92 protein-coding genes, 3 tRNA genes and 4 pseudogenes (1 of these 99 running past the window's edge) are annotated in these 115,343 nt (G+C 72.6%); 55 read left to right on the top strand and 44 right to left on the bottom strand.

Going from position 1 to position 115,343, the window contains the following annotated elements; genetic code table 11:
• Positions 1–378: the start of a zinc-dependent alcohol dehydrogenase family protein gene (locus KM933_RS16400; protein ID WP_221352795.1), read on the bottom strand. Its footprint begins 657 nt before the window's first position; only the first 378 of its 1,035 coding nucleotides appear in the window; the start codon lies at positions 376–378; its stop codon lies beyond the left edge, outside the window.
• 187 nt (positions 379–565) lie between these two features.
• Here KM933_RS16400 and KM933_RS16395 point away from each other — a divergent pair, with 187 nt between their 5' ends.
• Together KM933_RS16395 and KM933_RS16390 are read left to right on the top strand one after the other, a co-directional pair.
• Positions 566–805 carry a heavy-metal-associated domain-containing protein gene (locus tag KM933_RS16395; protein WP_221352793.1) on the top strand — a complete coding sequence of 80 codons (240 nt, stop codon included), beginning with the start codon at positions 566–568 and terminating at the stop codon, positions 803–805.
• A gap of 156 nt (positions 806–961) precedes the next feature.
• On the top strand, positions 962–3,316 hold the full coding sequence (locus tag KM933_RS16390) for a heavy metal translocating P-type ATPase (protein WP_221352791.1): 2,355 nt from the start codon (positions 962–964) through the stop codon (positions 3,314–3,316).
• A 591-nt stretch (positions 3,317–3,907) separates the two neighbouring features.
• Here KM933_RS16390 and KM933_RS16385 read toward each other — a convergent pair.
• From KM933_RS16385 to KM933_RS16345, 9 genes and pseudogenes are all read right to left on the bottom strand, one after another.
• Positions 3,908–5,206 carry a citrate synthase gene (locus KM933_RS16385; RefSeq protein WP_221352789.1) on the bottom strand — a complete coding sequence of 433 codons (1,299 nt, stop codon included), beginning with the start codon at positions 5,204–5,206 and terminating at the stop codon, positions 3,908–3,910.
• Positions 5,207–5,432: 226 nt separating this feature from the next.
• Positions 5,433–8,981, bottom strand: a complete 3,549-nt coding sequence (locus KM933_RS16380; RefSeq protein WP_221352787.1) for an SAV_2336 N-terminal domain-related protein — start codon at positions 8,979–8,981, stop codon at positions 5,433–5,435.
• Positions 8,982–8,983: 2 nt separating this feature from the next.
• Positions 8,984–9,946, bottom strand: a complete 963-nt coding sequence (locus tag KM933_RS16375; RefSeq protein WP_221352784.1) for an AAA family ATPase — start codon at positions 9,944–9,946, stop codon at positions 8,984–8,986.
• On the bottom strand, positions 9,943–12,096 hold the full coding sequence (locus tag KM933_RS16370) for a VMAP-C domain-containing protein (protein ID WP_221352782.1): 2,154 nt from the start codon (positions 12,094–12,096) through the stop codon (positions 9,943–9,945). The genes KM933_RS16375 and KM933_RS16370 overlap by 4 nt, the downstream gene beginning before the upstream one ends.
• Positions 12,097–12,099: 3 nt before the next feature.
• Positions 12,100–12,504, bottom strand: coding sequence for a CU044_2847 family protein (locus tag KM933_RS16365; RefSeq protein WP_221352780.1), 405 nt, complete (start codon positions 12,502–12,504; stop codon positions 12,100–12,102).
• Between the two features lie 190 nt (positions 12,505–12,694).
• Positions 12,695–14,968: an SF1B family DNA helicase RecD2 gene (recD2, locus tag KM933_RS16360; protein WP_221352778.1), complete on the bottom strand. Its 2,274-nt coding sequence runs from the start codon at positions 14,966–14,968 to the stop codon at positions 12,695–12,697.
• Between the two features lie 58 nt (positions 14,969–15,026).
• Positions 15,027–15,824 (bottom strand): SAM-dependent methyltransferase, encoded by a 798-nt coding sequence (locus KM933_RS16355; RefSeq protein WP_221352776.1) that lies wholly within the window; start codon positions 15,822–15,824, stop codon positions 15,027–15,029.
• A gap of 117 nt (positions 15,825–15,941) precedes the next feature.
• Entirely contained in the window at positions 15,942–16,139 is a 198-nt protein-coding gene (locus KM933_RS16350; protein ID WP_221352774.1) for a DUF397 domain-containing protein, read from the bottom strand.
• Positions 16,140–16,147: 8 nt separating this feature from the next.
• Positions 16,148–16,699: pseudogene (locus tag KM933_RS16345) on the bottom strand (DUF5753 domain-containing protein); the annotation flags it as partial.
• On the opposite strand from KM933_RS16345, the pseudogene KM933_RS39350 reads away from it, so the two are divergent.
• A pseudogene (locus KM933_RS39350) lies at positions 16,692–16,891 on the top strand (ATP-binding protein); the annotation flags it as partial. The pseudogenes KM933_RS16345 and KM933_RS39350 sit on opposite strands and share 8 nt — an antisense overlap.
• Positions 16,892–16,918: 27 nt before the next feature.
• Here the strand turns inward: KM933_RS39350 and KM933_RS16340 are convergent.
• Positions 16,919–18,262, bottom strand: a complete 1,344-nt coding sequence (locus tag KM933_RS16340) for a M20 metallopeptidase family protein (protein ID WP_260333640.1) — start codon at positions 18,260–18,262, stop codon at positions 16,919–16,921.
• A gap of 218 nt (positions 18,263–18,480) precedes the next feature.
• Between KM933_RS16340 and KM933_RS16335 the strand changes: the two genes are divergently transcribed.
• The 5 genes from KM933_RS16335 to rbsD are packed head-to-tail and all read left to right on the top strand — an operon-like array spanning position 18,481 to position 24,450.
• Entirely contained in the window at positions 18,481–19,521 is a 1,041-nt protein-coding gene (locus KM933_RS16335; RefSeq protein ID WP_221352770.1) for a LacI family DNA-binding transcriptional regulator, read from the top strand.
• Complete coding sequence (locus KM933_RS16330; RefSeq protein ID WP_308013421.1) at positions 19,518–21,113, top strand: sugar ABC transporter ATP-binding protein; 1,596 nt, start codon at positions 19,518–19,520, stop codon at positions 21,111–21,113. Before KM933_RS16335 ends, KM933_RS16330 begins: the two co-directional genes overlap by 4 nt.
• Positions 21,103–23,082: an ABC transporter permease/substrate-binding protein gene (locus KM933_RS16325; RefSeq protein WP_221352768.1), complete on the top strand. Its 1,980-nt coding sequence runs from the start codon at positions 21,103–21,105 to the stop codon at positions 23,080–23,082. The genes KM933_RS16330 and KM933_RS16325 overlap by 11 nt, the downstream gene beginning before the upstream one ends.
• Positions 23,083–23,137: 55 nt before the next feature.
• Positions 23,138–24,061, top strand: coding sequence for a ribokinase (locus tag KM933_RS16320; protein ID WP_221352766.1), 924 nt, complete (start codon positions 23,138–23,140; stop codon positions 24,059–24,061).
• A complete protein-coding gene (gene rbsD, locus KM933_RS16315; RefSeq protein WP_221352764.1) occupies positions 24,058–24,450 on the top strand; it encodes a D-ribose pyranase in 393 nt (130 codons plus the stop codon). Before KM933_RS16320 ends, rbsD begins: the two co-directional genes overlap by 4 nt.
• Before the next feature lie 227 nt (positions 24,451–24,677).
• Here rbsD and KM933_RS16310 read toward each other — a convergent pair whose 3' ends face one another.
• The 3 genes from KM933_RS16310 to KM933_RS16300 are packed head-to-tail and all read right to left on the bottom strand — an operon-like array spanning position 24,678 to position 27,885.
• Positions 24,678–25,475 carry a sugar phosphate isomerase/epimerase family protein gene (locus KM933_RS16310; protein ID WP_221352762.1) on the bottom strand — a complete coding sequence of 266 codons (798 nt, stop codon included), beginning with the start codon at positions 25,473–25,475 and terminating at the stop codon, positions 24,678–24,680.
• Between the two features lie 50 nt (positions 25,476–25,525).
• On the bottom strand, positions 25,526–26,737 hold the full coding sequence (locus tag KM933_RS16305; RefSeq protein ID WP_221352760.1) for a dihydrodipicolinate synthase family protein: 1,212 nt from the start codon (positions 26,735–26,737) through the stop codon (positions 25,526–25,528).
• Complete coding sequence (locus tag KM933_RS16300) at positions 26,734–27,885, bottom strand: Gfo/Idh/MocA family protein (protein WP_221352758.1); 1,152 nt, start codon at positions 27,883–27,885, stop codon at positions 26,734–26,736. The genes KM933_RS16305 and KM933_RS16300 overlap by 4 nt, the downstream gene beginning before the upstream one ends.
• 378 nt (positions 27,886–28,263) lie before the next feature.
• On the opposite strand from KM933_RS16300, the gene KM933_RS16295 reads away from it, so the two are divergent.
• The gene (locus KM933_RS16295; protein WP_221352756.1) at positions 28,264–29,316 is read left to right on the top strand and encodes a LacI family DNA-binding transcriptional regulator; all 1,053 of its coding nucleotides are present in this window, start codon (positions 28,264–28,266) and stop codon (positions 29,314–29,316) included.
• 153 nt (positions 29,317–29,469) lie between these two features.
• Here KM933_RS16295 and KM933_RS16290 read toward each other — a convergent pair whose 3' ends face one another.
• On the bottom strand, positions 29,470–30,975 hold the full coding sequence (locus KM933_RS16290) for an oxidoreductase (RefSeq protein ID WP_221352754.1): 1,506 nt from the start codon (positions 30,973–30,975) through the stop codon (positions 29,470–29,472).
• Between the two features lie 253 nt (positions 30,976–31,228).
• Between KM933_RS16290 and KM933_RS16285 the strand changes: the two genes are divergently transcribed.
• The 3 genes from KM933_RS16285 (at position 31,229) to KM933_RS16275 (ending at position 35,076) form a co-directional block, all read left to right on the top strand.
• A complete protein-coding gene (locus tag KM933_RS16285) occupies positions 31,229–32,029 on the top strand; it encodes a sugar phosphate isomerase/epimerase family protein (RefSeq protein ID WP_221352751.1) in 801 nt (266 codons plus the stop codon).
• A gap of 358 nt (positions 32,030–32,387) precedes the next feature.
• Positions 32,388–34,199, top strand: a complete 1,812-nt coding sequence (locus KM933_RS16280; protein ID WP_221352749.1) for a glycoside hydrolase family 3 protein — start codon at positions 32,388–32,390, stop codon at positions 34,197–34,199.
• 220 nt (positions 34,200–34,419) lie between these two features.
• A complete protein-coding gene (locus tag KM933_RS16275) occupies positions 34,420–35,076 on the top strand; it encodes a hypothetical protein (protein ID WP_308013420.1) in 657 nt (218 codons plus the stop codon).
• A gap of 99 nt (positions 35,077–35,175) precedes the next feature.
• On the opposite strand, the gene KM933_RS16270 is transcribed toward KM933_RS16275, so the two are convergent.
• The 5 genes from KM933_RS16270 to KM933_RS40590 all read right to left on the bottom strand — a co-directional run bounded on the left by KM933_RS16270 (position 35,176) and on the right by KM933_RS40590 (position 42,650).
• Positions 35,176–36,648, bottom strand: coding sequence for a S28 family serine protease (locus tag KM933_RS16270; protein WP_221352748.1), 1,473 nt, complete (start codon positions 36,646–36,648; stop codon positions 35,176–35,178).
• A 171-nt stretch (positions 36,649–36,819) separates the two neighbouring features.
• The gene (locus KM933_RS16265) at positions 36,820–37,206 is read right to left on the bottom strand and encodes a hypothetical protein (protein ID WP_260333639.1); all 387 of its coding nucleotides are present in this window, start codon (positions 37,204–37,206) and stop codon (positions 36,820–36,822) included.
• A 153-nt stretch (positions 37,207–37,359) separates the two neighbouring features.
• Positions 37,360–41,094, bottom strand: a complete 3,735-nt coding sequence (locus KM933_RS16260) for an ABC transporter ATP-binding protein (RefSeq protein WP_221352744.1) — start codon at positions 41,092–41,094, stop codon at positions 37,360–37,362.
• 114 nt (positions 41,095–41,208) lie between these two features.
• Positions 41,209–42,282 (bottom strand): esterase-like activity of phytase family protein, encoded by a 1,074-nt coding sequence (locus tag KM933_RS16255; protein ID WP_221352742.1) that lies wholly within the window; start codon positions 42,280–42,282, stop codon positions 41,209–41,211.
• 113 nt (positions 42,283–42,395) lie between these two features.
• On the bottom strand, positions 42,396–42,650 hold the full coding sequence (locus KM933_RS40590; protein WP_430727325.1) for a hypothetical protein: 255 nt from the start codon (positions 42,648–42,650) through the stop codon (positions 42,396–42,398).
• Between KM933_RS40590 and KM933_RS39345 the strand changes: the two genes are divergently transcribed.
• The 3 genes from KM933_RS39345 to KM933_RS16240 all read left to right on the top strand — a co-directional run bounded on the left by KM933_RS39345 (position 42,612) and on the right by KM933_RS16240 (position 45,529).
• Positions 42,612–42,854, top strand: a complete 243-nt coding sequence (locus tag KM933_RS39345; protein ID WP_260333638.1) for a hypothetical protein — start codon at positions 42,612–42,614, stop codon at positions 42,852–42,854. The genes KM933_RS40590 and KM933_RS39345 overlap by 39 nt on opposite strands.
• Positions 42,855–43,065: 211 nt before the next feature.
• On the top strand, positions 43,066–43,869 hold the full coding sequence (locus KM933_RS16245; protein WP_221352738.1) for an endonuclease I family protein: 804 nt from the start codon (positions 43,066–43,068) through the stop codon (positions 43,867–43,869).
• A 208-nt stretch (positions 43,870–44,077) separates the two neighbouring features.
• Positions 44,078–45,529: an FG-GAP and VCBS repeat-containing protein gene (locus KM933_RS16240; protein WP_221352736.1), complete on the top strand. Its 1,452-nt coding sequence runs from the start codon at positions 44,078–44,080 to the stop codon at positions 45,527–45,529.
• Between the two features lie 63 nt (positions 45,530–45,592).
• On the opposite strand, the gene KM933_RS16235 is transcribed toward KM933_RS16240, so the two are convergent.
• Both KM933_RS16235 and speB read right to left on the bottom strand, forming a co-directional pair.
• Positions 45,593–47,302, bottom strand: coding sequence for a thiamine pyrophosphate-binding protein (locus KM933_RS16235; RefSeq protein WP_221352734.1), 1,710 nt, complete (start codon positions 47,300–47,302; stop codon positions 45,593–45,595).
• On the bottom strand, positions 47,299–48,267 hold the full coding sequence (gene speB / locus KM933_RS16230; protein ID WP_221352732.1) for an agmatinase: 969 nt from the start codon (positions 48,265–48,267) through the stop codon (positions 47,299–47,301). The genes KM933_RS16235 and speB overlap by 4 nt, the downstream gene beginning before the upstream one ends.
• A gap of 128 nt (positions 48,268–48,395) precedes the next feature.
• Here speB and KM933_RS16225 point away from each other — a divergent pair, with 128 nt between their 5' ends.
• Both KM933_RS16225 and KM933_RS16220 read left to right on the top strand, forming a co-directional pair.
• Positions 48,396–49,973 carry a PucR family transcriptional regulator gene (locus KM933_RS16225; RefSeq protein WP_221352730.1) on the top strand — a complete coding sequence of 526 codons (1,578 nt, stop codon included), beginning with the start codon at positions 48,396–48,398 and terminating at the stop codon, positions 49,971–49,973.
• A gap of 213 nt (positions 49,974–50,186) precedes the next feature.
• Positions 50,187–50,984 (top strand): phosphatase, encoded by a 798-nt coding sequence (locus tag KM933_RS16220; protein WP_221352728.1) that lies wholly within the window; start codon positions 50,187–50,189, stop codon positions 50,982–50,984.
• A 7-nt stretch (positions 50,985–50,991) separates the two neighbouring features.
• On the opposite strand, the gene KM933_RS16215 is transcribed toward KM933_RS16220, so the two are convergent.
• The 3 genes and pseudogenes from KM933_RS16215 to KM933_RS16205 form a co-directional block, all read right to left on the bottom strand.
• Positions 50,992–51,927, bottom strand: coding sequence for an acyl-CoA thioesterase (locus KM933_RS16215; RefSeq protein ID WP_221352726.1), 936 nt, complete (start codon positions 51,925–51,927; stop codon positions 50,992–50,994).
• Positions 51,928–51,962: 35 nt separating this feature from the next.
• A complete protein-coding gene (locus KM933_RS16210) occupies positions 51,963–53,120 on the bottom strand; it encodes an acyl-CoA dehydrogenase family protein (RefSeq protein ID WP_221352882.1) in 1,158 nt (385 codons plus the stop codon).
• Between the two features lie 224 nt (positions 53,121–53,344).
• Positions 53,345–53,935 (bottom strand): annotated as a pseudogene (locus KM933_RS16205) (SACE_7040 family transcriptional regulator); the annotation flags it as partial.
• 90 nt (positions 53,936–54,025) lie between these two features.
• On the opposite strand from KM933_RS16205, the gene KM933_RS16200 reads away from it, so the two are divergent.
• The 4 genes from KM933_RS16200 to KM933_RS16185 are packed head-to-tail and all read left to right on the top strand — an operon-like array spanning position 54,026 to position 59,755.
• The gene (locus KM933_RS16200) at positions 54,026–55,642 is read left to right on the top strand and encodes a carboxyl transferase domain-containing protein (protein WP_221352724.1); all 1,617 of its coding nucleotides are present in this window, start codon (positions 54,026–54,028) and stop codon (positions 55,640–55,642) included.
• Between the two features lie 14 nt (positions 55,643–55,656).
• Positions 55,657–57,624 (top strand): ATP-binding protein, encoded by a 1,968-nt coding sequence (locus KM933_RS16195; RefSeq protein ID WP_221352722.1) that lies wholly within the window; start codon positions 55,657–55,659, stop codon positions 57,622–57,624.
• The gene (locus tag KM933_RS16190) at positions 57,621–58,583 is read left to right on the top strand and encodes a hydroxymethylglutaryl-CoA lyase (protein WP_221352720.1); all 963 of its coding nucleotides are present in this window, start codon (positions 57,621–57,623) and stop codon (positions 58,581–58,583) included. Before KM933_RS16195 ends, KM933_RS16190 begins: the two co-directional genes overlap by 4 nt.
• An 11-nt stretch (positions 58,584–58,594) precedes the next feature.
• The gene (locus tag KM933_RS16185) at positions 58,595–59,755 is read left to right on the top strand and encodes an acyl-CoA dehydrogenase family protein (RefSeq protein ID WP_221352880.1); all 1,161 of its coding nucleotides are present in this window, start codon (positions 58,595–58,597) and stop codon (positions 59,753–59,755) included.
• 28 nt (positions 59,756–59,783) lie between these two features.
• On the opposite strand, the gene KM933_RS16180 is transcribed toward KM933_RS16185, so the two are convergent.
• The gene (locus KM933_RS16180) at positions 59,784–60,266 is read right to left on the bottom strand and encodes an ATP-binding protein (protein ID WP_308013419.1); all 483 of its coding nucleotides are present in this window, start codon (positions 60,264–60,266) and stop codon (positions 59,784–59,786) included.
• Between the two features lie 315 nt (positions 60,267–60,581).
• On the opposite strand from KM933_RS16180, the gene KM933_RS16175 reads away from it, so the two are divergent.
• From KM933_RS16175 to KM933_RS16160, 4 genes are all read left to right on the top strand, one after another.
• Positions 60,582–61,433 carry a helix-turn-helix domain-containing protein gene (locus KM933_RS16175; RefSeq protein WP_221352716.1) on the top strand — a complete coding sequence of 284 codons (852 nt, stop codon included), beginning with the start codon at positions 60,582–60,584 and terminating at the stop codon, positions 61,431–61,433.
• 11 nt (positions 61,434–61,444) lie between these two features.
• Complete coding sequence (locus KM933_RS16170; protein WP_221352714.1) at positions 61,445–61,645, top strand: DUF397 domain-containing protein; 201 nt, start codon at positions 61,445–61,447, stop codon at positions 61,643–61,645.
• Complete coding sequence (locus KM933_RS16165; protein ID WP_221352712.1) at positions 61,642–61,842, top strand: DUF397 domain-containing protein; 201 nt, start codon at positions 61,642–61,644, stop codon at positions 61,840–61,842. The genes KM933_RS16170 and KM933_RS16165 overlap by 4 nt, the downstream gene beginning before the upstream one ends.
• 104 nt (positions 61,843–61,946) lie before the next feature.
• The gene (locus tag KM933_RS16160) at positions 61,947–62,801 is read left to right on the top strand and encodes a hypothetical protein (protein WP_308013418.1); all 855 of its coding nucleotides are present in this window, start codon (positions 61,947–61,949) and stop codon (positions 62,799–62,801) included.
• An 80-nt stretch (positions 62,802–62,881) separates the two neighbouring features.
• On the opposite strand, the gene KM933_RS16155 is transcribed toward KM933_RS16160, so the two are convergent.
• The 3 genes and pseudogenes from KM933_RS16155 to KM933_RS16145 all read right to left on the bottom strand — a co-directional run bounded on the left by KM933_RS16155 (position 62,882) and on the right by KM933_RS16145 (position 65,781).
• Complete coding sequence (locus KM933_RS16155) at positions 62,882–63,757, bottom strand: Vgb family protein (protein ID WP_221352878.1); 876 nt, start codon at positions 63,755–63,757, stop codon at positions 62,882–62,884.
• Positions 63,758–63,901: 144 nt separating this feature from the next.
• A pseudogene (locus KM933_RS16150) lies at positions 63,902–64,567 on the bottom strand (alpha/beta fold hydrolase); the annotation flags it as partial.
• Between the two features lie 290 nt (positions 64,568–64,857).
• A complete protein-coding gene (locus KM933_RS16145) occupies positions 64,858–65,781 on the bottom strand; it encodes an SDR family NAD(P)-dependent oxidoreductase (protein ID WP_221352708.1) in 924 nt (307 codons plus the stop codon).
• A 156-nt stretch (positions 65,782–65,937) separates the two neighbouring features.
• Here KM933_RS16145 and KM933_RS16140 point away from each other — a divergent pair, with 156 nt between their 5' ends.
• The 7 genes from KM933_RS16140 to KM933_RS16110 all read left to right on the top strand — a co-directional run bounded on the left by KM933_RS16140 (position 65,938) and on the right by KM933_RS16110 (position 74,247).
• Positions 65,938–66,837 carry a helix-turn-helix transcriptional regulator gene (locus KM933_RS16140; RefSeq protein WP_221352706.1) on the top strand — a complete coding sequence of 300 codons (900 nt, stop codon included), beginning with the start codon at positions 65,938–65,940 and terminating at the stop codon, positions 66,835–66,837.
• A 98-nt stretch (positions 66,838–66,935) separates the two neighbouring features.
• On the top strand, positions 66,936–67,985 hold the full coding sequence (locus KM933_RS16135; protein ID WP_221352704.1) for an ABC transporter substrate-binding protein: 1,050 nt from the start codon (positions 66,936–66,938) through the stop codon (positions 67,983–67,985).
• A 137-nt stretch (positions 67,986–68,122) separates the two neighbouring features.
• Positions 68,123–69,010: a siderophore-interacting protein gene (locus KM933_RS16130; RefSeq protein ID WP_221352702.1), complete on the top strand. Its 888-nt coding sequence runs from the start codon at positions 68,123–68,125 to the stop codon at positions 69,008–69,010.
• Positions 69,011–69,148: 138 nt separating this feature from the next.
• A complete protein-coding gene (gene desA, locus KM933_RS16125; RefSeq protein ID WP_221352700.1) occupies positions 69,149–70,591 on the top strand; it encodes a lysine decarboxylase DesA in 1,443 nt (480 codons plus the stop codon).
• Positions 70,575–71,882, top strand: coding sequence for a lysine N(6)-hydroxylase/L-ornithine N(5)-oxygenase family protein (locus KM933_RS16120; RefSeq protein WP_260333636.1), 1,308 nt, complete (start codon positions 70,575–70,577; stop codon positions 71,880–71,882). The genes desA and KM933_RS16120 overlap by 17 nt, the downstream gene beginning before the upstream one ends.
• Positions 71,879–72,463, top strand: a complete 585-nt coding sequence (locus tag KM933_RS16115) for a GNAT family N-acetyltransferase (RefSeq protein ID WP_221352698.1) — start codon at positions 71,879–71,881, stop codon at positions 72,461–72,463. The genes KM933_RS16120 and KM933_RS16115 overlap by 4 nt, the downstream gene beginning before the upstream one ends.
• Positions 72,460–74,247, top strand: coding sequence for an IucA/IucC family protein (locus KM933_RS16110; RefSeq protein ID WP_221352696.1), 1,788 nt, complete (start codon positions 72,460–72,462; stop codon positions 74,245–74,247). Before KM933_RS16115 ends, KM933_RS16110 begins: the two co-directional genes overlap by 4 nt.
• A 106-nt stretch (positions 74,248–74,353) precedes the next feature.
• On the opposite strand, the gene KM933_RS16105 is transcribed toward KM933_RS16110, so the two are convergent.
• A complete protein-coding gene (locus KM933_RS16105) occupies positions 74,354–75,955 on the bottom strand; it encodes a beta-N-acetylhexosaminidase (RefSeq protein ID WP_221352694.1) in 1,602 nt (533 codons plus the stop codon).
• A gap of 62 nt (positions 75,956–76,017) precedes the next feature.
• Here KM933_RS16105 and KM933_RS16100 point away from each other — a divergent pair, with 62 nt between their 5' ends.
• From KM933_RS16100 to glmS, 3 genes are all read left to right on the top strand, one after another.
• On the top strand, positions 76,018–76,887 hold the full coding sequence (locus tag KM933_RS16100) for a DUF4429 domain-containing protein (RefSeq protein ID WP_221352692.1): 870 nt from the start codon (positions 76,018–76,020) through the stop codon (positions 76,885–76,887).
• Between the two features lie 100 nt (positions 76,888–76,987).
• Positions 76,988–77,245 carry a hypothetical protein gene (locus KM933_RS16095; protein WP_221352690.1) on the top strand — a complete coding sequence of 86 codons (258 nt, stop codon included), beginning with the start codon at positions 76,988–76,990 and terminating at the stop codon, positions 77,243–77,245.
• Between the two features lie 11 nt (positions 77,246–77,256).
• Positions 77,257–79,074, top strand: a complete 1,818-nt coding sequence (gene glmS, locus KM933_RS16090; protein ID WP_221352688.1) for a glutamine--fructose-6-phosphate transaminase (isomerizing) — start codon at positions 77,257–77,259, stop codon at positions 79,072–79,074.
• Positions 79,075–79,384: 310 nt separating this feature from the next.
• On the opposite strand, the gene KM933_RS16085 is transcribed toward glmS, so the two are convergent.
• The gene (locus tag KM933_RS16085; protein WP_221352686.1) at positions 79,385–79,909 is read right to left on the bottom strand and encodes a universal stress protein; all 525 of its coding nucleotides are present in this window, start codon (positions 79,907–79,909) and stop codon (positions 79,385–79,387) included.
• A gap of 531 nt (positions 79,910–80,440) precedes the next feature.
• Here KM933_RS16085 and KM933_RS16080 point away from each other — a divergent pair.
• From KM933_RS16080 to KM933_RS16065, 4 genes are all read left to right on the top strand, one after another.
• Positions 80,441–80,719: a hypothetical protein gene (locus KM933_RS16080; protein ID WP_221352873.1), complete on the top strand. Its 279-nt coding sequence runs from the start codon at positions 80,441–80,443 to the stop codon at positions 80,717–80,719.
• Positions 80,720–81,105: 386 nt separating this feature from the next.
• Positions 81,106–82,341: a helix-turn-helix domain-containing protein gene (locus tag KM933_RS16075; protein WP_221352684.1), complete on the top strand. Its 1,236-nt coding sequence runs from the start codon at positions 81,106–81,108 to the stop codon at positions 82,339–82,341.
• Positions 82,342–82,505: 164 nt separating this feature from the next.
• Positions 82,506–83,108 (top strand): oligoribonuclease, encoded by a 603-nt coding sequence (orn, locus tag KM933_RS16070; RefSeq protein ID WP_221352682.1) that lies wholly within the window; start codon positions 82,506–82,508, stop codon positions 83,106–83,108.
• A gap of 106 nt (positions 83,109–83,214) precedes the next feature.
• Positions 83,215–83,287, top strand: a tRNA-His gene (locus KM933_RS16065).
• Between the two features lie 92 nt (positions 83,288–83,379).
• On the opposite strand, the gene KM933_RS16060 is transcribed toward KM933_RS16065, so the two are convergent.
• Positions 83,380–84,435 (bottom strand): LacI family DNA-binding transcriptional regulator, encoded by a 1,056-nt coding sequence (locus KM933_RS16060; RefSeq protein ID WP_221352680.1) that lies wholly within the window; start codon positions 84,433–84,435, stop codon positions 83,380–83,382.
• Positions 84,436–84,954: 519 nt separating this feature from the next.
• Here KM933_RS16060 and KM933_RS16055 point away from each other — a divergent pair.
• The 4 genes from KM933_RS16055 (at position 84,955) to KM933_RS16040 (ending at position 89,960) form a co-directional block, all read left to right on the top strand.
• Positions 84,955–86,277 (top strand): ABC transporter substrate-binding protein, encoded by a 1,323-nt coding sequence (locus tag KM933_RS16055; protein WP_221352678.1) that lies wholly within the window; start codon positions 84,955–84,957, stop codon positions 86,275–86,277.
• Positions 86,274–87,302: a carbohydrate ABC transporter permease gene (locus tag KM933_RS16050; RefSeq protein ID WP_221352675.1), complete on the top strand. Its 1,029-nt coding sequence runs from the start codon at positions 86,274–86,276 to the stop codon at positions 87,300–87,302. The genes KM933_RS16055 and KM933_RS16050 overlap by 4 nt, the downstream gene beginning before the upstream one ends.
• Positions 87,299–88,216, top strand: coding sequence for a carbohydrate ABC transporter permease (locus KM933_RS16045; protein WP_221352673.1), 918 nt, complete (start codon positions 87,299–87,301; stop codon positions 88,214–88,216). The genes KM933_RS16050 and KM933_RS16045 overlap by 4 nt, the downstream gene beginning before the upstream one ends.
• Positions 88,217–88,526: 310 nt before the next feature.
• Positions 88,527–89,960: a GH1 family beta-glucosidase gene (locus KM933_RS16040; protein ID WP_221352672.1), complete on the top strand. Its 1,434-nt coding sequence runs from the start codon at positions 88,527–88,529 to the stop codon at positions 89,958–89,960.
• A 185-nt stretch (positions 89,961–90,145) separates the two neighbouring features.
• Here the strand turns inward: KM933_RS16040 and KM933_RS16035 are convergent, their stop codons facing one another.
• The 3 genes from KM933_RS16035 to KM933_RS16025 all read right to left on the bottom strand — a co-directional run bounded on the left by KM933_RS16035 (position 90,146) and on the right by KM933_RS16025 (position 94,003).
• On the bottom strand, positions 90,146–91,603 hold the full coding sequence (locus KM933_RS16035; RefSeq protein WP_221352670.1) for a glycoside hydrolase family 18 protein: 1,458 nt from the start codon (positions 91,601–91,603) through the stop codon (positions 90,146–90,148).
• Between the two features lie 145 nt (positions 91,604–91,748).
• A complete protein-coding gene (locus tag KM933_RS16030) occupies positions 91,749–93,290 on the bottom strand; it encodes a sensor histidine kinase (RefSeq protein WP_260333635.1) in 1,542 nt (513 codons plus the stop codon).
• Positions 93,287–94,003 carry a response regulator transcription factor gene (locus KM933_RS16025; protein WP_221352668.1) on the bottom strand — a complete coding sequence of 239 codons (717 nt, stop codon included), beginning with the start codon at positions 94,001–94,003 and terminating at the stop codon, positions 93,287–93,289. Before KM933_RS16025 ends, KM933_RS16030 begins: the two co-directional genes overlap by 4 nt.
• 109 nt (positions 94,004–94,112) lie before the next feature.
• On the opposite strand from KM933_RS16025, the gene KM933_RS16020 reads away from it, so the two are divergent.
• Complete coding sequence (locus KM933_RS16020; RefSeq protein WP_221352667.1) at positions 94,113–94,676, top strand: hypothetical protein; 564 nt, start codon at positions 94,113–94,115, stop codon at positions 94,674–94,676.
• A gap of 24 nt (positions 94,677–94,700) precedes the next feature.
• On the opposite strand, the gene KM933_RS16015 is transcribed toward KM933_RS16020, so the two are convergent.
• Both KM933_RS16015 and KM933_RS16010 read right to left on the bottom strand, forming a co-directional pair.
• Complete coding sequence (locus KM933_RS16015) at positions 94,701–95,576, bottom strand: spermidine synthase (protein ID WP_221352665.1); 876 nt, start codon at positions 95,574–95,576, stop codon at positions 94,701–94,703.
• 99 nt (positions 95,577–95,675) lie between these two features.
• The gene (locus tag KM933_RS16010; RefSeq protein WP_221352871.1) at positions 95,676–96,110 is read right to left on the bottom strand and encodes a hypothetical protein; all 435 of its coding nucleotides are present in this window, start codon (positions 96,108–96,110) and stop codon (positions 95,676–95,678) included.
• A 275-nt stretch (positions 96,111–96,385) separates the two neighbouring features.
• On the opposite strand from KM933_RS16010, the gene KM933_RS16005 reads away from it, so the two are divergent.
• Positions 96,386–98,020 carry an NsdA family TPR-like regulatory protein gene (locus tag KM933_RS16005; protein WP_221352663.1) on the top strand — a complete coding sequence of 545 codons (1,635 nt, stop codon included), beginning with the start codon at positions 96,386–96,388 and terminating at the stop codon, positions 98,018–98,020.
• A gap of 95 nt (positions 98,021–98,115) precedes the next feature.
• Here the strand turns inward: KM933_RS16005 and KM933_RS16000 are convergent, their stop codons facing one another.
• Complete coding sequence (locus KM933_RS16000; protein ID WP_221352661.1) at positions 98,116–98,712, bottom strand: histidine phosphatase family protein; 597 nt, start codon at positions 98,710–98,712, stop codon at positions 98,116–98,118.
• A gap of 216 nt (positions 98,713–98,928) precedes the next feature.
• Between KM933_RS16000 and KM933_RS15995 the strand changes: the two genes are divergently transcribed.
• The 7 genes from KM933_RS15995 to KM933_RS15965 all read left to right on the top strand — a co-directional run bounded on the left by KM933_RS15995 (position 98,929) and on the right by KM933_RS15965 (position 105,646).
• Positions 98,929–99,966 carry a phosphatase PAP2 family protein gene (locus tag KM933_RS15995; RefSeq protein ID WP_221352658.1) on the top strand — a complete coding sequence of 346 codons (1,038 nt, stop codon included), beginning with the start codon at positions 98,929–98,931 and terminating at the stop codon, positions 99,964–99,966.
• Position 99,967: 1 nt separating this feature from the next.
• On the top strand, positions 99,968–101,155 hold the full coding sequence (locus KM933_RS15990) for a hypothetical protein (protein ID WP_260333647.1): 1,188 nt from the start codon (positions 99,968–99,970) through the stop codon (positions 101,153–101,155).
• Positions 101,146–102,834: a hypothetical protein gene (locus KM933_RS15985; protein WP_221352656.1), complete on the top strand. Its 1,689-nt coding sequence runs from the start codon at positions 101,146–101,148 to the stop codon at positions 102,832–102,834. The genes KM933_RS15990 and KM933_RS15985 overlap by 10 nt, the downstream gene beginning before the upstream one ends.
• Positions 102,831–104,165, top strand: a complete 1,335-nt coding sequence (locus tag KM933_RS15980; protein WP_221352654.1) for an AAA domain-containing protein — start codon at positions 102,831–102,833, stop codon at positions 104,163–104,165. Before KM933_RS15985 ends, KM933_RS15980 begins: the two co-directional genes overlap by 4 nt.
• Positions 104,166–104,293: 128 nt before the next feature.
• Positions 104,294–104,659: a hypothetical protein gene (locus tag KM933_RS15975; protein ID WP_221352652.1), complete on the top strand. Its 366-nt coding sequence runs from the start codon at positions 104,294–104,296 to the stop codon at positions 104,657–104,659.
• A 215-nt stretch (positions 104,660–104,874) separates the two neighbouring features.
• Positions 104,875–105,582, top strand: coding sequence for a bifunctional DNA primase/polymerase (locus tag KM933_RS15970; RefSeq protein WP_221352650.1), 708 nt, complete (start codon positions 104,875–104,877; stop codon positions 105,580–105,582).
• Positions 105,573–105,646: transfer RNA gene (locus tag KM933_RS15965), tRNA-Lys, on the top strand. Before KM933_RS15970 ends, KM933_RS15965 begins: the two co-directional genes overlap by 10 nt.
• A gap of 57 nt (positions 105,647–105,703) precedes the next feature.
• Here KM933_RS15965 and KM933_RS15960 read toward each other — a convergent pair.
• A complete protein-coding gene (locus KM933_RS15960) occupies positions 105,704–106,963 on the bottom strand; it encodes a M6 family metalloprotease domain-containing protein (protein WP_221352870.1) in 1,260 nt (419 codons plus the stop codon).
• Positions 106,964–107,574: 611 nt separating this feature from the next.
• Here KM933_RS15960 and KM933_RS15955 point away from each other — a divergent pair.
• Positions 107,575–109,647: a putative bifunctional diguanylate cyclase/phosphodiesterase gene (locus KM933_RS15955; RefSeq protein WP_221352648.1), complete on the top strand. Its 2,073-nt coding sequence runs from the start codon at positions 107,575–107,577 to the stop codon at positions 109,645–109,647.
• Positions 109,648–109,701: 54 nt separating this feature from the next.
• Here KM933_RS15955 and KM933_RS15950 read toward each other — a convergent pair whose 3' ends face one another.
• Both KM933_RS15950 and KM933_RS15945 read right to left on the bottom strand, forming a co-directional pair.
• Complete coding sequence (locus KM933_RS15950) at positions 109,702–110,823, bottom strand: LLM class flavin-dependent oxidoreductase (RefSeq protein ID WP_221352646.1); 1,122 nt, start codon at positions 110,821–110,823, stop codon at positions 109,702–109,704.
• A gap of 165 nt (positions 110,824–110,988) precedes the next feature.
• The gene (locus KM933_RS15945) at positions 110,989–111,693 is read right to left on the bottom strand and encodes a maleate cis-trans isomerase family protein (RefSeq protein ID WP_221352644.1); all 705 of its coding nucleotides are present in this window, start codon (positions 111,691–111,693) and stop codon (positions 110,989–110,991) included.
• Positions 111,694–111,961: 268 nt separating this feature from the next.
• Between KM933_RS15945 and KM933_RS15940 the strand changes: the two genes are divergently transcribed.
• Both KM933_RS15940 and KM933_RS15935 read left to right on the top strand, forming a co-directional pair.
• Positions 111,962–112,720 carry an IclR family transcriptional regulator gene (locus KM933_RS15940; RefSeq protein ID WP_221352642.1) on the top strand — a complete coding sequence of 253 codons (759 nt, stop codon included), beginning with the start codon at positions 111,962–111,964 and terminating at the stop codon, positions 112,718–112,720.
• Between the two features lie 106 nt (positions 112,721–112,826).
• Positions 112,827–112,900, top strand: a tRNA-Lys gene (locus KM933_RS15935).
• Positions 112,901–113,001: 101 nt separating this feature from the next.
• Here the strand turns inward: KM933_RS15935 and KM933_RS15930 are convergent.
• From KM933_RS15930 to KM933_RS15920, 3 genes are all read right to left on the bottom strand, one after another.
• On the bottom strand, positions 113,002–113,622 hold the full coding sequence (locus KM933_RS15930) for a lytic polysaccharide monooxygenase auxiliary activity family 9 protein (protein ID WP_221352640.1): 621 nt from the start codon (positions 113,620–113,622) through the stop codon (positions 113,002–113,004).
• Between the two features lie 147 nt (positions 113,623–113,769).
• Complete coding sequence (locus KM933_RS15925) at positions 113,770–114,477, bottom strand: nucleoside/nucleotide kinase family protein (RefSeq protein WP_221352639.1); 708 nt, start codon at positions 114,475–114,477, stop codon at positions 113,770–113,772.
• On the bottom strand, positions 114,464–115,343 hold an 880-nt coding region (locus tag KM933_RS15920; protein ID WP_221352637.1), incomplete at its 5' end, for an SPFH domain-containing protein. The genes KM933_RS15920 and KM933_RS15925, both read right to left, overlap by 14 nt.

Genomic DNA, 115,343 nt, shown 5'->3' with positions numbered 1-115,343 from the left:
GTGGTCCAGCGCGACGTACTCGGCGAAGGACCCCCAGTGCGTGAATCCGGGCTGGGTCTGCCGCTCGCACACCTGCTGGTCGCCCGCCGCGCAGGAGGCGCAGCTCCCGCAGGCGCAGACGAAGGGCACGGTGACCCGGTCGCCGGGCCGGTGGCGGGTCACCAGCGCGCCCACCGCCTCGACGGTTCCGGCGAGTTCGTGGCCGGGCACGTGCGGCAGCGTGATGCCCGGGTCGTGGCCCTGCCAGCCGTGCCAGTCGCTGCGGCACAGACCGGTGGCCCCGACCCCGACCACCACGCCGTGCGGCGCGGGTGCCGGGTCCGGCACGTCCCGCACCTCGGCCGGCTCCCCGTACCGCTCGAAGACCACTGCCCGCATGTCCCTCTCCCTCCGTCGCCGTCAACCCTTTGAACGTACCCCCTAGGGGTATAGTCTGGGTACGGTGGAAGCCCTTGGGCCACTCGTGTCCCATCCCGTGCACTCCACGCGCACCGGGTACGCGGCGCACGCCCCGCACGTCTCGACCATCTCGACCATCTCGACCATCTCGACGAGGAGCAATGACATGACCGCCCACACCGACACCTCCGGCTCCGTCACCACCGTCTACCGGGTAAGCGGGATGAGCTGCGGACACTGCGAGGGCGCGGTCTCCGGTGAGATCTCCGGGATCGCCGGCGTCACCTCGGTGAAGGCCGTCGCCTCCACCGGCGAGGTGACCGTGGTCTCCGCCGCCCCGCTCGACGAGGAGGCCGTGCGAGCCGCCGTCGACGAGGCCGGTTTCGAGCTCGCCGGCCGGGCCTGACGGACGACGGCGCACACCTTCCGCCCACCGCACGGCAGCGAACTCCACCTCACCTCGCAGCACCTCATCGCACCGGGTCACACCGGGCCGCGCCGGTTCGTACCGGCCGGCCGGCTCCGGCTCCGTACGACCCGGTCCGTCCCTTGGAGCACGGACATGAGCAGTACCACCGCAGCGACCACCGGGACCGAGGAGGCCGGCGCGCTCTCCCGGGTCGAGTTGACCATCGGGGGGATGACCTGCGCCTCCTGCGCGGCCCGGGTCGAGAAGAAGCTCAACCGCATGGACGGCGTCACCGCCACCGTGAATTACGCGACGGAGAAGGCGAAGGTCTCGTACGGGGACGGGGTGGCGGTCGCCGACCTGATCGCCACCGTGGCGAGGACGGGCTACACGGCGGAGGAACCCCCACCGTCGCCGAAGCCCCCGGAGATCTCGGAGGTCCCGGAGTCCGCAGGGTCCGCCGGGTCCGCCGGGTCCGTCGCCGGAGGCCCCGCGGCGGAGCGCGACCCCGAGCTGGCCGCGCTGCGCGAACGCCTCCTCGTCTCGGCGCTGCTCGCCGCCCCCGTCGTCCTGCTGTCGATGATCCCGGCGCTCCAGTTCGACGACTGGCAGTGGCTCGCGCTGACCCTGACCGCGCCGGTCGTCGTCTGGGGCGGGCTGCCCTTCCACCGGGCCGCGTTCAAGAACGCCCGGCACGGCGCCGCCACCATGGACACGCTCGTCTCGACCGGCACGCTGGCCGCGTTCGGCTGGTCCCTGTGGGCCCTGTTCCGGGGCGACGCGGGCACGGGAGGCATGGAGGGCATGGACGGCATGCGGGACGAGGGCTTCTCCCTCACCGTCTCCCGTGCGCAGGGCTCCTCGGCGATCTACCTGGAGGTGGCCGCGGGCGTGGTGGCCCTCATCCTCCTCGGCCGCTATCTGGAGGCCCGCTCCAAGCGGCGGGCGGGCGCCGCCCTGCGCTCCCTGATGGAACTGGGCGCGAAGGACGTCTCCGTCGTCCGGGACGGCCGTGAGGTCCGCGTCCCGGTGGCCGCGCTGGCCGTGGGCGACCGCTTCGTCGTACGGCCCGGCGAGAAGGTCGCCACCGACGGCACCGTCGTCGAGGGGACCTCGGCGGTCGACGTGTCGATGCTGACGGGCGAGTCGGTGCCGGTGGACGTGACGGTCGGTTCGGCCGTCACCGGGGCGACCGTGAACGCCGGCGGGCGGCTGCTCGTCGAGGCGGCCCGGGTCGGCGCCGACACCCAGCTCGCCCGGATGGCACGGCTCGTGGAGGACGCGCAGAACGGCAAGGCGCGGGTGCAGCGCCTCGCCGACCGGATCTCCGGGATCTTCGTGCCCGTGGTGCTGCTGATCGCGGCCGGCACCTTCGGGGTCTGGCTCGGCACCACCGGTGACACGGCCGCCGCGTTCACCTCGGCCGTCGCCGTACTGATCATCGCCTGCCCGTGCGCCCTGGGACTGGCCACCCCCACCGCCCTCATGGTCGGTACGGGCCGCGGCGCCCAGCTCGGCATCCTCATCAAGGGCCCCGAGGTGCTGGAGTCCACCCGGCGCGTCGACACGGTCGTCCTGGACAAGACCGGAACGGTGACGACCGGTCGCATGACCCTGCACGAGGTGCACGCGGCCGACGGCACCGACGCGGGGCGGGGGCGGGTCCTGCGGCTCGCGGGGGCCCTGGAGCACGCCTCGGAGCATCCGATCGCCCGGGCCGTCGCCGGGGGCGCGCAGGAGCGGACCGGGCCCCTGCCGGCCGTACAGGGCTTCGAGAACGTCCCCGGGCTCGGCGTCCGCGGCACGGTCGAGGGCCGTGCGGTGCTCGTGGGCCGGACCCGCCTCCTGGCGGACGCCGGGATCGCGCTCCCCGACGCGCTGGCCGCGCACACGGCGCGGGCCGAGGAGGAGGGGCGTACCGCCGTGGCCGTCGCCTGGGACGGTACGGCGCACGGGGTCGTGACCGTCGCCGACGCCGTGAAGGAGACCAGCGCGGAGGCGGTCCGCGCGCTGCGCGCCCTGGGGCTCACCCCGATGCTGCTGACCGGGGACAACCGGACCGTCGCCGAGTCCGTGGCCCGGACCGTCGGCATCGACCCGGCCGACGTGATCGCCGGGGTGCTGCCCGAGGAGAAGGTCGGCGTGATCGAGCGGCTGCGGGCCGAGGGGCGGGTCGTGGCGATGGTGGGCGACGGCGTCAACGACGCGGCCGCCCTCGCCACCGCGGATCTCGGCCTCGCGATGGGCACCGGGACGGACGCGGCGATCGAGGCGAGCGACCTGACGCTCGTACGGGGGGATCTGCGGACGGCCGCCGACGCGATCCGGCTGTCGCGCAGGACCCTCTCCACGATCAAGGGGAACCTGGTCTGGGCCTTCGGCTACAACGTGGCGGCGCTGCCGCTGGCCGCTGCGGGACTGCTGAACCCGATGATCGCGGGAGCGGCCATGGCGTTCTCCTCGGTGTTCGTGGTGACGAACAGCCTTCGGCTCAGGGCGTTTTCATGATGAACAGGCAGGAGTCCCCCTAGAGTCCGGGACGCCCCTTCACATAAGCTCTTCACACGAGGTGCGCATCTTCCTTACGCTTGGTCCCGATAGTCATATCGGGCCTCGCGGACACCTTCGGCACAAAGGGAAGAGACGCAGATCACAGTACTGCCAACGTAACCATCGAAGGGGTTCGTGAGTCTAGATTGACGATGTCAGACACGTCTTGGGGGGCGTTTCTGGCATCTGGGAGCGTCTTGGGGGACGTTCTCGGAACTGCGTTGCCGGGGCGCGTACAGCGGGGAGCTTTGAGCGGCCCTCCCGTGTGTACGGGTCCCGGCAGACCGCACCGCAGCGATTCAGGCGCTGCCTTCGGACGCCCGGCCGGATCCCGTGGGGGGAATCCGCACCGGGACATGGGAAGGCGCCCCGACTCCGGCCCGTGGGGGGACCGGCAGCGGGGCGCCTTCTTTATCGCGTCCGTTCACTTCTGCACTCGAGGCATGGCTGATCGCCAGGGCCGCGGGCCCGTCAGGGCCGCGGGGAACTGCGCGACCAGCCACAACGGGCCCGCGGACGAAAACCTGCGGGCAACGGGCGAGCGGAGCGTCAGCGCTGCTCGACAGGCGTGAAGTCCCGCTCGACCACACCCGTGTAGATCTGCCGCGGACGGCCGATGCGAGACCCCGGCTCCTTGATCATCTCGTGCCACTGGGCGATCCAGCCCGGCAGCCGGCCGAGGGCGAACAGGACCGTGAACATCTCGGTCGGGAAGCCCATGGCCCGGTAGATCAGACCGGTGTAGAAGTCGACGTTCGGGTAGAGGTTGCGCGAGACGAAGTAGTCGTCGGAGAGCGCGTGCTCCTCCAGCTTGAGCGCGATGTCCAGCAGCTCGTCGGACTTGCCGAGGGCCGAGAGGACGTCGTGCGCGGCAGCCTTGATGATCTTCGCGCGCGGGTCGAAGGACTTGTACACCCGGTGGCCGAAGCCCATCAGGCGGACGCCGTCCTCCTTGTTCTTCACCTTGCGGATGAAGGAGTCGACGTCGCCGCCGTTGGCCTGGATGCCTTCCAGCATCTCCAGGACGGACTGGTTGGCGCCGCCGTGCAGGGGGCCCCACAGGGCGCTGATGCCGGCGGAGATCGAGGCGAACATGTTCGCCTGCGACGAGCCCACCAGGCGCACGGTGGAGGTCGAACAGTTCTGCTCGTGGTCCGCGTGCAGGATGAGCAGCTTGTCGAGCGCGGAGACGACGACCGGGTCGAGCTCGTACTCCTGCGCGGGGACCGAGAAGGTCATGCGCAGGAAGTTCTCGACGTAGCCCAGGTCGTTGCGCGGATAGACGAACGGGTGACCGATCGACTTCTTGTACGCGTACGCGGCGATCGTCGGGAGCTTGGCGAGCAGCCGGATCGTCGAGAGGTGGCGCTGCTTCTCGTCGAAGGGGTTGTGGCTGTCCTGGTAGAACGTCGAGAGCGCGGAGACCACCGACGACAGCATGGCCATCGGGTGGGCGTCGCGGGGGAAGCCCTGGAAGAACCGCTTGACGTCCTCGTGCAGCAGGGTGTGCTGCGTGATCTCGTTCTGGAAGGTGGAGAGCTCGTCGACCGTGGGCAGCTCGCCGTTGATCAGCAGGGAGGCCACCTCCAGGAAGGTGGAGCTCTCGGCGAGCTGCTCGATCGGGTACCCGCGGTAGCGGAGGATGCCCTGCTCACCGTCGAGATACGTGATCGCGGATTTATAGGCGGCGGTGTTCCCGTAACCGCTGTCCAGCGTCACCAGACCGGTCTGGGCGCGGAGCTTCCCGATGTCGAAGCCCTTGTCGCCGACGGTGCTGTCGATCACCGGGTAGGTGTACTCGCCGTCGCCGAACCGCAGTACTACAGCGTTGTTGGTGTGCTCGCTCACGTCATCCCTCACCGACGTTGTGCCTCTTCTTCGAGGTGCCCTGACTGTCTCTACCATCCCCCATTTGGCGCAGGAGAGTGCACTCGGGGTCGACCATTGGGCTCATCGGCGGCACTCAGTGCCGCCAACTTGTTCATCCTGCCCGTTTCGACGGCCTTCCGAAAGTGCCGTGTGACGTTTCCGACTCGTTTGATCGATCATTTTTTCCGGCGGCCCGACGGCGGGGTCAGTCCGGCGGATCGCCGACCACGCGCCCCGCGAGGTGCACGAACACTTCCGCGGTGCGCGGCTTGATCCGGTCGAGACGGATCTCCCAGTCGCCGGCCAGATGGGCGTCGAAGGGCACCACCAGGCAGCGGTCCGGCCGGCCGCTGAACCGGCCGCGGATGTGCGCTTCCCGGGTGTCCCTGACGATGCCGCCGAGCCGCGTCGCCACCACGATCGCGTTGTCGGCGAGAGCCGGTCGGCTCTCGCGCAGCCGGTCCAGTAAGCGCTTGGCGGACTCGACGGACTCCTCCGAGGTGGTGCAGCAGACGACCAGGACGTCCGTCAGATCCAGTACGACGTCCGCGGTCCGGTCGAGCCGGAGTCCGGCCCAGTCGGTCAGGACAGCCGGGTAGTGCGGCGCCGTCAGTGCCATGAGCCTGCGGTACTCGTCCCCGTACGCCGGACTGTGTACGGAGTGGGTGGCACTGTGCGTGAGGACCTCCAGGCCGGACGGAGTGGTGGCCGCCAGCCGCCGGATCCCGTCGTGTGACGTGCCCACCGGCAGCGTCGTCGCCTCGTGCAGTGTCGAGCGATCGGCGCCCCGCTGCCTCCGGCGGTGCTCGGGACCGAGCCGGTGATGCAGGTCCCCCCGTGCGGGGGCCCCGTCGAGTGCCAGCACCGGCCGGCCGCGCAACGCGGCGAGGACGGCTCCCAGCGTCAGGGTCGTCGTGGCCCGGCCGCAGCTCGGGTGAACGCCCGCCAGGGTGATGCGACGGCCGTATGCGAGGGGGCGCCGGGCAAGGGAGGCGGACCGGTGGTGGGCGGCCCTGCCCAGCCCGATGCCCCGCAGCAGGGCCCACCGGCCGATGCGCGGTGCCGGGGACCGGGCGGGAGGGGCCACGACGCCCGGTTGCTCCCGCCCGGAAGCCGGGCGGCCGGGCACGGCACCGTCGGACCCGCCCCGGGCAGCCGCCGTGAGCGGCGGACGCGGCGTGGCCGCCACGCTCCTGCTCCCGGCGGTCGGAGCGGTGGTGGCTGCCGGCGTACCGCCCTGCAGGGCGCGCGCGATCGCCACGTACCGGGCCAGCACCTCCGCCACCTCGCTCGACGTGGGCCGCTGCTCCGCGTCCGGGAGGAGGCATTTCAGCACCAGCTTGCGCAGCGGCTGCCAGGTGTCCCCCTGCCACAGGTGCATTCCCTCCGGCGTACCGGGCAGTCCGGGGAGCGGTTTGCCGCTGACCAGTTGAAGCAGCCGGCCGAGTGACTCGACGTTGCCGGCCGCTGTCGGCAGGGGCCCCTCTCCCGCGTACTCTCCGTCCACGGCGCAGTCCGACAGTCCGCCCAAGACGATCGAACGGCGGCTCAGGACGAACACCGAGTCGGCGGAGAGGTCCGCCGGTGCCAGCCCTTTCAGGTGGCTGATGTTGAGTGCGTTCGCCAACTGCCAGCCGAGGGTGAGACTGGTGATGATGTCGAGGTACCCGCTGCCGTACGGCGCATCGGGGCCGATCAGGTCGCTCAGCCGGGGCAGTGGGGCGTCCGGACCGCCGGCCGTGGTCAGCAGGCCCGTCGCGATCCACGCCGGGCGTTCGTCCAACCCGGTGGCCAGCAGCTCCGGGGCGTACCGGCCGCCCATCCGCCGCAGTGCCTCCGCCTCGGTCACGAGCAACTGGTGGGTGGAGGCCGGCTGGTCGGGCCGGACCACGCGCACGGCCGCCTGCCGGTCGCCGGAGTCGCGGCCGAGGTAGACGATCGTACGGTTGCCCACCTGGCGTCCGTGCAGGTGGAACCCGCCCAGCCGCCGGGGGTCCTCGGGGGTGAGCGGGCTCCACCGGGCCGCGCGGTCGGGGCGTGCCGTCGGCAGGGCCGCGCGCGGCGGTTCCATCGACACCCCGAACCGGGCCATGAGCCGCCGCTCGACGGCGGTGAAGGAGCGAAACGCCGAGGGCAGGGTGTCCGCTCCGTCCGGATGGGCCAGCCAGGCGGGGAAGTCCGGTGATCGGCCCGCCAGTTGTTCGAGGCGGCGGCCGATCCGGCGGCCGGTGCGCAGCAGTTCGGCGCTCGGGACGGCGTCCAGGAGCGCGCTCTTCGCCTCCTCGGTGAAGTCGAAGATCCGGTGCTGGACGGGCAGCGGACCCGGCGCGGGCGCCGGATGGGGGTGGACGAGCCCACTCAGGAAGACCTCCGCCAGATGTGCGGTGCTGGCCTGCCAGGGCACGGCGGACTGCACCAGCCTCATCACCGGTACGGAGACGGGTGACACGGCGGCCAGGTGCGCGGCCAGCCGGTACGCCTCGGGGGAGGCGGCGTCCCGGAAGTGCTGGAGGTGCCCCGCCGCCCGGGACCTCGCGACCGCCTCGTGCTCGCGGGGGCGGGACAGCAGCGGCAGCTCCACGGTGGTGCCCGGTGAGGTGATGAGCCTGGCCCAGTCGCGCAGCGCCTGCGGGGTCGGTTCGAGGACCGGGACCGGCACCCCGGCGAAATCCACCAGGACCGTGGGCAGTACCCGGTCGGTGACGTCCCAGGAGGTGTTGGCGCCTCCCGGCCGTCGTGTGGTGGCCTGCCAGCGGTCGGCCTGGATGCCGGAGCCCGCCCACAGCCTGGGCGGCAGGGCGTGCACGACGGCCACCGGGCCGGCCGCCGCCCATTCCAGCAGTACGCCGTGCATGCTTCCGCGGCGCCAGGCCGCGCCCATGCCGTCACTGACCACGAGGACCAGGGTCCGGCCCGAGGGGTCGGTGAGCACCGAGGGCGACATCGTGGAGCTGTGCGGGTCGAAAGGGCGCCCGCGCAGACTCGGCGCGCCGCCGCTGGTACGGGTGTCGAGGCCGAGGACGCGGAGGGAGCGGAACGCGCCGAGGCGCTGCATCGCCGTCCGCAGTTCCGTGGCGAGCCGGTGCCACAGAAGCATGGACAGCCCGTCGTCGACCACCATCACCAGGTGGAGCCACCGTTCACGGGCGGGACGCATCACGACGTCCGGCAGCCGGGTCTCCGCCAGGACGGCCGCGGTGGCCCGTTCGTCGAGTTCCTGGCGGCGGTTGCTGGCGACCTTGATCTTCAGCCGCCGCAGGGCCCTGCCGGTCTCCAGTTGCAGCGGCAGGGCCTTGTCCTCCGGCACCCGCAGCGGCAGCGCCGACTTCTCCTTCGGGGGCGGGGGAAAGGGATCCTGCCGGGATGCCTCGGGAGGGGCGTCCGCGTCCGGTCCGTCCGGCAGGGGGTCGCGCAGCGAGCCCGCGTGCAACTCCGGATCGGCGGGCGACGGCCCACCGGACTCCGGCGTCCCGGACGGCCCGTCGCCCTCCCGGGCGGTCGCCCCGTTTGCGCGGTCGGGGCCCGGTGCCCCGCTCTCCCGGAGCCGGTGCACCGAGGCCAGGGTCCGGGCGAGCGGGAGCTCTCCTCCACCGGCCTCACCGTCGGCGTCGGCGGTGCCGCCGCCGCTGCTGCCGTCCCCGGACAGCGCTCGGGCCAGCCACAGTACGTCGAGCACCTCCTGCGGATCGAGGTCCTGACCCACGTTCTTGAGGATCCGCAGAGCCGCGCCGAGTCGCGGGTCCGGGTCCGTCATGGTCAGACAGCCCCTGACAGTTGGTGCAGTACGGCGTCCAGCAGCCCCTCCGCGTCCAGGTCCACACCCCCGACCCGCAGGAACACGGCGTTGAGCAGTTGGTCGGTGGCGAGTTCCCCGGGTGCCCTGCGGCGCAGGAATGCCTGGAGGAGGTCGTCGACGTCGAGCAGGACGTCGGGGCCCAGGTGGGCGGTGACGATCGCGCGCAGTCGTTCCTCGTCCGGCACCGGCAGGTCGAGCCGGATGCAGCGGCGCAGGAACGCGGGCGGGAAGTCCCGCTCGCCGTTGCTGGTGATGACGACGACGGGGAACTCGGTGCACTGCACCCGTCCCCGCTCGACGCTCACGGTCCCCTCGTGGTCGGCCGTCATGACATCGACGACCGGTGTGTCCGCCGGCAGCCGTACCAGCTCGGGGATCTCGAAGACGCCTTCCTCGAACACCGTCAGCAGGTCGTTGGGCAGATCCACGTCGCCCTTGTCCATCTCGTCGACCAGCAGCACCCGGGGTGCTCCGGCGGGTGTCAGCGCCGTGCCGAGCGGTCCCAGCCGGATGAAACTGCCGATGGAGGGTTCCGTCCCGGGGCGGTCCCGGCTGAGAGTCGTCTCCCGTAATCGCCCGATGGCGTCGTACCGGTAGAGCGCGTCCTGGACGCCGGAGCGGCTGTTGACGGGCCAGCGCAGCAGATCGCCGAGGGCCAGCTCATGGGTGACGGCCCGGGCGAGCGACGACTTCCCGGTGCCGGCGGGTCCGGTCACCAGGAGCGGCCGGCGCAGGTGCAGCGCGGCGTTGACCACATCGGCGTGCTGGGAGGAAATCAGGTACGGCAGCGGTGCGGGCGGCCGCTGCGCCGACGTGAAGCGCCGCCACGGCGGGGCCGGCGGCATGACCACACTGCGCTGGACGCCGTCACCGCGAAAGATCCGCCAGCTTCCGTTCGGTGCGGGGTTGGTCGCGGGGTTCATCGGCCCTCCCGGGGCTCGGACAGATGCAGTCGCGGTACGGTCCGGTCCGCGTCCGCCCAGGCCAGCACAGGCCGCCCCGGAAAGTCACGCGGCCGGTGCACGGTCTTGGCACGGTACGACCGCACCGCTTCGGGGAGGTCTCGGGTGGTCGCCCCGGTCATGTGGTCGACGGCGTGCGGCTCCCGGCCGGCGCCCCGGTCCCAGACCACCACGGGCACCCCCACGGCCAGACACACCTGGACAATCCCGTCGCGCAGCCGTGGTGGTGCGTCGACGCTGACCCGGACGGCGTCACGCCGGTCCATCAGCGTGCCGTAGACCTCGCGCGGACTCGTCGCGTCGTCGCCGAACCGGAGGGAGACGCCGGAGTCGAGCTGCCTCCATCTTCGGCGCCAGTCGGGCAGAAAGCGCTCGTTGCGGCGCAGGAGTTCCGGGCAGTTGACGATGATCGGATACTCCGCCCCCAAGACGCCCGGCACCAGGTCGTCGGAGCCGAGGCTCTCCCATTCGTCGATCGGGAGGTTCAGCCCGGCCCGGTCGACCAGCGCTTCCACCAACGGCCGACGGTCGTCCGGTGCGGCCCGGTACAGCGATTCCAGTACGCGCAGCAGTTCGCGCGCCCCCTCGGCGCCGCTGTGGGCGGTGCCGCCGTCGACGGGGAGCCGGCGGGGGCCCGCGCCCTCGTCACACCACATCCTCAGCCGGTAGCGATCGTCGCCGTCGCCGGTGACCTGCACCAGGACGCGCAGCGGCGCCGTCCGCGCACCGAGCGCCCGCGCCCAGTCCTCCGCGTCGGACCGGCGCTCGGCCAGCGCGGACCGAGGGATTCCGAGCCGTCCGGCCACCGCGTCCACCCAGAGCCGGAACCCGGCCCGGGGCGCTGCCTGGCACAGCACGGCGAAGTACTCCATGACGCGCAGCAGCCCGGGGACCCGCGGCCCGCCCGTCTCCGTGCGACTGTCGCCCGGCAGGCTCTCCAACCGGTCGAGCAGGCCGTCGAGCGTGTTGTCCGGGGGGAACTCGGCCGCCAGCGGCAGCGCCGCCCGTACGGCCTCCGGGAACCGGGCGGTGACCGGTGCGGGGACGGCGCGCAGCAGGACCCACAGCTTGCGGTGCTCCCGCGGGGAGAGCAGTTTCGGCGTCCGGGACAGCAGCCCGGCGGCCAGCAACTGGTCGGCGGCGCCGGGGTCCCGCCGGCGCAGTACCTCGGTCAGCGCGGGCAGCGCGCGCGGGCGGAGCACCAGCAGGTGCGCGAACTCCTCGAAGGTGGGCGCGGACGCGTCGGTGCGGTGGCCGAGCCCGCACCGCTCCGCGACGGCCGCCGCGTACTCCGTCCTGAGCATCGGCGAGGGCATCGTAGATTCCAGCAGGTCCGCCAGGAGGAGCGGCGCCGGGTCGTCCGGGTCCACCGCGGGCAGGTCGAAGAGCCGGTCGGCGCCGACCGCCCTCAGCTCGCTCCGGATGCGCTGCCACGGGATGCCCCAGCTCCGGCGCGCGATGTGCTGCGTGCTGTACGCGGCGGCGCGGCCCGTCGCGGGGTCGGCGGGCGGCATGATGTGGGCCGCGACGATGCCCACCACGGCGTGGCCCGCGCCCTCCCAGAGCGGCCCGCCGCTGTATGCGGGACCGATCGGCATGCCCGTACCTTCGCCGTCCAGGTAACCGATCGTGTCGTCACAGGATTTGACGTGCACGTCGGCAAACGAGCTGCGCAGCCCCGTGCTGTGCCAGGCACGCAGCGCCTGGCCCTCACTCATGGGCTGCCACCGGGGAGCCGGCGCGTGGTCCCCGGGCGGCGACTCGATCCGCAGGACGGCGAGGTCGCCGGCCCATTCCCGGTCCTCCCTCTCACGCACCCTAGGCCCTCCGTCGGTCCGGCGGGGCGGCACCCAGTGGACGACCACGGCGTCGTACCGGGTGGTACTGGTCGCCCCGTGCAGGATCACCTCTACCGGGTGGCCGGGCGCCCGGACCTCGAACGGGGGTCTGTCCAGCGCGTCGTTGACGACGTGGGCGCACGTCAGCAGCCGGTCCGCGCCCAGCAGCACACCGGCCCCCGCCGTCCTGCCGTCGTGGCGGCGCAGGACGGAGACGACCGATCGACGCGGATCGACGGAGGCCGGACCGTCCGTGTCGTGGAACCAGCCCATCCGTCAGCCCCGGGGCGCGGCGGTCTGCCAGGTCGCCGAGACCGTCATGTGTGCCTGCCCGCTCCCGCCGACCACGCCGAGTCTGAGGTCGTGGCCGATCTGGATGCCGAAGGAGACGTTCACCTCCTGGGGCGGGTGCTCCGAGGTGAGGACGGCGTCGTGCACCTCCTGGAGGAGGGGGCCCAGCGGCTGCAGGGTCCGGCGCAGCGTCTCGGCGGCGAAGGCCGGTACCGTCCGCCCGCCGCGGGCCACGGGCACGCTCTGCCCCATGCCGTCGGGCAGCTCGGCCATCGGGTCGTCGGCAGGGCCGTCGGCGGGTGCGGCACCGGGCACGGTTTCCTGCGGCGGGACCAGCTCGAAGCGGATGGCGGTCCCGTCGGCGAGTTGGAACTCGGTGAAGGTGGACACCCTCACATTGTGCCGACGAGCCGTTGACCAGCACACGGCTCGTCGGAATTCTCCGCTTCTTGTCCTGTCCTGTCGTGGTTTGCATGCCGGTGCCGTCACGCCGATACCGTCACACCGATGCTCCGCGGGCGCCGGGGCCGCCCCTGATCCGTCGGCAGCGGAAGGTGACAGGTCGGAGCCGAGGTCGGGGTCAGCCCGGCAGGCGGCCGCCGGCCAGGCGGAAGTCCAGTGCCGTGCAGCGGCGCCCGGCGGACACCGTGCGGACCGCCTGGCCCAGGGCCTTGCGCGACCCCACCAACACCACCAGCTTCTTCGCCCGGGTGACGGCCGTGTACAGGAGGTTGCGCTGGAGCATCATCCAGGCCCCCGTGGTGACCGGGATGACGACCGCCGGATACTCGCTCCCCTGCGAGCGGTGGATCGTCACCGCGTACGCGTGCGCCAGCTCGTCGAGTTCGTCGAACTCGTACGGCACCTCCTCGTCCTCGTCCGTCAGGACGGTCAGCCGCTGGTCGTCGAGGTTGAGGGAGGTGACGACCCCCACCGTGCCGTTGAAGACGCCGTTCTCCCCCTTCTCGTAGTTGTTGCGGATCTGCGTGACCTTGTCGCCGACCCGGAACACCCGGCCGCCGAACCGCTTCTCGGGGAGGTCGGGCCGGGCCGGGGTGACCGCCTGCTGGAGGAGGCCGTTCAGCGCCGCCGCGCCCGCCGGGCCGCGGTGCATCGGGGCCAGCACCTGGACGTCCCGGCGCGGGTCCAGCCCGAACTTCGCCGGGACGCGCCGCGCCGCCACGTCCACCGTGAGCCGTCCCGCCTCCTCCGTGTCGTCCTCGACGAAGAGGAAGAAGTCCTCGAGCCGGTCGGTCACCGGATGCTGCCCGGCGTTGATCCGGTGGGCGTTCATCACCACGCCCGACTGCTGGGCCTGCCGGAAGACCTTCGTCAGCCGGACCGCGGGGATCGGGCCGCCCTCGGCCAGCAGGTCGCGCAGCACCTCGCCCGCCCCGACGCTGGGCAGCTGGTCGACGTCCCCCACGAAGAGCAGGTGCGCGCCCGGCGCCACCGCCTTGACCAGCTTGTTGGCGAGCAGCAGGTCCAGCATGGACGCCTCGTCCACGACCACCAGGTCCGCGTCCAGCGGCCGGTCCTTGTCGTACGCCGCGTCGCCCCCCGGGCGCAGTTCGAGCAGCCGGTGCACGGTCGAGGCCTCCGCCCCCGTCAGTTCGGCGAGGCGCTTGGCGGCCCGGCCGGTCGGCGCCGCCAGCACCACCTTCGCCTTCTTCGCCTTGGCCAGCTCCACGATCGAGCGGACCGTGAAGGACTTGCCGCAGCCGGGCCCGCCGGTCAGCACCGCGACCTTCTCGGTGAGGGCGAGCCGGACCGCCTGCTCCTGCTCGGGGGCCAGCTCCGTCCCCGTACGCCCCTTGAGCCAGGTCAGGGCCTTGTCCCAGGTCACGTCCCGGAACGCCGGCATCCGGTCCTCGTCGGTGCGCAGGAGCCGCAGCAGCTGGGCGGACAGGGACAGTTCGGCCCGGTGGAAGGGGACGAGGTAGATGGCCGTCACGGGCTCCCCGCCGTCCGGGCCCGGTACCTGTTCCCGTACGACACCGGGGTCCTCGCCCTCCTCGGCGGGCGCGGCCAGCTCCGCCAGGCACTCGATGACCAGGCCGGTGTCCACCTGGAGCAGCTTCACCGCGTCCGCGATCAGCCGCTCCTCGGGCAGGAAGCAGTGGCCCTGGTCGGTGGACTGCGAGAGGGCGTACTGGAGGCCGGCCTTCACCCGCTCGGGGCTGTCGTGCGGGATGCCCACGGACTGGGCGATCTTGTCGGCGGTGAGGAAGCCGATGCCCCAGACGTCGGACGCGAGGCGGTAGGGCTGGTTCTTGACGACGGAGATCGACGCGTCGCCGTACTTCTTGTAGATGCGGACCGCGATGGACGTGGACACCTCGACGGTCTGGAGGAACAGCATGACCTCCTTGATCGCCTTCTGCTCCTCCCACGCCTCGGCGATCTTCTTGGTGCGCTTGGGGCCCAGTCCCGGCACCTCGATGAGCCGCTTGGGCTCCTCCTCGATGATCTGCAGCGTGTCGAGTCCGAAGTGCGTCGTGATGCGGTCGGCGAAGACCGGTCCGATGCCCTTGACCAGGCCGGACCCGAGGTAGCGGCGGATGCCCTGGACCGTGGCGGGGAGCACGGTCGTGTAGTTCTCGACGGTGAACTGCTTCCCGTACTGCTGGTGGGAGCCCCAGCGGCCCTCCATGCGCAGGGACTCGCCCACCTGGGCGCCGAGCAGCGCGCCGACGACCGTCAGGAGATCGCCGCCGCCGCGGCCCGTGTCGACCCGCGCGACGGTGTAGCCGTTCTCCTCGTTGGCGTACGTGATCCGCTCCAGCACGCCTTCCAGCACCGCGAGGTTCCGCGCCCCGGTCTCCGCCTGCGCCCCCGCCCGTTGATTGGACATGATCCGACGCTACCGCCCGCGTCTGACACCGGGGCACGCATCGGGTGGCGGCAGTGGGTCATCCGGACTTGCGGGCCACTCCCCCGTAGAAGCCGATCTCGTCGGATCCGGGTGGCGGCGGGCCGTCCGGGCGCCAGAACGGGACCTGGGCGAGGCCGGGCTCGACCAGCTCGAAGCCGTCGAAGAATCGCTCGATCTCGGCGCGGGAGCGCAGGTTCATGGTGGCGGTGGCCTTGCTGTAGACGGCCTGGGCGTCACTGCGGTCGGCGAAGTCGCCCGTGGTGTGCGAGAGCACCAGGAAGCTGCCGGCCGGCAGCGCGTCGCGCAGCGTGGCGACGACCTGCCCGGGCTTCTCCGCGTCGGTGAGGAAGTGGAGGATGGCCACGAGGAGCACGGCGACCGGCTCGTCGAAGTCGATGACCCGGCGGACGTCGGGGTGGTCCACGACGGCCTGCGGGTCGCGCAGGTCGCCGAGCACGATGCTGTTCACGCCGGAACCGCTGAGCAGCGCGTCGGCGTGCGCGCTCACGATCGGATCGTTGTCGACGTACGCGACGCGCACGTCCGGGGCCACCTCCTGAGCGATCTCGTGGACGTTCGGCGAGGTGGGGAGCCCGGTGCCGATGTCGAGGATCTGCCGGACGCCGCTGCCGACGACGAGGCGGACGGCGCGCCGCATGAAGGCGCGGTTGGCGCGCACGCCGATCCGCACCTCGGGGGCGACGGCGGCCAGCGCGTCACCGGCCTGCTGGTCCACCTCGTAGTTGTCCTTGCCGCCCAGCAGGTAGTCGTAGATCCGCGCGGGGTGCGCCCTGCTGGTGTCGATCCTGCCGGCGCTGAAGCCGTCCTGACTCACGCTGCGCACTCCTCTCGGCCGCCGCCGAGCCCCTTGCCGGTGGACGGCTGCCCACAGCTTTCCACACCAACTCGGGTGCGTGCGCCAATGATTGACCGCCAGGTGAAACGGGGGCGGTCAGCTCGGAGAAGAGCCTTTCAGCGCTTCGAGGAAGGCCGTGAAGGCCGGGGCGGGGAAGGTCAGGGTGCGGGCGCCCGCAGGGTTGGTGGGGGTCTTGGAATCGCGGACGGATATGCGGGTGGGAGTAGTGGCGATCTCCACGCAGGCGTTTCCGTCGCCTTCGCCGGAGTGAGAGGACTTTCGCCAGTTGTCCATGGGGTACCTCACAGCTCTTTCGCCAGCCGGTTGACGAAGTCACGCGACCGTTCCGGGTCCAGTGACACACCTTCCAGCTTACGGAAGCGTGTTCGGTAGGTGCTGAGCTGAGCTTCGGAATCGAGGAAGACCGAACCATGGGGCGCGTCGCGGAGGACGGTATCCAGTCTGGGCACGGAGCCGCCCGCGTACGTCATCGTGCTCGACGCCCTGGCGAAGTCGTCCAGGTCGAAGGGGATGACCCGGACGGTGATGTGGTCCGCTTCCGAAAGGTCCAGAAGTCGGTCGAGTTGAGCCCTTGACGCGGCACGGTCACTGACCCTGAAGCGAAGGGCTGCCTCATGGATCACCGCTTCGTACGGGGTGGTGGACTCCTGGCGTGCCCTTCGGTGCTGGATACGCGATTCGCGTTCCCCAGGGGTCAGCTCCGGCAGCCTGGACGAGAAGACGGCACGCGAGTAGTCCTCCGTCTGGAGCATGCCCGGGACGCACAGGATCGCCACTTCCCGTAAGAACTCGGCGTGATACTCCAGCTCGGCGAGGTCCAGGAACGAGGCGGGGGTGTGGATCGGGGCGTGGGACGCCGATCCCGAACCGCCCCACCCACCGCAGCCGTTGGAGCGGATTGACGAGACGGAGGACGGGCGGGGCTCAGGATCGTCATGGCCTGCGCGCAGCACTGGGGCTGGACGCCGTCGGTCAGGTTCGGCGACCGGGGGAAGCACGTGTGGTGCGAGTTGGTCACGGCGTAGAAGCCGTACGTCCACTCAGGAAACGGATCAGCGCGGCAGGTGCTGCCCGCCGTGCGTGCGCTCCGCGATCCAGCCCGCCATCGCCCGTACTCCGAGGCCGATGGCCCGCTCGTCCGGGGAGAAGTCGGGGTAGTGCGGGTAGCTCGTCGTGACGCAGGCGCCGGGGGTGCGGACGCCGAGGAACGTGTAGGTGCCGGGCATCCGGTTGAGGTAGAGGGCGAAGTCCTCGCCGCTGAAGGGCGGGAAGGCGGCGTGGAGTTCGACGACCGCGCTCCGGCCCAGGGTGCGGCGCAGGTGGCGGGCGAGCAGGCGGGTGTCGTGCTCCGGGCAGACCAGGGCCGGGAACGGCTCGGCGGGAAAACGTACCGAGGCCCCCGCGTACGGCGCCGCCGCCCGCCGGATTCCCTCACGCACCTCGACGTACCGCTCCTGCGGCCAGCAGCGGTAGGAAACGCTCACCCCGGCCTCCCGCGCCACGGCCTGGAGGGCCACGAACCGGGCCAGGGGGCCGTCGGGGATCTGCGCGTCCTCGACCAGGCGCTCCAGGTCAGCCGGGGTCCGCGGCAGGGCCACCGTGGCGAGCGCTGCGACGTCGGCGGCCAGGCGCCGCGCGGCGTCGGCCGCGTCCGGCCCGGAGATGGTCAGCTCCACCCTGTCCTGGCCGGGCATCCCGTAGCCCGGCAGCACGGCGAACCGGCCGACCGGGAACGGCCCGCAGTGCAGCGCGTGGATCTCCTCGACGCCCAGCCGCTCCAGCACACCCGTGCCGAGGAGCGCGCGGGCGCCGGACAGGGTCTCCTCGGCGGGCTGGAAGACGAAGACCGCCGTTCCGCTCAGGCGGTGCCGCAGCCGCGCCAGGACCCGGGCCACGCCGACACCCACCGCGGTGTGGACGTCATGGCCGCAGACGTGGGCCGGCGCGGAGCCCGTCCCGACGACGGACGCGGGCGGAACCGCGTCCGTGTCCGCCCGGTAGGCGACGGTCCGGCCGGGCCGCGAGCCCCGCAGGACCCCGACGACTCCGTGTCCGCCCAGCCCGGTGGTGACGGTCAGTCCCGCCGCCCGCAGCTCCCGCGCCACCACGGCCGCCGTGCGCCGCTCCTGCCCCGGGGCCTCGGGGTGGCGGTGCAGGTCCCGCCGCAGCCCGATCAGCGCCGGGCCGACACGCGCCGCCTCGGCGGCCACCGCCGCCCGCCCGACGAGCGGCCCTCCCGCATCGGTGACGGCCCGCCCACTCCCCTCGCCGGCGACCGGCCCTCCCGCAGCAGCGGCCGCCTGCCCCGCGCCCGCCCACACCGCTCCCGCGCCGGTCGCCGCCGCGCCGGCCAGTAACGTGCGGCGGGCGAGGGGCCGTTCCATGGGACGAGTCATTCTTCTTCTCCTTCGGCTCAGGTGTTCCGTGGAACACACGATCGCCGCCCCCGGGGGTCGCCGCCCATCCGGCGGGCCACCGCCCGGGGGTGGGGACACCCGCACCCACCCCCGTGTTCATCACGATCCGGTCTCAGGGGGTTGTTTACTTCCATGTAATCGATTCCAATCACTCCGGCAGGTGCATGTAATCGATTCCACGAGGAGGTGGAGCGGCCATGGCGAGCATCAAGGACGTCGCCGCCGGGGCAGGCGTGTCCGTCGCCACCGTGTCGCGCGTCCTGAACGACCACCCGTCGGTCAGCGCGGACGCCCGCGCCCGTGTGCTGGCCGCCGTCGACGCGCTGGGCTACCGCCCGAACGCCGTCGCCCGCTCCCTGCGCACCGACCAGACCCGCACCCTCGGCCTGGTCATCAGCGACGTGCTGAACCCGTACTTCACCGAACTGGCCCGCTCCGTCGAGGAGGAGGCCCGCGCCCTCGGCTACAGCGTCGTCATCGGCAACGCCGACGAGCGGCCCGACCTCCAGGACCACCACGTCCGTACGCTCCTGGACCGCCGGATCGACGGGCTCCTGGTGTCCCCCACCGACGGCGGCTCGCCGCTGATGCTGGACACCGTCCGCGCCGGGACCCCGATGGTCTTCGTGGACCGGTGGATACCGGGCGTGGACGTGCCCGTCGTCCGGGCCGACGGACGCGCCGCCGTGCGCGACCTCGTCGCCCACCTGCACGGCCTGGGCCACCGCAGGCTCGCCATCATCGCGGGCCCCGCGGCCACCACCACCGGCAGCGAGCGGGTCGAGGCGTTCCGGGACGCCCTGCGGGAGTACGGGCTGCCGCTGCCCGACGCCTACATCGGGCAGGGCGACTTCCAGGCCGCCAGCGGCCGGCGGGTCACCGAGGAGTTCCTCGACCTGGCCGAGCCGCCCGAGGCCGTCTTCGCGGCCGACAACCTGATGGCCCTGGGCGCCCTGGACGCCGTACGCGCACGGGGCCTGCGGGTCCCCGACGACATCGCGCTCGCCGCGTTCGACGACATCCCGTGGTTCGTGCACACCGATCCGCCCGTCACCGCGATCGCCCAGCCCACCCCCGAACTGGGGCGGGCCGCCGTACGCGCCGTCGTCGACCGCATCGAGGGGCGGCCCCCGCGGTCGGTGACCCTCCCCGCCACCCTCGTCGTCCGCCGGTCCTGCGGCGAACCCCCTGCCCCGGACACCCGGCAGGCGAACGTCACTCAAAGGAGCAACCCGTGAGCAGCAGCCCGGACGAGTTGCTGCGTATCGAAGGGATACGCAAGACCTTCCCCGGTGTGGTCGCGCTCGACAGCGTCGACTTCGACCTGCGCCGCGGCGAGGTGCACGTCCTGCTCGGTGAGAACGGTGCCGGCAAGAGCACCCTCATCAAGATGCTGTCCGGCGCCTACCGCCCCGACTCCGGGAAGGTCGTCGTCGACGGCGAGGAGGTCCGCATCCAGGGCGCGCAGGACGCCGCGCGCCTCGGGATCGCGACCATCTACCAGGAGTTCAACCTGGTCCCCGACCTGACGGTCGCCGAGAACATCTTCCTGGGCCGCCAGCCGCGCCGTTTCGGGATGATCGACCGGAAGCGGATGGAGGCCGACGCGGCCGGGCTGCTGGAGCGGGTGGGCGTCGACGTGTCGCCCCGCGCCCGGGTGCGCGAACTGGGTATCGCCCGGCTCCAGATGGTCGAGATCGCGAAGGCGCTCAGCCTGGACGCACGCGTCCTGATCATGGACGAGCCGACCGCGGTGCTCACCTCCGGCGAGGTCGACAAGCTCTTCCGGATCGTGCGCAGGCTGCGCGAGGACGGTGTCGGCATCGTCTTCATCACGCACCACCTGGAGGAGATCGCCGCACTCGGCGACCGGGTCACGGTCATCCGGGACGGCCGCAGCGTCGGCCAGGTGCCCGCCACCACGCCCGAGGACGACCTCGTCCGCATGATGGTGGGCCGCTCCATAGAGCTGCAGTACCCGCGCGAGCGCACCGGGACCGGGGCCCCTCTGCTCAGCGTCGACGGGCTCACCCGGGACGGGGTGTTCCACGACGTCGGCTTCGAGGTGCGGGCCGGCGAGGTCGTCGGCATCGCGGGTCTGGTGGGAGCGGGTCGTACGGAGGTCGCCCGCGCCGTCTTCGGCGCCGACCCGTACGACAGGGGGTCCGTGGCGGTCGCCGGCCGGCGGCTGCCGCGCCACGACGTCAACGCGGCGATGGCCGCCGGGATCGGGCTCGTCCCCGAGGACCGCAAGGGCCAGGGGCTGGTGCTCGACGCCTCCGTCGAGGAGAACCTCGGACTCGTCACCCTGCGGGCCGCGACCCGCGGCGGGCTCGTCGACCTCAAGGGGCAGCGGACGGCCGCGGCCGGGATGGCCGAGCGGCTCGGCGTACGGATGGCCGGGCTCGGCCAGCACGTGCGCACGCTCTCCGGCGGCAACCAGCAGAAGGTCGTCATCGGCAAGTGGCTGCTCGCCGACATCAGGGTGCTGATCCTGGACGAGCCGACCCGCGGCATCGACGTGGGCGCCAAGGTCGAGATCTACCAGCTCGTCAACGCGCTCACGGCCGCCGGCCACGCCGTCCTGATGATCTCCAGTGACCTGCCCGAGGTGCTCGGCATGAGCGACCGGGTGCTGGTCATGGCCCAGGGCCGGATCGCCGGTGAGCTGTCCGCCGACGAGGCGACCCAGGACGCCGTGATGGCCCTCGCCGTCAGCACGCCCACCGGCACACCCACCGGTACACCCACCGCGGCGACCACCAGTGACACCGACACCGACACCACCAACAACTCTGCTACCTCCGGGGAGGGCTCCCGTGGCCACTGACACGCTCAAGAGCACGACGGGCGCGAGTGGCGCTCCGGGCGGTGGCGCCCCGGGCGGCCTGCGCCGGCTCCTGCTCGACAACGGCGCGCTCACCGCGCTCATCGTCCTCGTCGTCGCGATGTCGGCCCTGTCCGGCGACTTCCTGACGACGGACAACCTGCTCAACGTCGGCGTCCAGGCGGCCGTGACCGCCATCCTCGCCTTCGGCGTGACCTTCGTGATCGTCTCGGCGGGCATCGACCTGTCGGTCGGTTCCGTGGCCGCCCTGTCGGCCACCGTCCTGGCCTGGACGGCGACCTCCGAGGGCGTACCGGTCTGGATCGCGGTGCTCCTCGCGGTCGTCACCGGCATCGCGTGCGGCCTGGTCAACGGCGCCCTGATCGCGTACGGGAAGCTGCCGCCGTTCATCGCGACGCTGGCCATGCTGTCGGTGGGCCGCGGTCTGTCCCTGGTGATCTCGCAGGGCAGCCCCATCCCCTTCCCCGACTCGGTCTCGCACCTCGGTGACACGCTGGGCGGCTGGCTGCCCGTGCCGGTCCTGGTGATGATCGCCATGGGGCTCGTCACCGCCCTGGTCCTGGGACGTACGTACCTCGGACGCTCCATGTACGCGATCGGCGGCAACGAGGAGGCGGCCCGCCTCTCCGGACTGCGGGTGAAGCGGCAGAAACTCGCCATCTATGCGCTGTCGGGGCTCTTCGCCGCCGCCGCGGGCATCGTGCTCGCCTCCCGGCTCTCCTCCGCGCAGCCCCAGGCCGCGCAGGGTTACGAGCTGGACGCCATCGCCGCGGTCGTCATCGGCGGCGCCTCCCTCGCGGGCGGTACGGGCAAGGCGTCCGGCACCCTCATAGGCGCGCTCATCCTCGCGGTGCTGCGCAACGGCCTCAACCTCCTGTCCGTGTCGTCGTTCTGGCAGCAGGTCGTCATCGGCGTGGTCATCGCGCTGGCGGTGCTGCTCGACACCGTGCGGCGCAAGGCGGGGGCGACGCCGGTCACCTCGGGTGCGGGAGGCGCGGCGGGCCTGAAGGGCAAGGGCCCGCAGGCCGTCAAGTACGGGCTCGCCGTGGTCCTCGTGGCGGCGGTCGTGGGCGGGCTGTCCCTCTTCAACAACGGCTCGTCGTCGTCCGCGAACCCGAAGGTCGGCCTGTCCCTCTCCACCCTGAACAACCCGTTCTTCGTGCAGATCAAGGCGGGCGCGCAGGCCGAGGCCGAGCGGCTCGGGGCCGACCTGACCGTCACGGACGCGCAGAACGACGCCTCGCAGCAGGCCAACCAGCTCCAGAACTTCACCAGCGAGGGCGTCGACTCGATCGTCGTCAACCCGGTGGACTCCGACGCGGCGGGCCCCTCGGTGCGCTCCGCGAACAAGGCCGGCATCCCCGTCGTCGGGGTCGACCGGGGCGTCAACAAGGCGGAGACGGCCGCGCTCGTGGCCTCCGACAACGTCGAGGGCGGCAGGCTCGGCGCCGAGGCGCTGGCCGAGAAGCTGGGCGGCAAGGGGAAGATCGTCATCCTTCAGGGGCAGGCCGGCACCTCCGCCAGCCGTGAGCGCGGCGCGGGCTTCGCCGAGGGCCTGAAGGCGTACCCGGGCATCGAGGTCCTCGCCAGGCAGCCCGCCGACTTCGACCGCACGAAGGGGCTGGACGTGATGACGAACCTGCTCCAGGCCCACCCGGACGTCCAGGGCGTCTTCGCCGAGAACGACGAGATGGCGCTCGGCGCGGTCAAGGCGCTGGGCTCCAAGGCCGGCAAGTCGGTCCAGGTCATCGGCTTCGACGGCACGCCGGACGGGCTCAAGGCCGTCGAGGGCGGCACGCTGTACGCCTCCGTGGCACAGCAGCCGAAGGAACTCGGGAGGATCGCGGTGCGCAACGCGCTGCGCGCGGCCGACGGCGAGAAGACCGAGCAGACGGTGAAGGTTCCGGTGAAGGTGGTCACGGCGGAGAACGTGGCCGGCTTCACCGGCTGACCCCGCGTCCCGTCCAGCTCCGTTCCGTGTTCCGTGTTCCGTAGGGAGACAACCCATGTTCGAGTACGACCTGCTGGTCGTGGGGTCGGCCAACGCCGACCTGGTCGTCGGTGTCGAACGGCGGCCGGGCGCCGGGGAGACCGTGCTCGGCTCCGACCTGGCCCTGCACCCCGGCGGCAAGGGCGCCAACCAGGCCGTCGCCGCCGCCCGGCTCGGGGCCCGTACGGCGCTCCTGGCCCGGGTCGGCGACGACGCGCACGGCAGGCTGCTGCTGGACTCGCAGCGAGCGGCCGGGGTCGACACGTCGGGCGTCCTGACCGGCGGCGCGCCCACCGGCGTCGCGCTCATCACCGTGGACCCGTCCGGCGACAACAGCATCGTGGTGTCGCCGGGCGCGAACGGCCGGCTGACCCCGGACGACGTGCGCGCGGCACCGGCGTCGGCCCTGCTCGCGGCCTCCCGGGTGGTCTCGGCCCAGTTGGAGATCCCGCTGGAGACCGTCGAGGAGGTCGTACGGGCGCTGCGGCCCGGCACCCGCTTCGTACTGAACCCGTCCCCGCCGCGGGAACTGCCCGCGGCGGTGCTCGCGGCCTGCGACCCGCTGATCGTGAACGAGCACGAGGCGCGGGTGGTGCTCGGCGCGCACCCGGACGGCGCGGGCGGCACGCCCGAGGAGTGGGCCGGGGCGCTGCTCGCGCTCGGCCCGCGCTCGGTGGTCGTCACCCTGGGCGAGGAGGGCGCGCTGGCCGCCGACACCTCGGGCACGGTCCGCGTCCCGGCGGTGCGGGTGGCCGCCGTGGACACCACCGGCGCCGGTGACTCCTTCACCGCCGCGCTGGCCTGGCGGCTGGGCGCCGGCGAGTCCCTCGCGGACGCGGCGGCGTACGCGGCCCGGGTCGGCGCCGTCGCCGTCACCCGGCAGGGCGCGCAGGCGTCCTTCCCCACCGCCGAAGAGATCGAGGAGATCACCGCCGTATGAAGAAGTCCGGAATCCTGAACCGTCACCTGGCGGGCGCGCTGGCCGAACTCGGCCACGGCGACGGCGTGCTGGTCTGCGACGCGGGCATGCCCGTTCCGGCGGGTCCGCGCGTCGTCGACCTGGCGTTCCGGGCCGGGGTGCCGTCCTTCGAGGAGGTACTGGCGGGGCTGCTGGACGAGCTGGTCGTGGAGGGCGCGACGGCGGCGGAGGAGGTGCGCGAGGCGAACCCCGAGGCGTCCGCCCTGCTGGCCGGGCACTTCCCCACCACGCTGGCTCACGTCTCCCACGAGGAGCTGAAGGCCCTCTCGGCCGGCGCCCGCCTGATCGTGCGCACCGGCGAGGCCCGCCCGTACGCGAACGTGCTGCTGCGCTGCGGGGTGTTCTTCTAGGACGTCTTCCGGCTCCAGGACGTCTTCCGAACTCCGGAAAGTACTTCGAGGGGGCCCGGTCCGTCGACCGGGCCCCCTCGGCCCCTCCCCCAAGATCAGAACCCCCGCGATCCCCCCGGATCCCCCTCCAGAAGTCCTGATGCCAAGTACGACCCGGGAGGTGGCGGAAGGGTTGCGCTGTTTCTCAAGTTTTTTCGAGGTTCACCCGGGCGGGGACGGCGTCGGGGTCAGGCCGTGTGTTCCAGGAACCGGGCCGCCGTCTCCGCGAGCACCTCGCGGCCGTCACGGGCCCACAGGGCGTCGTTGAACAGTTCGACCTCGACGGGGCCGGTGTAGCCCGCGGCCTCGACGTAACCCCTCCACTCGCGCAGGTCGACCGAGCCGTCGCCGAGCTGGCCGCGGCCGTTCAGGACGCCCTCGGGCAGCGGGGTCGTCCAGTCGGCGAGCTGGAAGGTGTGGATGCGGCCCGCGGCCCCCGCACGGGCGATCTCCGCGGGGGCCCGGTCGTCCCACCAGAGGTGGTACGTGTCCACCGCCACGCCGACCTGGTGCGCGGGGAAGCGTTCCGCGAGGTCCAGGGCCTGGGTGAGCGTGGAGACCACGCAGCGGTCGGCGGCGTACATCGGGTGGAGCGGTTCGACGGCGAGACGCACACCCCGTTCCCCGGCGTACGGCCCCAGCTCGCCCAGGGCGTCCGCGATCCGCTCCCGGGCGCCGTGGAGGTCCCTGGAGCCCGCGGGGAGGCCGCCCGAGACGAGTACGAGGGTGTCCGTGCCGAGGGTGGCCGCCTCGTCGACCGCCCGGCGGTTGTCGTCGAGGGCCTCCGTCCGCCCGGCCGGGTCGGCGGCCGTGAGGAAGCCGCCCCGGCACAGGGTGGTGACCGCGAGGCCCGCCTCCCGGACCAGCTTGGCGGTCCGCTCCAGGCCGTGCGACCGGACCGGCCCCCGCCACAGACCTACGCCCGGGACGCCCAGCTCCAGGCAGGCGTCGACCAGTTCGGGCATCGGGAGCTGCTTGACGGTCATCTGGTTGATGCTGAAGCGGGAGAGATCTCCGAGAGGTTCGGGGCTCGGGGTCACTGGTTCACTCCGTACAGGGAGAGCAGGTTCTTCATGCGGGACTCGGCGAGCGCCGGGTCCGGGAACAGGCCCAGGCCGTCGGCGAGTTCGTACGCGCGGGCCAGGTGCGGCAGCGAGCGGGCCGACTGGAGGCCGCCGACCATCGTGAAGTGGGACTGGTGGCCCGCGAGCCAGGCCAGGAACACGACCCCCGTCTTGTAGAAGCGGGTGGGGGCCCGGAAGAGGTGCCGCGACAGTTCGACGGTCGGGTCGAGGAGCGCGCGGAAGCCCGGTACGTCACCGGTGTCCAGGGTCCGTACGGCCTCGGCGGCGAGCGGGCCCAGCGGGTCGAAGATCCCGAGCAGGGCGTGGCTGAAGCCGCGGTCGTCGCCGGCGATCAGCTCGGGGTAGTTGAAGTCGTCGCCGGTGTAGCAGCGCACGCCGTGCGGGAGCCTGCGGCGCAGGTCGATCTCGCGCCGCGCGTCCAGCAGCGAGACCTTGATGCCGTCGACCTTGTCGGGGTGCGCGGCGACGACCTCCAGAAAGGTGCCGGTCGCCGTGTCCAGGTCGGTGCTGCCCCAGTAGCCCTCCAGGGCCGGGTCGAACATCGGGCCCAGCCAGTGCAGGACCACCGGTTCGGCGGACTGGCGGAGCAGGTGCCCGTAGACCTCCAGGTAGTCCTCGGGTCCCTCGGCGACGGCGGCCAGCGCCCGCGAGGCCATCAGGATCGCCCGCGAGCCGGCCTCCTCGACGAGGGCGAGCTGCTCCTCGTACGCGGCCCGCACCTCGTTCACGTCGTACGGGTGGGCGGTCCCGGTGGCCGTCAGCTGGTCGGTGCCGACGCCGCAGGCGATCAGGCCGCCGACCGCCTTCGCCTCCGCCGACGAACGGCGGATCAGCTCGGCGGCGCCCGTCCAGTCGAGGCCCATTCCCCGCTGGGCCGTGTCCATCGCCTCGGCGACCCCCAGTCCGTGGGACCACAGGTGGCGGCGGAAGGCGAGGGTGGCGTCCCAGTCGACGGCTGCCGGGGAGTCGGGGGTGGTGTCGGCGTACGGGTCGGCGACCACGTGCGCCGCCGAGTAGACCGTACGGGAGACGAGGGGGGCGAGGGGGGCGAGGGGGGTGTCTGTAGTGGCCGTGACGTTGGCGGCGGTGGTGACGGCGAGTGGTTCGGTGCGCGGGGTGTACGTGCGCAGCCCTCCGCCCGCGTCGGGCAGGTGGAGGGTCACCGGGCGATCTCCGGGACGTCGAGGCGGCGGCCCTCGGCCGAGGACCTCAGCCCCAGCTCGGCGAGCTGGACGCCGCGGGCGCCGGCCAGGAGGTCCCAGTGGTAGGGCGCGTCGGCGTACACGTGCTTGAGGAAGAGCTCCCACTGGGCCTTGAAACCGTTGTCGAACCCGGTGTTGTCGGGCACCTCCTGCCACTGGTCGCGGAAGACCTCGGTGGCGGGGACGTCCGGGTCCCAGACCGGCTTGGGGGTCGCGGACCGGTGCTGGACGCGGCAGGTGCGCAGCCCGGCTACCGCCGAGCCCTCGGTGCCGTCGACCTGGAACTCGACGAGTTCGTCGCGGTTCACGCGGACCGCCCAGGAGGAGTTGATCTGGGCGACCGCGCCGCCCTCCAGTTCGAAGATGCCGTAGGCGGCGTCGTCGGCGGTGGCGTCGTAGGGCTTGTTCCGCTCGTCCCAGCGCTGCGGGACGTGGGTGGCGGTGAGCGCCTGCACCGACTTCACCCGGCCGAACAGCTCGTGCAGCACGTACTCCCAGTGCGGGAACATGTCGACGACGATGCCTCCGCCGTCCTCGGCCCGGTAGTTCCACGAGGGGCGCTGGGCGGACTGCCAGTCGCCCTCGAAGACCCAGTAGCCGAACTCGCCGCGGACGGACAGCACGCGGCCGAAGAAGCCGCCGTCGATCAGCCTCTTGAGCTTGAGCAGACCGGGCAGGAAGAGCTTGTCCTGGACGACGCCGTGCCTGATGCCGGCCTCGTCCGCCAGCCGGGCCAGCCGCAGGGCGCCGTCCAGGCCGGTGGCGGTCGGTTTCTCGGTGTAGACGTGCTTGCCGGCCGCGATCGCCTTCGTGAGCGCCTCCTCGCGGGCGGAGGTGACCTGGGCGTCGAAGTAGATGTCGACGGACGGGTCGGCGAGGACGGCGTCGAGGTCGGTGGACCAGTGCTCGATGCCGTGCCGGCCGGCGAGCGCCTCCAGGGCGTGCTCGCGGCGGCCGACGAGGACCGGTTCGGGCCACAGCGCGGTGCCGTCGCCGAGGTCGAGGCCGCCCTGTTCGCGCAGGGCGAGGATCGAGCGGACGAGGTGCTGGCGGTGGCCCATGCGTCCCGTCACGCCGTTCATGGCGATGCGCACCGTCTTGCGTGTCACGTCATTCCCTTCGTACGTGTCCCGCGCCCGTGTCCCGCGCCTCGTGCGCCCCGCCGGTGTACGCCGGTGACTGGTGAACGGTGCAGCAAGCGCTTTCTATGTAGGGAGAAGCTAGCCTCTGTGCAGCGGATCGGACAAGACCGCGGGGGCGACGAGTTGTTCGAGGGGGCGAACAGGTGGGGTTCGCGGTCGTAGGGTCTGGACGGGCCCCGGCCGCGGTCGGCCCCGGCCGGATCGACCCCGGCCGGATCAGCCCCGACCGGGTCGGCGACTGCGCACGATCCGGTGCGGTGCGTTGCGTTGCGGTTCGGTACGGCTCCGCACGACTCGGTGCGGCTTTGAGGGCGAGGACGAGATGCGCGACCGGAGGACGACGAGATGACGGTGACCCTGGCGGACGTGGCGGTCCGCGCGCAGGTCTCGCCCGCGACGGTGTCGCGCGTGCTGAACGGGAACTACCCCGTGGCGGCCTCCACCCGCGAACGGGTGCTGCGGGCCGTGGACGAGCTGGACTACGTACTGAACGGCCCCGCGAGCGCGCTCGCCGCCGCCACCTCCGACCTGGTGGGCATCCTGGTCAACGACATCGCCGACCCGTTCTTCGGGATCATGGCGGGAGCGGTCCAGTCCGAGATCGGCGGGCCGGGGGGCCGGGCGGGCGGCGAGCGCCTCGCCGTCGTGTGCAACACCGGCGGCTCGCCCGAGCGCGAGCTCACCTACCTCACGCTCCTGCAGCGCCAGCGCGCCGCGGCGGTGGTGCTGACGGGCGGGGCCGTGGAGGACACCGCGCACGCGGCGGCCGTCGCGACGAAGCTGCGCAAGCTCGCCGCGGCGGGGACGCGGGTGGTGCTGTGCGGACGGCCGCCCGCGCCGGCCGGCACCGACGCGGTGGCGCTCACCTTCGACAACCGGGGCGGCGGACAGCTGCTCACCGAGCATCTGATCGGGCTCGGGCACCGGCGGATGGGGTACATCGCGGGGCCGGAGGAGCGGACGACGACGCGGCACCGGCTGGAGGGACACCGGGACGCGCTCGCGGCGCACGGCGTCCCGGACGACCCCGCGTGGACCGTCCACGGGCGGTACGACCGCCGGGCGGGGTACGAGGCGACGCTCGAACTGCTGCGGCGGGAGCCGGGGCTGACGGCCGTGGTGGCCGCCAACGACACGGTCGCGCTGGGGGCGTGCGCGGCTCTTCGCGACTCGGGGCTGCGCATTCCGGACGACGTGTCGGTCGTCGGCTTCGACGACCTCCCGTTCAGCATCGACGCGGTGCCGGCGCTGACGACGGTACGGCTGCCGCTGGCGGACGCGGGGGCGCGGGCCGGGCGGCTCGCCATGGGCCGCGAGGAGGCGCCGCCGGACGGGATCGCGCAGATCCGGGGGGAGCTGATGGTGCGGGGGTCGACGGGGGCGCCGAAGGGGGTCTGAGGGAGGGCTGAGAGGAGGGCGGGACGTGTGCGGGTGCGGTCCGGTGGGGGCCGAGCGCGCAGTTCCCCGCGCCCCTGGGGAGCGGGGGTGCCGGGAACTTCGTGGGGAACCCCCGCCGGGCCGCGGGCGAAGGACCGACTCCCCCGCCCGCGCTCAGTTCTTGTTCAGTGAGCGGGTGACGCCCGCGACCACGGCCGTGGTCAGCAGCCAGCCCGCGGCGATCAGCGCGTACGAGAGCGCCATGGGGCCGTCGTCCCGCCAGTGCCAGGCCCCTCGCTGGCCGAGGCCGCCGATGGGGATCAGCAGGTCCAGCGTGTAGGCCAGGGCGCTGAACGGAGGCCCCTCGCCCTGCTTGCTGGCCGTGGGCGTGGCGGACCTGAAGACCAGCGTCCCGGCGAGCGACAGCAGGAGCAGCCAGCCGCCCGCCCGCCAGGGCCGGTAGCCGTAGCCGACCGTGGCGTCGAAGACGTGGCCCCAGAACCGGGCGACGGGGTGGAGCGTGCCGCGCCGGTGGCGCTGCTTCGCCAGCAGCACGAGGCGGGCGTCGTCGTCGTGGCCGATCTGCCGGTACCAGCCCGCGAGCTGCTCGTACGGCTGCGGACTGTAGCCGGGCGAACGGCGGATCCACGCGATCCGGCGGGCCACGCCGGCCCGGGCACCGGTTCCCGCGGGCGGCACGTCGTCCGCGTGCAGGGAGGCGTAGGCGAGCCCTTCCAGCCGCAGGCGCGCGGTCCGGCCCGCCTCGTTGTCGCGCAGGACCTCGACGCGCGCGCTGCGCAGGTCGACACCGCCGGGCGGGGCGACCGCGGGCGTGAGGTCCAGCTCGGCCGCCTGTACGCGGGTGAGGTCCAGGGCCGCGCCCGGATCGCCCAGGACGGCGCCCCGCAGCGACAGCCGGTTGGTGATGTGCGCGCCGCGCAGCCGGACGGCGCCGGTGGCGCTGAATCCCTCGGTCATCTCCAGGGTCGTCATGGTGGCGTTGTCCGCGAGCAGCGCCTCGCCCCGCGGGTTCTCCAGCCGCGCCCCGTCCAGGAACAGGCCACCGGACAGCTGCGCGCCCAGCAGCCGCAGCCCGCCCCTCGCCGTCAGACGGCGGCCGAAGACCGCACCCTCCATGACGAGTCCGCCCGCGAACAGGGCCCACCCGCTGTCGGCGGACAGGGTGGCCTCGCTCAGCACCAGTTCCCCGGAGATGTGGGTGTTGATGAGCGAGAGCCGGGAGCCCTCCACGGTCGTCCCGTTCAGATTCAGCCTCCCCTCGATCCGGGCCATCGACGCCTCGACGCCCGGGACCCAGCACCCAGCCAGCCGGATCGAGCGCGTGGTGCAGCCGCGCAGTCCCACCGGTTCCTCCAGACGGCAGGAGTCGAGCCGGATCGTCTGGGCGATGTCCGCGCCCGCCAGGTCGAGCGTGCCGACCACGCGCGCGCCCTCCAGGCGGAGTGCGGCGAGCGCGCCCGGCGGGGCGGGGTTGGCCCCCAGCAGCAGCGCCGCCAGCACCTCCGCCCGGACCGTACGCTCCGGCCCCCACCCATGCCCCTGCCCCTGCCGGGGGTCGTCCGCCCCGGGGACCCCGCTGCGCAGGTCCACGAGGCGGCCCTCGGGAAAGGCGTCCCAGACGGCACGTTCCGGCTGTGTCAGATCGTCGTACTGGAGCACCCCGGAAGGCTATCCGGGCGGCGGTGCCGGGAACCGCCATGGATTCGTCCTCCTCGACGGGAGGCCGCACCCTTCGCCCTTCCTCCGGTGCGGACCTCGTCGGCCGGGAACGGCGGCCGGGCCTGCCCGGAACCGGGGAGTGAGAGATCGCGGGCGGCGGGTAGGGTCCGTTTCATGCTGTGCCGTCCCGGGGACTCCGGGAACCCCGGCCGGAAAAAGCCGCGCCCGGAATTCGATAGCGAAGGTGCGATCCGTGAAACTGGCCTTCTCCACCCTCGGTGTACCCGGACTCCCGATCGGTGACGTGGTGCGGCTCGCCGCCACCCACGGCTACCACGGCGTCGAGTTGCGCGCGCATCCCGAGGAGCCCGTGCACACCGGTCTCGGACACGCCGCACGGGCCGACGTGGCCGCCGAGTTCAAGGCGGCGGGCGTCGAGATCCTGGGCCTGGCCGGATACGTCCGGGTGGCCGCGCCCGGCGACGACGAGCCCGTGATCGCCGAGATCCGCGAACTCCTCGACCTGGCGCGCGACCTGGGCGCCCCCTTCGTCCGGGTCCTCCCGGGCGCCGCGGAGGACCAGAGCACCGAGGACGCCGACGCGACGGCCGCGCGACGGCTCGGCACGGCGGCCGAGTACGCAGCCGACCTCGACGTACGGATCCTGCTGGAGACCCACGACTCGCACCGCACCGGCGCCGACGCGACCCGTGTCCTCGGCCTCGTCGGCCACCTTCAGGCCGGCGCCCTCTGGGACGTCATGCACACCTGGCTCGGCGGTGAGCAGCCGGCGGTCACCTTCGCCGCGCTCTCCCCCTTCCTGGGCTACATCCAGGTCAAGGACATCGCCTCGCCGGACGACACGACGCCGCTGCCGCTCGGGGCGGGCGTCCTCCCCCTCACCGAGTGCGTCGACCTGCTCTCCCGCGAGGGCTGGGACGGCTGGCTGTGCTGGGAGTACGAGAAGCGCTGGTACGAGTCGGCCGCGCCGCTGGAGGGTCTGCTGGACGAGGGCCGCGATCATCTGGCCCGCCTGCTGAACGAGTCCGCGTAGGCCCTCCGGGCGGGAGCGGGACTACTGGGGCAACTGGGGCTACTGGGGCTACTGGGGCTGCCGGGGCAACTGGGGCGAGCGGGGCGGCTAAGGACGGCCGGTGGGCCCGGGACGGCCGAGGACGGCCGACGGGCCCGGGACCGTCGTGGCTTGTCGCGCCGTTCCCCGCGCCCCTGACGGGGCGCCCCACCCGCGTCACCCGTTCCGTGCCGGCGGCGATGTCGCCCGTCCGCGCGTGCCCGCACCCTTGACCGGCAGAAATTTCCCGGATATCCGTGACTCCTTGGCAGTTTTCTTCATACTCGCCTCTCCAAGCCCCTCCACGGACCCTCCGGGGCCCTCCTGGGAAGGAGCGCACGTGCACACCTCCAGACGTACGCTGCTCGCGGCGACCGCGGGCGCGGCGGCGGTCGTCGCCGGCGGCGGCGCGGCCGCGGCCGGACACGGCGACACCGCGAAGCACGGGGACAAGCGGCTGCGGGCCCTCATCTCCCGCATGACGCTCGAAGAGAAGGTCGGGCAGCTCTTCGTGATGCGGGTGTACGGGCACTCCGCGACCGAGCCCGACCAGGCCGACATCGACGCCAACCTCGCGGAGATCGGCGTACGGACGGCCGCCGAGCTGATCGCGAAGTACCGGGTCGGCGGCATCATCTACTTCGGGTGGGCGCACAACACCCGTGAGCCGCGGCAGATCGCGGACCTGAGCAACGGCATCCAGCGGGCCTCGCTCGCCCTGCCCCGCGGCCTGCCCGTGCTCGTCTCCACCGACCAGGAGCACGGCATAGTGGCGCGCGTGGGCACACCCGCGACCCTCTTCCCCGGCGCGATGGCCCTCGGCGCGGGCGGTTCGCGCACCGACGCCCGTACGGCCGCGCGGATCGGCGGCGCCGAGCTGCGCGCCATGGGCATCCGGCAGGACTACGCGCCGGTCGCCGACGTGAACGTGAACCCGGCCAACCCGGTCATCGGCGTCCGCTCCTTCGGCTCCGACCCGGAGGCCGTGGCCGGCCTGGTCGCCGCCCAGGTGAAGGGCTACCAGGGCGCCGGGGTCGCGGCGACCTCCAAGCACTTCCCCGGGCACGGCGACACCGAGACCGACAGCCACTACGGCTTCCCGGTCATCGAGCACACCGAGACGCAGTGGAACGAGCTCGACGCGCCTCCGTTCCGGGCCGCGATCGCCGCGGGCATCGACTCGATCATGACCGCGCACATCATGGTCCCGGCGCTCGACCCGTCCGGCGACCCGGCCACCCTCTCGCGCCCGATCCTCACCGGCATCCTGCGCGAACGGCTCGGCTACGACGGGGTCGTGGTGACGGACTCCCTCGGCATGGAGGGCGTCCGCACCAAGTACGGCGACGACCGGGTGCCCGTGCTCGCCCTGAAGGCCGGTGTCGACCAGCTCCTCAACCCACCCGAGCTGGACGTCGCCTGGAACGCGGTCCTCGCCGCCGTCCGCGGCGGCGAACTGACGGAGGCCCGCCTCGACGAATCGATCCTGCGCATCCTGCGGCTCAAGGCGAAGCTGGGGCTGCTGAAGGACCCGTACGTCACCCGGCGGGGTGTGGACCGCACGGTCGGGATCCCGGCGCACTTGAAGGCCGCCGACCGCGTCGCCGAGCGGACGACGACCCTGCTGGTCGACTCCGGCCGGTTGCTGCCGCTCTCCCGGCGTACGCACCGGAAGGTGCTCGTCGTCGGCGCCGATCCGGCCTCGCCGTCCGGCACCACGGGCCCGCCCACGACCGTACTGGCCGACGCGCTCACCGAGCTGGGGTTCACCGCGACGGCGCTGTCCACGGGCACGGCACCCTCCGCCGCGACCGTCGCGAAGGCCGTCGCGGCGGCCCAGGACGCGGACGCGGTGCTGGTGGCGACGTACAACGTCACCGCCGGCTCCGGTCAGCGGACGCTCGTGGGGCAGCTGCTCGCGACGGGCCGCCCGGTGGTCGCGCTGGCCGTCCGCAACCCGTACGACGTGGCCCAGCTGCCGGAGGTGAAGACCTACCTGGCCTCCTACTCCTGGACGGACGTCGAACTGCGCGCCGCGGTACGGGTGCTGGCGGGACGGGCCGACCCGCGCGGCAGACTGCCGGTGCCGGTGCAGCGCGCGGACGATCCGACGCGGGTGCTCTACCCGGTGGGGCACGGCCTGACCTACTAGGGCCGATGTGCGGGGGCGCGCGTACGGGCCTGCCGTACCGGGCCTACGACGTGCTCCCCGCACACCACCCCCAAATGACGCAAAGCCCCCCGTATGCCTGGCGGGGTCCGCCGTGGCGGGTCACGCTGGGCGGGGGATCGGGGGAAGTGCCATGCGCGACGCAGGGGGCGTGGGCGTACACCGCACACGCGGCGAAGGGTGCGCGGGGTCGCAAGCGGGAGTGACGACGGCGGTGCTGTGCGCGCTGCTGGTCCTGGTGGCGGCCGTCCTGACGGGGTGCGGGCAGTCATCCGAGCCGGACGGCGACGGCGGCGGCAGCAATGGCGGCGGTGGCGCGCGGGAGACCGCTCCTGCGCCGGGTCCCGCGCGGGCCTCGGGGTACGGGACGGTGTTCCTCGGGATCGACGAGTGCAGTTCGTTCGGGCGCACCTCGTTCACCGAGGTGCCCTGCACCGGTGAGCGGGCGGCGGCGCGGGTCGTCGCGCGGCACGACGGCAGGGTGGGCAACGGCCCGGTCTGCCCGGCCACCACCGACTTCGTGCTGCACATCAGCGAGCGGCGGCCCGCCGCCGACGAGGACGGCGACGGCACGGTCCCCCGGGGCTACGCCTGCATGCGCAACCTGGCGGCCCCGCACCCGGGCGACCCGGGCGGCGGCGGGGGCCCGCGCACCATCGTCGGCGACTGCGTCTACGGCACGGGCGCGGGCGAGGTGCGCGAGACCCCGTGCGACGACGAGGGCGGCGGTACGGGCGGGAAGGCCCCCGAGTACGAGGTGACGGCGGCCGTCGGGAAGCGTTCCGCCTGCCCCGCGTCGACGGAGCTGTACGTCCGGCTGAGCGGCCCGGAGCCGGTGGGCTGCGCCCGCCCGTGGTAGCCCGGGGGCTCGACGGGCGGGCGCGGCTCAGCGGTGCTCGGCAGTGCTCGGCGGTGCTCAGCAGGATTCAGCGGTGCCCGGCAGGTGCTGCCGGTCCCGCTACGGACGGAGCTGGCGCTCGACCGTGCGCTTGTCCAGCTTCGCGTCGTACTTGGCCAGCGGCTTGGCCTTCTCCGGGTCCGCCTGGACGGCGGCCGGGGCGACGCCCGCCCACTGCAGGATGCGGGCCGTGGCCAGGGCCTTCTGGTCGGGCACGAGACCCGCGACGTTGGCGCCGTGGTTGGCGCCGGGGGCCGTGAGGACGTACGAGTCACGGGCGCCCCTGCCGAGGCGGAACGGTTCAGCACCCCACGGATCGTTCTGCCCGTACACGAACAGCATCTGGTTCGCGTTGTGCTTCACCCAGAAGTCGACGCTCCGCATGACGCCCGGCTGGAACCGCATCGTGATGTCGCGCGGCACGAAGTTGCGCGGCGGCTGGTAGCCGTAGCGGATGTACTTCTTCTCGATGTGCGGGAAGTTGATCGTGGGCGCGCCGAGCTGCGTGCCGGCCTGGTAGTAGTACGGCGTGTACGGCTCCAGGCCCTGGTCCGTGTAGAACGAGAAGCCGGAGATCGTGTCGATCGACGTCCAGATCTCGTCGTCCGTCGCGTTCTTCGCGTCCGCCGGGATCGTGTCGCAGTCGGCGAGCAGGCTGTACTGCCAGAAGCCCCACACGTAGTCGAGGACGACCGCCTCGTAGGCCCGGTCCAGGCTGCCGATGGTGTTGAAGGTGTAGCCCTCGGCGGCGGCCAGTTCCTTGTACTTCTTCTCCAGCGGCGCACGGCGGACGAGCGCCTCGCGCTGCACCGCGTTCAGCCGGTTGCGGCACTCCTTGGTGCCGACCTTCGCGAAGAACCGGTCGTACGCCGAGTCCTCCTTGTTCACCACGTCGTTGGGGGCGACGTACGCGACGACGCCGTCCATGTCACGCGGGTAGAAGCGCTCGAAGTAGGTGGCGGTCATGCCGCCCTTCGAACCGCCGGTGGAGATCCACTTCTTGTCGTAGACCGGCTTGAGGGCCTCGAAGATGCGGTGCTGGTCGCTGGCCGCCTGCCAGATGTCGAGCTTCGACCAGTCCGCCGGCGCGGGCCGGGACGGGGTGAAGTAGCGGTACTCCATCGAGACCTGGTTGCCGTCCACGATCTGGGTCGGCTCGCGGCGGCTCGGGGTCGTGGAGACGTTGTAGCCGCCGGTGTAGAAGACCGTGGGGCGGGCCGTGTCCTTGTGCAGCACGGTGATGCGCTGCTGGAAGGTGCCCTCGGAGGGACGGCGGTGGTCGACCGGCTGGGTGTAGTTGAGGACGAAGAAGCGGTAGCCGGTGTAGGGCTTCTCCTCGATCAGGCTCATGCCCGGTATCGCGAGGAGCCGGTCCTTGATGTCCGCGGTCTCGTCCGTGACGAGACCGGCGCCGGTACGGGTGCCGGCGACGGTGCCGGCGGTGTCCGGCTGGGCGGCGGTGGCCGCCCCGGCCGTGCCCACGGTGCCTATGGCCACCGTGAGGGACAGCAGCCATCTGAGCGTCTTGCGCATGCGTTCTCCCCTGAATACGCAGATGTCCGCCGGAACTTATCCGAGCGACAGCGGTCACACCAGGGGATGTCCGGGTCATTACGGACAAGTGGCGGAACAAGTCAGGAGAGAAGCAGGGGAGAAGCAGGAGAGAGGTCAGTCGACGGGCCGGAGGAGAAGGCACGGGACGGGTCAGCAGAGGATCCAGCCCGTGCCGACCGAACCCGAGCCGACGGCGCCCTTGATCCGTACGCAGCGGTGGCCCGCGTGCACCCGCACCGGGCCCGCGTACCTCGTGAACCGGCCCGCGTTGGGCACCCGTTCGCTCCCGCGGGCCTGCACGCTGACCATCATGTAACGGCGGGCGCCCACCTTCTTGGGGTAGGTCACCGCGCACACGTAGCCGCTCTTCTTGTGGACGTCCACGTGCCCGGTGGAGAAGGCCAGCGTGCGCACCTTCCGGCCGGCGCACAGGGTCGCCGCCGACGCGTCGCCCACCGCCGGGCCCGCGACCGCCAGCAGCCCGGACGCCGTCAGCACGGCCGTGCCGAGCGCGAGGCGTCGGCGTATCACGCCCATGTCCACTGCTGTCCCTCCACGGCCCGCGGTTCGGCGTACCCGAGTACGTACTGCTGTACGGACGCATGGCGTACGGCGCACGGTTGCCCTACCCACCGGTTGCGGTTTTTCCGCGTATTCACGTCACCTTGTATTCACGTCACCGTGTTCACGTCACCTCACGGTGCCGACCGGGTCCGGCTCCCCCACGAACGTCCGCCACAGCCGCGCGTACCGGCCGCCGAGCGCGAGCAGCTCGTCGTGCGTGCCGTCCTCCGCGACCCGGCCGCCGGCCATCACCACGACCCGGTCCGCCCGGGCGGCCGTGGTCAGCCGGTGGGCGACCACCAGTGTGGTGCGGCGGCCCGCTATGCGGTCGGTGGCCTGGTTGACCTGCGCCTCGGTGGCCAGGTCGAGCGCGGCCGTGGCCTCGTCGAGGAGCAGGATGTCCGGGTCGACCAGCTCGGCGCGGGCCAGCGCGATCAGCTGGCGCTGTCCGGCGGAGAGGTTGCGCCCGCGCTCGGCGACCCCGTGGAGGTAGCCGCCGTCCAGCGTGGCGATCATGTCGTGCGCGCCGACCGCGCGGGCCGCCGCCTCCACCTCGGCGTCGGTGGCGTCCGGACGGCCGTACGCGATGGCGTCCCGGACCGTGCCCTGGAACAGGTACGCCTCCTGCGGGACGACACCGAGCCGGTGCCGGTACGCGGTCAGGTCGAGCGCGCGCAGGTCCGTGCCGTCGACCGTGACCCGGCCGCCGGTGGGGTCGTAGAACCGGGCCACCAGTTTGACCAGGGTCGACTTGCCCGCGCCCGTCTCGCCGACGAACGCGACGGTCTGCCCGGCCGGGATGCGCAGCCGGACCCCGCTGAGCGCCTCCTCGGCGTCCGGTTCGCCGGGGCGGCCGTACGCGAAGTCCACGTCCTCGAAGGCGATCTCGCCGCGCAGGGACGGCACGTCGAGGGGCTCGGCGGCGGCCGTGGTGGACGTCGGCTCCCGCAGCAGCTCCTGGATGCGGCCGAGTGAGACGGTCGCCTGCTGGTAGCCGTCGAAGACCTGCGAGAGCTGCTGCACGGGCGCGAAGAACAGGTCGATGTAGAGGAGGTACGCCACCAGCGCGCCGGTGGTGAGGGTGCCCGCGTCGACCCTCGCCGCGCCCACGACGAGCACGGCGGTGGCGGCCACCGAGGACAGCAGCTGCACGAACGGGAAGTAGATCGAAATGAGCCACTGCCCGCGGATACGGGCCTGGCGGTAGCTGTCGCTGCCCCGCGCGAAGCGCCCGGCGCCCTCCCCCTCGCGGCGGAACGCCTGGAGGATGCGCAGCCCCGACACCGACTCCTGGAGGTCCGCGTTCACCACGGACACCCGCTCACGGGCGAGTTCGTACGCCTTGACGCTGGAGCGGCGGAAGAAGAACGTGCCGACGACCAGCGGCGGCAGGGTCAGGAAGACGACCAGCGCGAGCTGCAGGTCGATCACGAGCAGCGCGGCCATGATGCCGAAGAAGGTGACGACGGAGACGAAGGCGGTGACCAGGCCGGTCTGGAGGAACGTGGACAGGGCGTCCACGTCCGTCGTCATCCGGGTCATGATCCGGCCGGTCAGCTCCCGCTCGTAGTAGTCGAGCCCGAGCCGCTGGAGCTGCGCGAAGATCTTCAGCCGCAGCGAGTACAGGACCCGTTCGCCGGTGCGTCCGGTCATCCGGATCTCGCCGGTCTGCGCCGCCCACTGGACGAGCACGCTGAGCAGGGCGATCGCCGAGGCCGCCCACACACCGCCGATCGCCGCCTGCGTGACGCCCTCGTCGATGCCGTGCCGGATCAGGACCGGCAGCAGCAGGCCCATCCCCGCGTCGGCGGCGACCAGGCCGAGGCTGAGGAGCAGCGGGAGCCCGAAGCCGCGCAGCAGCCGCCGCAGCCCGTACGAGTCCTCCGGCGTGACCGCGCGCGCCTCGTCGATGTCCGGGGTGTCGGTGGCGGGCGGCAGGGCGTCGACCTGGGCGAGGAGTTCGGGGGTGGCGGGCGTACCGGCCAGCGCCATGTCCTTGGGCTCGCGGTCGCCGCTCCACAGGCGCGGGGTGACACCGCGCTCGGCGTCGAACTCCGCGTCCAGCTCGTCGCGTACGGAGGTGTCCTGCGTCCCGTCCGCCGGACAGGACGGCCTGGCGTGGCCGGGCGAGACCCCGCCCAGCTCGTCCGGGTCGGTGAGCAGTTTGCGGTAGAGCGGCGAGCGCTCGGTCAGCTCCTCGTGCGTGCCGATGTCGGCGAGGCGCCCGCCGTCGAGGACGGCGATGCGGTCGGCGAGGTTGAGGGTGGAGCGGCGGTGGGCGATGAGGAGGGTGGTGCGGCCCGCCATGACACCGCGCAGGGCCTCGTGGATCTCGTGCTCGACCCGGGCGTCGACGGCGGAGGTCGCGTCGTCGAGGACCAGCAGGCGCGGGTCGGTGAGGATCGCGCGGGCCAGGGCCACGCGCTGGCGCTGGCCGCCGGAGAGGGTGAGGCCGTGCTCGCCGACCTTGGTGTCGTAGCCGTCGGGCAGCGCGGTGATGAACCCGTGCGCCTGCGCGGCCCGGGCCGCCGTCTCGATCTCCTCCCGGGTGGCCCCGGGGCGGCCGTACGCGATGTTGGAGGCCACGGTGTCCGAGAAGAGGAAGGAGTCCTCGGGGACGAGCCCGATGGCGGCCCGCAGCGAGTCGAGGGTCAGCTCGCGCACGTCGAGGCCGCCGACGAGGACCGCGCCGCCGGTCACGTCGTAGAAGCGGGGCAGCAGCAGGGAGACGGTGGACTTGCCGGAGCCGGACGAGCCGACGACCGCGAGGGTCTCGCCGGCGCGGATCTCGAGGCTGAGGCCGCTGAGGACCGGGCGGTCGTCCTCGTAGCCGAAGGACACGCCGTCGAACTCGACGGTCGCGGGCGCGTCGGCCGGGAGGGTCTTCGTGCCGTCCTCCATCGACGGCCGGGTGTCGATCAGCTCCAGGACGCGTTCGGCGCCGGCCCGCGCCTGCTGGCCGACCGTGAGGACCATGGCGAGCATCCGCACCGGGCCCACGAGCTGGGCGAGGTAGGAGGAGAAGGCCACGAACGTGCCCAGGGTGACCTGGCCCCGTACCGCCAGCCAGCCGCCGAGCGCCAGCATGGCGACCTGGCCGAGGGCCGGGACCGCCTGGAGGGCGGGGGTGTACTTCGAGTTGAGGCGGACCGTGCGCAGGCGCCCCGCGAAGAGCCTGCGGCCGATCGCACGGAGCTTCCCGGTCTCCTGGTCCTCCTGCCCGAAGCCCTTGACGACCCGTACGCCGCTGACCGAGCCGTCGACGACCCCGGCCACGGCGGCGGCCTGCGCCTGGGCGTACCAGGTCGCCGGGTGCAGCCTGGAGCGGCTGCGGCGGGCGATGAACCAGATCGCGGGGGCGACGGCAAGGGCGACGAGGGTGAGCGGCGGCGACAGCCAGGCCATGATCCCGAGGGAGATCAGGAAGAGGAGGATGTTCCCGATCGTCATCGGGAGCATGAAGAGCAGGCCCTGGATCAGCTGGAGGTCGCTGGTCGCGCGCCCCACCACCTGGCCGGTCGACAGCTCGTCCTGGCGCCTGCCGTCGAGGCGGACGATCGTCCCGTACATGTCGGTGCGCAGGTCGTGCTGGACGTCGAGCGCGAGGCGGCCGCCGTAGTAGCGGCGGATGTAGGTGAGGACGTAGACGACGACACCGGCGCCGAGGAGCGCGCCGGCCCAGGGGGCCATGTCACGGGAGCCGTCCCCGATGACGTCGTCGATGATCACCTTGGTGATCAGCGGGACGAGGGCCATGACGGCCATGCCCCCGAGCGAGGCGCCCAGCGCGAGCACGACGTCCTTCGGGTACCGCCAGGCGTACCCGGCCAGCCGCCGTGCCCATCCCCGCTGCGTTGTCACTCCTGGTGCCTTCCCTCTTCCGTCCTGGTGGTCCGGAAGGCACCAACACGGAGGGAACCGGATTTCATCCCTCCGCAACAATTCACGTCATACGCGTTGCCCGGCCCCGAGTGCTCAGAGGCGTACGCGCAGGGAGTAGAAGCGGGTCGTCTGGGTGGCGCTCTGGTTGTCGTCGCTGGCCAGGAGGACCTTGAGAGCACCGCCGCGGGCGCGGCCGGTGATCGTCATGCCCTCGATGTTGTCGAGGAGCGGATTGGGCTGCGGCTGCTTGGCGGTCGCGCCGAGGGAGGGGCAGTCCACGAGGTCGGCGAGCAGGGTCTTGCGGACGAGGCGTACGCCGTCCTGGCCGGTCAGCGCCTCGATGCGGCCGGTGTCCGTGGCGCGGCGGAGGTCGGCGAGGTAGAGGCGGACCGTGTTGCCGACCCCGGCCGTGAAGCCGCGCTCCAGGACGAGGAGGCGGCCGTCGGGGGTGGCGGCGGTCTCGACGACACCGAGGCCCGTGTCGGCTCGGTAGCCGTACTGGGCGGCGAGCCGGAAGTCCTGGCCACCGCGACCGCCGTGACCGCCGTGACCGCCCTTGCGCTGCCAGGTCTGGAGGCGTACGACGCCGGGGGTGTCGCCGGACAGGGAGCCCTCCATGCCGGCCAGCAGGGTGCGGCCGCCGGGGAGGAGGGTCAGCGCCTCGAAGGTCTGGTTCGGGGCGGCGCGGCCGGCCGGGGCGACACGCAGGGCGTCCGGCACGGGGAGGCGGCCCAGCACGGCGCCGTCCCGCCCGTACCGGCGTACCGACGGCTCGGTCTCGGACGACACCAGCCGGGTGCCGTCGCGGTCGACGACGAGCCCCTCGGAGTCCAGCGCGGCACCGCCCTCGTCGGCCAGCGGTACGACGGAGCGGGGCCGCAGTGTCCTCGGGTCCAGGGTGAAGAGGGCGGACCGGTCGGACAGCGCGAGGAGGGCCCCGTCCCGGTCCACGGCCAGCGCGGAGAAGTTGCCGACGAACGTGCCGTCGTACGTCGTCTTGTCGAGGGCGTCGGAGAAACCGTCGAGGGAGACGGCGGAGGAGCAGGCGCCGCCGCGCGACGGGGCGGCGGGCCCGCCGCCGTGGGCGGTGGCGGACCCGGCGGCGGTGACACAGGTGACGGCGGCCAGCCCGGCGGTGAGGGCGGCGAGTACGGATCGCAGGCGCATGGCGTCACGGTAGGGGGAGGCGGGTTGAGGGGGAGGGTACTGGCCGTGAATTCCGGACAGCGGGCACGCGGTGGGCGTGCCCGCCGCCGTCGGAGCACCGGTGTGGGTCTGGCTCAGTCCTGGTGGACCTTGTTCACACCCGCGCCGCCGGAGAGGGTGTCGTCGCCCCTGCCGCCGTGGAGGTGGTCGTTCTCGGGCGTGCCCGGCCGGCGCCGAGTACTCCGCGACCGGCCTCTGCCCCGACGGCACCGCGGCGGAGGAGGGCTCCGGCGCCGCCGGCTCCGGGACCGGGGCGAGCGCGGCCCTCTCCGCCTGCTCCCATGGAACCCATGCGGCCGGTATCGCCGCAGGTGATGGGACGGGTGCACGGCGCCGCCGCCGTCGCCGCGCTCGTCCTCGCGCTCACCCGGATCACCGTCGCCGTCGCCGTCGCCGTCGAGCGAGTACGGCGACGGCTCCTCGTCCGGGTCCACGGGCTCCGCCGGCTCCCGGAACGGCCAGACGCCCTACCGCCCGGACGCGTCGGACGCGTCGGACGTCAACCAGGGCCGTCCCTCGGCCAGTCGGGGTAGACCCCACCACCCCGCAGCCCTCGGACCGGAAACGGCCGAGGGTTGCGTCGTATGCGAGAACGTCACCAGAACGACTCCCACCCGTTACGCAACCGGCCTCATGTGCATGCCACGCTCCCGATTGACCGAAGTGTCAACACGCGTAGAACCCGGACCCGTTGGTACGGCCCCACGTCCGGACGCGTGCCGTTCTCGGGAAAGGGCACCCCATATGTCCGTTGCGCAGCCCGGCAAGTGGAAGGCGCTGGCAGCCGGCGTCTCCGCCGTCCTCGTCGGCCTCACCCTCCCGACGGCCGCCGCGACTCCGGCCGCGGCCACCACCACCGCGTACGACGACACGTACTACGCGAACGCGATCGGCAAGACCGGTACGGCCCTGAAGGGCTCACTGCACACGATCATCAGCAACCAGACGAAGATCTCGTACTCCGCGGTCTGGGAAGCGCTCAAGGTCACCGACCAGGACCCCGGCAACAGCGGCAACGTGGTCCTGCTGTACTCCGGCATCTCCCGCAGCAAGTCGCTCAACGGCGGCAACACCGGCAACTGGAACCGCGAGCACGTGTGGGCCCAGTCGCACGGCGACTTCGGCACCTCGGCCGGCCCCGGCACCGACCTGCACCACCTGCGGCCCGAGGACGTCCAGGTCAACAGCATCCGCGGCAACAAGGACTTCGACCTCGGCGGCAGCGGCTTCACCAACAGCGGCGGCAGCCTCACCGACTCGAACTCCTTCGAGCCCCGCTCCGCCGTCAAGGGCGACGTGGCCCGGATGATCCTCTACATGGCCGTCCGCTACGAGGGCGACGACGCCTGGGCCGACCTGGAGCCCAACGACGCCGTCACCAACGGCAGCGTCCCGTACCACGGCCGTCTCTCGGTGCTGAAGCAGTGGAACGAGCAGGACCCGCCCAGCGCCTCCGAGCAGCGCAGGAACGAACTGATCTACAGCAGCTACCAGCACAACCGGAACCCGTTCATCGACCACCCGGAGTGGGTCGAGGCGATCTGGTAGGCGTACCCGGACCGGAGTGGACCGACAGTGAAAGGCGCTGAACTCCTCGTCACCACAGGGCAGTTCAGCGCCCCACCTGTCCCCTCGGTTACGAACCCATGACATCGGGGCGTACAACTGGGGGTCCTTCGATCGAGTCGAACCCTGTGAACGTGGCATTCCGCGAGCAGAAGCGGACTCGGCCGCGACCGACTCGAAAGGCTCCCGCATGTCCCGAGCACACCGCAGCACTCGTTCCGCCCGTCTCACCGCACCCCTGGCAGCCGCGGTGCTGCTCGCAGGAGGATTCGGCGCCTTCGCCCTCACCGCGGGGACCGCCCAGGCCGCCCCCGCCGCCGCACCCGTACCCGTACCGGCCGCGGACGCGAACACGCAGGACGACTTCAACGGCGACGGTTACGCCGACCTGGTCGTCTCCGCCCCGAACGCCACCATCTCCAGCCAGGCGAAGGCGGGCTACGTCGCCGTCACGTACGGCTCCGCCGACGGTGTCTCCCCCGCGAACAAGAAGCTGATCAGCCGCTCCACCAGCGGCGTCCCCGGCTCCGCCACCGCGAACGAGCGCTTCGGGACCAACTTCACCAAGGGCGACCTGGATGCCGACGGCTTCAGCGACCTGGTGATCTCGGGCGGCAAGGCCGGCTCCGTCATCCTGTGGGGTTCCACCTCCGGACTCACCGGCGGCACGGCGATAGCCGGGTACGGCCAGTCGCCCACCACCGGTGACTTCGACGGCGACGGCAGGACGGACCTCGCCCTGTTCGCCCAGCAGACCGTCGCGGGCGACGACCCCACGGCCGCCACCGGCACCGTGTGGAAGGGCCCCGTCTCGCGTGCCGGAACGCCCGCCGCCGTCCTGCCCCTCCTGAAGACCGGCGAGTCGGTCAGCGGTCCCGTCCGCTCCACCGCGGCCGGCGACGTCAACGGTGACGGCAAGGACGACGTCGTCGCCTGGCACTACGAGGGCGACGGCGTCTGGGGCAACCAGCTGCTGCTCGGCGGCGGCGGCGCGGGCTTCACCCGCAGCTGGGCGCCCGGGGAGGGCGCGGGCACCGTCGTGGGCACCGGCGTCGGGGACGTGAACGGCGACGGGTTCGACGACGTCGTGGTCGGCAACTACTGGAGCGGCGACAAGGTGCAGCTCGCTCTCGGCTCGGCCGCCGGCCTGTCCGAGGACCGCGTCCAGATCTTCGACCAGGACCTGCCCGGCTTCCCCGGTGTCGAGGAGGAGGGCGACGGGATCGGCAGCACGGTCTCGGTCGGGGACGTCAACGGCGACGGCTTCGGCGACATCGCGCTCGGCCTGCCGGGCGAGGACATCGGCGACCTCACCGACGCCGGTTCGGTGGCCCTCGTGCCCGGCAGCGCCTCCGGCGTCACGGGCGCCGGTACGCAGACCTTCCACCAGGACACCGCCGGGGTCCCCGGAGCCGCCGAGAACGACGACCAGTTCGGCGTCAGCAGCGCGCTCCTGGACGTCGACGGCGACGGTCACCTCGACCTCGCGGCCGGCTCGACGGCCGAGAACGCCCAGAACGGCGCGGTCTGGGTGCTGCGCGGCACCGCGACCGGCCTCACCGCCACGTCGTCCGTCGCGTTCGGCGCCGGCGACCTCGGCGCGCCCGCCACGGGCGCGCACTTCTCGGCGTTCCTGCGCTGAGCGACGCTGAGCGACGCTGAGCGACCGGGCCGGGGGCCTGACGGCGGGGCGGCCGCCCCGCCGTCAGGCCCGGTCCAGGTACGCCGGTACGGGCAGCCGCAGCCGCACCGGCAGCACGACCACCGAGGGGCCGGGCGTGGCGAGGGCTCCGGCGAGGTCGGCGGCGAGGGTCTCCGGAGTGGTCCGTACGCCCGGGACGCCGAAGGACTCCGCGAGCGCCACGTAGTCCGGGCCGGAGAGGTCCGTGACCGCGGGCGCGGACTCGCCGAAGGCGTCCGTCAGGTACTCGCGCAGGGCGCCGTAGCCGCCGTCGTCGACGATGAGCCAGGTCACGTCGAGGCCGTACTGCCGGGCCGTGGCGAGCTCGGCGACCGAGCGGAGCGCGCCGCCGTCGCCGGAGACCGCGAGGACCGGCCGGGTGGGGTCGGCGACCGCGCCTCCGAGGGCGGCCGGGAAGGCGTAGCCGGGGCCGCCCGCGCCCTGGGCGGAGTGCATGGTGTTGGGGCGGCGCGCGTCGAAGCCTGACCAGGCCCAGTGGGTGAGGACCGTCATGTCCCAGAAGCCGGCCGACCGGTCCGGCAGCGCCTCGCGGACGGCGGCCAGCACCCGCTGCTCCAGGGTGGGGTCCTGCCCGTCGAGGCGCTCGCGGGCGGGACCGAGCACGGTGCGCACACGGTCGGCGGCGGTCGCGTCCTCCCGTACGGGTCCGGTGGCCGGCAGGGTCTCCAGGAGCGCCGACAGGGCGAGGCGGGCGTCCGCGTGGATGCCGAGGGCCGGGTGGTTGGACTCCAGCTTGCCGAGGTCGGCCTCGATCTGGATCACCCGGCCGCGGGGTTCGAACGTGTGGTGGTTCGAGGAGAGCTCACCGAGGCCCGAGCCGACGACGAGCAGGACGTCGGCGTCCTCCAGGAAGTCGGTGACGTGCCGGTCCGCCAGCCGGGACTGGAGCGAGAGCCGATGGTTCCAGGGGAAGGCGCCCTTGCCGCCGAAGGTGGTGACGACGGGCGCGTCCAGCCGCTCGGCGAGCTGCCGCAGCTTGCCCGACGCGTCGGCGCGTACGACCCCGCCGCCCGCGATGATCACCGGGCGGGCCGCCCTCGCGAGCAGGTCGGCGGCCACGGCGGTCAGCTCGGGGCGCGGTGGCAGGTCGTGCGGCGCTGCGTCCACGGCCGTGACGACGGGCAGCACCGTCCCGGCGAGCAGTACGTCCTGCGGGATCTCCACCCACACCGGGCCGTGCGGGGCGGTCAGCGCCGACTCCCACGCCTCGGCGAGGGCGGACGGGATCTGCGACTGCGTACGGACCGGGTGGACGGACTTGACCACCCCCCTGAACGACGCCTGCTGGTCGGCCAGCTCGTGCAGATGGCCGTGCCGACCGCCGCCGAGCCCCGCGCGCGGGACCTGGCTGCCGATGGCGAGGACGGGGGCGGACGCCGCCGCGGCCTCCTGGAGCGCGGCCAGCGAGGTCAGGGCGCCCGGCCCGGTCGGCAGGAGCAGCGGGGCCGCCTCGCCGGTGATCCGGCCGTATGCGTCCGCCGCGAACCCGGCGTTGTTCTCGGCCCGCAGGCCGACGTACGCGAGGTCGGAGCGGCGCAGCGCGTCGAACACGGCGAGCGCGTGCCGGCCGGGCAGGCCGAAGACGGTGGTCGCGCCGAGACCGGCGAGGGTCTCCACGACCAGGTCTCCGCCGGTGCGGCCGGGCGGCGGGTTCAGCGCGGCCTCCGTCTGCGCGGCGGTCGGGCGGAGCACCAGGTCGTGGTCGTGGGTCACTGCGTTCGGGCCTCGGCAATCTGGCGGGACATGATCGTGGTCAGTTCGTACGCCGTGTGGGACGCGGCGACGGAGGTGATCTCGGCGTGATCGTACGCGGGGGCGACCTCGACGACGTCGGCCGAGACCAGGTGGCAGGAGGCGAGGCCGCGCAGGATCTCCAGCAGTTCGCGCGAGGTCATGCCGCCCGCCTCGGGCGTGCCGGTGCCGGGCGCGTGGGCCGGGTCGAGGCAGTCGATGTCTATGGAGACGTAGAGCGGGCGGTCGCCGATGCGCTGCCGCAGCTGTTCGGCCACCTCGTCGGCGCCGCGCCGGTAGATGTCGGCGGAGGTGACGATGCCGAAGCCCATCTTCTCGTCGTCGGTCAGGTCCTGCCTGCCGTACAGCGGGCCGCGGGTGCCGACGTGCGAGAGCGCCTCGGTGTCGAGGATGCCCTCCTCGACGGCCCGCCGGAACGGGGTGCCGTGCGTGTACTCGGCGCCGAAGTACGTGTCCCAGGTGTCGAGGTGCGCGTCGAAGTGCAGCAGCGCGACCGGGCCGTGCCTGCGTGCGACCGCGCGCAGCAGCGGCAGTGCGATGGTGTGGTCGCCGCCGAGGGTCATCAGCCGGGCGCCGGTGCCGAGGAGTTCGTCCGCGGCGCCCTCGATGGTCTCCACGGCCTCGTCGATGTCGAACGGGTTCGCGGCGATGTCCCCCGCGTCCGCGACCTGCGCGAGGGCGAACGGCGAGGCGTCCTGCGCGGGGTTGTACGGCCGCAGCAGACGGCTCGCCTCGCGGATCGCGTTGCCGCCGAAACGCGCTCCCGGCCGGTACGAGACACCCGCGTCGAACGGCACCCCGACCACGGCGACGTCGGTGGTGCCGACCTCGTCGAGGCGGGGCAGCCGGGCGAAGGTCGCCGGGCCCGCGTACCGCGGGATGCGGGAGGAGTCGACGGGCCCGCGGGGCGTCTCGGGGCTGCTCATGGAGGGGTGCTCTCTTTCATGGTGAGGTCTCACGCTCTGTGGCCACTTCGACGCTAGGTGGCCGGAGGGCGGCGCTGAAGTGTACGTTTCATCCACTGTCGCCGGACCGGACGGAGGAAACGTCCACCATGCCGGACCCCGCCGCGCCCGCGGTCCCCTCCTCCCCCGCCGTCCCGCCCACGCCGCCGGTCCCCCTCGCCGCCCTGCTGGCCCGGGAGGACCTCGGGCTGCGGCAGACCGCCGGTCCGCGCGACCCGGCGACGGCGCTCCACGGGGCGCACGCCTCGGAGATGGCGGACCCGTACCCGTACCTGCTCGGCGGGGAGCTGCTCCTCACGGCGGGGGCGCACATTCCCGGAACCGCCGGGTCGGGTACGTACTTCGACGTCTATGTGGGCCGGATCGTCGAGGCGGGGGGCGCCGCGCTCGGGTTCGGGGTGGCGCCGGTGCACGACACGGTCCCGCGGGAGCTGGCCGAGGCATGCGACCGGCACGGGCTGCCGCTCGTGGAGGTCCCGCCCCGTACGACGTTCTCGGGCGTGGCGCGGGCCGTCTGGCAGCTCATGGCACGGGCCCGCCACACCGAGCTGCGCCGTGTCGCGGAGGCCCAGCAGGGCCTGGCCGCCGCCGCGGCACGCCCGGACCCGGTCCCCTCGGTCCTGCGGCAGCTCGCCCGGCGGACGGGGGGCCGGGCGGTGCTGTACGCACCGGACGGCGGGGAGGTGGCCTCGGCGGGACGACTGCCGGGAGCAGGAGCAGAGGCGGCGGCGGGGGCGAGTGCGGAGGCCGACGCGGCACTGGCGCGGCTGGCCGCCGTGGTGCGCCCCGCGGATGACGGCGGGCGCGGTCCCGGCGCCGCTCCCGGCCCCGGCGGTCCCGCGCCCTCCTCCGCGAGCGACACCGTCGCCGGTGTCCACCTCGCCGCGTACGCGCTCGGTACCGGCCGGGGTTTCGTCCTGGGCGTGGCGGCGCTCCGCCGGGACCCGGGCGACCACACGATCGCGTCGGTCGGCGCGGTGCTGCTCTCGCTGCTCACCGGTGAGCAGCGGAGCGGCTCGGGGGCGGCGCGTTCCTCGGCGCTCGTCCGGCTGCTGCTGGGCGCCGCGCCGGAGGAGGTGGCGCCCCTGCTGGACGGCGGCGAGCTGTGGGTCGTCGTGCACGCGCGTCCCGACGGTCCCGCGCCGGACGCCGTCGCCGCCTCGGCGCTCGGAGCGGCGCTGGGGTCGCCGCTGGTCGACGTGGACGGCGAGGTCGTACGGGTCCTCGTCCCGGCGGACCGGAACGAGCCGGGCGCGCAGCCGGGTGCACAGCCGGGCTGGACGTGCGGGGTGAGCGCGCCGGTGGCGCCGGGCGAGTGGGCGGCCGCGGACACGCAGGCCGCCCGCGCCCTGGCCCGGGCGCGGGCGACCCGTGCGGACCTGGTCCGGCACGGGGAGCCGCGCGGGTTCACCGGGCTGGTCCCGCCGGTCGAGGCCGCCGCGTACGCCCGTACGGTCCTGGCGCCCATCGCCGCGAACCCGGCCCTGACGGAGACCCTGCGCACCTGGCTCTCGCTGCACGGCAGCTGGGACCGTACGGCGGTGGCGCTCTCCGTCCACCGCAACACGGTCCGCCAGCGGATGGCCCGCTGCGCGAAGCTCCTCGCGGCGGACCTGGACGACCCGGACGTCCGCATGAACCTGTGGTTCGCGCTCCACCACACATGACACGGCGCCCCGGAAGCAGGGACACAGCCCCGCTTCTCAAGGGCGCGGGGAACCGCGCGACCGGCCCGCGCCCCCCGCACCCCCCGCACCCCCCGCACCCGAAAGACCATCACCCGGAAGACTCCCCCTATCGCCCCCAAACCCCAAAGTGACTCGAATCCCACCGCCCACCGCCCGGCGCCCCTCACTTGAACGCACCGGCAGAATGGGGGTATGCCGATATCCGGGACCCCCAGCCGCGCCGACCTCCTCGACCACCTCGTCCGGACGCGTATCGCGGGCGAGGTGGCCACTCCCCGCGAGAACAACCTCTCCCACTACCGCAAGCTGGCCAACGGCGACCGCAACTACTGGCTCGGCCTGGAGCTCGGCGACCGCTGGACCGACGAGCAGGACGTCCTCGCGGTCATGGCCGAGCGGTGCGGCGTGAACGACGACCCGGAGTACCGGTACGGCCAGGACACCATCGACCCCGAGCTGACGGTCGACGCGCTGGAGCGCATGGCGGGCCGGCTGCGCAAGGCCGCCGAGGGCAGGGAGCGCGTGCTGTTCGCGACCGGCCACCCCGGCGGTCTCCTGGACGTGCACCGCGCCACCGCCGCCGCCCTGCGCGCCGCCGGCTGCGAGATCGTCGTCATCCCGGACGGGCTCACCACGGACGAGGGCTACGTCTTCCAGTTCGCCGACGTCGCCGTCCTGGAGCACGGCGCGACGCTGTGGCACACCCACTCGGGCGAGCCGATGCGGGCGATCCTGCGGGGCCTGGAGGGCGAGGGCCGCCCGCTGCCCGACCTGGTCGTCGCGGACCACGGCTGGGCGGGCTGCGCGGGCCAGCTGGGCCTGGACTCCATGGGGTACGCGGACTGCAACGACCCGGCCCTGTTCCTCGCGGAGGCGGAGGGCACGGTCCAGGTGACCGTCCCGCTCGACGACCACGTCACGAGCCCCCGGCACTACGACCCGATGACGGCGTACCTGCTGGACGCGGCGGGCCTGACCACCGGCGGCTGAAAGCACCTCACCGGGGGATGCGGACCACGCCCTCCTGGATCACCGTGATCGCGAGCCGCCCGTCCCGCGTGTAGATGCGGGCCTGCCCCAGGCCCCGCCCGCCGGACGCGGACGGCGACTCCTGGTCGTACAGCAGCCACTCGTCGGCGCGGAACGGCCGGTGGAACCACATCGCGTGGTCCAGCGAGGCCCCGACGACGTCCCCGGTGACCCAGCCGCCGCGCCCGTGGGCGAGCAGCACCGAGTCGAGGAGCGTCATGTCGGAGACGTACGTGGCGAGGCAGACGTGCAGCAGCGGCTGGTCGATGGCACCGTCGAGCTTGCCGTTGGTGCGGAACCACACCTGGGAGCGCGGCTCGCGCGGCCGCCCGACGCTGGCGAACGGCGGTGCGTCGACGTAGCGCAGGTCGACGGCGGCCCGGGCCTCCAGTATCCGCCGGACGATCCCCACGTCGCCGTCGCCGTCGCCGTCACCGCTGCTGTCACTGTTGCTGTCACCGCCGCCGTCGCCGTGCACGCCCAGGTACCGCGGCAGCATCTCGGCCGTGGTCTCCAGCGTCTCCGGATCGGGTGCGGGCGGCATGTCGGCCTGGTGGTCCATGCCCTCCTCGTACGTCTGGAACGACGCGGAGAGGTGGAAGATCGGCTGCCCGTGCTGGACGGCGACCACCCGGCGGGTCGTGAAGGACCGGCCGTCGCGGATGCGGTCGACGGTGTAGACGATCGGCGCGCCCGGGTCCCCGGCGCGCAGGAAGTAGGCGTGCAGGGAGTGCGCGGGCCGGTCCGCGGGGACCGTGCGCCCCGCGGCGACCAGCGCCTGCGCCGCGACCTGGCCGCCGAAGACGCGCGGGACGACGGCGAAGCGCGACTGGCCGCGGAAGATGTCCTGCTCGATCCGCTCCAGGTCGAGCAGATCGAGCAGGGACTGGAGTGCCTGACTCATGTGCTGGTTCTACCGTGCCGCCGTACGTCCGGGCCTTACAGACCCATGTTCTTGGCGATGATCGACTTCATGATCTCGCTGGTGCCGCCGTAGATGCGGTTGACGCGGTTGTCCGCGTACAGGCGGGCGATCGGGTACTCGTTCATGAAGCCGTAGCCGCCGTGCAGCTGGAGGCAGCGGTCGATGACGCGGTGCGCGACCTCGGTGCAGAACAGCTTCGCGGACGCGGCCTCGGCGGCGCTGAGCTCGCCCGCGTCCAGCGCTTCGAGGGCGCGGTCGGCGACGGCCTGGGCGGCGTCCACCTCGGCCTGGCAGGCGGCCAGCTCGAACTTGGTGTTCTGGAAGTGCGAGACCGGCTTGCCGAAGACGGTGCGCTCCTGCACGTACTCCTTAGCGAAGCGGACGGCGGCCGCGGCCTGGGCGTACGCGCCGAACGCGATGCCCCAGCGCTCGGAGGGCAGGTTGCCGCCGAGGTAGTGGAAGCCCTTGTTCTCCTCGCCGAGGAGGTCCTCGGCGGGCACCTTCACGTCGACGAACGCCAGCTCGGCGGTGTCGGAGGTCTTCAGGCCGAGCTTGTCGAGCTTGCGGCCCACCGAGTAGCCCTCGGACTTGGTGTCCACGGCGAAGAGGGAGATGCCGAAGCGGCGGTCCTCGGCCGTGGGCGCGGAGGTGCGGGCGCAGACGATGACGCGGTCGGCGTGCACACCGCCGGTGATGAAGGTCTTCGCGCCGTTGAGGACGTAGTGCGAGCCGTCCTCGGAGAGCTTCGCGGTGGTCTTCATGCCGGCGAGGTCGGAGCCGGTGCCCGGCTCGGTCATCGCCAGCGCCCACATCTCCTCGCCGGAGACGAACTTCGGCAGGAAGCGCTTCTTCTGCTCGTCGGTGGCGAGCGCCTTGATGTAGGGCAGGCCCAGCAGCACGTGCACACCGGAGCCGCCGAAGGACACGCCCGCGCGGGCGGTCTCCTCGTACATCACGGCCTCGAACTTGTACGAGTCGATGCCGGCGCCGCCGAACTCCTCGTCCACGCGGATGCCGAAGACACCCAGCTCGGCGAGCTTGTAGTAGAAGTCGCGGGGCGCCTGGCCCGCCGCGAACCACTCGTCGTAGACCGGGACGACCTCGGCCTCGATGAAGGCGCGCAGGGTCTCCCGGAACGCCTCGTGATCCTCGTTGAACACCGTACGGCGCACCGCGCCCACCTCCGCCTGGCTCAAGATTCCGTGTCTAAGCGCTTGCTCAGTTCCACGTTACCGGCCGGTCACGACCATCGTCCAGGCCAGGCGTCCCCGACCCCCAGAGACGCTCGTCACGCTTCAGGGGTTCCGGCCGCCACTCCCTCCACCGCCACCCCCTCCTTCATCACTTCTTCCCTCGCCACTTCTTCCCTCGCCACTTCCTCCTGCGCCACCGCGTCCGCCGCCGCCGCGAAGGCGCCCCTCGCCATGCGGTGCAGCAGCGCCGCCGTGTCCGTCCGGCCCGGCAGCGATCCGGGCCGCCCCAGGTGGGGCGTGGAGTTCAGGAGCCCGAAGACGGAGTGCACGGCCGAGCGGGCACCCGGCTCGGCCAGGGCGGGGTGGAGCTCGCGCACGACGGACACCCACAGCTCGACGTACTGGCGCTGCAGCTGCCGTACGAGCTTGCGGTCGGCGTCCCGGAGGCGGTCCAGCTCCCGGTCGTGCAGGGTGATCAGCGGGCGGTCGTCGAGCGCGAAGTCGATGTGCCCCTCGATGAGCGAGTCGAGGAGCACCCCGGGGTCCCCGTCGGTCCCGGCCTCCGCCACCCGGAGCCGGCCGCCGGTCAGCAGCTGCTCGCTGATCCCCACCAGCAGCTCGGCGAGCATCGCGTCCTTGCCCGCGAAGTGGCGGTACAGACCGGGGCCGCTGATACCGACCGCCGCCCCTATCTCGTCGACGCCGACCCCGTGGAAACCGCGCTCGGCGAAGAGCCGGGCCGCTTCCTTGAGGATCTGCTCGCGGCGGGTGGGGGCGTCGGTTCTCGTGGCCATGGAGACGATTCTAGACAGGACGGTTAGCGCTCGTTAACCTGACCGAAACGCGTTAACGCTCATTAACTTGTTGCGTGAGGGGACCGCAGGATGCAGGAAGCACCGGAACTCCACAGCGCGGCCGATCCCGCGTCGGAGGCCTTTCGGGGCAACGAGGCGGCACACCGCGCGCTCGTCGACGAGCTGCGGCGCAAGCTGGCCTCGGCGCGGCTGGGCGGCGGCGAGCGGGCCCGAACCCGGCACACCGCCCGCGGCAAGCTGCTGCCGCGCGACCGCGTGGACACACTGCTCGACCCCGGCTCGCCGTTCCTGGAGCTGGCCCCGCTGGCGGCCGACGGGCTGTACGGGGGGCAGGCCCCGGCGGCGGGCGTCATCGCCGGCATCGGCCGGGTCGCCGGGCGCGAGTGCGTGGTGGTCGCCAACGACGCCACGATCAAGGGCGGCACGTACTACCCGATGACGGTGAAGAAGCACCTGCGCGCCCAGGAGGTGGCCCTGGAGAATCGTCTCCCCTGCGTCTACCTGGTGGACTCGGGCGGCGCCTTCCTCCCGATGCAGGACGAGGTCTTCCCCGACCGCGAGCACTTCGGCCGCATCTTCTACAACCAGGCCCGGATGTCCGGAGCCGGCATCCCCCAGATCGCGGCCGTCCTCGGCTCGTGCACGGCCGGCGGGGCGTACGTGCCCGCGATGAGCGACGAGGCCGTCATCGTGCGCGGCCAGGGCACGATCTTCCTCGGCGGCCCGCCCCTGGTGAAGGCCGCGACCGGCGAGGTCGTCACGGCGGAGGAGCTGGGCGGCGGCGAGGTCCACTCCCGGGTCTCCGGGGTCACCGACCACCTCGCGGAGGACGACGCGCACGCCCTGCGGATCGTCCGCACGATCGTCTCCACGCTCCCGGAGCGCGGCCCCCTGCCCTGGGCGGTCACGTCCGCCGCCGAGCCGAAGGTGGACCCCGCCGGGCTGTACGGCGCGGTGCCGGTCGACTCCCGCACCCCCTACGACGTGCGCGAGGTCGTCGCGCGCGTGGTGGACGGCTCGCGCTTCGCGGAGTTCAAGTCCGAGTTCGGGCAGACCCTGGTCACCGGCTTCGCCCGGATCCACGGGCACCCGGTCGGGATCGTCGCCAACAACGGCATCCTGTTCTCCGAGTCCGCCCAGAAGGGCGCCCACTTCATCGAGCTGTGCGACCAGCGCGGCATCCCGCTGGTGTTCCTGCAGAACATCTCCGGGTTCATGGTGGGCCGGCAGTACGAGGCCGGGGGCATCGCCAAGCACGGCGCCAAGATGGTGACCGCGGTCGCCTGCACGCGCGTACCGAAGCTGACGGTGGTGGTCGGCGGTTCGTACGGGGCGGGCAACTACTCGATGTGCGGGCGGGCGTACTCGCCGCGCTTCCTGTGGATGTGGCCGAACGCCAAGATCTCCGTGATGGGCGGCGAGCAGGCCGCGTCGGTCCTCGCGACCGTCAAGCGCGACCAGCTGGAGGGGCGCGGCGAGTCCTGGCCGGCGGCGGAGGAAGAGGCGTTCAAGGACCCGATCCGCGCGCAGTACGAGACCCAGGGCAACGCCTACTACGCGACGGCCCGGCTCTGGGACGACGGCGTGATCGACCCGATGGAGACCCGGCAGGTACTGGGTCTGGCCCTGACGGCTTGTGCGAACGCCCCGCTGGGTGACCCCCAGTTCGGCGTCTTCCGGATGTGAGGGGACCCACGAAGATGTTCGACACGGTACTGGTGGCCAATCGGGGCGAGATCGCCGTCCGGGTCGTCCGGACGCTGCGGTCGCTGGGCGTGCGCTCGGTGGCCGTCTTCTCCGACGCGGACGCCGACGCCCGGCACGTCCGCGAGGCGGACACGGCGGTACGGATCGGCCCGCCCCCGGCCGCCGAGAGCTATCTGTCGGTGGAACGGCTGCTGGAGGCGGCCGCCCGTACCGGCGCCCGGGCGGTGCACCCGGGCTACGGCTTCCTCGCGGAGAACGCCGCCTTCGCCCGCGCCTGCACGGACGCGGGCCTGGTCTTCATCGGCCCCCCGGCGGACGCGATCTCCCTCATGGGCGACAAGATCCGCGCCAAGGAGACGGTGCGGGCGGCGGGGGTCCCGGTGGTGCCGGGCTCCTCGGGCAGCGGGCTCACGGACGCCGAGCTGGCCGACTCCGCGCGGGACATCGGTATGCCGGTGCTGCTGAAGCCGTCGGCGGGCGGGGGCGGCAAGGGGATGCGCCTGGTGCGGGACGCGGCGCTGCTGGCGGACGAGATCGCCGCGGCGCGCCGCGAGGCACGGGCCTCCTTCGGCGACGACACGCTCCTCGTCGAGCGGTGGGTCGACCGACCCCGGCACATCGAGATCCAGGTCCTGGCGGACGGCCACGGGAACGTGGTGCACCTGGGCGAGCGCGAGTGCTCCCTCCAGCGCCGGCACCAGAAGATCATCGAGGAGGCGCCGAGCGTGCTCCTCGACGAGCGGACGCGCGCCGCGATGGGCGAGGCGGCCGTCCAGGCGGCCCGTTCGTGCGGTTACTCGGGGGCGGGCACGGTCGAGTTCATCGTCCCGGGCGACGACCCGGCCTCGTACTTCTTCATGGAGATGAACACGCGCCTCCAGGTCGAGCACCCGGTGACCGAGCTGGTCACGGGCCTGGACCTGGTGGAGTGGCAGCTGCGGGTGGCCGCGGGCGAGCGCCTCGGCCTCACCCAGGACGACGTCACGCTCACGGGGCACGCGGTGGAGGCCCGCATCTGCGCGGAGGACCCCGCGCGCGGGTTCCTGCCGTCCGGCGGCACGGTCCTGCGCCTGCACGAGCCGCAGGGGGGCGGTGCCCGGGGCGACGGCGTGCGCACCGACTCGGGCCTGACCGAGGGCACGGAGGTCGGCTCGCTGTACGACCCGATGCTGTCCAAGGTCGTCGCGTACGGGCCGGACCGGGCGACGGCGCTGCGGCGCCTGCGGGCCGCGCTGGCGGAGACGGTGACGCTGGGGGTGCAGACGAACGCGGGCTTCCTGCGCAGGCTGCTGGCGCATCCGGCCGTGGTCGCGGGCGACCTGGACACGGGACTGGTCGAGCGGGAGGTGGCGGGGCTGGTCCCGGCGGAGGTCCCGGCCGAGGTGTACGAGGCCGCCGCGGCCGTACGCCTGGACGCGCTCGCCCCCACCGCCGGCCCCGACGGCTGGACGGACCCCTTCTCCGTGCCGGACGGCTGGCGCCTCGGCGGCGAACCGGCGCCACCCGCCTTCGACCTGCGCGTACCGGGACTCGATCCCGTCACTCTGCGGGCCCGGCCGGACGCCGAGGTCACCCCCGCCCGGGTCACCGTCACCCTCGACGGCGTGCGCCACACCTTCCACCGCTCGGGCACCTGGCTCGGCCGGGACGGCGACGCGTGGAACGTGCTGGACCACGACCCCGTCGCCGCCTCCCTCACCGGCGCGGCGCACGCGGGCGCGGACGCCCTCACCGCGCCCATGCCCGGCACGGTGACCGTCGTGAAGGCCGCCGTGGGGGACGAGGTGACGGCCGGGCAGAGCCTGCTGGTGGTGGAGGCGATGAAGATGGAGCACGTCATCGCCGCCCCGCACGCCGGCACCGTCACCGCGCTGGACGTCACCCCCGGCACGACGGTCGCCATGGACCAGGTGCTGGCCGTGGTCGCACCCGCACGGGACGACCGGGAGGAGCAGGCATGACCACCCCCGAACCCGGCCTGCCCATGGCCTTCCCGGCCGAGGGCCTCCCCGCCAGGATCCGTATCCACGAGGTCGGCGCCCGCGACGGGCTCCAGAACGAGAAGGCGACCGTCCCGACGGAGACGAAGGCCGAGTTCATCCGCCGCCTCGCCGCCGCGGGCCTCACCACCATCGAGGCGACGAGCTTCGTGCACCCCAGGTGGGTGCCCCAACTGGCGGATGCGGAGCAGCTGTTCCCCCTCGTACGGGACCTGCGCGACCGGAACGGCACGGCTCTGGCCCTGCCCGTCCTCGTACCGAACGAACGGGGCCTGGACCGCGCCCTGGCCCTCGGCGCGACCCGTGTCGCGGTCTTCGCCAGCGCCACGGAGTCCTTCGCGAAGGCCAACCTCAACCGGACCGTGGACGAGGCGCTGGCGATGTTCGAGCCGGTGGTGACGCGGGCCAGGGCCCAGGACGCCCATGTGCGCGGCTACCTCTCCATGTGCTTCGGCGACCCGTGGGAGGGCCCGGTCCCGGTCGCCCGGGTCGTACGGGTGTGCCGCGCGCTCCTCGACATGGGCTGCGACGAGCTGAGCCTGGGCGACACGATCGGCGTGGCGACCCCGGGCCACGTGAGCGCACTCCTCACCGCGCTCACCGGGGAGGGCGTTCCCGTGTCCGCGATCGGCGTGCACTTCCACGACACGTACGGCCAGGCACTCGCCAACACCCTGGCCGCGCTCCGGCACGGCGTCACGACCGTGGACGCCTCCGCGGGCGGCCTCGGCGGCTGCCCGTTCGCCAAGAGTGCCACCGGCAACCTCGCCACCGAGGACCTCGTGTGGATGCTGACGGGCCTCGGCATCGACACCGGCGTCGACCTCGGCCTCCTCACCGCCACCAGCGGGTGGATGGCCGGACAACTGGGCCGACCCAGCCCGTCCCGCACCGTCCGCGCACTCTCCCACAAGGAGTGACCCCCATGTCCCTGGACCACCGCCTCTCCCCCGAACTGGACGAACTGCGGCGCACGGTGGCCGAGTTCGCCCGCGACGTCGTGGCACCGAAGATCGGCGACTTCTACGAGCGGCACGAGTTCCCGTACGAGATCGTCCGCGAGATGGGCCGCATGGGCCTGTTCGGGCTGCCGTTCCCGGAGGAGTACGGCGGCATGGGCGGCGACTACCTGGCCCTGGGCATCGCCCTCGAAGAACTCGCGCGCGTCGACTCCTCGGTGGCCATCACCCTGGAGGCGGGGGTCTCGCTCGGCGCGATGCCCATCCACCTCTTCGGGACGCCGGAGCAGAAGGCGCAGTGGCTGCCCCGCCTCTGCTCGGGCGAGGTCCTCGGCGCCTTCGGCCTGACCGAGCCGGACGGCGGCTCGGACGCGGGCGCGACCCGTACGACGGCCCGCCTGGACGAGACGACCGACGAATGGGTGATCAACGGCAGCAAGTGCTTCATCACCAACTCGGGGACGGACATCACGGGCCTGGTCACCGTCACGGCGGTCACCGGCCGCAAGCCCGACGGGAACCCCCTGATCTCCTCGATCATCGTCCCGTCCGGCACCCCCGGCTTCACGGTCGCCGCCCCCTACTCGAAGGTCGGCTGGAACGCCTCCGACACCCGCGAGCTGTCCTTCACGGACGTCCGCGTCCCGGCCGCGAACCTGCTGGGCGAGGAGGGCCGCGGCTACGCGCAGTTCCTGCGCATCCTGGACGAGGGCAGGATCGCCATCGCGGCGCTGGCGACGGGTCTGGCCCAGGGGTGTGTGGACGAGTCACTGAAGTACGCGAAGGAGCGCCACGCCTTCGGCCGCCCGATCGGCGCGAACCAGGCGATCCAGTTCAAGCTCGCGGACATGGAGGTGAAGGCCCACACGTCCCGCCTGGCCTGGCGCGACGCGGCGTCCCGCCTGGTCGCCGGCGAACCCTTCAAGAAGGAGGCGGCGGTGGCGAAGCTCTACTCCTCCACCATCGCGGTCGACAACGCCCGCGACGCCACCCAGATCCACGGCGGCTACGGCTTCATGAACGAGTACCCGGTGGCCCGCATGTGGCGCGACTCCAAGATCCTGGAGATCGGCGAGGGCACGAGCGAGGTGCAGCGGATGCTGATCGCGAGGGAACTGGGCCTGACGGGCTGAGCGGGGCGGTCCCGGGAGACCGCCGCGATCACCACGGTCCTTCGCTGGTTACAGAGCGTGTCACGCTTTCACGACAGCGCGGGGACCCCTCGGTCACCGGCGCTCCCAACTCGCACCACAGCAGCTTCCCGTTGGCCCCGAAGAGGTCGTCTCCCAGCGAGTACCCGCCCCACGCGTCCGCGAAGTGGCACACGAGGAACAGCCCGCGCCCGCCCTCCGCCCCGACCGGCGCGGACGCGGGCCGCGGCGGCCATGAGCGCTTGTCGAACGGGGGCGGGATGTGCGGATCGGTGTCCCAGACCCCCATCCGCAGCCGGCCACCGGCGAGACCGCGCAGGCGCAGGGCGGCGGGCCCGGCCGAGTGACTGTGGGCGTTCGTGACGAGCTCGGACACCAGCAGTTCGGCGGTGTCGAGGAGCCGCGTCAGCCCGTGCCCGGTGAGCACGGCCCGGAGGGTGAGGCGGGCGATGCGGACCACGCGGGGGTCGTGGGGCAGGTGAAGTGCGTACACCCACGAGGGGTCCGCCTCACCGTCCGGCGGAGACGGAGGGGATGACGAAGGGGATGCGGATACGGTGACCACGAACGCCTCCTGCGATGGGGGAACCCGGTCCGCCCGACGGATCCCTCCGGCCCACCGGTGGCTGTGCCGCGCACGGGTCGCGTACGCGGTGCGCTTCCGGTTCATCGGCGGGGGGCGGTCGAGCGGTTCGGGTCTCACCGTAGGCCGCTGGACCTGAAGGTTTTGCTCAGTTCTGCAAAACCTTCAGGTATTAGCCCTGTGCGGGTGACCGCTACGCCAGATGTACGAAAACGGAGCGAGGACATGGCACCACGGAGCATCCCCACGGCTCGCCGCCTCCGGATCGGCACCGAACTGCGCCGACTGCGCGAACGGGCGGGCATGACCGCGGTGCAGGCCGCCCACTCGCTGGGGACGACCCAGGCCCAGATCAGCAACATCGAGGCCAACCGCTTCGGTGTGAGCGGGGAGCGGGTACGTACGCTCGCGCACATCTACGACTGTGCGGACGCACCCCTGGTCGACGCCCTCGCGGACATGGCGGCGAACCGGACGCGCGGCTGGTGGGAGGAGTACCGGGACATCCTTCCGTCCCCCCTGCTGGACCTGGCCGAGATGGAACACCACGCCACCGCGCTGCGCGTGGCGCAGGTCATCAACATCCCCGGCCTGCTCCAGACACCCGACCACGCACGCGCGCTGTTCCACGAGGTGGTCCCGGCACTACGGCCCCACGAGATCGAGCACCACGTCTCCTACCGCGTCAAACGCCAGGCCGTCCTGTTCCGCGACACCCCCGTGCCGTACACGGCGATCATCCACGAAGCGGCCCTGCGCATGCAGTTCGGCGGCCGGGAGGTGGCCCGGCCCCAACTGCGTCACCTCATGGAGGTCGGCGGACAACCGAACATCACCCTGCGCGTCATCCCCTTCGACGGCACGTCGTTCCCGACCGCCGGCCACGGCCTCGACTACGCCAGTGGACCGGTGACCGCCCTCGACACCGCCCACCTGGACACCAGTCACGGCGGCGAACTGGTGGACGCGGCAGGGAAGCTGGAGACGTACCGGCTCGTCCTGGATCGTATGGAGCGTGCGGCCCTGAAGCCGACCGCCTCCCGCAAGCTCATCGACACCCTCACCAAGAACATCTGACCAGGAGCACCGTGACCCACCTCCACTGGCAGAAGTCCACCCACAGCGAGACGGGGTCCTCCTGCGTCTACCTGGCCACCCCGTCCCCCAAAACGATCCTCCTCCGCGAGAGCGACGAACCGGAAACCGTCCTCACCACCGGCCCGCCCCAACTCGCGGCACTCATATCCACCCTGCGCGTCATCGCGAGCCATCCGAAAGCCACGTCATGACCAAGACCGAACTCGCCTGGCAGAAGTCCACCCACAGTGAAGAGGCTTCTTCCTGCGTCTACCTGGCCACCCCCTTCCCCGGAACGATCCTCCTCCGCGAGAGCGACGAGCCAGAAACCGTCCTCACCACTGGCCCGCCCCAACTCGCGGCACTCATATCCACCCTGCGCACACCCCACGAGCCACCATCGGCATAGGCCGGAGGCAAAACCACTCGTACGACTGAACGCACGCCATTCGACCAACGGAACGCACGCATCTCACTACTTTGTGTCACATGGTCAGCTCAGCACATGAGGCAATGCATCAGATCTTCAGGGAGGATCCCGGGCTGTTCGCCCGCGCCCTCCCGAAGGCCGGCATCACCCTCCCCGAACCCGCGGCGATCCAGCTCCTGGACACCGATCTCACCGAGATCAAGCCGCTCGAACGCCGTGTGGACACCCTGCTGCGGATCGACACGGCGGACAGCGGAAGCTATCTGCTCGCCGTCGAAATACAGGGACGACGGGACCCCGACAAGCTCAACAGCTGGACGTACTACCTCGCACACCTGTACGCCAAGTACGAGGTGCCCCCGGTCCTGCTCGTCCTGTGCCAGGACAAGTCCACCGCGTCCTGGGCCGCCGAACCCATCCGCATCGGCCCGCCCGCCCACACCAGTATCGCCGTCTTCCCCCTGGTCCTGGGGCCCGACAACCTCCCCGCGATCACCGACCCGGACGAGGCGGCACAGGACCCCGCCCTCGCCGTCCTCTGCACCCTGACACACGCCAAGGATCCGGCCCTTTCCGTCATACTGGACACACTGGCGACGGCGCTCCTCGACATCGGCGGCGATACCGCGAAGGACTGGGCGGAATTCACCGAGATCGGCCTGGACGACCCCCGGACACGCGCACACTGGAGGAAACTGATGGCCACGTACACCAGCCGCTTCCCCGGCAGCGGCACCCTCATCGAAGAGAGCATCATCAAGGGACGGGCCGAAGGACAGGCTGAGGCCGTCCTCCGCCTCCTCGCCTTCCGTGAGATCGACGTCCCCGAAGCCGCCCGCGAGCGCATCACCGGCTGCACCGACCTGGAGACCCTCGGCACCTGGCTCGACCGGGCCGTCACCGCCACCAGCACGGAGGAACTGTTCGCGGAGGCGTAGCCGTCGGCGGCAACCGGGGAAGGACGGCACTGCTGCCCGTCCCCCGCCCACCCCGGATCGGGCGGTTCCTCGTCCTGAGGCTACGGTTCGATCCGCGCGACCCCTCCCGTTTCAAGGGCCGCCCACAGAGCGCCGTCGGGGCCCAGGGTGATGCCGTGCGGCTCGGACGACGGTGACGGCAGGCTGTACTCGGTGATCTCGCCGCTGCCGGTGATGTGGCCGATGCTGTTGGCTCCCCATTCGGTGAACCAGCAGTCCCCGGTGGAGGCCGCGACGATGGCGTGGGGTCTGGCCGTGCGGTCGGGGAGCGGGAACTCCTCGATCGCGCCGTCCACCGAGATCCTGCCGATCCGGCCCGCCGCGATCTCGACGAACCACAGGGCGGCGCCGTCGCTGGTGATGCCCACGGGTGCGGCGCCCGGGGTGGGGAGCGGGTGGATGACGATGTCTCCGTGGACAGTGATGCGGCCGATCGCGTTCGCCTGGTTGAGGGTGAACCACAGAGCCCCATCAGGGCCTGCGGTGATCGCCGAGGGATAGGCACCCGTGCAGGGAAGGACGAATTCGGTGATCTCTCCCGTGCGGGTGATGCGGCCGATCCGGTCGGTGTTCATCTCCGTGAACCACATCGCACCGTCCGGACCGGCGGTGATCCCGAAGGGCCCGCTGCCGGGCGTCGGCACCGGGAAGGACTCCGTTTCACCGTCGGCGGTGATCCGGCCGATCCGGTGGTCCTGGGACCGGGTGAACCACAGCGCTCCGTCGGGCCCGGGGGTGATGACCGCAGGGCGGCACCCGGACGACTCCAGGGGGTATTCGTTGAGTTCTCCGTCGAGGGTGAGGCGCGCGATGCGGCCGCTGTGCGTGAAGGTGAGCCACAGTGCGCCGTCAGGTCCGGCCGTGATGCCGTACGGCCCAGCACTCTTGTCCGCCACGGATATCTCACGTACGGCCACAGCAACTCCTTGCAGGGGTGGGGTGGGATCAATCGACGTTCCCGACCGGTGCCGCAGCCGGTCTCGCACCAGGTCGAGAATGATCGCGGCGAGGTCGGCAGGCCGGGTCATGGGGACGTTGTGGTTCGAGCTGATCTCGATCAGCCGGCGGCCGGGGGCGGCATCGGCGACGGCACGCACTTCGTCGCGCCGCGAGGCGTGGAAACCATCCTCGGCCAGCACGATCGTCGTCGGACAGGTGAGGCGGTCGTACACCTCGACGCTCGGGAGGACTTCCGCGTCGGGCTCCACGGCGGTGACGGTCATGATCTCCTCGATGGCCGGTCGCCGTACCCACAGGTCGCCGCGGCGCAGGAATGAGCGCCGCGTGACCTCCTCGACAAGTTCGCGCCGCGCTCCGGCGTTGAGCCAGTCCTCTCCGGCCTCCCGCACGCACCGCTCGACATGGGCACGCATCTGGTCGTCGTCCGTTTCCCAGCCGTAGCGGAACATCGCCCGCAAACGGTCCGCCGCCTCGGTGGTCCGCACAGCGGCATGCTCGGCGAGCGACCCGTTACGGTCATCGAGCACCACGCCGTCCACGACGCAGAGGGCGGCCGGTTCCACGAGGCCACTGGCAGTGGCAGCCGTCACCGCGTACCCGCCGGTGGAATGGCCCACCAGCACGGGGCGGTCCCAGCCCAGCGCGGTGACGACACCACCGATGTCTCGCCAGTACTGCTCGGGGCCGGTGGAGTCGAGCCGGGTCTGCCCGTGGCCACGCAGGTCGATGGCGATCGGATGGCACCCGCTCACCAGACGGGACGCCACATCCCCCCAGGCGGCGGCGTTGTGTCCGCTGCCGTGGACAAGCAGCACCCCCGCACCGTGGCCGCCGAAGTCCACACCCGAGAGGACCCCGTCCGCCACGGGGAGCTCGATCTCCGTTCCGATCACCACCGCACCCTGACGACCAGAAGCCACAAGCGCAACTGCATTTCTCGCAGGAGATCGGCGCGGGTAAGGATTCCACCAGGCCACCGGGAACGGACAACCCTCTCGTCACAGTAAATGCGGCACGGCAGCCGGCCTGCCGTCACCCACCTCGCCCACCTCGCCCATCATCGAAGCGCGGTCGCGGTGAGCCGTTCGGCGGTCTCCCAGAGCTCGCCCTCGCGGCGCGGGTCGTAGGACTCGTCCGACGAGCGGGCCGTACGGGCTCGGTCGACGTACGAGCCGGTGGGTGCCTCGGTCGCGCCCAGGACGACATCGGCGAGGTAGCGGCCCGCGGCGTCGCGGCTGGTGGCGAACGGGGTGAGGGTCATCAGCGGCATGACGCGCCGCATCGCGAACCGGGAGACGGGGTCGGCATTGCGCGCGAGGCCGGTACCGGGGACGAATCCCGGGTTGTAGGCGACCACGTCGACCCCGGCGGGAAGACGGCGCGCGTACTCGTGGACCAGGTAGATCGCGGCCAGCTTGCTCGTCGAGTACGCGGTGCGCCCGGCGGCCGTGGTGGCCGGCTTGGAGAAGGCACCCGTGCGGGCGAGGACGTCCGGGGACTTCCAGACCGGGCCCGGCACCATGCCCAGGTTGTGCTTGAAGTCGCCGAAGTGGGTGTCGCTGGCGGTGATCACGATTCGCGCGGGAGTGACGAAGCGGTCCTGGAGCAGCCGTACGAACACGTGGTTGGCGAGGACGTTGACGGTGAACGTCGACTCCAGCCCGTCCGGTCCCTCGGTGAGCGCGTCGGTGTACTGGATACCCGCGTTGCCCACGAAGCCGCGCAGCGGCGGCAGGTCACCGCGGTCGAGCCGGTCGCGGATCCCGGTGGCCGCCCGGCGGACGCTCTCCAGGGAACCGAGGTCCGCCGGGACGTACGAGACCGTGTGCCCGCCCGCGGCGAGTTCCGCGGCCAGCCGCTCACCGGAGGACTCGCGGGCGACCACGAGGAGATGGACGTCCGGCGACCGGCGCAGGATCTGCTCCGCGGCGACGCGGCCGATCCCGCGGCTCGCGCCCGTCATCACGATGGTGTGCTTCATGGGAGGTTCCTTCAGTCGTCGGCCTGTGGTGCTGTGGCGCCCGGCTCGGGCACAGGTCAACATTCGCCGCGCGCGCCACCACCAGCCAGTACCGTCCCCGTCACTAGGACCGGCAGTACCCAGGCTCATCTCCCGCCGCACGGCCACAATGGGCCCATGGCCCCCTCTTCCCCTCCCCCTTCCTCTTCCTCCGCCTCCTCTTTCGCCGCCCTCCTGCGCGCCTGGCGCGACCGTCTCTCCCCGGCCGACGCCGGCTTCGCCGTGACGGACGGCCGCCGTGCCCCGGGGCTGCGCCGCGAGGAGCTGGCCCAGCTGGCCGGGCTGTCCGTCGACTACGTCCTGCGCCTGGAGCAGTCACGCGCGAAGAACCCCTCGCCCCAGGTCGTCGGCGCCCTCGCCCGGGCCCTCCAGCTCTCCCGCCCCGAACGCGACCAGCTCTACCGCGGCGCCGGGCTCCTGCCGCCGCAGGACGGGACGGTCGGCACCCACGTGCCCCCGGGCGTCCAGCGGCTTGTCGCGCGTCTCGGCGACGTCCCGATCGGCGTGTTCACCGCCGACTGGTCCCTGGTGTGGTGGAACACCATGTGGAGCGCCCTGCACGGCGATCCCGCCACCGTCCCGGCCGCCGAACGGAACCTCGCCCGCGCGCTCTTCGGTGACGGCCCCGCACGCGCCCTGATGTCCCCCGTCCGGTTCGAGCACGGACCGGACGCCTTCGCGGCGTCGATCGTCGCCGACCTCAGGGACGCCGTCTCCCGCTATCCCGCGGACGCCCGGCTCGAACGCCTCGTACGGGAACTGCGGGAGACGTCCGAGGACTTCGCCCGTCACTGGGCCACGCGGACGGCCGCCGTCCCGCACGCGAGCGCCGCGAAGACGATCCAGCATCCGGAGGTCGGTGACCTGCTGCTCGACTGCGACGTCCTCCTCGTCCCCGGCGCCGACCTGCGCATGGTCACCTACACGGCGGCGACCGGAAGCAGCGAGGCGGGAAAGCTCGACCTCCTGCGCGTCACGGGTGGCCACACCGGCCACACCACGGTGAGACTGCCCTGACTCGGCGGATCCCGCGCCCGCACAAGTTATGAGGTTAGGCTAACCTACCTTCGCACTTGTCCAGTGGGCCCTCCGCCCTGTTCGAAAGCAGTCACGCCATGACCGACGCCCGTGTCAACCACCTCACCCGACGCGGCATCCTCGCCGCCGGCGGGGCCCTCGGCCTCGGTGCCGTGCTGGCCGCCTGCGGGGACGACGACTCGGAGAGCGGCGGCTCGGCGGACTCGACCAGGAGCGCCGCCGCTTCCGGTCCCTGGAGCTTCGAGGACGACCGCGGTACGACGGTGAAGCTGGACAAGACCCCGGCGAACATCGTGGCCTTCACCGGTGTCGCCGCCGCCCTGTTCGACTACGGCATCGAGGTCAAGGGGGTCTTCGGACCGACGAAGACCAAGGACGGCAAGGCCGACGTCCAGGCCGGCGACATGGACGTCAGCAAGGTGACGGTCCTCGGCAACGCGTGGGGCCAGTTCAACATCGAGAAGTACGCGGGCCTGGCCCCCGACGTGCTGCTCTCCACGATGTTCGACGACGCGGGCACCCTCTGGTACGTCCCCGAGGAGTCCAAGGACAAGATCCTCAAGCTCGCCCCGAGCGTCGGCATCTCGGTCTACGACCGCCAGCTGCCCAAGTCGCTGGAGCGCATGCTCGCGCTCGCCGAGTCGCTCGGCGCGGACGTGAAGGCCGCGAAGACGGTCGAGGCGAAGAAGAAGTTCGAGACCGCCGCCGAGCGGCTGCGCGCCGCCGCCAAGGCCCGCCCGGAGGTCAAGGTCCTCGCCGGTTCCGCCAGCCAGGACATCTTCTACGTCTCCGGCTCGAACCTCTCCGTCGACCTGGAGTACTTCAAGGCCCTCGGCGTGAACCTCGTCGAGCCGCCCGCCAAGGTCCTGAAGGAGAGCGGCGGCTGGTTCGAGAACCTGAGCTGGGAGAACGTCGACAAGTACCCGGCCGACGTCATCATCATGGACGACCGCACCGCGACCATCCAGCCCGCCGACATCACCGAGGCGACCTGGAAGAAGCTGCCCGCGGTCAAGGCCGGCCAGGTCATCGCCCGCACCCCCGAGCCGATCCTGTCGTACGACAAGTGCACCCCCATGCTCGACAACCTCGCCGAGGCCATCGAGAAGGCCAAGAAGGTCGCCTGACGAGTCGCCCGGGATCACGCCCCTGAGGGGGAGGGCCGCCGCAGGCGCCTTTCCCGTCGGGGGCGCGGGGAACCGCGCGACCGGCCCCCACCGGCCGCAGTCGACACACGACCCCACCCGCCACGCGAAGGAGCAGCATGGCCACGGCCACAGCCACAGCCACCCCGTACCGTTTCTTCACCCTCCAGGTCACCCGGACGAGGCGGCTGAGCCCTTCCCTGCTCCGCGTCACCTTCGCCGGCCCCGACCTCCGCGCCTTCGCCTCCGACGGCCTCGACCAGAGCCTCTCGCTCTTCCTCCCGCGCCCCGGCCAGAGCGAGCCCGTCCTGCCGATGGAGTTCGGCGAGGGCTGGCGGCAGACCTGGCTGGACGTCCCCGAGGACGTACGGGCCGTCATGCGCTCGTACACCCTGCGCGCCCTGCGCCAGGACCGGCACGGGGTCACCACCGAGATCGACATCGACTTCGTCCTGCACGGCACGGAAGCGGGCGCGGAAGCAGGCCCCGAAGCCGGGGCCACCCCCGCCGGCCCCGCCTCCCGCTGGGCCGCCGCCGCCGGGGCCGGCGACCGTGTCGTCCTGCTCGGCCCCTCCGTCGCCGACAACGGCGCGATCCGGTTCCGCCCGCCCGCCGACGCCGACCTCGTGGTCATCTGGGCCGACGAGACGGCCCTGCCCGCCGCCTCCGCCATCCTGGAGACCCTGCCGGCCGGGACACGGGCCCGTGTCTGGCTGGAGGTTCCGCACGCGGGCGACCGCACCGCCGAGCCCGTCACCGCCGCCGACGCGGACATCACCTGGCTCGTGCGCGACGAGGGCGCCCCCACCGCGGTGGAGGCGATCCGCGCCGCCCGGCTGCCCGAGGCCCAGGCCCCGTACGCCTGGATCGCCGGTGAGTCCGGCTGCGTGAAGGAGCTGCGGCGCCACCTCGTGCGTGAGCGAGAGATCGACCGCGGGCGGGTCACGTTCGTCGGTTACTGGCGGCGCGGCCTGAGCGAGGAGCAGCTCCGCGCGCAAGCCGCGTGACACAGGGAGAGGCGTGCGTCACAGCGTGACAGATGAGGCGGGCACATGCGAGAACTTAGGTTAGGCTAACCTAAGTTGAATCTCGTCCCCCACTTCTCCCCCGCGCCCGTCCCTCTCCCGCCCCCGGAGGACTCCCCCATGCGCTCGCACCTGCTCAACGACACGACCGCGGAGCGGTACCGCCGCTCCGTGACCGAGGGGATAGAGCGGGTGGCGGCCAAACTCGCCACCACCGACCGTCCGTTCACCGGTGTCACGGTCGACTCCCTCGCCCCCGTCGTCGAGCGGATCGACCTCGACAGGCCGCTGTACGACACCACCGCGGCGCTCGACGAACTGGAGGACGTCTACCTCCGGGACGCGGTCTACTTCCACCACCCCCGCTACCTCGCCCACCTCAACTGCCCGGTGGTCATACCGGCCGTCGTCGGCGAGGCGGTCCTCTCCGCCGTCAACTCCTCCCTCGACACCTGGGACCAGTCGGCCGGCGCCACCCTCATCGAGCGCAGGCTCATCGACTGGACCAACGAGCGCATCGGCCTCGGCCCCGCCGCCGACGGCGTCTTCACCTCCGGCGGCTCGCAGTCCAACCTCCAGGCGCTGCTGCTCGCCCGGGAGGAGGCCAAGAGCGACTCGTACGGCACACTGCGGATCTTCGTCTCCGAGGCCGGCCACTTCAGCGTCAAGAAGTCCGCGAAACTCCTCGGACTCGGCCCGGACGCCGTCGTCACCGTCCCCACCGGCAACGACAAGCGCATGCAGACGGTCGCGCTCGCCCGCGAGCTGGAGCGCTGCGCGCAGGAGGGCCTGGTCCCGATGGCCGTCGTCGCCACCGCCGGCACCACCGACTTCGGCTCCATCGACCCGCTGCCCGAGATCGCCGAGCTGTGCGAGCAGTTCGGTGCCTGGATGCACGTGGACGCCGCGTACGGCTGCGGACTGCTCACCTCCCTGAGGAACCGGCACCGCATCGACGGCATCGAGCGCGCCGACTCCGTGACCGTGGACTACCACAAGTCCTTCTTCCAGCCGGTGAGCTCGTCCGCCGTCCTGGTCCGTGACGCGGCCACCCTGCGGCACGCCACCTACCACGCGGAGTACCTCAACCCGCGGCGCATGGTGCAGGAGCGCATCCCCAACCAGGTCGACAAGTCCCTGCAGACCACCCGCCGCTTCGACGCGCTCAAGCTGTGGATGACGCTGCGCGTGATGGGCGCCGACGGCATCGGCGAGCTCTTCGACGAGGTCTGCGACCTGGCGGAGGAGGGCTGGCGGATGCTGGCCGCCGATCCGCGCTACGACGTCGTGGTCGCCCCGTCCCTCTCCACGCTCGTCTTCCGCTACATCCCGGCCGCCGTCACCGACCCGGCGGAGATCGACCGCGCCAACCTGTACGCCCGCAAGGCGCTGTTCGCCTCCGGCGACGCGGTGGTCGCGGGCACGAAGGTCACCGGCCGCCACTTCCTGAAGTTCACCCTGCTCAACCCCGAGACCACGACGGACGACATCTCCGCCGTGCTCGACCTGATCGCCGGCCACGCCGAGCAGTACCTGGGAGAGTCCCTTGTCCACGCTTCCTGAACCCGCGACCGCGAAGTCCGCCGGTTCCGCCGTGCGCACGCACGACTTCATCGGCATCGGGCTGGGCCCCTTCAACCTCGGCCTCGCCTGCCTCACCGAGCCGATCGACGAGCTCGACGGTGTCTTCCTGGAGTCCAAGCCGGACTTCGAGTGGCACTCCGGGATGTTCCTGGAGGGCGCGCACCTCCAGACCCCGTTCATGTCGGACCTGGTGACCCTGGCCGACCCGACGTCCCCGTACTCCTTCCTCAACTACCTCAAGCAGTCGGGACGCCTGTACTCGTTCTACATCCGCGAGAACTTCTACCCGCTGCGCGTCGAGTACGACGACTACTGCCGCTGGGCCGCCGCGCAGCTCTCCAGCATCCGCTTCGGCACGACGGTCGCGGAGGTCACGTACGACGACGGGGGCGAGGTGTACGTCGTGCGGACGACCGCCGGTGACACGTACCGCGCCCGGCACCTGGTCCTCGGCACCGGCACTCCCCCGTACGTCCCCGAGGCGTGCCAGGACCTCGGCGGGGACTTCATCCACAACTCCCGCTACCGGCAGCACAAGCGGGAGCTCCAGGCCAAGAAGTCGATCACGCTCGTCGGCAGCGGGCAGTCCGCCGCCGAGATCTACTTCGACCTGCTGAGCGAGATCGACGTCCACGGCTACCGGCTGAACTGGGTCACGCGCTCCCCGCGGTTCTTCCCGCTCGAATACACCAAGCTCACGCTGGAGATGACCTCCCCCGAGTACATCGACTACTTCCACGCGCTGCCCGAGCGGACCCGCTACCGCCTCCAGAGCGAGCAGAAGGGCCTGTTCAAGGGCATCGACGGCGAGCTGATCAACGCCATCTTCGACCTGCTCTACCAGAAGAACCTCGGCGGCCCGGTCCCCACCCGCCTGCTCACCAACTCGTCGCTCGACACGGCGGCGTACGAGAACGGCACGTACACCCTGGGCCTGCGCCAGGAGGAGCAGGGCAAGGACTACGAGCTGCAGTCCGAGGGCCTGATCCTCGCGACCGGCTACAAGTACGTGGAGCCGGAGTTCCTCGAGCCCGTGCGCGACCGGATCCGCTACGACGGGCGGGGCAACCACGACGTGGCCCGCAACTACTCCATCGACACGACGGGCCGCGGGATCTTCCTGCAGAACGCCGGCGTCCACACCCACTCGATCACGTCACCGGACCTCGGCATGGGCCCGTACCGCAACGCCTCCATCATCCGGGAGCTGCTCGGCACCGAGTACTACCCGGTGGAGAAGTCCATCGCGTTCCAGGAGTTCGCCGTATGAGCCGCACCGGAACCGCCGGGACGGGCGACACCGTCGGCACCCTCACCCTCCGCCCCCTCGACCCCCTCAAGGACGCCGGGCTGCTGCACTCCTGGGTCACCCACCCCAAGGCGGCGTACTGGATGATGCAGGACGCGAAACCGGAGGACGTGGAGCGCGAGTACATGGCCGTCGCGGCCAGCGAGCACCACCACGCGTACCTCGGCCTCCACGACGGGCGGCCCGCGTTCCTGATGGAGAAGTACGACCCCCGGTACATCGAGCTGGCCGGGCTGTACGAGCCCGAGCCCGGCGACGTCGGCATGCACTTCCTGGTCGCCCCCACCGACCGGCCCGTGCACGGCTTCACCCGGGCCGTCATCACCGCCGTGATGGAGGAGCTGTTCGCCGACCCGGGCACCCGCCGGGTCGTCGTCGAGCCGGACGTGACCAACACGGCGGTGCACGCGCTGAACGAGGCCGTCGGCTTCGTCCCCGAGCGCGAGATCGAGAAGCCGGAGAAGCGCGCGCTGCTGTCCTTCTGCACCCGTGAGCACTTCTCGCAGAAGCGCGGCCCGGCCACCCGAGGAGTTTCCGCATGACCCTGTCCGACGCCGTGGCGCACCTGTCCCCCCACCGCTGGGCCCGGGCCGAGCGCCTGCTCGTCCGCAAGGCGCTCGCCGAGTTCGCCCACGAGCGGCTGATCACACCGGAAGCCGTCGAGGGCGAGGACGGCGGGGACGGCGCGTACGTCGTCCGCAGCGACGACGGGCTGACCAGTTACCGGTTCACCGCCGTCCGCCGTGCCCTCGACCACTGGCAGGTCGACGCCGGGTCGATCACCCGCCACCGCGACGGCGGTGAGCTCCCGCTCGCCGCGCTGGACTTCTTCATCGAGCTGAGGAAGTCGCTCGGCCTGAGCGACGAGGTGCTGCCGGTCTACCTGGAGGAGATCTCCTCCACCCTCTCCGGCACCTGCTACAAGCTCACCAAGCCCCGGCCCACCTCCGCCGAGCTCGCGAGGAGCGGCTTCCAGGAGATCGAGACGGGGATGACCGAGGGCCACCCCTGCTTCGTCGCCAACAACGGGCGGCTCGGGTTCGGCATCCACGAGTACCTGTCGTACGCGCCCGAGACCGCGAGCCCGGTGCGGCTGGTCTGGCTGGCCGCGCACCGCTCGCGGGCCGCGTTCACCGCGGGCGTGGGCGTCGAGTACGAGTCGTTCCTCCGCGGCGAGCTGGGCGAGGAGACCGTGGACCGCTTCCACGGCGTCCTGCGCGACCGGGGTCTCGACCCGGCGGACTACCTCTTCATCCCGGTCCACCCCTGGCAGTGGTGGAACAAGCTCACGGTGACCTTCGCCGCCGAGGTCGCCCGGCAGCACCTGGTGTGCCTGGGCGAGGGCGACGACGAGTACCTGGCCCAGCAGTCGATCCGGACGTTCTTCAACGCGAGCGCGCCGGAGAAGCACTACGTGAAGACCGCCCTGTCGGTCATCAACATGGGCTTCATGCGCGGCCTGTCCGCCGCGTACATGGAGGCGACGCCGGCCATCAACGACTGGCTGGCGCAGCTCGTCGACAACGACCCGCTGCTGCGCTCGACCGGCCTGTCGATCATCCGCGAGCGCGCGGCCGTCGGCTACCGGCACCTGGAGTACGAGGCCGCCACCGACCGCTACTCCCCGTACCGCAAGATGCTCGCCGCCCTGTGGCGCGAGTCCCCGGTCCCCTCGCTGCGGGACGGCGAGACCCTGGCCACCATGGCCTCGCTGGTCCACGTGGACGACGAGGGCTCCTCGGTCGCGGCCGCGCTGATCGAGCGCTCGGGGCTGACGCCGGTGGAATGGCTGCGCCGCTACCTACGGGCGTACCTCACCCCGCTGCTGCACAGCTTCTACGCGTACGACCTGGTGTTCATGCCGCACGGCGAGAACGTCATCCTCGTCCTCAAGGACGGGGTGGTCGAGCGGGCGGTCTACAAGGACATCGCCGAGGAGATCGCCGTCATGGACCCGGACGCGGTGCTGCCGCCCGCGGTCGAGCGGCTGCGCGTGGACGTCCCCGAGGACGTGAAGCTGCTGTCCCTCTTCACGGACGTCTTCGACTGCTTCTTCCGCTTCCTGGCGGCGAACCTGGCGGGCGAGGGCGTCCTGGCGGAGGACGACTTCTGGCGGACGGTCGCCGAGTGCGTACGGGAGTACCAGGAGGCCGCGCCCGAGCTGGCGGACAAGTTCAGGCAGTACGACATGTTCGCCCCCGAGTTCGCGCTGTCCTGCCTCAACCGGCTCCAGCTGCGTGACAACAAGCAGATGGTGGACCTCTCCGACCCCGCCGGGGCCCTCCAGCTCGTCGGCACCCTGAAGAACCCGATCGCCGGGCTGTAGACACCGCAGACACCGCGACGCCGCAGCCACCGCGGACACCGGTCCCGTGAACAGGCGGGCGCCCCCCGGGTACGGTCCCAGGGGGCGCCCGCCGCCGTACCGGCTGCTACTTCCCGGTGGGCCAGGGGACCTGCGGCGACCGGTAGTAGTTCATGCCCAGCGCGTCCCAGCGCGGGGCCTGCGCCGCGAGCCGCACCTTGTAGCCGTCCCAGTCGTGCGTCGAGGCGGGCGACCAGCCGAGCTCGGCCACCCCGGGCAGGCGCGGGAACGCCATGTACTCGATGTCCGGCGAGGTCGTCAGGGTCTCCGACCACAGCGGCGCCTCGACACCCCGCACGGCCGAGGCCGGCGCCCCGGGCAGATAGGCGGCCGGGTCCCAGTCGTAGGACCGCCGCACCTCCACCAGACCGGCCCAGCTCAGGCCCAGGGGCGTGTCCGCGGTGTACTTCATGTCGAGGTAGACGCGGTCGGCGGGCGAGAGGATCAGCCCGGTGCCGTTGCGCGCGGCCGCCGCGACCTGCTCCTTCTCGGCGGCGCCCGTACCGTCCAGGCCCCAGTACTGGGCCAGCGCGCCCTTCGCCGGAACGGCCCCGGTCAGCTGGTGCCAGCCCACCACGGTCTTGCCGTACTTCGCGACGACCGGCTGGACCCTCTCCATGAAGGCCACGTAGTCCTCGTGGCTCGTCGAGTGGGCCTCGTCGCCGCCGATGTGCAGGTACTCGCCCGGGGTGATCGCGGCCAGTTCGCGGATGACGTCGTCCACGAAGTCGTACGTCACCGGCTTGTCGACGCACAGCGAGCTGAAGCCGACCTCGGTGCCGGTGTACAGCGGCGGGGCGACGCCGTCGCAGTTCAGCTCCGGGTACGAGGCGAGCGCGGCGTTGGTGTGCCCGGGCATGTCGATCTCGGGCACGACCTGGAGGTGGCGCGAGGCGGCGTACCGGACGATGTCCTTGTACTGGGCCTTGGTGTAGTGGCCGCCGGGACCGCCGCCGACCGCCGTGGAGCCGCCGTACGGGGCGAGCCGCGGCCAGGAGTCGATGGCGATGCGCCAGCCCTGGTCGTCGCTGAGGTGCAGGTGCAGCGTGTTGATCTTGTAGAGCGCCAGCTGGTCGATGTAGCGCTTCACCTGGTCCACGGTGAAGAAGTGCCGGGAGACGTCCAGCATGGCGCCGCGCCAGCCGTAGCGCGGGGTGTCGGTGACGGTGCCGCCCGCGACCGGCCAGGGGCCCGGCTGCCGGGAGTCCTCCTCGACGGCGGCGGGCAGGAGCTGGCGCAGGGTCTGCACGCCGTGGAAGAGTCCGGCGGACTCCCGGGCCGTGATGGTGACGGCGCCCTTTTTGCTGGTCAGCCGGTAGCCCTCGGCGCCCAGGCCGGCGGTGTCCGCGCGGGAGAGCCGCAGGCGGATGCCGTCGCCGCCCGGCTCGTCCGTGACGGGGAGCCGGTAGCCGGTCGACGGGCGCAGCACCCCGGCGAGGTACGAGCCGACCCGGCGGGCCTCCTCCGACGGGGACACGCGGATGCGCGTGCCGCTGGTGATCCGGTAGGGGGAACCGCCCGGGTCGACCGAGGCGGGGGCCGGGACGACACGGCTCAGCGGGGTGACGGTCCGGTCGGGCGCGGACGGTGCCGCGCCGACCGCGGAGACACCGGCGGCTGCCACGAGCAGCAGCGTACCTAGCAGACGGGGCGTTCTGTGCTGTCTCACATGCGCTCCCTTCGAATGGGTATAGACCACTCTCCCGCAGAGCCGGTGGAAGAATCACCCCCATGGCGGAAATCATCCAGCGGGACGGTACGTGGACCTTCGACGGCGACGCCCTGCGGCTGGTGCCGGGCCGCGACAAGAACGTGGGGCTGCTGCGCAGGTCCCTGGGTGAACTCGCGGTGCCGCTCGGCGCGTTGGCGGGCATCTCGTTCGAGCAGGGCAGGAAGGCGGGCCGGCTGCGGCTGCGGCTGCGCGACGGCGCGGACCCGCTGCTCCACGCGACCGGCGGCCGGCTCACGGACTCCGCCGACCCCTACCAGCTGACGGTGGAGTCGGACCGCTACGGCGTCGCCGAGTACTTCGTGGACGAGATCCGCAACGCGCTGCTCCTGGACGAGGTGCCCACCACCGCCGTCGACCGCTATCTGCTGCCGGGCCCGGCGGTGCCCCTGTCGGTCTCCGCCGGGGACGGCACCGCGAGCTTCGACGGGGAGCAGGTCCGGCTGGAGTGGAACTGGAAGACGGAGGAGGCCAAGGCGGCCTCGGGCGCCCGTACGCTCGCCCTCGCCGACATCGAGGCCGTGGAGTGGCAGCCGTCGGCCGGCCTGGAGAACGGCCATCTGCGCTTCACGGTCCGGGGCGCGCCCACGAAGGCCCCGCCGAAGTACGACCCCAACGCCGTGGAGCTGTGGGGCTTCAAGAAGGACCCGCTGATGGCCCTGGTCGCGGCGGCGGTCCAGGCCCGGCTGCCGCACCCGTCGGCCCCGGCGCCGCGGGACACCCCGCCCGAGCAGCTCACCGCCGCCGGGGACGGGGCCGACCACGACGCCCTGCTCCGCCGGCTGCGCGAACTCGGCGAGCTGCACAAGTCGGGCATCCTGACGGAAGAGGAGTTCGCCCTGGCGAAACAGGCGGTCCTGCGGCGGATGTAGCGCTCCCCGCACACCCCACCCACAGCCCTCCACCCGAGCCCCCTGCCCGATATCGGGCAGGATTCTTGCGACAGACCGCCCCGTACTCCAGGATCAACGGATGCACGACGACCTTGTCGACCACCTGACGCGTTCCTCGCCCCTCAGCCGGGGCGAGGCACTGCGGGTGGTCCAGGACGTGCTCGCCTACTTCGACGAGACGACCGAGGACTACGTCCGCCGCCGCCACCGGGAACTCCAGGCGCAGGGCTGGCTCAACTCGGCGATCTTCGAACGGATCACGGCGGACCTCGGATACCGCGCGGTCGCCCCGCCGGAGCTCACGCTCCGGCAGGTGCGCCGCATCGTCTACGGCTAGGAACCACCTGTATGTGCGGAATCGTGGGATACATCGGCAGGCGCGACGTGGCGCCGCTCCTCCTCGAGGGTCTCCAGCGTCTGGAGTACCGCGGCTACGACTCGGCGGGGCTCGTCGTGACGTCCCCGAAGACGGCCGGCCTCAAGATGGTCAAGGCCAAGGGCCGCGTACGCGACCTGGAGGCCCGTGTCCCCAAGCGCTTCGCCGGCACCACGGGCATCGCCCACACCCGCTGGGCCACCCACGGCGCCCCGTCCGACGAGAACGCCCACCCGCACATGTCGGCCGACAACAAGGTCGCCGTCGTCCACAACGGCATCATCGACAACGCCTCCGACCTGCGCAGGAAGCTGGAGGCGGAGGGTGTCGAGTTCCTCTCCGAGACCGACACCGAGGTCCTCACGCACCTCATCGCCCGCTCCCCGGCTGAGAAGCTGGAGGACAAGGTCCGCGAGACCCTCCGGGTCATCGAGGGCACGTACGGCATCGCCGTGATGCACGCCGACCACGCGGACCGCATCGTGGTCGCCCGCAACGGCTCCCCGGTCGTCCTCGGCATCGGCGAGAAGGAGATGTTCGTCGCCTCGGACATCGCCGCGCTCGTCACCCACACCCGCCAGATCGTCACCCTGGACGACGGCGAGATGGCCACGCTGAAGGCCGACGACTTCCGTACGTACACCACCGAGGGCACCCGCACGACGGCCGAGCCGACCACCGTGGAGTGGGAGGCCGCCTCGTACGACATGGGCGGCCACGACACGTACATGCACAAGGAGATCCACGAGCAGGCCGAGGCGGTGGACCGGGTGCTGCGCGGCCGGATCGACGACCGCTTCTCGACCGTGCACCTGGGCGGGCTCAACCTGGACGCCCGCGCGGCACGCACGATCCGCCGCGTGAAGATCCTGGGCTGCGGCACCTCGTACCACGCGGGCATGATCGGCGCCCAGATGATAGAGGAGCTGGCCCGGATCCCCGCGGACGCCGAGCCCGCCTCGGAGTTCCGCTACCGCAACGCGGTCGTCGACCCCGACACGCTGTACGTGGCGGTGTCCCAGTCCGGCGAGACGTACGACGTGCTGGCCGCCGTCCAGGAGCTGAAGCGCAAGGGCGCCCGGGTCCTCGGCATCGTGAACGTGGTCGGCTCCGCCATCGCCCGTGAGGCCGACGGCGGCATGTACGTGCACGCCGGGCCCGAGGTGTGCGTGGTCTCCACCAAGTGCTTCACCAACACCACGGTCGCCTTCGCGCTGCTCGCGCTGCACCTCGGCCGCACCCGCGACCTGTCGGTGTCCGACGGCAAGCGGATCATCGAGGGCCTGCGCAGGCTGCCCGGCCAGATCACGGAGATCCTCGGCCAGGAGGACGAGATCAAGAAGCTCGCCGAGAGCTACGCCGAGGCGCGCTCGATGCTCTTCATCGGCCGGGTGCGCGGCTACCCGGTGGCCCGCGAGGCATCGCTGAAGCTGAAGGAGGTCTCGTACATCCACGCCGAGGCGTACCCCGCCTCGGAGCTGAAGCACGGCCCGCTGGCGCTGATCGAGCCCGCGCTGCCGACGGTGGCGATCGTCCCGGACGACGACCTGCTGGAGAAGAACCGCGCGGCCCTGGAGGAGATCAAGGCCCGCAGCGGCAGGATCCTCGCCGTGGCCCACGAGGAGCAGGAGAAGGCCGACCAGACGATCGTCGTCCCGAAGAACGAGGACGAGCTGGACCCGATCCTGATGGGCATCCCCCTCCAGCTCCTCGCCTACCACACGGCGCTGGCCCTGGGCAGGGACATCGACAAGCCCCGCAACCTGGCGAAGTCCGTGACGGTCGAGTAGGGCGCTCCCACCAGAGGGCGGGCGAGGGGCGGGCCCCCAGGTGTCGCCACCAGACACGTGGGGGCCCGCTCGTGCCGGGGTCGCCCAATACCCCGGCCGGCTGCCACGACCGGCGGCCGTCACGCCCCGGTCGGCAGCGCGCCGCGACAACGGCGACGGACCGTGCCCCGTATATGCCCTTCACAGGCACACGAACACATCTACGCACGGGTAGTTTCCAGCACCACAAGGGGAGTTGAACCCGGGGGCGGGCAACGGGGAGCCGGGGGCGGGAGCGGATCCGGGGACGGGACCGGGAGCGGGAGCGGGCTCAGGGAATGACGACGACGGGCCGCTGCGCCCGCCTGGCCAGCCGCCCCGCGACCGACCCGAAGATCCGTCCGACGATCCCGTGCGTCGAGCCGACGACGATCGCGTCGGCCTCGTACTCCCGCCCCACCTCTTCGAGCTCGTGGCAGATGTCGCCGCCGCGCTCGACGAGGATCCACGGCACCTCGGCGAGGTAGTCCGCGCAGGCCAGCTCAAGGCCGAGCACCTCGGTGCGGTGGTCCGGCACGTCGACGAAGACGGGCGGCTCGCAGCCGGCCCACACCGTGGTGGGCAGCCGGTTGGCGACGTGCACGATGATCAGGCCCGATCCGGAGCGGCAGGCCATGCCGATGGCGTACGCGAGGGCGCGCTCACTGGAGGTCGAGCCGTCGAAGCCCACGACGACCCCGTGCTTGAAGGCGGGGTCGCAGGACTGACGCGTCTCTTCCGCCGCCAAGGGCTCGGCCGCCGTGGGATCGGCGACGGGGCGCTTGCGGTCCGCGGGTTCGAATTCGTGACCGGCCATGAGTGTCTCGGCGTTCGGATCCTCTGGATGGGACGACAGGAACGGCGGAGCTGTGTCCGGGAATCACCTTCCCAACCCCATACCCGCAAGAGTACGGCGCCACGCCTCCACGGCCCAGATCCCGCTCTCGGCACGGGAGGGTTCCAGGGAGCATGCACGAGAGGGCACCCGCAACGCAACGGTCCCTGCCACGTACAGCATTCAACCTCCCACGGGCGCCCCGTCAGGGGCGCGGGGAACCGCGCGACCGGCCCCCACCGGCGGACGGCCGGCACCCCACGGCCCCCGCCCGGGACGGGCGGTCACGGGCGGGCTTTCGGGGAGCCACCCGAAAACCCCCCGTGACCGCTCACCGGACCACGCGTTGAACCGGGGTACCCCGACCCCGCCCAGGGACCGCCCAGGGAGCCCACCGTGCCCGCACGCCCCTCGACCGCGCACCGCCCGCCCTCCGGGACGCCCGCCACGAGGAAGCCCGCCACGAGGAAGCCCGCCGCGAGGCCGCCCGCCGCGCAGGACACGGTGACCGACATGGTCCGCTGGGCGGCGTTCAGCTGCGTCCTGGTTCCGGTCGTCCTCGTCGGGTACGGGACCTCACTGGCGGGTGCGACCGGCACCGCCCTCGGCCTCGCCGCCGTGACCGGTGCCTGCCGGGTCCTGCTGCGCCGGTCCGAGCGCGGCACGGTGCCCCTGCGCGCCCGGACGCGGAGCCCGCACCAGATGCGGCACGATCACGTACGACACGGCAGGGCCGGCAGCGGCGACCGCCGGGGAGGCCGTCACACTGGTGGAAATACGCCGGTTGACTGACCGGTTTGTGCGCACCGGCCCGCTGCTTTTCAGCCAACTTGCCCACCCCGTACATCCCCTGGCCGAACCTGCCCTCAACCCCCGTTCGACCTGCACTGAAAGGGTCCGGGGGGGTGCTCGCACCCTACGGGGACCGGCCACTGGGACGAGGCGCACTTCCCTGCACGGCCCACGAGTGCAACGCTTCGTGATCGAATGCTTCACGCCAAGTTGCCATGTCGACAATCTGCCGGGTGCCGAACTGGCCATCTCGGCACGATGCGACACAGTAGATTCGATCTTGACGTCTTACGGCGGGGGACTCGTGCAGGACCGAGGGGAAACGTGTTGGAGCGACAGACCCGAAAGGTTAAGGGTGCCGCGACCACCGAGGGGGGCTTAGCAGTATGAGCCACGACTCCGCTGCCGCGCCGGAAGCCGCAGTCCGGAAACTCTCCGGACGACGCCGCAAGGAGATCGTCGCGGTGCTGCTGTTCAGCGGCGGCCCCATCTTCGAGAGTTCCATACCGCTGTCGGTGTTCGGGATCGACCGCCAGGACGCCGGCGTGCCGCGGTACCGACTACTGGTGTGCGCCGGTGAGGAAGGCCCCCTGCGGACCACAGGGGGACTGGAGCTCACCGCGCCCAACGGGCTGGAGGCGATCTCCAGGGCGGGCACCGTCGTCGTGCCCGCCTGGCGGTCGATCACCTCACCGCCACCGGAGGAGGCACTCGACGCACTGCGCCGGGCACATGAGGAGGGTGCCCGCATAGTCGGGCTGTGCACCGGCGCCTTCGTGCTCGCCGCCGCGGGACTGCTGGACGGCCGTCCCGCGACGACCCACTGGATGTACGCGCCGACGCTGGCCAAGCGCTACCCGTCGGTGCACGTCGACCCCCGCGAGCTGTTCGTGGACGACGGCGACGTGCTGACGTCGGCGGGCACCGCGGCCGGCATCGACCTCTGTCTGCACATCGTGCGGACGGACCACGGGAACGAGGCGGCCGGGGCACTGGCCCGCCGCCTGGTGGTACCACCCCGGCGCAGCGGCGGCCAGGAGCGCTACCTCGACCGGTCTTTACCGGAGGAGATCGGCGCCGACCCGCTCGCCGAGGTCGTCGCCTGGGCCCTGGAGCACCTCCACGAGCAGTTCGACGTGGAGACGCTGGCGGCACGCGCGTACATGAGCCGCCGTACGTTCGACCGCCGGTTCCGCTCGCTCACGGGGAGCGCTCCCCTGCAGTGGCTGATCACCCAGCGGGTGCTCCAGGCGCAGCGGCTCCTGGAGACGTCCGACTACTCGGTGGACGAGGTCGCGGGCCGCTGCGGATTCCGTTCGCCGGTCGCGCTGCGCGGGCACTTCCGCCGCCAGCTCGGCTCCTCCCCCGCGGCGTACCGCGCCGCGTACCGGGCGCGCCGCCCGCAGGGGGAGAAGCAGAGCGACCCGGACGGTTCGCCGCCACCCCCGCCGCCGGTGCTCCAGCAGGAGGCGCCCGTGCCGTTCCAGACCCGCCGCACGGCGGCCGCCCACCCGGTCGGTGCGGCGGCGTCGTCCCTCTCCGTCGCGGAGCCGGGACGCGGGGGCGCGGAACTGTACGTGGCCGGGCGGCACAGCCTGCCGGGCCAGCGGAGCGCGCCGTAGGCGCGGCACGGTCACCGCACGGCCACACCGTGGCCGGTGCGCCGGCCCCCGGACCACCGCGGTCCGGGGGCCGGCGCCGTTTCCGGCCCCGGGGCCCGGGCGCGGGCACGACTGCCGAGGTCCCGGGCCTGCCCGGGCGGGGAGACGGGCCGTAGGGTGGCCCCATGAACGATCGCATGGTGTGGATCGACTGCGAGATGACCGGTCTCTCGCTGTCGGAGGACGCGCTCATCGAGGTGGCCGCGCTGGTCACCGACTCGGAGCTCAACGTGCTCGGCGAGGGGGTGGACATCGTGATCCGTCCGCCGGACGCCGCGCTGGAGACGATGCCGGAGGTGGTGCGCGCCATGCACACGTCCTCCGGGCTGCTCGACGAGCTGGCCGCGGGCACGACGCTGGCCGCCGCCGAGGAGGAGGTCCTCGCCTACATCCGCGAGCACGTCAAGGAGCCGGGCAAGGCCCCGCTGTGCGGGAACTCGGTGGGCACGGACCGCGGTTTCCTCCTGCGGGACATGCCGACGCTGGAGGGCTACCTCCACTACCGCATCGTCGACGTCTCCTCCGTCAAGGAGCTGGCCCGGCGCTGGTACCCCCGGGCGTACTTCAACAGTCCCGACAAGAACGGCAACCACCGGGCGCTGGCCGACATCCGCGAGTCGATCGCCGAGCTGCGCTACTACCGCGAGGCGGTCTTCGTCCCGCAGCCCGGACCCGACTCGGACACGGCCCGCGCCATCGCCGCGAAGCACGTCCTGCCCGCGGGCTGACCCCCGCCGGAAGGCGGGAGCGAGCACCCCTTCGGACCCTGTACACTTTTTCTCGGCCGGTCGGTGAACCACTCGTGGTGAACCACCAGAAGAAATGCCGGTCATGGTGGGTGTAGCTCAGCTGGTAGAGCACCTGGTTGTGGTCCAGGAAGTCGCGGGTTCAAGTCCCGTCACTCACCCTGATGGACTGAGGGCCGAACCGCGCAAGCGGTTCGGCCCTCAGTCGTTCCCCGACTTCCGACGGTCATTCCCTCAGCCGGGCGGCCCGGCCCTACGACGAGGCCCGTGCCACCAGCTCCGTGGGCAGGACCAGCTGCCGTCGCTCCAGGCCGCGGGAGACCGCCGGGCGCCGGTCCGCGATCTCGTCCACCAGCAGGTCGAGCATCGCACGGCCCATGTCCTCTATCGGCTGGCGCACGCTCGTCAGGGGCGGGTCCATGTGGCGGGCGATCGCCGAGTCGTCGTACCCGACGAGGGCCACGTCACCGGGTATGCGGCGGCCCGCCTCGCGCAGGACCTGCCGGGCGCCGGCCGCCATCACGTCCGACCCGGCGAAGACCGCGTCCAGGTCCGGGCGGACGGCGAGCAGTTCCGCCATCGCGCGGCGGCCGCCCTCCTCGGTGAAGTCCCCGGGCACGATCAGGCGCTCGTCGACCTCGCGACCCGCGTCCCGCAGGGCCGCGCGGTAGCCGTCGACGCGGCGCTGGGCACCGAACACGTCGAGGCGTCCGGCCAGGTGGGCTATGGTGCGGCGGCCCCGGGCGATGAGGTGCTCCACGGCGAAGCGGCCGCCGCCGAAGTTATCCGAGTCCACGGAGGGCAGCGTCTCCTCCGCCGACCTGCGACCGCTGATCACCGCCGGGATCTCCAGCTGGGACAGCAGATCGGGGAGCGGGTCGTCCGCGTGCACCGAGACCAGCAGGACCCCGTCCACCCGGTGCGCCGCCAGGTACTGGGCCAGCCTGCGCCGCTCCCGGTCGCTGCCGGCGAAGATCAGCAGCAGCTGCAGCTCGGTCTCGGAGAGCGCCGCGCCCACGCCCCGCAGCATGTCGGAGAAGTACGGCTCGGCGAAGAAGCGGGTCTCGGGCTCCGGGACGACCAGGGCGATGGCGTCGGTGCGGTTGGCCGCGAGGGCGCGGGCGGCCGTGTTCGGCACGTAGCCGAGCTCCGCGACCGCCGCCTCGACGGCCGCACGGGTGGCGTCACTGACCCGCGGGGAACCGTTGATCACCCGGGAGACCGTGCCGCGGCCCACCCCCGCGCGCGCGGCGACCTCCTCCAGGGTGGGCCGTCCGCCGCTCCTGCTCCGCGCTCCGTGGACTGCCATGGTCCGCCTCCCGTCCGACACGGCCAACACCGCCTCTGGCCTGGAATCTAACAGCCGTGATCGGGACCGGACTGCCGGAGACGGGCCTCCGCTCCCCGGTCGCACCTCCCAGGCAACTGCGGCCGCGCTCCCCCGGCAACCCCGGCCGCACGGGCCCGGCGCCCCGACCGCGCTCCCCCGGCCCCGCGCCGCGGGGCCCGTCCGGGGATCCGCCCGGACGGTGTTCCGAGGCCGATCCGGAGCCTTCCCGAAGCCGTCCCGCAACCGTCGCGGACCTACGCTCCGGGTCTCCGCCGTCCTTAGTTAACGGCCCGATAACTGAAGACACATCTCTACGCCCTCTCCCTTGACACCCCCGCGCCGAGCGACGAACCTTCAACACATCACCTGTGGGAGCGCTCCCACAGTACCTGACACATACACATCCCGCACGTTCCCCGCCCGAGCCGCAGCACGAATTAACGGGCCCAACAACGCAGTTGGCCGGGGGGTCGGCACGTCAGGCAACAGGAGGACGCAATGCGCACGAGTACCCGAGGGTCCCGCAGGCTGATGGCCCTCGCGGCCGTGGCCGCGCTGACGACGGGGCTGCTCGCCGGCTGCGCCGAGGACTCGGACGACGGGTCGTCGGACTCGGACGGCGGCAGCGGCGGCGGCAAGACCACGCTGACCATCGGCACGTTCGGGGTCTTCGGCTACAAGCAGGCCGGCCTCTACGACGAGTACATGAAGCAGAACCCGGACATCACGATCAAGGAGAACGTCACCACCCGTACCGACGTCTACTGGCCCAAGACCCTCACCCGTCTGCAGGCCGGTTCCGGTACCGACGACATCCAGGCGATCGAGGTCGGCAACATCGCCGAGGCGGTGCAGACCCAGGGCGCCAAGTTCGTCGACCTGGGCAAGGAAGCCGACAAGTCCCAGTGGCTGGAGTGGAAGACCGCCCAGGCCACCACCAAGGACGGCAAGACCATCGCGCTCGGCACCGACATCGGCCCGATGGCGATCTGCTACCGCAAGGACCTCTTCGAGAAGGCGGGTCTGGAGACGGACCGCACCAAGCTCGCCGAGCAGTGGAAGGGCGACTGGTCGAAGTACGTCGGCGTCGGCAAGGACTACATGAAGAAGGCGCCCAAGGGCACCAAGTTCGTGGACTCCGCCGCCTCGGTCTACAACGCGGCGCTCGGTGGCGAGAGCCAGCGCTACTACGACGCCGAGGGCAACATCATCTGGGACGAGTCCCCGGGTGTGGAGAAGGCCTGGGACGCCTCGATGGAGGTGGCCACCAGCGACATGTCGGCGAAGCTGAAGCAGTTCGACAAGCCGTGGGACCAGGCATTCGCCAACGGCGGCTTCGCGACGGTGGCGTGCCCCGCGTGGATGCTGGGCTACATCCAGGAGAAGTCCGGTGACTCCGGCAAGGGCAAGTGGGACGTGGCGGCGGCGCCCACCGCGGCCAACTGGGGCGGCTCGTTCATCGGTGTGCCCACGGCGGGCAAGCACCAGAAGGAGGCCATCGCGCTCGCGAAGTGGCTGACCGCTCCCGAGCAGCAGGCGAAGGTCTTCGCCAAGCAGGCGAGCTTCCCGTCGACCCCGTCGGCGTACCCGGGCCTGAAGCCGCAGGCCGCCACCACGGCGTTCTTCTCCGACGCGCCGATCACGCAGATCTTCTCCGACTCGGCCAAGACCATCCCGACGCAGATCTTCGGCGTCAAGGACCAGCCGATCAACACCGCCATCTCGGACATCGGCATCCTCCAGGTCGAGCAGAAGGGCAAGACCCCGGACCAGGGCTGGGACGCGGCCACCAAGGAGATCAAGGACGTGCTCGGCCAGTGACCAGCTCCAAGCAGGCTCTCGCGCACTCCGCGCCGAGCGCCGACGCCGCGCCCGGCTCCCAGCCGGGCGCGGCGCGCCGTGCTCAAGGTCGCGGTACGCCGCCCCCGGGTCCCGACTCCTGGCGCAGCCGGCTGTACCGCTGGGACATGAAGGCGTCGCCGTACGCGTTCATCGCCCCCTTCTTCATCTTCTTCGGTGCCTTCGGGCTCGTCCCGCTGCTATACACGGCCTGGTACTCGCTGCACAACGTGCAGCTGTCCAACCTGGACCAGCAGACCTGGGTGGGCCTGGACAACTACAAGAACCTGATGTCCTCGGACTTCTTCTGGGGCGCGCTGGAGAACACCTTCACCATCGGTGTGATCTCGACCGTGCCGCAGCTGGTCATGGCGCTCGGGATCGCCCACCTGCTCAACTACAAGCTGCGCGGCTCGACCGTGTGGCGGGTCGTGATGCTCACCCCGTACGCCACCTCGGTGGCGGCGGCGACGCTGGTGTTCGTGCTGCTGTACTCGTGGGACGGCGGCATGATCAACTGGCTGCTGGACTTCGTCGGGGTCGACCCGGTCAACTGGCGCGAGTCCGACTGGGGTTCGCAGTTCGCCGTCTCCTCGATCGTGATCTGGCGCTGGACCGGCTACAACGCCCTGATCTACCTCGCGGCGATGCAGGCGATCCCCGCGGACCTGTACGAGTCGGCGGCCCTGGACGGCGCGGGCCGCTGGCAGCAGTTCCGCCACGTGACGATCCCGATGCTGCGGCCGACGATCCTGTTCACGGTGGTCGTCTCCACGATCGGCGCGACGCAGCTGTTCGGCGAACCGCTCCTGTTCGGCGGGGTCAGCGGCTCCAAGGGCGGCTCCGAGCACCAGTACCAGACGCTCGGTCTCTACATGTACGACCAGGGCTGGATCATCGGCAACCTCGGCAAGGCGTCCGCGATCGCCTGGACGATGTTCCTGATCCTGCTGCTCGTCGCCGCGATCAACCTGCTGATCACCCGACGGCTGAGGAAGTCCCAATGACCACAAGTGAACTGACGCCGCCCCCGGTGCGGGACGGCGCACCGGGGAAGGACGGCCGGGAGGGCTCCGGACGCCGCCGGGTGCTCGGCGCGGGCAAGCAGCTGCACGCGGGACCCCTCACGTACGTCGTCCTGACCGTCTTCGCCCTCGTCTCGCTGGCGCCGCTGCTGTGGACCGTGGTCGCGGCCTCGCGCACCAACCAGCGGCTCGCCGAGACGCCGCCGCCGCTGTGGATCGGCGGGAACCTGTTCAAGAACCTCGAAGCCGCGTGGGAGCAGGGCGGTCTCGGCACCGCGATGGTCAACAGCACCGTCGTCGCCACGACCATCACCGTCGGCACGGTCGTGTTCTCCACGCTCGCCGGGTTCGCCTTCGCCAAACTGCGGTTCAGGTTCTCCAACGTCCTGCTGCTGCTGACCATCGGCACGATGATGATCCCGCCGCAGCTGGCGGTCGTGCCGCTGTACCTGTGGATGAGCGAGCTGGGCTGGTCCAACCAGCTCCAGACGGTCATCCTGCCGACCCTGGTCAGCGCCTTCGGTACGTTCTTCATGCGCCAGTACCTGGTGCAGGCGCTGCCCAGCGAGCTGATCGAGGCGGCGCGGGTCGACGGCGCGAGCAGTCTGCGCATCGTGTGGCACGTCGTCTTCCCGGCGGCACGGCCGGCGATGGCCGTGCTCGGGCTGCTGACGTTCGTGATGGCCTGGAACGACTTCCTGTGGCCGATCATCGCGCTCAACCAGCAGAACCCCACCGTGCAGGTCGCCCTGAACTCGCTCGGCACGGGCTACGTCCCCGACCAGGCGGTGATCATGGCGGGCGCGTTCCTCGGCACACTGCCGCTGCTCATCGCCTTCCTGCTGTTCGGCAAGCAGATCGTGGGCGGGATCATGCAGGGCGCGATCAAGGGCTGACCCGCCCCGCCCGCGCCCGGCGGGGCAGCTCCCGCGCCGCCCGGCCGGGACCGCTCCACGCCGTCCGGCCGGGACCGTTCGCGTGTTGTCCGGCCGGGACCGTTCCCGCGCCGCCCGGCCGGGGCCATCCTTGTGTTGCCCGGCCGGGCGGGACCGTTCCCGCGCCGCCGGGCCGGACGGGGCGGGCCGCCGCGCCCGGCCGACAGGGTGGGCCATCGCCGTCCCGCCTCCGCTCCGCCCCCGCTCCGCCCCGTTCCTGACCTCCTGTCCCTGGTCCCACACGACCTCCTCCTCCCATGGGAGCGCTTCCATGCCTGAGCAGCCCGAAATGCCCGTGACCTTCCCGCCCTCCTTCCTCTGGGGCGCCGCGACCTCCGCGTACCAGATCGAGGGGGCGGTCCGGGAGGACGGTCGCACGCCCTCGATCTGGGACACCTTCAGCCATACGCCCGGCAAGACGGCCGAGGGCGAGACCGGTGACATCGCCAACGACCACTACCACCGCTACCGCGACGACGTCGCGATGATGGCGGACCTGGGCCTGGGCGGGTACCGCTTCTCGGTGTCCTGGTCCCGGGTGCAGCCGACCGGCCGCGGTCCCGCCGTCCAGCGCGGCCTCGACTTCTACCGCCGCCTGGTCGACGAGCTGCTCTCCCGCGGCATCAAACCGGCCATCACCCTCTACCACTGGGACCTCCCCCAGGAGCTGGAGGACGCGGGCGGCTGGCCCGAGCGTGACACGGCGCTGCGCTTCGCCGAGTACGCGCAGATCGTCGGCGAGGCGCTCGGCGACCGCGTCGAGCAGTGGATCACGCTGAACGAGCCGTGGTGCAGCGCGTTCCTGGGATACGCCTCCGGTGTGCACGCCCCCGGCCGCACCGACCCGGAGGCGTCCCTGCGGGCGGCGCACCACCTCAACCTGGCGCACGGCCTCGGCACCAAGGCCCTGCGCGCCGCGATGCCCGCCCGCAACAACATCGCGGTGAGCCTCAACTCCTCGGTGGTCAGGCCGCTGACCCAGGACCCCGCCGACCTGGCGGCGGTCCAGCGGATCGACGACCTGGCCAACGGGATCTTCCACGGCCCGATGCTGCACGGCGCCTACCCGCAGACCCTGCTCGCGGCGACCGCCTCGGTGACGGACTGGTCGTACGTGCGGGACGGCGACCTCGCCCTGATCAGGCAGCCGCTGGACGCGCTCGGGCTCAACTACTACACGCCGACGCTGGTGGCGGCGGCGCCCGCGGACGCGCCTGCCCCGCGCGCGGACGGCCACGGGTCGAGCTCGTTCTCCCCCTGGCCGGGCGCGGACGACGTGGCCTTCCACCAGACCCCCGGTGAGCGCACCGAGATGGGCTGGACGATCGACCCGTCGGGCCTCCACGAGCTGATCATGCGCTACACCCGCGAGGTGCCGGGGCTGCCGCTGTACATCACGGAGAACGGCGCCGCCTACGACGACAAGCCGGACCCGGAGGGCCGCGTCCACGACCCGGAGCGGATCGCCTACCTGCACGGGCACCTGCGCGCGGTCCGCCGTGCGATCACCGACGGCGCGGACGTGCGCGGCTACTACCTCTGGTCCCTGATGGACAACTTCGAATGGGCGTACGGCTACGGCAAGCGCTTCGGTGCCGTGTACGTGGACTACGCGACCCAGGCCCGTACGCCGAAGTCGAGCGCCCTCTGGTACCGCGAGGCGGCCCGGACCGGGGAGCTGCCGCCGCTCAGCCCGGTCGAGTAGGTCCGCCTTCGGGGAAACGGGCGGGGGCGGGGGTGGGGCGCGGCACCTCGGTGGGGGGAGTGCCGCGCCCCGCGGCGTACCTGCGCACGCCCCGGCCGGGTGGGGGGAAGGGGACCGGCCGGGGTGCGCGACCCCCGCGCGGGCATGACCTCCTGCGGGGGCGTTCGGGGAGTGCCGGCTACTCGTTACTTGTAGGCGGCGAACGCCTTCGAGAAGGCGTGGGCGTCCTGGAGGACCGAGCTGCAGGTCGCGTCGGCGGCGGGCTTGGTGCCGCCGGGGCACTGCTTGTCGCGGGTGGCGGACCACAGGGAGAGCCAGCCGATCCCCTTCGCCCTGGCGAACTCCACGAGCTGGGTGGCGTCGCCCACCTCGAAGATCTCCGTCGTCACGTCGTTCACCCCGATCATCGGGGTGACGGCGACCGTCTTCCAGGCGTCGGCGTCGGAGAGCCCGAGGACCCCCTTGAGCTGGGCCTGGGTCGCGGTGGCGGCCTGCTCCGCGTAGGTGCCCATGTCACCGCTGTAGGCCGGCCCGTAGTCCATCGCCATGATGTTGACCGCGTCGATGCCGACGCCGTTCGCCCTGGCGTCGGCGAGCAGGCTCACCCCGTCCTGGGTGAGGCCCTCGGGCATCACGGGCAGGGTGAAGGAGACGTCCAGGCCGGGGTGTTCGCCCTGGAGCTTCGCGATCGCCTGCGCCCGGCGGGTGTTCGCCGCCTTGTCCGGGAGCGCGCCGCCCTCCACGTCGAAGTCGACCTTCGTCAGGTCGTACGCGTCCACGACCTCGCCGTACGCCGCCGCGAGGGCGTCGGCCGACGAGCAGTTCAGCGCGAGTTCGGAGCCGGCCGCGCCGCCGAAGGAGACCCGGACGTCGCCGCCCTCGGCCCGGAGCCCGCCGATCTGCGCGGCGACCGCGTCACTGGCCAGCTCCGTCACACCGCCCCACTTGGGGGTGCAGCCGCCGCCGTCCGTGACGAAGGCGAGGTTGTAGTCCTTCACCCCGGTGGCCCCGGCTGCGGCGAGCAGGTCGAAGGCGGGATGAAGGGAGGTGTCGACGTAGGGCGCGAAGCGGGCGGTGGCGCCGGTGCCGCTGCCTGGGCCCGTGGTCCCGGAGGGCGTGGCGGTCGGGGTGGCCGTGGGGGCCGCCGTCGGTTCCGCCGGGTCCGGTGCGGAGGTCGGGGACTGCGTCGGGCGGCCGGAGGGCTCCGGGGTCGCCCCGTCGTCCACCGAGCACCCGGTGCCGTCGACGACACAGCCGGTCGGGTCGCCGGAGCCGTTCACCACGAAGCCGACGGTCACCGCCTCGCCCCGGGCGAGCCCGTCCTTGTCCCAGGCCGGCGGCTTCACGGTGACGTGCTGCCCCCTGACCTCCGACTCGGCGTTCCACAGCGAGCCGAGCCTCGCGCCGGACGGCAGGTCGAACTCCAGCGTCCAGTCCGCCTCGGTGCCCGCGGTGTCGTTCGTCACGACGTACTGCGCGGTGTAGCCCGTCGACCAGTCGCTGGTCCTGGTGTAGGCCGCGCCGACCCCGGCCGCCTGCGCCGTGCCGGAGAACACGAGGGCTCCGCCGCCGACCACGGCCGCCGCGACCACGCCGCCCACCGCCTTCTTCCTGCCACTGGTCATGCGCCGGTGCGTGCTCATCGCGTGCCTGCTTCCGCTGCTCACTGGGTCCCCGGTCCTCCGCTGTGCGCGGAAGGACCCGAGGAGGGGTGCGGGCAGCACGCTAGCGAGCCGGAATCGGGCAAAACCCCCGATCCGGACGGCGGCCGCGGATCTTAGGGTGCACTTAAGGAAGGGATCGGGGACGGTTAAACCTCGCGCCCGACCTGTCAGACCTGCCTGATCTGCCCGACCTGCCTGACCTGCCCGACCTGCCCGGTCCGTCCGGCCCGTCCGATCCCGCCGGTCTGCGCCGGCGCACCGCGCCGCGGTGGCCGCGCCGCTCCGGCTCGTGCCCGTCCAGCTGGATCCAGATCCTGACCTCGGTCCCGCCCAGGACGGACCGTCCGATCCGCACGTCCCCGCCCGTCGACTCCGCGAGCCGGCGCACGATGTCGAGTCCGAGGCCGGTCGAGCCGTCGGCGCCGGACCCGCGGCCGCGGGCCATCGCCGCCTCCGGGTCGGCTATCCCCGGGCCCGCGTCCGAGACGAGCACGATCACCGCGTCCTCGCCGTTGTGCACGTCGACCGCGAAGGCCGTGCCCTCGGCGGTGTGCCGGAACACGTTCCCCAGCAGCGCGTCGAGCGCGGCGACGAGGTCGGCGCGGGCCACCGGTATCCGCACGGGCCGGTCGACCCCGGCCACCCGCACCTTGCGTCCCTCGTCCTCGGCGAGCGCCGACCAGAAGTCCATGCGCTCCCTGACGACCTCGGCGGCGTCGCACCCGGCGCCGGCCCCGACCGCCGCGGTCTGCGGCTTGGCGTCCCGGGCCGTGCGGATGATCGTGTCGACCTCGCGCTCCAGCTGGGCGACCGCGGCCCGGGTCTGCTCGGCGGCCGGCCCGTCACCGAGCGAGGCCGCGTTCAGCCGCAGCACGGTGAGCGGCGTACGCAGCCGGTGCGAGAGGTCGGCCGCCAGCTCCCGCTCGTTCGCCAGCAGTTGCACGACCTGGTCGGCCATGGAGTTGAAGGCGACCGCCGCCAGCCGCAGCTCGGTCGGCCCCTCCTCGGGCACCCGGGCGCCCAGCTTCCCCTCCCCCAGCTGGTGCGCGCTCTCCACCAGGCGCTGCGCGGGCTGCACCATCCGGACCCCGAGCCGGTCGGCCACCGCGACCGAGCCGACGACGAGCGCGGCCCCGACCCCGGCGAGGACGGCCCAGGCCGTGCCCACGCCGTTGGTGACCTCCGACTCCGGGACGTACACCTCGACGACCGCGATCGCGCCCGAGCTCAGCGCGACGGGCTGCAACAGCGTCGATCCGCCCGGCACTTCGGCCGTGGAGGCCCGGCCCAGTCTGCGGGTCGCGGCGATGTCCTTGTCGGTGGCGCGCTGCCGCCCGATGTCGACGGCCTGCTGCTTCTGCCCGGCGCCCGCGGCGTCGCCGGCGCCGCCGCCACCGGTCGCGTCACCGCTGCCGGTCGCGGCGTCGCCCGCGGGGATGTGCACGGCCATGCCCGCGTCCGACGCCGCCGAGGCGACGACCCGCTCCAGCTCCTCCCGGTCGGTGGTGATCGAGAGCGCGGGGGCGACGGCGGCGGCCTCCCGCTCGGCGTTCGAGAACGCCCGGTCCCGCGCCATCTCCCTGATCACCAGCCCGAGCGGGACCGCGAAGGCCACCACGACCATCGTGGTGACGGCCACGCAGACCTTCACCAGTGCCCACCTCATCGCCCCGGCCCCGGCGTCTCCCCGGGCCCCGGCGGCTCCAGCTTCACGCCGACCCCGCGCAGGGTGTGCAGATAGCGCGGCCGGGCCGCCGTCTCGCCCAGCTTCCGCCGCAGCCAGGACAGATGGACGTCGATGGTCTGATCGTCCCCGTAGGACTGCTGCCACACCTCGGCGAGCAGTTCCCTGCGCGCCACGACGACACCGGGCCGCCCGGCCAGGAAGGCCAGCAGGTCGAACTCGCGGCGGGTCAGGTCCAGCCGCACGCCGTCCAGTTCGGCCTGGCGGCGCAGCGGGTCGATGGCGAGACCGCCGACCCGGATCTGCGGCGGGGGCGGCGGCTCCCCGGCCGAGGACCGGGCGCGGCGCAGGACCGCCGCCATCCGCGCCGACAGGTGCTCGACCGAGAACGGCTTGGTCAGGTAGTCGTCCGCGCCGTCGTTCAGCAGCCGGACGATCTCCGTCTCGTCGTCCCGCGCGGTCGCCACGATCACGGGCACGTCGGTGATGCCGCGCAGCATCTTCAGCGCCTCCGACCCGTCCAGGTCGGGCAGGCCGAGATCCAGGATCACGACGTCGAAACGGAAATGGGCGACCTCGCGCAACGCCTCAAGAGCCGTACCGACACTGCGCACCGTGTGCGCGGCCTCGGTCAGGTGGCGGATGAGGGCGGAGCGTACGAACTGGTCGTCCTCGACCACGAGCACACTTGCCATGAGCCGCACCGTACGCCATACGGGGAGACCGGTCGGGGGCCTGTGGACAACTGCCCGGACCGCGGGCACGCGCGACACGCACGGGGCTCGTGGGGCAGGATGGCCCGCGATGCGCAGAGGACTCGTACACGTACTGGCTTGGTCGCTCGCCACGGGCGCGGCGGTCACGCTGTCGTGGTGGGGTGTGCACACGGTCATGACGGGCACGGCCTACGACCCGCCGCGGGCGCTGCCGATCACGGCGGACGGGGGCGGCGGAAGCCCGCAGGGATCCAGGCCGCTGGCCTCCTCCACGGCCCGGCCGCCCGAGTCCCCGGCGCGGGTGACACCTACTCCGCCGGGGAGTCGTGAGCCGAGCGCGAGCCGTTCGCCCTCGGCCGTACCGTCCTCGGCCCCGCCGTCCCCGTCGCCCTCGAAACCGGCGGACCCCACCCCGAACGCGGGTGCCTCCGGCGAGGTGCGCGGCTACGACACCGAGGGCGGCCGGGCCGTGTTCGAACTCGGCACGGCGTCGGCGTCACTGGTGTCCGCGACGCCCGCGTCGGGGTGGTCGATGCAGGTGTGGAAGACCGAGAGGTGGATCCGGGTGGAGTTCTCCGCCGGGGCGGACCGGGTCTCGGTGTTCTGCACGTGGCACGACTCCGCGCCGCGGGTGGAGATCAACGACTACTGATACCGAGCCCCCTTGCTGGGCTCCCTACCGGAAGGCGGACGGCGGAGGGGCGGGGGACGCCACCGCCGACGCGTCCGTCACCGGGGCCGCCCCGCCGGTGAAGTCCAGGAGCGGTCTGCCGTGTTCGACCCTTGCGGAGTGGGGGTCGGAGGCCGCCCGGCGGGTCAGGTCCTGGAGGGGCAGCGGACGGTCCGAGGCGACCAGGACGGCATTGCCGAAACGTTTACCCCGCAGGACCGCCGGGTCGGCGACGAGGGCGAGTTCGGGAAAGACGCCGGCTGCGGTGGCGATCTGGCCGCGCAGGTGCGCCAGGGGCGGACCGTCGGTGAGGTTGGCGGCGTACACGCCACCGGCCCTGACGACCCTGCGTACGTCGGTGAGGAACTCGCCGGACGTCAGGTGCGCGGGCGTACGCGCCCCGCTGAACACGTCCGCGACGACGAGGTCCGCCCACCCGTCCGGCACCTTGGCGAGCCCTTCGCGCGCGTCGGCGGACCGCACCCTGATCCGGGCGTTCGGGTCCCACGGCAGCTCCCGCCGGACCAGCCGGACCAGCGCGGCGTCCCGCTCGACGACCTGCTGGGTGGAGCGGGGGCGGGTGGCGGCCACGTACCGGGCGAGGGTGAGCGCGCCGCCGCCGAGGTGCACGGCGTGCACGGGCCTGCCGGGCGGGGCGACGAGATCGATGACGTGCCCGAGACGGCGCTGGTACTCGAAGCCCAGGTACGCCGGGTCGTCGAGGTCGACATGGGACTGCGGGGCCCCGTCGACGAGCAGGGTCCACCCCCGCGCCCGCTCCCGGTCGGGCAGGAGCTCGGCAAGCCCTCCGTCCACCTCCTCGACGACGGCCGGGCTCCCGCCACGCCTGTCACCCGCCCGTTTGTTCCTCGCCCTGGCCATCTCCCCATTATCGACCGCGCGGAACGGGCCCGCCCGGCACCCGCCCCTCCCGGCGGGCCCGCCGGGCCCCGCAGGGCTCCGCCGGGCCCCCGCCGGGCCTCAACAGCAGTTGTCCGCGGCCTCGATCAACCGCGCCGCCTCCCCCAGCGCCGCCCGCAGCGCCGCGGGGTCGGTGGCCAGTTCCGCCTCCTCCTCCGGCGGCAGCAGCCAGTCCGAGCCCTCGACGGGCGGCTCGGGCGCCGGCCGGGCCCCCCGCCCGCCGGTGCGCGTGCAGACGCTGCCCGGGACGTCCCAGGCGGAAGCCGTGCCCGGCGGCACCAGGAACCCGAGGGTGTCGCAGCTGCCGTCGTGCAGGACCGGTCCGACCGACTCGGCGGGGGCGCCCCGCCGCAGGATGTCGACGGCCTCCAGTCCCTGCCGGGCCGGCACGGTGACGAGGTCGCACGGGCCCCCGGGGGTGGCACCGGCACCCCCCCGCTCACCACCGCACGGCTCTCCCGGAAGGCAGCAGCCGACGCTCCGCCCGGTCTCCATCCTGGCCTCCACCACGGAACCCTCCTCGATCGAGCACACCACATGGTTCAACGCTCCATCGCGTCGACGGCTACGGCGAAAACCGACCGCAAAGGATGGCAGTTGATGGCAGAACAGGTATGAGATATCCGTTTTGTAACTAAATCCAGTATGGCGATCTTTTCGCAGCGAGTAGGTTCGTGCCCGCCGGAAACACAGGCGCGACCCGATCGGCCACACGGTCAACTCGTGCCGTTCCCGGCCTGGTTCGACGGTTCGCGAGAGAGGACCCGGCCATGACGTCGTCACCGATGCCCCCGTCGCCCCGGCCACCGCAGCCGCTGCAGCCGAACCTCGCCTTCCGGCGGCTGCGCGGAAGGCGCTCGCCGGGCGAGTTCGCCGCGGCTGTGCGGCGGGCGGCCCGGGAGATCGACGAGCAGGTCAGCTGCGACGCGCGCTACATCGGGCGGGTCGAGGCGGGCGAGATCCGCTGCCCCAACTACGCGTACGAGCGGGTGTTCCTGCACATGTTCCCCGGCCGGACGCTGACCGACCTGGGCTTCGTACCCCGTTCGGCGGTGCGCGGGCGGGGGGCGCGCACCGCCGAGCAGGCGCCCGCAGCACACACCGAGAGCCCGCCGCGCACTCCGCGTGAGACGGACGGTTCCCATGAGCCGGACGCAACGACACACTGCACGCACGACCCGCACGACCCGCACGGACTGCACGGCGCGCACGACGCACAGGACCTGTACGACCCACACATCCCGTACGACCCACACATCCCGTACGACCTGCACGTCCCGCAGGACCCACACGTCCCGCAGCACCCATACGTCCCACAGGACCCGAGCGATCCTCGCGACCCGCACGGGTCCGACGATCAGAACCACGAGGAGAGCGACGTGCGACGTCGCGCATTCATGAGCGGAGGAACCGCCGCCGTGGCGGCGGCCTCCCTGGGCCCCTGGGGGCCCGCGTTCCGCGGTACGGCCGAGGCCGCGCCGCGTTCCGCGCACCGGAGGGGCGGGGCAGGGCCCGAGGCCGGAGCGCTGGAGGAGACCGTCCGCAGGATCCGGCTGCTGGACGACCGGCACGGCGCCGACGGCCTGTACCGCAGGGCGGCGGCCCCGCTGCGGGCCGCGTACGCCCTGCTGGAAGCCGGGTCGGCACGCCGGGCGGCCGCCGAGCGGCTGCACGCGGGGGCCGGCGAGCTGGCCGTCTCCGTGGGCTGGCTGGCGCACGACTCGGGGCGTTTCGACGACGCGCGCTCGCACTACGCCGAGGCGCTCGCGACGGCCCGGGTCGCCCTGGACCCGGCCCTGGAGGCGCACGCCTTCTGCAACATGTCCTTCCTGGCCCGGGACGCGGGACGGCCGCGTGAGGCGGTGCGGGCGGCGCAGGCGGCCCAGTACGCGGCGCGCTCCCTGGGCTCGGCCAGGCTCCTGTCGTTGCTCGCGCTGCGTGAGGCGGGGGGCTGGGCGGGGCTGACCGACCGGACGGGCTGCGAGCAGGCGCTGGTGAGGGCGCGGGCCCTGTACGGGCGCGGGCCGTGCGACGCCGATCCGGAGTGGATGAGCTTCTACGGGGACGCCGAACTGGCGGGACTGGAGGCCCAGTGCTGGTCGGCGCTGGGCGACTGGCCGCGCGCGGCCCACCAGGCGCGCCGGGCGGTCCGCCTCCAGGACCCGCACTTCACCCGCAACCTCGCCCTGTACACCGCCGAGCTCGCCGACGACCTGGCCCGCGCCGGGCACCCCGACGAGGCCGCGGCGGCCGGGCTGCGCGTCCTGGACCTGCTGGACGAGGTCCAGTCGTCCCGGGTGCGGACGATGCTGGCGGGAACGGCCAGGGTCCTGCTCCCGCACCGCCGCGCCCCGGAGGTCTCGGACTTCCTGGAACGGCACGGAGCCCTGCCCCGGCCCGTCTGAGCCGGACGGCCCGGGCGGGACACGGACCGCACGAGGCCCGGCCCGAGCGGGTCCCGGTCCGAGCGGGGCGCGGTCCGAGCGGGGCGCGGTCCGGGTCACACGGTCAGGTGGCCGCAGTCGTTCCAGGTCTCGATCGCGGGCTCCCCGTAGGCCCACCCGAGGACCGAGAGGGACGTGGGGCTGAGGCGGACGCGGGCCGCGAAGTCGAGGCCCAGGCCGAGCCAGCGGGCGCCGATCGAGCGCAGTACGTGACCGTGGGCGAAGACCAGCACGTCCCGCTCCTCCGAGCGGGCCCACCCGACGACCTCGTCCGCGCGCGCGGAGACCTCGGCGAGGGTCTCGCCGCCGGGCACCCCGTCCCGCCAGATCAGCCAGTCGGGGCGGTCGGCCCGGATCTCGTCGGGGGTCATGCCCTCGTACGCCCCGTAGTCCCACTCCATGAGCGCGTCCCAGGTGGTCGCCCGGTCCCCGAAGCCGGCCAGGTCGCACGTCTCACGCGCGCGCACGAGCGGACTGGTGCGGACCTCCACGCCGGGGAGCCCGTCCAGCGGCGCCCGGTACAGGCGCTCGCCCAGCAGCTTCGCGCCGTGTCTGCCCTCCTCCAGGAGCGGGATGTCGGTCCTGCCGGTGTGCTTTCCGGACAGCGACCATTCCGTCTGTCCGTGCCGGGCCAGCAGGATGCGCGGTGCCATGAAAAGGGCCTTTCCGGGGGGATCGGGCGGTGTCGTCGGTGAACCGCGGAAGAACGAGGGATGGAGCACTCCATCATCGCTCACGTGCGCACGGCGCAACCCGGCGGCCGATCTCTGCGTCTTCGAGCACCAGGGGGCGCTCCCACGAAGGAGGCGCACAGACCGTACATTGGTCCGCGGCAATGCCGCCGGGGGAGCAGGAGGGGGAGGGATCGGATGCTGCGGACCGATGCACCAGTCACCGAGGCGGCACCGCGCACCCGCCTCCGCTGGTGGACCGAGCTGCCCCTGATCCTGTTGGTGTACGGGGCGTACTCGGGGGGACGGCTCCTCGCACGCGGGGACGTGACCCACGCCGTCGACCACGGCCTGGCGATCCTGCGGATCGAGAAGTTCTTCCACCTCAACGCCGAGCACCCGCTGAACCGCCTGTTCACCCGTGAGCCCTGGCTCGGCATCCCGGCCGACTTCTGGTACGCCTCGCTGCACTACATGGTGACGCCCGCCGTCCTGATCTGGCTGTTCCGCTCCCGTGCCGTGCGCTACCGGGCGGCCAGGACCTGGCTGATGACGTCCACGTTCCTGGGCCTGATCGGTTTCACCCTGCTGCCGACCTGCCCGCCGCGGCTGCTGTCGGCGAGCCACGGGTTCGTCGACACGATGGCCCAGTACAGCGACTACGGCTGGTGGGGCGGCGAGGCGAGCGCGCCCCGCGGGCTGGGCGGCATGACCAACCAGTACGCGGCGATGCCGAGCCTGCACTGCGGCTGGGCCCTGTGGTGCGGCGTGATGCTGTGGATGTACGGCGGCACGCGGCTCACCAAGGTCGCGGGGGTCCTCTACCCGCTGATCACCACGATCGTGGTGATGGGCACCGCCAACCACTACTTCCTCGACGCGGTCGCGGGCTTCGCCGTCATGGGCGCCGGCTTCCTGCTCGTGCGGCCGGTGCTGCGGCTGGCGGACACGGTCCGGGCGCGGTACGGGATCCGTCCCTTCCCGCTCGCCCCCAGGCCCGCATCCGCACCCGCACTCACGTCCACGCCCGCATCCGCACCCGCGCCCCGGGGCCCGAAAACCGCCTCGTACGGCACAAGTTCCTCAATTGTCAGTGCGGAGTGCCAGACTTCGCCGGGTGAACGACTTCCCCGACAGCGCAAGGTCCCAGCCGTCCCGGGTCCCGCCGGCCCGGGAGCCGAACCGGAGCCGAGTCCCGCCGGCGCAGGGGACGAGACTCCGGCAGCGGCTCGCTGAGCTGCGGGGCGCGACCGTCCCGCCGCAGCCGCTGGACGCGCGCGCCCTCGCGGCACTCGCCGCGAACCCGGGATGCCGGCGGCGCGCGATCCTCGACGGGGCCGGCGTGAACAAGGCGGTGCTGGCGAGCGCGCTCGGCGCGCCGTCGGCCTTCGGGCAGTCGCAGTTCGCGTTCATGCGGGGCAACGCCTTCGAGGCGCGGGTCAAGGCCGACGGCGGCGCGGAACTGCTGCGGCTCGTGCACGAGAAGCTGGACCCGGGGGCCGAACCGCCCGCGGCGGGCGCCGTTCCCGACCTCACCGCCGTCGGCCCCGAGGGGCGCGCGGCCCGTACGGCACTGGCCCTGCGCGAGGCCGGCGCGACGGGAGGCTGGACGCTGCTCGACCACCCGTTGCTCACGCTGGACGTGGCGGGCTCCCCCGCCTTCCTTGAGCCGGACGCGGTGGTCGTGCACCCGGACGGGAGCTGGACGGTCGTCGAGATCAAGTCCTTCCCGATGCTGGACGGTTCGGCGGACGCGGCCAAGGTGGGCGCGGCGGCCCGCCAGTCCGCGGTGTACGTCCTGGCGCTGGAGCGGGTCGCGGCCCGGCTGGACCCCGCGCCCGAGGTCCGGCAGACGGTGCTGCTGGTCTGCCCGAAGGACTTCTCCAACCTGCCCACCGGGTCGGCGGTCGACGTCCGCAAGCAGCGTTCGGTGACCCGTCGTCAACTGGACCGGCTGACCCGCGTCGAGGACATCGCCGACGCCCTCCCCGAGGGCACCTGCTTCGCCCCCGACCTGCCCGCCGCCGAACTGACGGCCGCGGTGGAGTCGGTCCCCGCGACGTACGCCCCCGAGTGCCTCTCCGCCTGCGAACTGGCCTTCCACTGCCGGGCCCGCTCCCGCGCGCGGGGAGCGGTGACCACGCTGGGCCGCTCCCTGCGCGCCGAACTCGGCTCCCTGGCCTCGGTGGACGAGGTCCTGTCGGCGGCCCGGGGCACCTCGGGCGACCCGACCGACCCGACGGTGGCGGCCCTGCGCAGAGCGGCGGCACTCCGCGCGGAGGCACTGGGCACCCGTACGACGGCCCCCGCGAGGGACCCTGCAAGGGGCGCGGGGAACTGCGCGACCAGCCACGGCGCCGCCGCGGTCAACGAACCACAGCCCGCGCGGCGGACCGCCGGCCGATCGGGGACAACATGTCCCTGATCACCACCCTCGCCCGGCTGGAGGCCGTGGACACCGGCAGGGCCCAGCCCCTCGCCACGGTCCGCCACCGCCACCTCTCCGACCGCCCCCTGGTCCTCGTACCGCTCACCACCGCGGGGGAGGCCGGTGCCCCCCTGGGCGCCCTGGTCGGCACGGACCGCGACGAGCCCCGGCTGCTCGTCGTGCCCCAGCCCCGCGACCGCGACCTGAGGTTCGCGTTCCTCGCCGAACTCGCGGACGTCGTCCTGCCGTACATCGACGACCACGCGCGGGAGGTCGAGGCGGCCGAGCGCAGCGAGACCGACCCGGAGACCGGCAAACGCGTCAAGGTGGAGGTCGAACTGTGCGCGGAGGCGGCGCAGTTGATCGTGCCGAGCCGCGCCGGCATCGACCTCGTACGGCTGCTGGGCCGTTCCATGCGCTTCCGGCGCACCGCCGAGCAGGACCCGGAGGCCCCGCACCCCGCGCCGCCGCGCGTACCGCTGCTCGGGCGGTGGTTCACGCACTACGGGGAGCGCGCGCGGGTGCCCGGCTCCTCGCTCCTGCTCGCGCTCACGGACGTGCTGTCACGGCACTGGGCCACCGGCCAGTCCACCCTGGAGGACCAGCACCTGGGGGCGCTGCTCGCCTGGATCGACCCGCCGGACGGCGGGTCCGGCGCCGAGGCGGCCCTGCGGGCCGAACTGCTGCGCGACGCCGAGGGACAACTGGTCTGCCCGCCCGCCGGGCCCGCCACCGATCCCGCCTTCGACAACAAGCTGCTCGCCCCCGCCATCGAGCGCTACGACCGTGCGCGTACGGCGCTCGCGGCCGCCGAGGACGGTGTCGAGGCGGACGACCGGCTCGGCGAACTCACGGCCGCCGAGCGGCACATCCGCGAGCTGGTGGCCAGTCGCACCCGACCCACCTGGGACGCGGTGTGGCGCGGACTGGACCTGCTGCGGGCCCTGCCCGAGGGCCCGCGCGCGGCCGACCGGTGGACCCGCGACCGCTGGTCGTTCACCGGCCACCGGGACCGCGTCCTGGCCGGCGAGCCGCCGCAGCCGCGCCGGGACGACGCGGTCACGGCGGCGAACAAACTCGCCACGCGCGAGCGCGAACAGGCCCGGCTGGAGGCGCAGGAGGCCCTCGACGACCCGCTGGTGATGGCCGGGCGCCGGCTCGCGGGCGAGGCGTTCGCGGGCGAGGTCACGGATGTCGTGATGGCGTACGGCGAGGGGAAGCGGCCGAGCCCGCGTCCCCTGGTGACCGTCCGCACCGACGACACCCCGCACCTCGGCGAGCGCGTGAAGGTCTACCGGTCCCTCGGCGGGAAGCCGCAGGCGGCCGAGTTCGTGGGATACGAGGAGGACGGCGCGACCGGCGCGGGCACATCGCCGCCCGGGCCCGAGTCCACGTCCGGGCCGGGGTCCGGCCCCGGGTCCGGGTCCGGGTCCGGGTCCGGCGGCACCCTCGTCGTGCTGCGCGTCCTCGACAGGATGGGCCGCGGCAGGGAACCCGAGCCGGGGTCCGTCCCGGAGAAGGGCGACCTGCTCTGCTTCACGCTCTTCGAGCACGAGCAGCGGGGCGGCGCGAAGCTGCCCGACCCGGAGGACACGCCGTGGACGCACGGCGGACCGCCCGGCGGGACCGACACCGCCCCGCAGCCCGACGCCGTGACCGACGAGGACATCCTGTGACCACCGTGTTCGACCCGGGCGCCGAGGCCGCCCGCGCCACCGACGCGATCCTGCGCGACACCCTGCACGGGGCGCACCGCGGGGTCGTGGTCGACTCGCCGCCCGGCGCCGGCAAGTCCACGCTCGTCGTGCGGGCCGCGCTCGAACTGGCCGGGGCCGGACGCCCGCTGATGGTCATCGCCCAGACGAACGCGCAGGTCGACGACCTGGTGCTGCGGCTCGCCGAGAAGGACCCGGACCTGCCCGTCGGCCGGCTGCACAGCAGCGACTCCGACCCGTACGACAAGGCGCTCGACGGGCTGCCGAACGTGCGCAAGTCCGCGAAGGCGGGCGACCTCGCCGGACTGGACGTGGTCATCTCGACGGCGGCGAAGTGGGCGCACGTCAAGGGGGTCGAGCCGTGGCGGCACGCGATCGTCGACGAGGCGTACCAGATGCGTTCGGACGCGCTGCTCGCCGTGACCGGGCTGTTCGAGCGGGCGCTGTTCGTGGGCGACCCGGGCCAGCTGGACCCGTTCGCGATCGTCGGCTCGGAGCAGTGGGCGGGGCTGTCGTACGACCCGTCGGCCTCGGCCGTGACGACGCTCCTCGCCCACAACCCCGAGCTGCCGCAGCACCGGCTGCCGGTCTCCTGGCGGCTCCCGGCGTCGGCGGCGCCGCTGGTCTCGGACGCGTTCTACCCCTTCACACCGTTCCGCAGCGGCACGGGGCACGGGGACCGGCGGCTCGCCTTCGCCGTGGCGTCGGACGGCTCGGGCCCCGACCGGGTCATCGACGAGGCGGCGGAGTCGGGCTGGGGCCTGCTGGAGCTGCCGCCCCGGCACACCCCGCGTACGGACCCGGAGGCGGTCTCGGCCCTCGCCCTGGTCGTACGCCGTCTGCTGGACCGGGGCGGCGCGGCGACGTCGGAGCGCTCGCCCGACCCCGTTCCCCTGACGGCCGACCGGATCGCCGTCGGGACGGCCCACCGCGACCAGGCGGCGGCCGTCCGCGCGGCGCTCGCCGACCTGGGCGTCCCGGACGTGACCGTGGACACGGCGAACCGGCTGCAGGGGCGCGAGTTCGACGTGACCGTCGTGCTGCACCCCCTGTCGGGCCGCCCCGACGCGACGGCCTTCCACCTGGAGACGGGCCGCCTGTGCGTCCTGGCCTCCCGCCACCGCCACGCCTGCATCGTCGTCTGCCGGGCCGGCGTCACGGACCTCCTGGACGAGCACCCCTCCACGGAACCGGTCCAGCTGGGGGTCACGGTGAAGTTCCCGGACGGCTGGGAGGCGAATCACGCGGTGCTGTCGCACCTCTTCGAGCACCGGGTGACGGGGGAGGCTTGAGGGGGCGGGTGTGAGGGGTGTCTCCGGTCCGGCCGGCCGGTGCCCCGGGCCCTCTTGCGCGCCCAAGGGACAATGGACGGTGGCCCGTCCACGAGGAGGGGCCGATCCCCGTACGAGGAGGAGAAGTCATGGCGGAGCCCACGCCGCGACGGAACGAGCCGCGGCTGCGCCCCGCGCCCCTGCTCTTCGAGCCCGCGGAGGCCGCCTCCGACCCGGAGCACTTCTTCGCCCTGGAGTCGATGGACGACCCCCGGGCGCTGCTGGCCCGCGCCACGGAGCTGACGCACGCGTTCCGCGCGGCGGCCGACCGGGCCGTCGAGTTCCAGGCGATGGCCGCCGCGCAGCTCGCCGATCCGCGCCGGTTCGACCGGCTGACCACCGCGGCGATCGCCGAGCGGGCCGAGTGGACCGAGGACTACGCGAAGAAGATGGTCGAGTTCGGCCGGGAGCTGCTGCGCGGGGCGGACGCGGAGGGGTACGCGGACCCGGTCTGAACGGCTCCTCCGGGCGGGCCGGGGCGGGGGCGGGGGCGCCCCCGCCGGCCCGCCCGGCGGCACCCTCCGCCCGGCCGCACCCTCCGGCCGCGCGTCCTTCACGGAACCGACTACGGCATATGCCGGGCAGGCAAGATACCCCACCTCGCCCCGCCTGTCCCGAATTCCGGTGACCCTGCGGAACCTCCTGCTCACCCGGAGTACTCCTGATTGCCATGAGCAGCGATCGGAACCCGGTACGCACGGTCCCCCTCGGCACCCGCGACGGTGCCGTCGAGACGCTCCCGGACCTGTTCGACGAAACCGTCCGCCTCCCCGGAGCCCCGGCGGCCACCGGGGCCACCCCGGAAGGGGCCGCCTGGCTCGCCTCCGCGGGCCGGTACCCCCGCAGCACCCGCGTCCTCTGGGAGGACCGGCCCACCGCACCGGTGGTGCTGGCCTGCGGCTCCGTCTTCGACGTCGTCAACACACCCGCGGTCTTCGGCCGCCTCATGCTGGACCGGCTGTGGGACGAGGGCCCGGGCACGGGCCCGGTGGCCGCCCACCGCGGCCGGATGCTCCTGTTCGCGGCCCCGGGCACGGCCCAGCGCCTGCCCTCGCTGCTGGAGTGGGAGGCGCGCGGCTCGGGCGGCGCCTCCGACCGCGGCCGGGCCATCCCGCCGCTCCTCTGCCACGGCACCGGCGACGCGGTCACGGTCCCCGCCCCGATCCCCACCGCCCGCCCCGACTCCCGCTGGCTCGTCGCCCCGGACACCCGTGAGCCCTGGCTGCCGGGACCGGAGGTCATGCTCTGGGCCGCGGTGCGTGCGGCCCGGTCGGCGGCCCGGCGGCGGTTCCCCGCACCCTCCCCCGCGGCGCCGGTATCGATTTCTCTCCCCGCCGATCAGGATGCTAATGTCTACGACGTCAGCAGGCGCCGCTAGCTCAGTTGGTTAGAGCAGCTGACTCTTAATCAGCGGGTCCGGGGTTCGAGTCCCTGGCGGCGCACAGACGGTGAGAAGCCCCTCGCGGAAGCGAGGGGCTTCTCACGTTCCCCACCCACCCTCAGGCGCGCCCCCGCCCGTGCCCCGTGGAGATCGTCACCGTCCACGACCCCGAGATCGTCCGGTCGTGCACCTCGATCCGTACGCCCTCGCCCGGCACGGTGAAACTCTCCCCGATGCCGACCGGCGCGTCCGCGAGCGGCCCGTAGACCGAGTCGTCCCAGCAGTCCCCCGACCCGGGGTGCGCGTCGACGACCTCGATGGGCCCGCGGCCGGACTGCGCACCGCCGCGCACGCGGTACACCAGCACGCCCTGCGTACAGGCCGCCCGGTCGTTGCCGGCCGGCCCCCGCACCTCGAAGGCGAGCGCGCGGTCCCGTGCCGTCCGCACCACCGCGAGTTTCCGCCCGCCCTCCGACCCGAGCCCCGCCCAGCCGGGACCGGCCCCCGGCACACCCCGGTGCCCGGCGGCCTCCGCGCCCGCCGCGGTCGTCCCGGGTCCGGCCGCCAGCGGTTCGAGCGTCAGCCGCACGCCCCGGCCGCCCGCGCCCCGCACGCACGCCACCTGGCGCGGCTCCAGCCACCCCAGCTTCCACTTGTGCCAGCCGAAGAGGTCCGGGGCGAGCCCGAACTGGCTGCCCATGAGGTCCCAGTCGCCGACGTACGTGTCCCAGTCGCCCTTGCCGTCGGCGGGCCGGTGGTAGAGGTCGGGCAGGTCGAAGACATGGCCGGTCTCGTGGGCCAGGACCAGCCGGTCGGGCGGATGCTTCTCGAACACCGTGACGATCCGGTGGATGTCCTTCCCGTCGGCCCGCAGCGGCACCTCCATGTTCACCACCTTCGTCGCGTCCGAGTCGACCCCGGGGGCGTCCGGATCGGCGACGAAGTAGACGACGTCGTAGCGCGAGAAGTCGACCCGGCGGTCCGCCACCGCGAGGGCGTCCCGCAGGTACGAGGAGCGCGCCGCCGCGTCCCAGTCGCGCCGTATGGCGTACGCGGTCGAGGCCCGCGGCATCCGGATCCACTCGCGGAGCGGGTGCGGGCGCAGCCGGAACTTCCCGTACGAGGCCCGTTCGAAGAAGCGGCTGGTGGCCGGGAAGTGGTCGGCCGCCAGCTCGGCGGGGCCGGTCAGCGGCTCCGCGTCCGGGAAGGAGAGGAAGACCATCACCGCGTCGAGACGGCGGGTGGGCCGCGGATAGGCCCCGTTCCAGCTGTCCAGGCCCTCGGAGTGGTGCGCCGCGGTCCGCTGCAGGGCGCACGGCATCGAGAGCGGCACGGCGACCGAGGGCCCGGCCAGGGAGGTGGCGGCGAGCGCCGCCATGGAGGTGAACACCGCCGCGGGCCCCCGCCACCCGGTTCGCCACCCGGTTCGCCACCCGGAGCACGAGCCGCACCGTCCCCCGCACCACCACCCCCCGTACCACCACCTCCCGTACGACTCTTCGTACCGCCCTCCGGACGCGCGGTGTCCACGAGCGTGCCGACGGGGCCGGCCTCCGCCACGGGCGAGCCCCTCGGGGGGGAGCAGACGCGGCACGTCGACCTCCGGATGCGGAATTCGGGATACCGCACCCAGCCTGTGCTGTTTTGTTCGGTTAAGCCCTGTTTATCTAAACCAAAGGGGTGAGGATGCCGACATCCGATCGAGAACATCGGGGAGCACATGGGGGGCGCCAGGACGCTCAGACGCTTCGCACACTCACGGAACGTCACAAGTGATCGGTCGGTGGAGGAACGCGTCCAGGTGCGGGCAGAAACGATCTGTCAGAAAAGGGTGCCGGTCCGGGACACTGGGCAGTAGCTGGAAGGGCCAACGGCCAGCCTCTATGATCGGCACACTTTCCTGCGCGGACACGGCTGGAGCGGCCGTCCACCACCGGCCGACCCCCGACGAGACCTGTACGACGAACGAGTGCACAGCGGGAGCGAACGGTGAGCGGAACGTCCGATGGGCCGGCGCCCACGGCAGACCTCGTTCGGTCGGCCGTCACAGAAAGTGATATTTCAACTTCTCCACGCGCCGGGACCCCTTCCCTGGAGGAACGGGCCCGGCGGGTCGAGCCGCTGGTAGACCCCCTGATCGATCCCCCCGTCGATCTATCGGCCGGCCTTCCGGTCGGCCTCTCGACCGAGTTCCCCGTCGGTCTGGCGGCGGGGCTGCCGGCCCGGCTCTCCCCCGTCCCGGTCGCGCCCGCGCCACAAGCGGAGGCGGCCGCGGCGGCGGACACGGACGTCGGCGCCCGTACCTTTCGAGCCACCTTCGCCGCGTCCCCCCTCGCGATGGCCGTCGTGGACCGCGAGGGCCGGGTCGTCACGGCCAACGACACGATGGCCGCGCTGCTCGGCACGGCGGCCGACGGGAGCGGTCTCGTCGGCCGGATCGCCGCCGACCTGGTGGACCTCGCCTCGGACGTGCGGACCTGGCACGCCTACCGCGAGGTGCTGCGCGGCCGGCAGGCCAGGCTCCGCTGCACCCGGCGCCTCAAGCACCCCGACGGCCACTCGCTCTGGGCGCAGGTGACGGTGAGCCCGCTGCCCGAGGAGGAGCGGGCCGTGCTGGTCTCGGTCTCCGACATCAGCGGGCGCCGCGAGCTGCAGGCCCGGCTGCGCCACCTGCAGATGCACGACCCGGTGACCCGGCTGCCCAACCGCACCCTCTTCTTCGAGCGGCTGTCGGCCGCGCTGGAGGCGGAGGCGTACGAGGAGTCCGGCACCGGCCGCATCGGCCTCTGCTACCTGGACCTCGACGGGTTCAAGGCGGTCAACGACACGCTCGGCCACCGCATCGGCGACCGGCTGCTCGCGGCCGTCGCCGAGCGGCTGACGCGCTGCGCGAACGAGGCCGGGTACGCGAGGACCGCCACCCCGCTGGTCGCCCGGCTCGGCGGCGACGAGTTCGCGCTGCTGGTCGAGGACTCGACGGGTACGGAGCAGCTCGCGGACCTCGCCGACTCCGTGCTGAAGTCCCTCCAGGTGCCCTTCGACCTGTCCGGGCAGCGGCTCTCGGTCTCGGCGTCGATCGGTGTCGTGGAGCGGCACGCGGCCGGCACCACCGCGACCGGACTGATGCAGGCCGCCGACACGACGCTGTACTGGGCGAAGGCCGACGGCAGGTCCCGCTGGACGCTCTTCGACCCGGAGCGCAACGCCCACCGCATGACCCGCCAGGCACTCTCCTCCACCCTGCGTCCCGCCGTCGAGCGCGGGGAGTTCACCCTGGAGTACCAGCCGCTGGTGTGCATGGAGGACGGGTTGCTGCGCGGCGTCGAGGCATTGGTGCGATGGAATCATCCTCAGTTCGGCACACTGACGCCGAATCGGTTCATCGGACTGGCGGAGGAGGACGGGTCGATCGTGCAGCTCGGCCGCTGGGTGCTGGCCACCGCCTGCCGCCAGGCCCGCCGGTGGCAGCTGGACCACCCGGACGCGGAGCCGATCTTCGTCAGTGTGAACGTGGCGGTGCGGCAGGTCTGGGACTCCGACCTGGTGTCCGACGTGGCGGCGATCCTCTCGGAGACCGGGCTCGCGCCGCACCTCCTCCAGCTGGAGCTCACCGAGTCCGCGGTGATGGGCTCCGCGGGCCGGCCGCTCCAGGCGCTGCAGGCGCTCAGCGACATGGGCGTGGGCATCGCCATCGACGACTTCGGCACGGGCTACTCCAACCTCGCCTATCTGAGCCGGCTGCCGGTGTCGGTGCTGAAGCTGGACGGATCGTTCGTACGCGGCTTCCAGTACGAGAACGGGGAGCACGGGAGCGGGGACCACGAGGGCGGCGAGGACGGTGACGGCGCCGCGCCGCCCAACCCGGCCGACGAGGTCGTCGTCGAGGCGATGATCCAGCTCGCGCACCGGCTCGGTCTGACCGTCACCGCCGAGTGCGTGGAGACGGCGGGCCAGGCGACCCGGCTGCGGCGCATCGGCTGCGACACCGGCCAGGGATGGCTGTACTCCCGTCCGGTGTCGCCGGATCGTATCTCCGCACTCCTGACCGCGGCCCGCCCGTAGGTTCCGGCCACGGCACCCTGCGGTCCGGGTCTGCCCTCCGGCCCGGGGTCGTGCTCAGGCCGGGGGCGTCGTGGGCAGTCCGTAGGCGTCCGCGATCAGTTCGTACGAGCGCACGCGTACGGCTCCGCTGTGGGCGTTGGCCGTGAGCATCAGCTCGTCGGCGCCGGTGCGCTTTTGGAGGTCGTCGAGACCGGAGCGGACCTCGTCGGCGGTGCCGTGAAGGACGTTCGCGTTCCAGGAGTCGATGAACTCCCGCTCCATCGGGCTGAACGCGTACGCCTCCGCCTCCTCCGGGGTGGGCACCAGGCCGGGGCGGCCGGTGCGCAGCCGGACCATGTTCAGCGCGGCGGCCATGATCTGGCGGCGGGCCTCCTTCTCGTCGTCCGCCGCGAGCGCGGAGACGCCGATCAGGGCGTAGGGCGCGTCGAGCAGGGCCGAGGGGCGGAACGACTCCCGGTAGAGGTCGAGCGCCGGAATGGTGTTCTGGGCCGAGAAGTGGTGCGCGAAGGCGAAGGGCAGGCCCAGGACGCCGGCGAGGCGCGCGCTGAAACCGGAGGAGCCGAGCAGCCAGACCGGGGGGCGGTGCGGGGACTGGACGCCGCCGGGCGAGTTCGCCTGGACCGGGCCGGGGACCGCGTGGATGCGGGCGTACGGGTGGCCGTCCGGGAAGTCGTCGTCCAGGAAACGGGTCAGCTCCGCGAGCTGCTGGGGGAAGTCGTCGGCGCCCTCGTTCAGCCGCTCCGTGCGGCGCAGGGCCGCGGCGGTGGCGCCGTCCGTGCCCGGTGCCCGGCCGAGGCCGAGGTCGACGCGCCCGGGGGCCAGCGCCTCCAGCGTGCCGAACTGCTCCGCTATGACCAGGGGGGCGTGGTTCGGCAGCATCACACCGCCCGAGCCCAGCCGGATACGGGTCGTGTGGGCGGCCAGGTGGGCCAGGATCACGGCCGGCGAGGAGGAGGCCACGCCCGGCATGGAGTGGTGCTCGGCCACCCAGTAGCGGTGGAAGCCGCGGGCCTCCGCGAGGCGGGACAGCTCCACGCCGGTCCGCAGGGCCTCGGTCGCGGTGTGCCCCGCGCCGACGGTGACCAGGTCCAGGACGGAGAGGGGTACGGGAGCGGTGCCCCGCGCCTCGCCTCGGATCTCGTCGGGCTCGCTGGTCGGGTGGGCCGGTACCGGCACGGGGTTCCTCCTGTTGGTGCTCGCGTTGTCCGCGATCCTCAACAGGAGGTGGGCTCCGGTTATTCCGCCGCCTGCCGTCGCCGCCCGAGAGGTTCGTCCGCGGGTGCGCGGGGGCCGGTCGCGCGGTTCCCCGCGCCCCTGCAGGACAGGGGCGCGGGGAGGTCCTCACGCCTGGACGGGTGGCTCCTTCGTGAAGAGTGCGCCCAGCTCCGGTGCGTGCACCCTGCGGTCGGCGAGCCGCAGTCCCTCCCACACCGAGACCTGGCTCGCGGTGAGGACCGGCTTGCCCAGCTCCTTCTCCAGGGCCGGGACCCAGGAGGCCGTGTGCAGCGAGGTGTCCGGCAGCAGCACCGCCTCCGCCCCGTCGTGGTCCGCCGCGCGCGCCAGCGCCAGCACCTCCGCCTCCCCCCACGCGTCCGCCCCGGCACCCGGGACGAGGCCGGCGCCCCGTACGGACACCACCTCCAGCCCCGCGCCCCGCAGGAACGACGCGAACAGCGCGGTCACCTCGTCCGCACCCGTGGAGCCGATCGCCACCCGCGTCACCCCCAGCTCGCGTACGGCATGGAGGAAGGCGAAGGGCATGGAGGACGCCGGTACCCCCGCCACCAGGGCCAGCGCGCGGACCTGGTCGGGTGCCTCCTGGCCGTACGTGGAGCCGTCGTCGGTGGCGGTCCAGACCACCGCCTCGGCACCGGCCAGGCGCAGCTCCTCGACGCCGGCCCCGAGCCGGTCGGCCCGGTCCGTCCCCCGCGGTTCGTCCGTGACACGGACGACCTGGAGGCGGACGTCGCTGCCGAGGAGCTGCTCGATGCGCGGGTAGTCGTCCTCGGCCGAATGGCCCGGGGACAGGAATCCGAGTGCCGTCATGCCCAGCCTTTCTGTTCTTCCGCCGACGCGGGTGTACGGCGGTACGGCACGAGTACCCAGGCGGCGCGGTACGGCCCACATCGCGGGACGGCACGGCTTCCCGGGCCGAAGGGCGGGAACGCGCCACCAATCTCGCCGACTCCCCCTCCTCGCGGCCGCCCCGGCGGCTATCGTGGAAGGGGCCCGGTCGTCCGGGCCGCGTTGATGTGCGGGTCGATGCGCGCCGTGTCGACACGCACGCCGGACCGCAGAGCGCAGGGGGACCACCGTGGCGCTGAACAGCGAGTCGACCGCGCCGCGCCACTCCGCCCAGGACGCCCTGCGCGTCCTGGAGACCGTGGCCCGGCACACCACCGGTGTCACGGACGCCGAGCTCGCCCGCCACACCGGCCTCGGCACCGAGCGCCTCCCCTCCCTCCTGCGGATGCTGCGCCGGGAGGGGTACGTCGAACAGCTCTCGGACGGGGCCTACGTCACCGGGGACGCCTTCGACCGGCTGGGCTCCGCGCACGACCGGGAGGAGGCCCTGCGCACCCAGCTCCAGCGCAACCTCGACCGGCTGCGCGACTCGCTCGGCGCCGCCGTCTACATGAGCCGGTACGTGGACGGCGAGATCCACGTCACCCAGTGCGCGGACGGCCCCGCCACCCCGGCGGTCAACGAGTGGGTGGACTTCCGCTCCTCGGCCCACGCCAGCGCGATCGGCAAGAGCCTGCTCGGCCAGCTGGACCTCAACGGCCGACGCGACCACCTCTCCCGCCACCGGATGGCCCGGCTCACCTCGCGCACCATCACGAACGAGCGGGTGCTCCTGTCCCGGCTCGACGCCCAGGCCCCCACCGTGCCCGTGCTCGACCTCCAGGAGTACGCGGTCGGCACGGTCTGCGCGGCGGTCCCCGTCACGGCCGGGTCGGCCGTGGGCTGCCTCGCCCTCTCCCTGCCCCTGGAACACGCCCACCGGCTGCGCGAGGCGGCCGACACGCTGAACCGGGGCGCGGCACCGGTGCTGCTCTCCCTCGTGATCTGATCCGCCGCCCGGCCCGCGGCGGCACGCGCGGATGGTGCGGAGCACCCCCGCGGACCAGGTAGTATTTTCTTTGTCGCCAGCCGCGAGAGCGGAGGGCGGGAGTCACGCGCCGCTAGCTCAGTTGGTTAGAGCAGCTGACTCTTAATCAGCGGGTCCGGGGTTCGAGTCCCTGGCGGCGCACGGCACGAAAGGCCCTCGCGGGAGCGGGGGCCTTTCGCGTTGCCCGTTCCGACGGGGACTCGGAAAGGGCCGGAAGGTGACGTCAGAACCGGAGGGTGACGTCAGAAGGTGACGTCCGAGCAGGCGTAGAACGCGTTGCCCGTGTCGGCGATCGTCCACACCGCGAGGATGACGTGGTGCCCGCTCTTGCCGGACGGCAGGGTTCCGTTGTGCGAGAGCGTCGCCGGGGGCTGACCGCTGTAGGGCACGGTCAGGAACGGGGCGGTGTCCAGCGCGGACCGGCTCAGCGGCGCGTTCTGGTTCCAGCCGTTCTTGGTGATGTAGTACTTGAAGTCGGTCGTGGAGTGCCGTGCCGTGAACTGCCAGCGGAAGGTGTAGCTCTGCCCGCCGCTGACCCTGGTCGTGGGCCAGGCACCGCCCGAGGGGGTCGTCGCCTTGTCGAGCGCGCCGAACTCCGTGTGGTTGCCGGAGCAGATACGGCCGTCGGCGGGCCCGGCCGCCGGGAAGCCCTTGGGGCCCTCGACGCTCTGGGGCTCCCACTGGATGGAACCGCAGTTGGCCACGGTGCCGTTCTGGCAGACCTTCTGCCGGCTGATGGGGAGGTCGGTGTAGCCGTGGCCGGTGGCCCCGCCGCTGGAGAGCACGAACGCTCCGGTGGTGGCGAGTCCGACGGCGGTGGCGTACCACTTCAGCCGCTTACGGGGTGGGGAAGTCTCTCGCATGCTGCCGCTCCTGGAGAACGTGGGGGAAGTTCCGTGAGCCGTGCGCCGTGCGCGTGCATCGCGATGCGTGGGGTGGTGGTTCGGGTTCGATGACTCGGGTTTTCGGTGACTCAGGTTCGACGAATCAGGTCTAGACCAAGTATCAGATTATTGCCGCGTCTTGGATGTGTCCATATCAAAACCAAAGAAGGACGAGTCCATCCCCGTCGTGGTGAGGACGCGGTGGCACCGGTCCCGCGAGCTCTCCACCAGCTCCCCGTTGGGGTCGTCGTTGGTCGCGACCCAGTCCCGCGCCTCCCGCTCGTTCCTCCCGCCCGTCACGTGCCGCTCCAGCAGCCTCCGCTGCCGCACGTCCCCGGGTGCCGCCACGTACCAGCACTCCCCCATGAGCACGTACGCGTCCCGCCACCCCGGCAGATCACAGGCCAGGTAGTTCCCCTCCGTGACGACGAGCCGGGTGGCCGGGGGCACCACGTGCCGGGCGGCGACGGGCTCGTCGAGGGTGCGGTCGTAGTCCGGTACATAGATGTCGTGGACCGTCTCGTCCAGCACCCGGCGCAGCAGGTCGACGTACCCCCACACGTCGAAGCTCGGCTCGGAGCCCTTGCGGGCGGTCAGGCCGAGGCGTTCCAGCTGGGCGTTGGAGAGGTGGAAGCCGTCGAGCGGCAGATAGGCGGCGCCCTCGCCGAGGTGCGCGACCAGCGCGCGGGCGAGGGTCGACTTGCCGGCGCCGGGCGGGCCCGCCAGCCCCAGTACGGCACGCGGGGTGTCCTCGGTCAGGCTCCAGGCGCCGGAGGCGAGCTCGGCGAGGGTGCGCGGGACTTCGACGGGGGTGCGGTGGTCAGCGATCTCCATGCCCCGTATAGAACGCCACCGTCAGATCCTTGACCAGGGCTTTGCGCTCGTAGTCGTCCAACTCGACGAGGCCGCGCACGGTCAGCCGGGTCACCGTGTCCTCGACGGAGTCGACGACGGAGGTGAGGACCGTGTCGCGGTGCTGGGCGTCCAGCGCCGCGATCCGGCGGCGCTGCATCACGGCGGCGATCTCGGGCGCGTACTCCACGCCGAGCGGCTGCGCCGAGAACACCTGGAGGCCGACCGCCGCCGCGTCGGCGGCCACCAGACGGGTCAGCTCGTCGCTGACGGCCTCCGTGTTGCGCAGGGTGGCCGGTTCGACGCCCCTCGGGGCGGCCGGCGCGGGCCGCCCGGTCAGCGCGTTCGGCCCGACGTCGGCGGGCAGCCGGGCGAGCACCCGGGCGAGCGCCGCCTCCACGCACTCGCGCAGATACCGCTGGTGGTCCTCGACGCCGAGCGCGGCGCGGGCGGTGTCCCGCACCCGCCAGACGACGAGGACGACGACGCGCAGCGCGACCCCGTTCGCGTCGACCGCGGGCAGCGCCTCACTGCGCCAGTGCCGCAGCCGTACGTCGATCCGGCGGCGCAGCAGCAGCGGGTTCACCCACATCAGCCCGGTGCGCCGGACGGTGCCCCGGTAGCGGCCGAAGAGCCCGAGCACCCAGGCCCGTCCGGTGCGCCCGCGCGCCAGCCCGCCGAACCCGAACAGGCCCAGTGCCCCGCACCCGGCGAGCGCCGCCCACTGGGGGCCGCCGAGCCCGGCGCCCGCGCGCGCCGGCAGGCCCAGTGCCTCCACGGCGAGCGGCGGCAGGATCCCCGCCCACCACGACGCCAGGACGCACCCGGTCGCGCCGGCCGCGCCGGCC

The organism is Streptomyces beigongshangae (assembly GCF_019710745.1).
Taxonomy (GTDB): domain Bacteria; phylum Actinomycetota; class Actinomycetes; order Streptomycetales; family Streptomycetaceae; genus Streptomyces; species Streptomyces beigongshangae.
This window is presented reverse-complemented; position numbering and strand designations above follow the sequence as displayed.

Bases quoted from the DNA above. Each gene is read 5' to 3' on its own strand.
- KM933_RS16395 (WP_221352793.1), top strand. From the start codon at position 566: ATGACCGCCCACACCGACACCTCCGGCTCCGTCACCACCGTCTACCGG.
- KM933_RS16390 (WP_221352791.1), top strand. From the start codon at position 962: ATGAGCAGTACCACCGCAGCGACCACCGGGACCGAGGAGGCCGGCGCG.
- KM933_RS16380 (WP_221352787.1), bottom strand. From the start codon at position 8,981: ATGACGGACCCGGACCCGCGACTCGGCGCGGCTCTGCGGATCCTCAAG.
- KM933_RS16375 (WP_221352784.1), bottom strand. From the start codon at position 9,946: ATGAACCCCGCGACCAACCCCGCACCGAACGGAAGCTGGCGGATCTTT.
- KM933_RS16370 (WP_221352782.1), bottom strand. From the start codon at position 12,096: ATGGGCTGGTTCCACGACACGGACGGTCCGGCCTCCGTCGATCCGCGT.
- recD2 (WP_221352778.1), bottom strand. From the start codon at position 14,968: ATGTCCAATCAACGGGCGGGGGCGCAGGCGGAGACCGGGGCGCGGAAC.
- KM933_RS16350 (WP_221352774.1), bottom strand. From the start codon at position 16,139: ATGGACAACTGGCGAAAGTCCTCTCACTCCGGCGAAGGCGACGGAAAC.
- KM933_RS16340 (WP_260333640.1), bottom strand. From the start codon at position 18,262: ATGACTCGTCCCATGGAACGGCCCCTCGCCCGCCGCACGTTACTGGCC.
- KM933_RS16335 (WP_221352770.1), top strand. From the start codon at position 18,481: ATGGCGAGCATCAAGGACGTCGCCGCCGGGGCAGGCGTGTCCGTCGCC.
- KM933_RS16320 (WP_221352766.1), top strand. From the start codon at position 23,138: ATGTTCGAGTACGACCTGCTGGTCGTGGGGTCGGCCAACGCCGACCTG.
- rbsD (WP_221352764.1), top strand. From the start codon at position 24,058: ATGAAGAAGTCCGGAATCCTGAACCGTCACCTGGCGGGCGCGCTGGCC.
- KM933_RS16310 (WP_221352762.1), bottom strand. From the start codon at position 25,475: ATGACCGTCAAGCAGCTCCCGATGCCCGAACTGGTCGACGCCTGCCTG.
- KM933_RS16295 (WP_221352756.1), top strand. From the start codon at position 28,264: ATGACGGTGACCCTGGCGGACGTGGCGGTCCGCGCGCAGGTCTCGCCC.
- KM933_RS16270 (WP_221352748.1), bottom strand. From the start codon at position 36,648: ATGCGCAAGACGCTCAGATGGCTGCTGTCCCTCACGGTGGCCATAGGC.
- KM933_RS16265 (WP_260333639.1), bottom strand. From the start codon at position 37,206: ATGGGCGTGATACGCCGACGCCTCGCGCTCGGCACGGCCGTGCTGACG.
- KM933_RS16255 (WP_221352742.1), bottom strand. From the start codon at position 42,282: ATGCGCCTGCGATCCGTACTCGCCGCCCTCACCGCCGGGCTGGCCGCC.
- KM933_RS39345 (WP_260333638.1), top strand. From the start codon at position 42,612: ATGCGGCCGGTATCGCCGCAGGTGATGGGACGGGTGCACGGCGCCGCC.
- KM933_RS16245 (WP_221352738.1), top strand. From the start codon at position 43,066: ATGTCCGTTGCGCAGCCCGGCAAGTGGAAGGCGCTGGCAGCCGGCGTC.
- KM933_RS16240 (WP_221352736.1), top strand. From the start codon at position 44,078: ATGTCCCGAGCACACCGCAGCACTCGTTCCGCCCGTCTCACCGCACCC.
- speB (WP_221352732.1), bottom strand. From the start codon at position 48,267: ATGAGCAGCCCCGAGACGCCCCGCGGGCCCGTCGACTCCTCCCGCATC.
- KM933_RS16225 (WP_221352730.1), top strand. From the start codon at position 48,396: ATGCCGGACCCCGCCGCGCCCGCGGTCCCCTCCTCCCCCGCCGTCCCG.
- KM933_RS16220 (WP_221352728.1), top strand. From the start codon at position 50,187: ATGCCGATATCCGGGACCCCCAGCCGCGCCGACCTCCTCGACCACCTC.
- KM933_RS16215 (WP_221352726.1), bottom strand. From the start codon at position 51,927: ATGAGTCAGGCACTCCAGTCCCTGCTCGATCTGCTCGACCTGGAGCGG.
- KM933_RS16200 (WP_221352724.1), top strand. From the start codon at position 54,026: ATGCAGGAAGCACCGGAACTCCACAGCGCGGCCGATCCCGCGTCGGAG.
- KM933_RS16195 (WP_221352722.1), top strand. From the start codon at position 55,657: ATGTTCGACACGGTACTGGTGGCCAATCGGGGCGAGATCGCCGTCCGG.
- KM933_RS16190 (WP_221352720.1), top strand. From the start codon at position 57,621: ATGACCACCCCCGAACCCGGCCTGCCCATGGCCTTCCCGGCCGAGGGC.
- KM933_RS16175 (WP_221352716.1), top strand. From the start codon at position 60,582: ATGGCACCACGGAGCATCCCCACGGCTCGCCGCCTCCGGATCGGCACC.
- KM933_RS16165 (WP_221352712.1), top strand. From the start codon at position 61,642: ATGACCAAGACCGAACTCGCCTGGCAGAAGTCCACCCACAGTGAAGAG.
- KM933_RS16160 (WP_308013418.1), top strand. From the start codon at position 61,947: ATGCATCAGATCTTCAGGGAGGATCCCGGGCTGTTCGCCCGCGCCCTC.
- KM933_RS16145 (WP_221352708.1), bottom strand. From the start codon at position 65,781: ATGAAGCACACCATCGTGATGACGGGCGCGAGCCGCGGGATCGGCCGC.
- KM933_RS16140 (WP_221352706.1), top strand. From the start codon at position 65,938: ATGGCCCCCTCTTCCCCTCCCCCTTCCTCTTCCTCCGCCTCCTCTTTC.
- KM933_RS16135 (WP_221352704.1), top strand. From the start codon at position 66,936: ATGACCGACGCCCGTGTCAACCACCTCACCCGACGCGGCATCCTCGCC.
- KM933_RS16130 (WP_221352702.1), top strand. From the start codon at position 68,123: ATGGCCACGGCCACAGCCACAGCCACCCCGTACCGTTTCTTCACCCTC.
- desA (WP_221352700.1), top strand. From the start codon at position 69,149: ATGCGCTCGCACCTGCTCAACGACACGACCGCGGAGCGGTACCGCCGC.
- KM933_RS16115 (WP_221352698.1), top strand. From the start codon at position 71,879: ATGAGCCGCACCGGAACCGCCGGGACGGGCGACACCGTCGGCACCCTC.
- KM933_RS16110 (WP_221352696.1), top strand. From the start codon at position 72,460: ATGACCCTGTCCGACGCCGTGGCGCACCTGTCCCCCCACCGCTGGGCC.
- KM933_RS16100 (WP_221352692.1), top strand. From the start codon at position 76,018: ATGGCGGAAATCATCCAGCGGGACGGTACGTGGACCTTCGACGGCGAC.
- KM933_RS16095 (WP_221352690.1), top strand. From the start codon at position 76,988: ATGCACGACGACCTTGTCGACCACCTGACGCGTTCCTCGCCCCTCAGC.
- glmS (WP_221352688.1), top strand. From the start codon at position 77,257: ATGTGCGGAATCGTGGGATACATCGGCAGGCGCGACGTGGCGCCGCTC.
- KM933_RS16085 (WP_221352686.1), bottom strand. From the start codon at position 79,909: ATGGCCGGTCACGAATTCGAACCCGCGGACCGCAAGCGCCCCGTCGCC.
- KM933_RS16080 (WP_221352873.1), top strand. From the start codon at position 80,441: ATGGTCCGCTGGGCGGCGTTCAGCTGCGTCCTGGTTCCGGTCGTCCTC.
- KM933_RS16075 (WP_221352684.1), top strand. From the start codon at position 81,106: ATGAGCCACGACTCCGCTGCCGCGCCGGAAGCCGCAGTCCGGAAACTC.
- orn (WP_221352682.1), top strand. From the start codon at position 82,506: ATGAACGATCGCATGGTGTGGATCGACTGCGAGATGACCGGTCTCTCG.
- KM933_RS16060 (WP_221352680.1), bottom strand. From the start codon at position 84,435: ATGGCAGTCCACGGAGCGCGGAGCAGGAGCGGCGGACGGCCCACCCTG.
- KM933_RS16055 (WP_221352678.1), top strand. From the start codon at position 84,955: ATGCGCACGAGTACCCGAGGGTCCCGCAGGCTGATGGCCCTCGCGGCC.
- KM933_RS16045 (WP_221352673.1), top strand. From the start codon at position 87,299: ATGACCACAAGTGAACTGACGCCGCCCCCGGTGCGGGACGGCGCACCG.
- KM933_RS16040 (WP_221352672.1), top strand. From the start codon at position 88,527: ATGCCTGAGCAGCCCGAAATGCCCGTGACCTTCCCGCCCTCCTTCCTC.
- KM933_RS16035 (WP_221352670.1), bottom strand. From the start codon at position 91,603: ATGAGCACGCACCGGCGCATGACCAGTGGCAGGAAGAAGGCGGTGGGC.
- KM933_RS16030 (WP_260333635.1), bottom strand. From the start codon at position 93,290: ATGAGGTGGGCACTGGTGAAGGTCTGCGTGGCCGTCACCACGATGGTC.
- KM933_RS16025 (WP_221352668.1), bottom strand. From the start codon at position 94,003: ATGGCAAGTGTGCTCGTGGTCGAGGACGACCAGTTCGTACGCTCCGCC.
- KM933_RS16020 (WP_221352667.1), top strand. From the start codon at position 94,113: ATGCGCAGAGGACTCGTACACGTACTGGCTTGGTCGCTCGCCACGGGC.
- KM933_RS16015 (WP_221352665.1), bottom strand. From the start codon at position 95,576: ATGGCCAGGGCGAGGAACAAACGGGCGGGTGACAGGCGTGGCGGGAGC.
- KM933_RS16010 (WP_221352871.1), bottom strand. From the start codon at position 96,110: ATGGAGACCGGGCGGAGCGTCGGCTGCTGCCTTCCGGGAGAGCCGTGC.
- KM933_RS16005 (WP_221352663.1), top strand. From the start codon at position 96,386: ATGACGTCGTCACCGATGCCCCCGTCGCCCCGGCCACCGCAGCCGCTG.
- KM933_RS16000 (WP_221352661.1), bottom strand. From the start codon at position 98,712: ATGGCACCGCGCATCCTGCTGGCCCGGCACGGACAGACGGAATGGTCG.
- KM933_RS15995 (WP_221352658.1), top strand. From the start codon at position 98,929: ATGCTGCGGACCGATGCACCAGTCACCGAGGCGGCACCGCGCACCCGC.
- KM933_RS15985 (WP_221352656.1), top strand. From the start codon at position 101,146: ATGTCCCTGATCACCACCCTCGCCCGGCTGGAGGCCGTGGACACCGGC.
- KM933_RS15975 (WP_221352652.1), top strand. From the start codon at position 104,294: ATGGCGGAGCCCACGCCGCGACGGAACGAGCCGCGGCTGCGCCCCGCG.
- KM933_RS15970 (WP_221352650.1), top strand. From the start codon at position 104,875: ATGAGCAGCGATCGGAACCCGGTACGCACGGTCCCCCTCGGCACCCGC.
- KM933_RS15960 (WP_221352870.1), bottom strand. From the start codon at position 106,963: ATGGCGGCGCTCGCCGCCACCTCCCTGGCCGGGCCCTCGGTCGCCGTG.
- KM933_RS15945 (WP_221352644.1), bottom strand. From the start codon at position 111,693: ATGACGGCACTCGGATTCCTGTCCCCGGGCCATTCGGCCGAGGACGAC.
- KM933_RS15930 (WP_221352640.1), bottom strand. From the start codon at position 113,622: ATGCGAGAGACTTCCCCACCCCGTAAGCGGCTGAAGTGGTACGCCACC.
- KM933_RS15925 (WP_221352639.1), bottom strand. From the start codon at position 114,477: ATGGAGATCGCTGACCACCGCACCCCCGTCGAAGTCCCGCGCACCCTC.